102 protein-coding genes, 3 pseudogenes and 1 riboswitch (1 of these 106 only partly in view) are annotated in these 97,226 nt (G+C 35.0%); of the genes and pseudogenes, 21 read left to right on the plus strand and 84 right to left on the minus strand.

Features of this window, described 5'->3' with window-relative positions; translation table 11 throughout:
- The 19 genes from K332_RS0105705 to K332_RS0105795 form a co-directional block, all read right to left on the minus strand.
- Positions 1-225: the start of a site-2 protease family protein gene (locus K332_RS0105705; RefSeq protein WP_026906598.1), read on the minus strand. Its footprint begins 237 nt before the window's first position; only the first 225 of its 462 coding nucleotides appear in the window; the start codon lies at positions 223-225; its stop codon lies beyond the left edge, outside the window.
- 26 nt (positions 226-251) lie between these two features.
- Positions 252-689 carry a peptidylprolyl isomerase gene (locus K332_RS0105710; RefSeq protein ID WP_026906599.1) on the minus strand — a complete coding sequence of 146 codons (438 nt, stop codon included), beginning with the start codon at positions 687-689 and terminating at the stop codon, positions 252-254.
- 232 nt (positions 690-921) lie between these two features.
- A complete protein-coding gene (gene lysA, locus K332_RS0105715) occupies positions 922-2,229 on the minus strand; it encodes a diaminopimelate decarboxylase (protein ID WP_026906600.1) in 1,308 nt (435 codons plus the stop codon).
- Positions 2,230-2,402: 173 nt separating this feature from the next.
- Positions 2,403-3,875, minus strand: a complete 1,473-nt coding sequence (locus K332_RS0105720; protein ID WP_026906601.1) for a spore germination protein — start codon at positions 3,873-3,875, stop codon at positions 2,403-2,405.
- A gap of 19 nt (positions 3,876-3,894) precedes the next feature.
- A complete protein-coding gene (locus tag K332_RS0105725; RefSeq protein WP_026906602.1) occupies positions 3,895-4,323 on the minus strand; it encodes a stage V sporulation protein AB in 429 nt (142 codons plus the stop codon).
- Positions 4,301-4,921 (minus strand): stage V sporulation protein AA, encoded by a 621-nt coding sequence (locus K332_RS0105730; protein ID WP_026906603.1) that lies wholly within the window; start codon positions 4,919-4,921, stop codon positions 4,301-4,303. Before K332_RS0105730 ends, K332_RS0105725 begins: the two co-directional genes overlap by 23 nt.
- Positions 4,922-5,461: 540 nt before the next feature.
- Positions 5,462-6,217, minus strand: coding sequence for an RNA polymerase sporulation sigma factor SigF (gene sigF, locus K332_RS0105735; RefSeq protein WP_026906604.1), 756 nt, complete (start codon positions 6,215-6,217; stop codon positions 5,462-5,464).
- An 11-nt stretch (positions 6,218-6,228) separates the two neighbouring features.
- Complete coding sequence (gene spoIIAB / locus K332_RS0105740; protein WP_026906605.1) at positions 6,229-6,672, minus strand: anti-sigma F factor; 444 nt, start codon at positions 6,670-6,672, stop codon at positions 6,229-6,231.
- On the minus strand, positions 6,669-7,022 hold the full coding sequence (spoIIAA, locus tag K332_RS0105745; RefSeq protein WP_026906606.1) for an anti-sigma F factor antagonist: 354 nt from the start codon (positions 7,020-7,022) through the stop codon (positions 6,669-6,671). The genes spoIIAB and spoIIAA overlap by 4 nt, the downstream gene beginning before the upstream one ends.
- 105 nt (positions 7,023-7,127) lie before the next feature.
- Entirely contained in the window at positions 7,128-8,306 is a 1,179-nt protein-coding gene (locus tag K332_RS0105750) for a D-alanyl-D-alanine carboxypeptidase family protein (RefSeq protein ID WP_026906607.1), read from the minus strand.
- Between the two features lie 174 nt (positions 8,307-8,480).
- Complete coding sequence (locus K332_RS0105755; RefSeq protein WP_026906608.1) at positions 8,481-9,785, minus strand: pyrimidine-nucleoside phosphorylase; 1,305 nt, start codon at positions 9,783-9,785, stop codon at positions 8,481-8,483.
- 18 nt (positions 9,786-9,803) lie between these two features.
- Positions 9,804-10,628, minus strand: a complete 825-nt coding sequence (locus tag K332_RS0105760) for a purine-nucleoside phosphorylase (RefSeq protein WP_026906609.1) — start codon at positions 10,626-10,628, stop codon at positions 9,804-9,806.
- 15 nt (positions 10,629-10,643) lie between these two features.
- The gene (gene deoB, locus K332_RS0105765; RefSeq protein ID WP_026906610.1) at positions 10,644-11,819 is read right to left on the minus strand and encodes a phosphopentomutase; all 1,176 of its coding nucleotides are present in this window, start codon (positions 11,817-11,819) and stop codon (positions 10,644-10,646) included.
- A gap of 98 nt (positions 11,820-11,917) precedes the next feature.
- Complete coding sequence (gene xerD, locus K332_RS0105770; RefSeq protein WP_026906611.1) at positions 11,918-12,808, minus strand: site-specific tyrosine recombinase XerD; 891 nt, start codon at positions 12,806-12,808, stop codon at positions 11,918-11,920.
- A gap of 3 nt (positions 12,809-12,811) precedes the next feature.
- Entirely contained in the window at positions 12,812-13,018 is a 207-nt protein-coding gene (locus K332_RS0105775) for a YqzK family protein (RefSeq protein ID WP_026906612.1), read from the minus strand.
- Positions 13,019-13,202: 184 nt separating this feature from the next.
- Positions 13,203-13,661 carry a ferric iron uptake transcriptional regulator gene (gene fur / locus K332_RS0105780; RefSeq protein WP_026906613.1) on the minus strand — a complete coding sequence of 153 codons (459 nt, stop codon included), beginning with the start codon at positions 13,659-13,661 and terminating at the stop codon, positions 13,203-13,205.
- Between the two features lie 87 nt (positions 13,662-13,748).
- Positions 13,749-14,405 carry a stage II sporulation protein M gene (spoIIM, locus tag K332_RS0105785; protein WP_026906614.1) on the minus strand — a complete coding sequence of 219 codons (657 nt, stop codon included), beginning with the start codon at positions 14,403-14,405 and terminating at the stop codon, positions 13,749-13,751.
- Between the two features lie 180 nt (positions 14,406-14,585).
- Positions 14,586-15,755, minus strand: a complete 1,170-nt coding sequence (locus tag K332_RS0105790; protein ID WP_026906615.1) for an endonuclease Q family protein — start codon at positions 15,753-15,755, stop codon at positions 14,586-14,588.
- Position 15,756: 1 nt separating this feature from the next.
- A complete protein-coding gene (locus tag K332_RS0105795; RefSeq protein WP_026906616.1) occupies positions 15,757-16,302 on the minus strand; it encodes an NUDIX hydrolase in 546 nt (181 codons plus the stop codon).
- A 141-nt stretch (positions 16,303-16,443) separates the two neighbouring features.
- Here K332_RS0105795 and K332_RS0105800 point away from each other — a divergent pair, with 141 nt between their 5' ends.
- The gene (locus tag K332_RS0105800) at positions 16,444-17,355 is read left to right on the plus strand and encodes an aldo/keto reductase (protein WP_026906617.1); all 912 of its coding nucleotides are present in this window, start codon (positions 16,444-16,446) and stop codon (positions 17,353-17,355) included.
- Between the two features lie 50 nt (positions 17,356-17,405).
- Here the strand turns inward: K332_RS0105800 and K332_RS0105805 are convergent, their stop codons facing one another.
- Genes K332_RS0105805 through K332_RS0105815 form a run of 3 tightly spaced genes read right to left on the minus strand, consistent with a single transcriptional unit; the run spans position 17,406 to position 19,493 of the window.
- On the minus strand, positions 17,406-17,726 hold the full coding sequence (locus K332_RS0105805; RefSeq protein WP_026906618.1) for an iron-sulfur cluster biosynthesis family protein: 321 nt from the start codon (positions 17,724-17,726) through the stop codon (positions 17,406-17,408).
- Between the two features lie 23 nt (positions 17,727-17,749).
- Positions 17,750-18,544 carry an SDR family NAD(P)-dependent oxidoreductase gene (locus K332_RS0105810; protein WP_026906619.1) on the minus strand — a complete coding sequence of 265 codons (795 nt, stop codon included), beginning with the start codon at positions 18,542-18,544 and terminating at the stop codon, positions 17,750-17,752.
- On the minus strand, positions 18,534-19,493 hold the full coding sequence (locus K332_RS0105815; protein ID WP_026906620.1) for an MBL fold metallo-hydrolase: 960 nt from the start codon (positions 19,491-19,493) through the stop codon (positions 18,534-18,536). The genes K332_RS0105810 and K332_RS0105815 overlap by 11 nt, the downstream gene beginning before the upstream one ends.
- A gap of 249 nt (positions 19,494-19,742) precedes the next feature.
- Here K332_RS0105815 and K332_RS0105820 point away from each other — a divergent pair, with 249 nt between their 5' ends.
- From K332_RS0105820 to K332_RS0105835, 4 genes are read left to right on the plus strand one after another with little or no spacing between them, the layout of a single operon-like run.
- Positions 19,743-20,486 (plus strand): glycerophosphodiester phosphodiesterase, encoded by a 744-nt coding sequence (locus K332_RS0105820; protein WP_036688189.1) that lies wholly within the window; start codon positions 19,743-19,745, stop codon positions 20,484-20,486.
- A gap of 18 nt (positions 20,487-20,504) precedes the next feature.
- Complete coding sequence (gene namA / locus K332_RS0105825) at positions 20,505-21,521, plus strand: NADPH dehydrogenase NamA (protein WP_026906622.1); 1,017 nt, start codon at positions 20,505-20,507, stop codon at positions 21,519-21,521.
- A gap of 11 nt (positions 21,522-21,532) precedes the next feature.
- Positions 21,533-22,456: a ribonuclease Z gene (gene rnz, locus K332_RS0105830; protein ID WP_026906623.1), complete on the plus strand. Its 924-nt coding sequence runs from the start codon at positions 21,533-21,535 to the stop codon at positions 22,454-22,456.
- A gap of 22 nt (positions 22,457-22,478) precedes the next feature.
- Positions 22,479-23,840: an aldehyde dehydrogenase gene (locus K332_RS0105835; RefSeq protein WP_026906624.1), complete on the plus strand. Its 1,362-nt coding sequence runs from the start codon at positions 22,479-22,481 to the stop codon at positions 23,838-23,840.
- A 54-nt stretch (positions 23,841-23,894) separates the two neighbouring features.
- On the opposite strand, the gene K332_RS0105840 is transcribed toward K332_RS0105835, so the two are convergent.
- The 9 genes and pseudogenes from K332_RS0105840 to K332_RS0105880 form a co-directional block, all read right to left on the minus strand.
- A complete protein-coding gene (locus tag K332_RS0105840) occupies positions 23,895-25,130 on the minus strand; it encodes a DNA polymerase IV (RefSeq protein ID WP_026906625.1) in 1,236 nt (411 codons plus the stop codon).
- A 142-nt stretch (positions 25,131-25,272) separates the two neighbouring features.
- Entirely contained in the window at positions 25,273-27,276 is a 2,004-nt protein-coding gene (locus K332_RS0105845; RefSeq protein ID WP_026906626.1) for a TRAP transporter permease, read from the minus strand.
- The gene (locus K332_RS0105850) at positions 27,269-27,796 is read right to left on the minus strand and encodes a DUF1850 domain-containing protein (protein WP_026906627.1); all 528 of its coding nucleotides are present in this window, start codon (positions 27,794-27,796) and stop codon (positions 27,269-27,271) included. Before K332_RS0105850 ends, K332_RS0105845 begins: the two co-directional genes overlap by 8 nt.
- Before the next feature lie 158 nt (positions 27,797-27,954).
- The gene (locus tag K332_RS0105855; RefSeq protein ID WP_026906628.1) at positions 27,955-28,902 is read right to left on the minus strand and encodes a TAXI family TRAP transporter solute-binding subunit; all 948 of its coding nucleotides are present in this window, start codon (positions 28,900-28,902) and stop codon (positions 27,955-27,957) included.
- A 364-nt stretch (positions 28,903-29,266) separates the two neighbouring features.
- Positions 29,267-29,737: pseudogene (tnpA, locus tag K332_RS21970) on the minus strand (IS200/IS605 family transposase).
- Positions 29,738-29,924: 187 nt separating this feature from the next.
- Positions 29,925-31,052, minus strand: coding sequence for a M20/M25/M40 family metallo-hydrolase (locus K332_RS0105865; RefSeq protein WP_026906629.1), 1,128 nt, complete (start codon positions 31,050-31,052; stop codon positions 29,925-29,927).
- A gap of 18 nt (positions 31,053-31,070) precedes the next feature.
- Positions 31,071-32,627 carry an acyl-CoA carboxylase subunit beta gene (locus K332_RS0105870; RefSeq protein ID WP_026906630.1) on the minus strand — a complete coding sequence of 519 codons (1,557 nt, stop codon included), beginning with the start codon at positions 32,625-32,627 and terminating at the stop codon, positions 31,071-31,073.
- Positions 32,624-33,442, minus strand: a complete 819-nt coding sequence (gene mce, locus K332_RS0105875; protein ID WP_026906631.1) for a methylmalonyl-CoA epimerase — start codon at positions 33,440-33,442, stop codon at positions 32,624-32,626. The genes K332_RS0105870 and mce overlap by 4 nt, the downstream gene beginning before the upstream one ends.
- Positions 33,443-33,469: 27 nt before the next feature.
- The gene (locus K332_RS0105880) at positions 33,470-35,119 is read right to left on the minus strand and encodes an acyl-CoA mutase large subunit family protein (RefSeq protein ID WP_026906632.1); all 1,650 of its coding nucleotides are present in this window, start codon (positions 35,117-35,119) and stop codon (positions 33,470-33,472) included.
- 166 nt (positions 35,120-35,285) lie between these two features.
- Between K332_RS0105880 and prli42 the strand changes: the two genes are divergently transcribed.
- Positions 35,286-35,429: a stressosome-associated protein Prli42 gene (gene prli42, locus K332_RS23890; RefSeq protein WP_156914148.1), complete on the plus strand. Its 144-nt coding sequence runs from the start codon at positions 35,286-35,288 to the stop codon at positions 35,427-35,429.
- Between the two features lie 53 nt (positions 35,430-35,482).
- Here prli42 and K332_RS0105890 read toward each other — a convergent pair whose 3' ends face one another.
- The 7 genes from K332_RS0105890 to bcd all read right to left on the minus strand — a co-directional run bounded on the left by K332_RS0105890 (position 35,483) and on the right by bcd (position 42,899).
- Complete coding sequence (locus K332_RS0105890; RefSeq protein ID WP_026906633.1) at positions 35,483-36,469, minus strand: aromatic acid exporter family protein; 987 nt, start codon at positions 36,467-36,469, stop codon at positions 35,483-35,485.
- A 66-nt stretch (positions 36,470-36,535) separates the two neighbouring features.
- Positions 36,536-36,967: a BrxA/BrxB family bacilliredoxin gene (locus K332_RS0105895; protein WP_026906634.1), complete on the minus strand. Its 432-nt coding sequence runs from the start codon at positions 36,965-36,967 to the stop codon at positions 36,536-36,538.
- An 85-nt stretch (positions 36,968-37,052) separates the two neighbouring features.
- Positions 37,053-38,324 carry a dihydrolipoamide acetyltransferase family protein gene (locus K332_RS0105900; RefSeq protein WP_026906635.1) on the minus strand — a complete coding sequence of 424 codons (1,272 nt, stop codon included), beginning with the start codon at positions 38,322-38,324 and terminating at the stop codon, positions 37,053-37,055.
- A gap of 18 nt (positions 38,325-38,342) precedes the next feature.
- On the minus strand, positions 38,343-39,326 hold the full coding sequence (locus tag K332_RS0105905) for an alpha-ketoacid dehydrogenase subunit beta (RefSeq protein ID WP_026906636.1): 984 nt from the start codon (positions 39,324-39,326) through the stop codon (positions 38,343-38,345).
- A gap of 12 nt (positions 39,327-39,338) precedes the next feature.
- Positions 39,339-40,331, minus strand: a complete 993-nt coding sequence (locus K332_RS0105910; RefSeq protein ID WP_026906637.1) for a thiamine pyrophosphate-dependent dehydrogenase E1 component subunit alpha — start codon at positions 40,329-40,331, stop codon at positions 39,339-39,341.
- 35 nt (positions 40,332-40,366) lie between these two features.
- On the minus strand, positions 40,367-41,788 hold the full coding sequence (lpdA, locus tag K332_RS0105915; RefSeq protein ID WP_026906638.1) for a dihydrolipoyl dehydrogenase: 1,422 nt from the start codon (positions 41,786-41,788) through the stop codon (positions 40,367-40,369).
- Between the two features lie 13 nt (positions 41,789-41,801).
- The gene (gene bcd, locus K332_RS0105920; protein ID WP_026906639.1) at positions 41,802-42,899 is read right to left on the minus strand and encodes a branched-chain amino acid dehydrogenase; all 1,098 of its coding nucleotides are present in this window, start codon (positions 42,897-42,899) and stop codon (positions 41,802-41,804) included.
- A gap of 385 nt (positions 42,900-43,284) precedes the next feature.
- Here bcd and K332_RS0105925 point away from each other — a divergent pair, with 385 nt between their 5' ends.
- The gene (locus K332_RS0105925; protein WP_026906640.1) at positions 43,285-43,524 is read left to right on the plus strand and encodes a DUF2627 domain-containing protein; all 240 of its coding nucleotides are present in this window, start codon (positions 43,285-43,287) and stop codon (positions 43,522-43,524) included.
- Between the two features lie 176 nt (positions 43,525-43,700).
- On the opposite strand, the gene spo0A is transcribed toward K332_RS0105925, so the two are convergent.
- The 28 genes from spo0A to K332_RS0106075 all read right to left on the minus strand — a co-directional run bounded on the left by spo0A (position 43,701) and on the right by K332_RS0106075 (position 67,696).
- Positions 43,701-44,483, minus strand: a complete 783-nt coding sequence (spo0A, locus tag K332_RS0105930) for a sporulation transcription factor Spo0A (protein WP_026906641.1) — start codon at positions 44,481-44,483, stop codon at positions 43,701-43,703.
- A 287-nt stretch (positions 44,484-44,770) separates the two neighbouring features.
- Positions 44,771-46,075, minus strand: a complete 1,305-nt coding sequence (spoIVB, locus tag K332_RS0105935; RefSeq protein WP_026906642.1) for a SpoIVB peptidase — start codon at positions 46,073-46,075, stop codon at positions 44,771-44,773.
- A gap of 285 nt (positions 46,076-46,360) precedes the next feature.
- Complete coding sequence (gene recN / locus K332_RS0105940; RefSeq protein WP_026906643.1) at positions 46,361-48,076, minus strand: DNA repair protein RecN; 1,716 nt, start codon at positions 48,074-48,076, stop codon at positions 46,361-46,363.
- Between the two features lie 13 nt (positions 48,077-48,089).
- Positions 48,090-48,539 (minus strand): transcriptional regulator AhrC/ArgR, encoded by a 450-nt coding sequence (ahrC, locus tag K332_RS0105945; protein ID WP_026906644.1) that lies wholly within the window; start codon positions 48,537-48,539, stop codon positions 48,090-48,092.
- A 90-nt stretch (positions 48,540-48,629) separates the two neighbouring features.
- The gene (locus K332_RS0105950) at positions 48,630-49,457 is read right to left on the minus strand and encodes a TlyA family RNA methyltransferase (protein WP_026906645.1); all 828 of its coding nucleotides are present in this window, start codon (positions 49,455-49,457) and stop codon (positions 48,630-48,632) included.
- Between the two features lie 27 nt (positions 49,458-49,484).
- On the minus strand, positions 49,485-50,369 hold the full coding sequence (locus K332_RS0105955; RefSeq protein ID WP_026906646.1) for a farnesyl diphosphate synthase: 885 nt from the start codon (positions 50,367-50,369) through the stop codon (positions 49,485-49,487).
- Positions 50,369-50,605, minus strand: coding sequence for an exodeoxyribonuclease VII small subunit (locus K332_RS0105960; protein ID WP_026906647.1), 237 nt, complete (start codon positions 50,603-50,605; stop codon positions 50,369-50,371). The genes K332_RS0105955 and K332_RS0105960 overlap by 1 nt, the downstream gene beginning before the upstream one ends.
- Positions 50,598-51,947, minus strand: coding sequence for an exodeoxyribonuclease VII large subunit (gene xseA, locus K332_RS0105965; protein ID WP_026906648.1), 1,350 nt, complete (start codon positions 51,945-51,947; stop codon positions 50,598-50,600). The genes K332_RS0105960 and xseA overlap by 8 nt, the downstream gene beginning before the upstream one ends.
- The gene (folD, locus tag K332_RS0105970; RefSeq protein WP_026906649.1) at positions 51,944-52,795 is read right to left on the minus strand and encodes a bifunctional methylenetetrahydrofolate dehydrogenase/methenyltetrahydrofolate cyclohydrolase FolD; all 852 of its coding nucleotides are present in this window, start codon (positions 52,793-52,795) and stop codon (positions 51,944-51,946) included. The genes xseA and folD overlap by 4 nt, the downstream gene beginning before the upstream one ends.
- A gap of 200 nt (positions 52,796-52,995) precedes the next feature.
- On the minus strand, positions 52,996-53,376 hold the full coding sequence (gene nusB / locus K332_RS0105975; protein ID WP_026906650.1) for a transcription antitermination factor NusB: 381 nt from the start codon (positions 53,374-53,376) through the stop codon (positions 52,996-52,998).
- 512 nt (positions 53,377-53,888) lie between these two features.
- Positions 53,889-54,284, minus strand: coding sequence for an Asp23/Gls24 family envelope stress response protein (locus K332_RS0105980; RefSeq protein WP_026906651.1), 396 nt, complete (start codon positions 54,282-54,284; stop codon positions 53,889-53,891).
- Between the two features lie 35 nt (positions 54,285-54,319).
- Positions 54,320-55,681: an acetyl-CoA carboxylase biotin carboxylase subunit gene (gene accC / locus K332_RS0105985; RefSeq protein ID WP_026906652.1), complete on the minus strand. Its 1,362-nt coding sequence runs from the start codon at positions 55,679-55,681 to the stop codon at positions 54,320-54,322.
- A 14-nt stretch (positions 55,682-55,695) separates the two neighbouring features.
- Positions 55,696-56,181, minus strand: coding sequence for an acetyl-CoA carboxylase biotin carboxyl carrier protein (gene accB, locus K332_RS0105990; protein ID WP_026906653.1), 486 nt, complete (start codon positions 56,179-56,181; stop codon positions 55,696-55,698).
- Between the two features lie 219 nt (positions 56,182-56,400).
- A complete protein-coding gene (locus K332_RS0105995) occupies positions 56,401-56,940 on the minus strand; it encodes a SpoIIIAH-like family protein (protein WP_026906654.1) in 540 nt (179 codons plus the stop codon).
- Between the two features lie 15 nt (positions 56,941-56,955).
- Positions 56,956-57,579 carry a stage III sporulation protein AG gene (spoIIIAG, locus tag K332_RS0106000; protein ID WP_026906655.1) on the minus strand — a complete coding sequence of 208 codons (624 nt, stop codon included), beginning with the start codon at positions 57,577-57,579 and terminating at the stop codon, positions 56,956-56,958.
- Positions 57,576-58,199, minus strand: coding sequence for a stage III sporulation protein AF (gene spoIIIAF, locus K332_RS0106005; RefSeq protein ID WP_026906656.1), 624 nt, complete (start codon positions 58,197-58,199; stop codon positions 57,576-57,578). Before spoIIIAF ends, spoIIIAG begins: the two co-directional genes overlap by 4 nt.
- A gap of 10 nt (positions 58,200-58,209) precedes the next feature.
- A complete protein-coding gene (gene spoIIIAE / locus K332_RS0106010) occupies positions 58,210-59,382 on the minus strand; it encodes a stage III sporulation protein AE (protein ID WP_026906657.1) in 1,173 nt (390 codons plus the stop codon).
- A 40-nt stretch (positions 59,383-59,422) separates the two neighbouring features.
- The gene (gene spoIIIAD, locus K332_RS0106015) at positions 59,423-59,815 is read right to left on the minus strand and encodes a stage III sporulation protein AD (protein ID WP_026906658.1); all 393 of its coding nucleotides are present in this window, start codon (positions 59,813-59,815) and stop codon (positions 59,423-59,425) included.
- 6 nt (positions 59,816-59,821) lie between these two features.
- Positions 59,822-60,028 (minus strand): stage III sporulation protein AC, encoded by a 207-nt coding sequence (gene spoIIIAC / locus K332_RS0106020; protein ID WP_010093209.1) that lies wholly within the window; start codon positions 60,026-60,028, stop codon positions 59,822-59,824.
- A gap of 19 nt (positions 60,029-60,047) precedes the next feature.
- Positions 60,048-60,560, minus strand: coding sequence for a stage III sporulation protein SpoIIIAB (spoIIIAB, locus tag K332_RS0106025; protein ID WP_026906659.1), 513 nt, complete (start codon positions 60,558-60,560; stop codon positions 60,048-60,050).
- The gene (spoIIIAA, locus tag K332_RS0106030; RefSeq protein WP_026906660.1) at positions 60,493-61,482 is read right to left on the minus strand and encodes a stage III sporulation protein AA; all 990 of its coding nucleotides are present in this window, start codon (positions 61,480-61,482) and stop codon (positions 60,493-60,495) included. Before spoIIIAA ends, spoIIIAB begins: the two co-directional genes overlap by 68 nt.
- Positions 61,483-61,898: 416 nt before the next feature.
- Positions 61,899-62,438, minus strand: a complete 540-nt coding sequence (locus K332_RS0106035; protein WP_026906661.1) for a GNAT family N-acetyltransferase — start codon at positions 62,436-62,438, stop codon at positions 61,899-61,901.
- 157 nt (positions 62,439-62,595) lie between these two features.
- Positions 62,596-63,423, minus strand: a complete 828-nt coding sequence (locus K332_RS0106045) for a phosphotransferase enzyme family protein (RefSeq protein WP_026906662.1) — start codon at positions 63,421-63,423, stop codon at positions 62,596-62,598.
- 23 nt (positions 63,424-63,446) lie between these two features.
- Positions 63,447-63,878, minus strand: coding sequence for a VOC family protein (locus K332_RS0106050; protein WP_026906663.1), 432 nt, complete (start codon positions 63,876-63,878; stop codon positions 63,447-63,449).
- Positions 63,879-63,899: 21 nt separating this feature from the next.
- Positions 63,900-64,841: a prenyltransferase/squalene oxidase repeat-containing protein gene (locus K332_RS0106055; protein WP_036688198.1), complete on the minus strand. Its 942-nt coding sequence runs from the start codon at positions 64,839-64,841 to the stop codon at positions 63,900-63,902.
- A 551-nt stretch (positions 64,842-65,392) separates the two neighbouring features.
- Positions 65,393-65,950 (minus strand): elongation factor P, encoded by a 558-nt coding sequence (efp, locus tag K332_RS0106065; protein WP_026906665.1) that lies wholly within the window; start codon positions 65,948-65,950, stop codon positions 65,393-65,395.
- Positions 65,951-65,980: 30 nt separating this feature from the next.
- Positions 65,981-67,042 (minus strand): M24 family metallopeptidase, encoded by a 1,062-nt coding sequence (locus K332_RS0106070; RefSeq protein ID WP_026906666.1) that lies wholly within the window; start codon positions 67,040-67,042, stop codon positions 65,981-65,983.
- 129 nt (positions 67,043-67,171) lie between these two features.
- A complete protein-coding gene (locus tag K332_RS0106075; RefSeq protein ID WP_342665447.1) occupies positions 67,172-67,696 on the minus strand; it encodes a YqhR family membrane protein in 525 nt (174 codons plus the stop codon).
- A 406-nt stretch (positions 67,697-68,102) separates the two neighbouring features.
- Here K332_RS0106075 and K332_RS0106080 point away from each other — a divergent pair, with 406 nt between their 5' ends.
- Positions 68,103-68,477, plus strand: a complete 375-nt coding sequence (locus K332_RS0106080; protein WP_026906668.1) for an SA1362 family protein — start codon at positions 68,103-68,105, stop codon at positions 68,475-68,477.
- A 16-nt stretch (positions 68,478-68,493) separates the two neighbouring features.
- On the opposite strand, the gene K332_RS0106085 is transcribed toward K332_RS0106080, so the two are convergent.
- The 7 genes and pseudogenes from K332_RS0106085 to K332_RS0106120 all read right to left on the minus strand — a co-directional run.
- A complete protein-coding gene (locus tag K332_RS0106085; RefSeq protein WP_026906669.1) occupies positions 68,494-69,384 on the minus strand; it encodes a patatin-like phospholipase family protein in 891 nt (296 codons plus the stop codon).
- A gap of 73 nt (positions 69,385-69,457) precedes the next feature.
- Positions 69,458-69,877: a transcriptional regulator MntR gene (gene mntR / locus K332_RS0106090; RefSeq protein ID WP_026906670.1), complete on the minus strand. Its 420-nt coding sequence runs from the start codon at positions 69,875-69,877 to the stop codon at positions 69,458-69,460.
- A 536-nt stretch (positions 69,878-70,413) separates the two neighbouring features.
- Positions 70,414-70,752, minus strand: a complete 339-nt coding sequence (locus K332_RS0106100) for a DUF1048 domain-containing protein (RefSeq protein WP_026906672.1) — start codon at positions 70,750-70,752, stop codon at positions 70,414-70,416.
- Positions 70,749-71,087: a PadR family transcriptional regulator gene (locus K332_RS0106105; protein WP_026906673.1), complete on the minus strand. Its 339-nt coding sequence runs from the start codon at positions 71,085-71,087 to the stop codon at positions 70,749-70,751. The genes K332_RS0106100 and K332_RS0106105 overlap by 4 nt, the downstream gene beginning before the upstream one ends.
- A gap of 583 nt (positions 71,088-71,670) precedes the next feature.
- Positions 71,671-72,276 (minus strand): annotated as a pseudogene (locus K332_RS0106110) (vitamin B12-dependent ribonucleotide reductase); the annotation flags it as partial.
- Between the two features lie 68 nt (positions 72,277-72,344).
- Positions 72,345-73,172, minus strand: a complete 828-nt coding sequence (locus K332_RS24375) for an HNH endonuclease (RefSeq protein WP_051359360.1) — start codon at positions 73,170-73,172, stop codon at positions 72,345-72,347.
- 253 nt (positions 73,173-73,425) lie between these two features.
- Positions 73,426-75,378: pseudogene (locus K332_RS0106120) on the minus strand (vitamin B12-dependent ribonucleotide reductase); the annotation flags it as partial.
- Between the two features lie 393 nt (positions 75,379-75,771).
- Here K332_RS0106120 and K332_RS0106125 point away from each other — a divergent pair.
- The gene (locus tag K332_RS0106125) at positions 75,772-76,146 is read left to right on the plus strand and encodes a rhodanese-like domain-containing protein (RefSeq protein ID WP_036688202.1); all 375 of its coding nucleotides are present in this window, start codon (positions 75,772-75,774) and stop codon (positions 76,144-76,146) included.
- Between the two features lie 39 nt (positions 76,147-76,185).
- Here K332_RS0106125 and gcvPB read toward each other — a convergent pair whose 3' ends face one another.
- Genes gcvPB through gcvT form a run of 3 tightly spaced genes read right to left on the minus strand, consistent with a single transcriptional unit; the run spans position 76,186 to position 80,119 of the window.
- Positions 76,186-77,646 (minus strand): aminomethyl-transferring glycine dehydrogenase subunit GcvPB, encoded by a 1,461-nt coding sequence (gcvPB, locus tag K332_RS0106130; protein WP_026906677.1) that lies wholly within the window; start codon positions 77,644-77,646, stop codon positions 76,186-76,188.
- Positions 77,639-78,988: an aminomethyl-transferring glycine dehydrogenase subunit GcvPA gene (gcvPA, locus tag K332_RS0106135; protein ID WP_026906678.1), complete on the minus strand. Its 1,350-nt coding sequence runs from the start codon at positions 78,986-78,988 to the stop codon at positions 77,639-77,641. Before gcvPA ends, gcvPB begins: the two co-directional genes overlap by 8 nt.
- Before the next feature lie 18 nt (positions 78,989-79,006).
- On the minus strand, positions 79,007-80,119 hold the full coding sequence (gcvT, locus tag K332_RS0106140) for a glycine cleavage system aminomethyltransferase GcvT (RefSeq protein WP_026906679.1): 1,113 nt from the start codon (positions 80,117-80,119) through the stop codon (positions 79,007-79,009).
- A 180-nt stretch (positions 80,120-80,299) separates the two neighbouring features.
- Positions 80,300-80,399: riboswitch (glycine riboswitch) on the minus strand.
- Positions 80,400-80,655: 256 nt separating this feature from the next.
- On the opposite strand from gcvT, the gene K332_RS0106145 reads away from it, so the two are divergent.
- Both K332_RS0106145 and K332_RS0106150 read left to right on the plus strand, forming a co-directional pair.
- Positions 80,656-82,317 carry a DEAD/DEAH box helicase gene (locus tag K332_RS0106145; RefSeq protein ID WP_026906680.1) on the plus strand — a complete coding sequence of 554 codons (1,662 nt, stop codon included), beginning with the start codon at positions 80,656-80,658 and terminating at the stop codon, positions 82,315-82,317.
- Complete coding sequence (locus K332_RS0106150; RefSeq protein WP_026906681.1) at positions 82,307-83,083, plus strand: YqhG family protein; 777 nt, start codon at positions 82,307-82,309, stop codon at positions 83,081-83,083. Before K332_RS0106145 ends, K332_RS0106150 begins: the two co-directional genes overlap by 11 nt.
- A gap of 82 nt (positions 83,084-83,165) precedes the next feature.
- Here the strand turns inward: K332_RS0106150 and K332_RS23550 are convergent, their stop codons facing one another.
- Both K332_RS23550 and K332_RS0106160 read right to left on the minus strand, forming a co-directional pair.
- Positions 83,166-83,360 carry a YqzE family protein gene (locus K332_RS23550; protein WP_281170903.1) on the minus strand — a complete coding sequence of 65 codons (195 nt, stop codon included), beginning with the start codon at positions 83,358-83,360 and terminating at the stop codon, positions 83,166-83,168.
- 23 nt (positions 83,361-83,383) lie between these two features.
- The gene (locus tag K332_RS0106160; RefSeq protein WP_026906683.1) at positions 83,384-83,899 is read right to left on the minus strand and encodes a shikimate kinase; all 516 of its coding nucleotides are present in this window, start codon (positions 83,897-83,899) and stop codon (positions 83,384-83,386) included.
- A gap of 97 nt (positions 83,900-83,996) precedes the next feature.
- Between K332_RS0106160 and comGA the strand changes: the two genes are divergently transcribed.
- The 8 genes from comGA to K332_RS0106200 all read left to right on the plus strand — a co-directional run bounded on the left by comGA (position 83,997) and on the right by K332_RS0106200 (position 88,204).
- A complete protein-coding gene (comGA, locus tag K332_RS0106165) occupies positions 83,997-85,010 on the plus strand; it encodes a competence type IV pilus ATPase ComGA (RefSeq protein WP_026906684.1) in 1,014 nt (337 codons plus the stop codon).
- Positions 84,961-86,013 (plus strand): type II secretion system F family protein, encoded by a 1,053-nt coding sequence (locus tag K332_RS0106170; RefSeq protein WP_026906685.1) that lies wholly within the window; start codon positions 84,961-84,963, stop codon positions 86,011-86,013. The genes comGA and K332_RS0106170 overlap by 50 nt, the downstream gene beginning before the upstream one ends.
- A 13-nt stretch (positions 86,014-86,026) precedes the next feature.
- Positions 86,027-86,338, plus strand: coding sequence for a competence type IV pilus major pilin ComGC (gene comGC / locus K332_RS0106175; protein WP_026906686.1), 312 nt, complete (start codon positions 86,027-86,029; stop codon positions 86,336-86,338).
- Complete coding sequence (gene comGD, locus K332_RS0106180; protein WP_026906687.1) at positions 86,328-86,759, plus strand: competence type IV pilus minor pilin ComGD; 432 nt, start codon at positions 86,328-86,330, stop codon at positions 86,757-86,759. Before comGC ends, comGD begins: the two co-directional genes overlap by 11 nt.
- The gene (locus K332_RS0106185) at positions 86,746-87,081 is read left to right on the plus strand and encodes a prepilin-type N-terminal cleavage/methylation domain-containing protein (protein ID WP_026906688.1); all 336 of its coding nucleotides are present in this window, start codon (positions 86,746-86,748) and stop codon (positions 87,079-87,081) included. Before comGD ends, K332_RS0106185 begins: the two co-directional genes overlap by 14 nt.
- Complete coding sequence (locus K332_RS0106190) at positions 87,065-87,481, plus strand: ComGF family competence protein (protein WP_026906689.1); 417 nt, start codon at positions 87,065-87,067, stop codon at positions 87,479-87,481. The genes K332_RS0106185 and K332_RS0106190 overlap by 17 nt, the downstream gene beginning before the upstream one ends.
- Positions 87,453-87,824, plus strand: coding sequence for a hypothetical protein (locus K332_RS0106195; RefSeq protein WP_026906690.1), 372 nt, complete (start codon positions 87,453-87,455; stop codon positions 87,822-87,824). The genes K332_RS0106190 and K332_RS0106195 overlap by 29 nt, the downstream gene beginning before the upstream one ends.
- A gap of 137 nt (positions 87,825-87,961) precedes the next feature.
- Entirely contained in the window at positions 87,962-88,204 is a 243-nt protein-coding gene (locus K332_RS0106200) for a DUF2626 domain-containing protein (RefSeq protein WP_026906691.1), read from the plus strand.
- Positions 88,205-88,257: 53 nt separating this feature from the next.
- Here the strand turns inward: K332_RS0106200 and K332_RS0106205 are convergent, their stop codons facing one another.
- Positions 88,258-88,884: an MBL fold metallo-hydrolase gene (locus tag K332_RS0106205; RefSeq protein WP_026906692.1), complete on the minus strand. Its 627-nt coding sequence runs from the start codon at positions 88,882-88,884 to the stop codon at positions 88,258-88,260.
- A 173-nt stretch (positions 88,885-89,057) separates the two neighbouring features.
- On the opposite strand from K332_RS0106205, the gene K332_RS21980 reads away from it, so the two are divergent.
- Entirely contained in the window at positions 89,058-89,243 is a 186-nt protein-coding gene (locus K332_RS21980) for a DUF2759 family protein (RefSeq protein ID WP_036688208.1), read from the plus strand.
- Positions 89,244-89,871: 628 nt separating this feature from the next.
- Here K332_RS21980 and K332_RS0106215 read toward each other — a convergent pair.
- From K332_RS0106215 to K332_RS0106230, 4 genes are all read right to left on the minus strand, one after another.
- Positions 89,872-91,752: an LTA synthase family protein gene (locus tag K332_RS0106215; RefSeq protein WP_026906693.1), complete on the minus strand. Its 1,881-nt coding sequence runs from the start codon at positions 91,750-91,752 to the stop codon at positions 89,872-89,874.
- Positions 91,753-91,907: 155 nt separating this feature from the next.
- Complete coding sequence (locus K332_RS0106220) at positions 91,908-92,873, minus strand: ROK family glucokinase (RefSeq protein ID WP_026906694.1); 966 nt, start codon at positions 92,871-92,873, stop codon at positions 91,908-91,910.
- Complete coding sequence (locus K332_RS0106225; protein WP_026906695.1) at positions 92,873-93,082, minus strand: YqgQ family protein; 210 nt, start codon at positions 93,080-93,082, stop codon at positions 92,873-92,875. The genes K332_RS0106220 and K332_RS0106225 overlap by 1 nt, the downstream gene beginning before the upstream one ends.
- A 281-nt stretch (positions 93,083-93,363) precedes the next feature.
- Positions 93,364-94,821: a spore germination protein gene (locus K332_RS0106230; RefSeq protein ID WP_026906696.1), complete on the minus strand. Its 1,458-nt coding sequence runs from the start codon at positions 94,819-94,821 to the stop codon at positions 93,364-93,366.
- A gap of 148 nt (positions 94,822-94,969) precedes the next feature.
- Here K332_RS0106230 and K332_RS0106235 point away from each other — a divergent pair, with 148 nt between their 5' ends.
- Positions 94,970-95,326 (plus strand): hypothetical protein, encoded by a 357-nt coding sequence (locus K332_RS0106235; protein WP_026906697.1) that lies wholly within the window; start codon positions 94,970-94,972, stop codon positions 95,324-95,326.
- 487 nt (positions 95,327-95,813) lie between these two features.
- On the opposite strand, the gene K332_RS0106240 is transcribed toward K332_RS0106235, so the two are convergent.
- Positions 95,814-97,097: an IS110 family RNA-guided transposase gene (locus tag K332_RS0106240; protein WP_026906195.1), complete on the minus strand. Its 1,284-nt coding sequence runs from the start codon at positions 97,095-97,097 to the stop codon at positions 95,814-95,816.
- Between the last annotated feature and the right edge of the window lie 129 nt (positions 97,098-97,226).

The following is a 97,226-nucleotide window of genomic DNA, read 5'->3' on the forward strand; positions in this document are numbered from 1 at the left end:
ATTTTTTCTGTTACTTACCGTTAAGCCAGAGGTGAAAAAAGCTATTCCAACTTGAATGTCAGTTTGATGCGTTAACAACCTAAAGATTCTTCTTCCTCGCCCAACATATATGGTAATATCATCCGCTCTTGCTAGCTTTGCACCTAGCATATGACCTAACTCATGAATGAAGTTACTTATGGGTGCAACGATAAATACTAAGTAAATCAATAATACTGTATTCATCTAATTCTACCTATATTAATTTTCACTTATTCTGAAATAATCTTAACTTCTTTCATTACATCACCATTTCTCATTGCCTTTGCATGTTCAATACCAGAAGTAACTTGGCCAAATACTGTATGGACCCCATTCAAGTGTGGTTGTGGTTCATGTACAATAAAGAATTGGCAGCTACCAGTATCTCTTCCTGCATGGGCCATAGAAAGTGATCCCTCTACATGTTTATGTGGATTATTGTCAGTTTCACATTTGATTGTGTATCCTGCTCCACCAGTACCATTTCCTACAGGGCATCCACCTTGGCTTACAAAACCTGGGATGACACGGTGAAATGTTAATCCATCGTAGAATTTTTCGTTTATTAGCTTTTCAAAATTTTCTACTGTGCCTGGTGCTTCATTTGGATATAGTTCAAATTCAATTTTATTTCCATTTTCCATAAGGATATAGCCTTTTTTAGTCAAAATATTCATCTCCTATTATGTAGTGATTCTTATTAATATCTTGTTTATGATAACACTTTTGAACATTAATTTAAAGTTTGTGTGCTTTTAATTAGAAATAAAAATACCCAACTCACTTTTAACACTCAAGACCAAAATATACCTCACTTTCAAGTACAGGTGCGACATATCTAACTAACCTACCCAGAACAACTAATTTTTTTTGGTACGTTCCAATACCAATCCATGTAATCTACTCATATGAGAGGTCATGGCTTAGAACGTCCTGATAGGTTTCACGTTTGATTACTAGTTTGTCTTGCCCATTTTCCACGAAAACTACTGCAGCTTTTTGAATGCGATTATAGTTACTTGCCATGGAGTAACCGTATGCTCCTGTCGATAAAATAACTAATATGTCCCCACTTTTCACACGAGGAATTGGTAGGTCCCAAATTAGCATGTCACCTGATTCACAGCATTTCCCAGCAACAGAAACTACTGTATCACTCTTTTCCGCAGCTCTATTGGCAAGTAACCCATGATACTTCGCTTGATAAAGAGCAGGTCGAATATTATCTGTCATCCCGCCATCTACAGAAATATAATCCCTAACTCCTGGAATATGTTTTTGTGATCCAATCGTATACAATGTTAACCCAGCATCACCAACAATAGAACGACCTGGTTCTATCCAAATTTCTGGTATTGGAATATCAAGTTTTCTACTTTGTTCACGCACTGTTTCTACTAATCTCTCAACATAATTTTGTAGCGGAATTGGTCGGTCATCTTCTGTATAACGAATGCCAAATCCTCCACCTAAATTTAATACTTCTGGGACATAGCCATACCTTAATTTCCAATCTAATAATGTTCCAAACAATATATTAGTTGCGGTAACAAAACGATCTGTCTCAAATATTTGCGACCCAATATGACAGTGTAATCCTTTAAAGTTTATGTACTTATTATCACGTAATTTATTGAAAGCCTCTTCTGCTTGTCCATTATTCAAATCAAATCCGAACTTAGAATCTTCGTTACCTGTCATGATATATTGGTGGGTATCCGATTTAATACCTGGAGTAACTCGGATAATGACATCCATTTTTTTATTATGCTGTTTTAATAATGATGTTAATAACTCGATCTCATAAAAGTTGTCAACAACAATACAACCGATATTATTTTCAATCGCCATCACTAATTCTTGTGTATTTTTGTTGTTCCCATGCATATGTATCTTTGCTGGATCAATTCCCGCTTTAAGAGCAGTGTATAATTCCCCTTCTGATACAACATCAACAGATAAACCTTCTTGTTTCACTACCTGTAGAATCGCAATTGAAGAGAAGGCTTTACTGGCATAGGCAACCTGTGCACGAACACCTAATTTTTTAAAGGTATCTACAAAGGCTCTGCAGCGATTACGTATAACCGATACATCATAAACATAAAGTGGTGTACCATACTTTTTGGAAAGTTCTACGGTGTCCATTCCACCTATTTCCAAATGACCTTTATTATTTATTTGAAATGGATATTGTTCCAATGACATTTTCCCTCACCTATCCTTTCAAAATATCGCAAGTTTACTGGCAGTATAATCTAGTTAACGAATAACTTAGTATAGATTCTAGTGCTTCTCATTATGGATACTTATTAAGTAAGGTATCATAAACACCCCGAAAACAAAAGAATAAAATCCCTTACATTGAAGGGATTTTATGGTTAAGACTTTCGAATCTTAGACTGACTATACACATTTTTCGGGTGAACGATAGATGGTCTTGTATTGACAAAAGGTGTCGGTATACGAATGATTGTCCTTAACATGGCTTTTGCATTAAACGGAATAAAGGGCCAAAAATACGGTGTTCTAAATGACTTTAGATTAATTAGGAATATAATTAACATCAAGCTACTGATTATATATCCAATTATACCGAAAAGTGCAGTCGAAATTAGTAATACAACACTAGCAACTTTGTTTGCCACACTGAGTTCATAGCTTGGGGTTACATATGTTCCAATTGCACTAATTGCCGTGTATAGAATAACTTCAGGGCTGAGTAATCCAACATCAATTGCAATTTGACCGATTAATACTGCTGCAATTAATCCCATTGCAGTAGATAATGCTGTAGGTGTATGAATGGCAGCCATTCTTAAGAATTCCATCCCTACTACTCCTAGTAGTAATTGAAAGACGATCGGGATATTTCCTTCCTCATTTGGTCCAATGAATGAAAGCTCCTTCGGTAATAAAGTTGGATCCATAACAAATAACAACCAGGTTGGTAATAAAAATAGAGACAATAGAATAGCTAAAAATCGAATCCATCTAATTAGCGTACCGATTAGTGGTGCTTGACGATACTCCTCAGCATGCTGAGTATGGTGAAAATAAGTGGTAGGGACAATCATCACACTTGGTGACGTGTCAACGATTATCAGAACGTGCCCTTCTAACAGATGGTTCGCTGCAACATCTGGTCTTTCCGTAAATCGCACCAACGGAAACGGATTCCATTTTCTTTCCACAAGAAATTCTTCTATTGGTTTTTCTGCCATTGTATTACCATCAACACTTATGTCTCTAATTTTTTCTTTGAGTAATCCAACTAATCCATCATCTGCTATATCTTTAATATAACTTATACAAACGTCGGACTTTGATCTCTCTCCAACCTTAAGCATTTCGTTTCTTAGACGCGCATCACGTATTCTTCTTCTAGTCAAGCTAGTGTTTTCAATGATATTTTCTGTAAATCCATCTCTGGATCCACGAATTACTCTTTCCGTATCGGGTTCTTGTGGGGTTCTTCCAGGATAATTCCTGACATCAACCGTATACCCAAATCGTTCTCCATCAATAAAAATAACAATTAAACCTGATAGCATTTGATCAACAGCTTCATCCATTGTTTTAATGGTTGACACCTGCTGATGTAGAATCCTATTTTTAATTATTTCTGCAACTTTATTTGTTTGTCTCTCTTTTTCGTTTAGATTTACTAATTCTTGGATAATATCCTGGATAATTAAACTATCTATTAATCCGGTTACATAATAAAGTTGTATCTCTGTCTTTAAAAGTGTAATTTCACGAAAGCCTACATCAAAAGAGACATCTACACCTATTCTTTCTTTTAAGTAAGCAGCGTTTTCTTTTATTTTTGCTGATACAGGATGTTGAGTCAAACTTAATCCTCCATTCTGCTTATTTTACTAATATGAGCCACTGAAATAAGGAGCCAACTATTTTCCCAAAAACAACAGCCATTATCAATGTAATTATTTTTGCTTCCAAGCCAATTCGTTTCGATATTAATGGAAATACATTTAACACTTCTGTTAAAGCAGCAGCAAGCATACCATTAAAGATTCCATGAAAAATACCCCAAAGTGCTAGAAGTATCACAGGATGAGACCATGTAACATTTGAAAAAGAGAAAAATGTACCAACAATGGAGCCAAGTACAACACATGCTGTATATACTTTTAACAAATGGGAGGTCCTACTTAACTGAATTAGCCTAGGTATAATCCCCAATACAGTGAGAAAAGCAACAAATCCACTACCTACTGCAAGCCCTCCTGAAAAGCCAATAATGACCTCTAATAAATTAATGAGGATATTTAGGATCATTTAGCTTATTCTCATGATAGCTCACATAATCATCTAATGACTTTTGATAATTATAGAGTTCAACTTCTAAGGGGCTTGGCTCTTCATTAAAACGCTTATTAAACCAATGATTAAAAAACAATATCATCCCTATACCCAAACCAAATGAATATGGAATTTGAATCCATAAAGGGTACTCATTTTCTTCACCAGTTAAAAGATAATGTAGTTTTTGTTGTACCTCCTGCATGCTAACATCATAATGAAAGTTCACGATTGTCATGGCTGTACCAATAAATAAAAGAATCCATACAAAGGCTATGATCAATATGTTCGGTGGTTTTTTATTTTTTACTATATTAACTATAGTTTGTTCTGGTCCAACCAATTGTATTTCAATATTAGGATAGTTTTGTGTTAAATGTTTTATGATTAAAAAACTATCCAAAATAACCAATTCTTTATCCTTTTCGGTAATACGATATAACTTAATTTTTTCTAATTCGGCTACTACATCTTTAGAATGGGAAGAAAGAAACGCAATATCCTTTAATTTAATTTCCGTTAAATTCTTTACTTCCAGTTTCCTTTTCAGCCGTAAATAAACAATTCCTTCCAAAATACTTCACCTCAGAAAAAAGCAATTTCAGTACTTGTTATTATTAGTCTAAAAGGAAATATTATGAGGAAAAATCGTACTATAATAATTATGGTTTTCTAAAGTAGCAATATAAAAATATATTATTTTATGAATTGTTGTTATCCCCAAACATTATATCTAATGAACAATATGTATAAAGTGCGCAGTGACAAGGACTACGATTTCTTAAATCCGGCCCATGTTTTCCTGAATCGGTCGCATGTTCTATCTATGAGGGCCCATATTTCCCGAATCGGTCGCATGTTCTGGCTGCAAGGGCCCATGTTTTCCTGAATTGGTCTCATGCTCAGTATAAGAGGGATCATGTTTTCCTGATTTAGTTGCATGGTCTTGCACGCCTTTAGACCTCGACAGCGAAAATCTGTATTTTTATAGGGAAATTTCAGCTGAAAAATGATTAGTAGTTACTTCACACTTTCCATCAAATGCAACTAACTTTAAGAAAAGTCTCAATACAAAAAGAAGGTTGCCAAGGGGAAAGTCCCCTAAACAACCTTCTTAAGGATTCATTTTGTTTTTCATATCAAAAAGTATCTTTTTTTCTAACCTGGAGACTTGTACTTGTGAAATGCCTAGTCTCTCTGCTACTTCTGATTGTGTTTTATCTTTATAATATCGCAAAAACAGGATTAATCGTTCCCGTTTATTTAAACCTCTAATGGCTTCTTCTAGAGATAATTTATCAAACCAATTAGAATCTTGGTCAGCAATTTGATCTAATAGAGTAATTGGATCGCCATCATTCTCAAATACTGTTTCATGGATGGAATGTGGCGTTTTAGCTGCTTCTTGGGCATGGACAACATCCTCAGGAGAAATCTCCAATGCGTCAGCAATCTCATTTATTGATGGTGATCTTCCTAATTGCTTCGTAAGTTCATCTTTTTTCTTACGAATTTTATTTCCGATTTCTTTTAATGAACGACTTACCTTTACACTTCCATCATCACGAAGAAACCGTTGAATCTCACCAATAATCATTGGGACAGCATATGTCGAAAATCGAACATCATAAGATAGATCAAACTTATCAATCGATTTTATCAAACCGATACTCCCGATTTGAAATAAATCGTCCGGATCATATCCTCTATTCATGAATCGTTGAACAACAGACCAAACTAACCGAATATTTTTTTCCACCAAAAAGTCCCTAGCATCTTTATCACCTTGCTGACTTTTTAGGATATATTCCTTTACCTGGTCATCCGTTAATGCTTCATTTTTTTTAGTGTTTTTTACATTAACATCCATAGGCATACATCCTAATTATAAACCGTTTTACTTTTGGTTAACTGTTTTCTCATATAAACTGTTGTTCCTTCTCCCTGTTGGGAAATAACTTCCACAGCATCCATGAAATTTTCGATAATTGTAAAACCCATCCCAGAACGTTCTAATTCAGGCTTTGAGGTAAATAAAGGTTGCCTAGCTTCTTCGACATCATTGATACCTATTCCATAATCACGGATAGTTAACTCGATTTCACCTTCATCATCTAACTTACAAGTAATTGCCACTTTATGGTCTGGCTCGTTATTGTAGCCATGGATAATCGCGTTCGTAACTGCTTCAGAAACAACTGTTTTTATTTCCGTTAATTCTTCCATTGTTGGGTCTAGTTGTGCAACAAAAGCTGCTACTGTTACACGGGCAAATGATTCATTTTGACTGACACTAGCAAACTCAACATGCATTTCATTTTTCATGAAGCCACCCCCAAAGTCTCTAATGCAAACTCTTCATTCTCCTCAAGACGAATAATTTTAAACATACCAGACATTTCAAACAAACGTTTGATTGATGGTGGTATGGAACATACAACCATTTGACCTCCTAATTGGAGAACTTCTTTATATCTGCCTAGGATTACTCCTAAACCAGAACTATCCATAAAACTTACCTGTTCAAGATTTAATATGACATGTTTAACTGAGTTATGGTATAACATATCCTTCCATTCATCACGTAAACTTTCAGCTTCATGATGATCCAATTCACCAGATAAGCGAACAATTAGTACTTCTTCCTTTACTTCAAAAGCAAAATTAAGCCCCATTCAATAGTCCTCCTTACATACCTTTGTATGTATAAATTCAAGATGAAAGGTGCTAATTCCTGCCTTAAGACAAAAGTAGAAGTAATCCGATAAAATTAGAGTTATTTAGTTATTTTTTGACAACTTCTGTATTGATCGTTTGAATAATGTAAATAGTGATGCTTTATCTATATCAACTTCAACCACTAATGGCGTTTTAGAAACTAAAGTATCTCCATTTTTAACAACTAAAGTGCCTACTTGATCACCTTTTTTTAGTGGTAATTCAACATTGGCTAAATCAACAGAGGTTTTTAAGTTCTCTATCGATTCCCCCTTTTTATAAAGGGTGCTAATTGATTCAGAAGCAACAACATTTACATTATTTTCCTCTGATTTTAGTAGATCAAGTTTTGTAATGACTTGCCCTTTATCAAATAACTTTTTCGATTCGTACGTATTAAAAGCATAATCTAACATATTTGAAACTGCTGCATTACGTTCTTTCGGAGTATCTACTCCCAAAACTACTGCAATAACTCGCATATCATTCTTTTTGGCTGTTGCTGTTAAACAGTATTTTGCTTCATTTGTAAATCCTGTTTTTAATCCATCTACACCTGGATAGAACCGAACCAATTTATTCGTATTAACAAGCCAAAACTCATCCTCTGTACCTTGACGTAAATAATCTTCATAAACAGAAGTATATTCTGTGATGGACTCATGACTTAATAGTTCCTTTGCCATCATTGCCATGTCATGTGCAGTACTATAATGATTTTCAGCAGGTAATCCGGTAGTATTCTGAAAATGTGTGTCTTTTAATCCTAATTCTTTCACCTTGTCATTCATCCGATTGACAAACTCATCTTCACTTCCTGCAATTCTTTCGGCGAGTGCAACACTTGCATCATTAGCTGAAGCAATAGAAACTCCCTTCAAAAGATCATTAACTGTCATTTCTTCTCCAGCTTCTAAAAATATTTGTGATCCACCCATCGAAGCGGCATTTTCACTTATGCGAACAACTTCATCCTTTTTTAGAGAACCCTTTTCTAACTCTTCCATGATTAGAAGTAGGGTCATAATTTTAGTCATACTAGCAGGTGGTAATTTTTCATTAGCTTGTTTCTCATACATAATTTTACCTGTGTCACGCTCAATTAAAATGCCAGATTTTGCTTCAGGTGCTAAATCCAACGATTTTTTCTGTGTTGCATCTCCTTCTTCAGCCATTACTTGTATGGAAAATAAAGAAAGTGTTATTACAAGTGTCATAATCATTAGGATATATTTTTTCATCTTGGTTAACCTCCAGCAATCAATATATTTCTAGTTTTTCCAAAATGAAACAAACTTATAACACTCTTGTAAAATATAATCTAATACAAATAAATTGTGATTGTTCCTTATAGGATTTTAAATATAAAAAACTAGGCTCTCACTGAATTGCCTAGTTTTTTATAGGTGAAACTGTTATTCTGTTATCGTTCCGTAAATTAATACAGGTGATTCAACTTCACCATCAGAAATTAAAATACTCTTTTCAATTATTTCTATTACCGAACTAACTTCTTCCGTATTACTATGCAATGTTAAAAGAGATTCACCTTCTGAAACGGAGTCCCCAACTTTTTTATGAAGTACAAGTCCTGCTGCTAGGTCAATCACTGATTCTTTAGTAGCTCTTCCTGCTCCTAACATCATTGCAGCAGTTCCTATTTGATCGGCAATAATTGTTTTTATCGCTCCAGATTTCTTTGCTTTAACCTCTACTTGGTATTTAGCTTTTGGTAGGTGATCTGGATTATCAATCACTGATGCGTCTCCACCTTGTGAAGCTAGGAATGTTTTAAAATGAGCTAGCGCTTTTCCGTTTGAAAGATTCTCTTCAAGCATTTTTCTAGCTTCTTCAATACTAGATGCCTTCTCAGCTAAGACTACCATCTGACTACCAAGAACTAGACATAGTTCTGTTAAATCTTCTGGACCTTTGCCCTGTAAGGTATCAATAGCTTCCTTTATCTCTAATGCATTTCCAATTGCAAACCCTAATGGCTGACTCATATCAGAAATAACAGCCATCGTATTTCTACCAACTTGTTTTCCAATAGAAACCATTGCATGTGCTAGTTCTTTTGCATCGTCAATTTCTTTCATAAATGCTCCTGCACCAGTTTTCACATCTAACACTATTGCATCAGCACCAGACGCTATTTTTTTACTCATAATAGAGCTCGCTATTAATGGTATGGAGTTTACAGTTGCTGTTACATCTCGAAGACTATACAACTTTTTATCTGCAGGTGTTAAATTACCGGTTTGACCAATTACAGATACTTTATTTTTATTTACAAGATCAATAAATTCTTCATTTGTAATTTCTGTATGAAAACCAGGTACGGATTCCAACTTATCAATTGTTCCACCTGTATGTCCTAAACCTCGTCCACTCATTTTTGCAACCGGTGCCCCAACAGAAGCTACTAGCGGTGCTAATACTAAAGTTGTCGTATCTCCAACACCACCAGTAGAATGCTTATCAACTTTTATACCAGAGATGGCTGTAAGATCAATCTGATCACCGGATTCTACCATAGCTTTCGTAAGTGTTGCTCTTTCTATTTCTGTCATATCTTGAAAATAAATAGCCATCATTAATGCACTAACTTGATAATCAGGAATATCACCATTTGTATAACCATTTATAAAAAAATAGATTTCTTCTTCTGTTAATTCTTTTCCATCACGTTTTTTTTCAATGATGTCATACATGCGCATAGATTTAAATACCTCCCCTTAATTCAAAGATAGAGTATGAATTATTTTCTTAACAAATTTTAGAAAGTCGTGTTTTACTTTATCAGTAGTTTCAATAACCTCATCATGTGTTAATGGTTGATCTAAAATTCCTGCAGCCATGTTTGAAATACAAGAAATTCCAAGCACTCTCATGTTTGCATGATTTGCAATCATCACTTCCGGAACAGTAGACATCCCAACCGCATCACCGCCTAAAGTTCGTAACATACGAATTTCAGCAGGTGTTTCATAAGCCGGACCGGTGTTTCCGACATAAACACCGGATTGAATTTTTAAGCCTAGTTTTTCTGCAGCTTTACGAGCTATCTCTGCATACTCTTTGTCGTAAGCAGATGACATATCTGGAAAGCGTGCACCTAGCTGTTCATCGTTTGGTCCAATTAATGGGCTTGTTCCCATATTATTAATATGATCCGTTATGAGCATCAAATCTCCCGGTTGAAAGCTTTCATTGATACCACCGGCAGCATTTGTTACAATTATAGACCCAATTCCAAGTTCTTTCATAACCCTAATTGGAAAAGTAACTTGTTGCATCGTATAGCCTTCATAAAAATGGAAACGACCTTGCATAGCAAGTACCTGCTTCCCTTCTAACATACCAATTACTAATTGACCCTTATGACCAGAAACTGTTGATTCTGGAAAATACGGGATTTGATTATAAGGAATTACTACTGGGTTTTCGATTTCCTCAGCTAAAATCCCCAAACCAGACCCAAGAACTAAGCCAAGCTCTGGCTTAGTTGTTAATTTACTTTCAATAAATTGACTAGCTTCTTGAATAGTTGAAAAATCCATATAGTTCTCTCCCAATTAAATTTCATTTAAAAAGCTTTTTCCATGTTCAGGAAGTTGCACATTAAAGTTATCTGCCACAGTAGCACCAATATCAGCAAAGGTTCTTCTTAATGGCAATTCCTTTCCTACTTCAATTCCATTATGATAAACAAGCAACGGTACATATTCACGTGTATGATCTGTTCCATGATGTACAGGATCATTTCCATGATCGGCAGTAATAATTAATAAATCATCATTCTTCATCTTATTAATTACCTCAGAAAGTCTTTCATCATACGCCTCTAAAGCTTCACCATACCCGTGCGGATCACGTCTATGACCATATTTCGCATCAAAATCCACTAGATTTAAAAAACTTATTCCTGTAAAATCCATAGTTAACGTTTCCACTATTTTAGTCATTCCATCGTCATTATCTTTTGTACGAAGTGATTTGGTTACCCCTTCACCATCATATATATCCGATATTTTTCCAATTGCAATAACATCATAGTTATTATCTTTTAACGTATTCATAACTGTTTTGCCAAAAGGTTTCAAGGCATAATCGTGGCGGTTAGCGGTACGTTCAAAAGCACCTGGCTTCCCAACAAAAGGGCGAGCGATAACTCTACCTACCATATACTTTTCATCTAATGTAAGCTCTCTAGCAATTTCACAAATACGATATTGTTCTTCAATCGGAATTATTTCTTCATGTGCTGCTATTTGTAGTACAGAGTCCGCAGATGTATAAACGATTAATGACCCGCTCTCCATATGCTCCTTTCCAAGCTCGTCCAAAATAGCTGTACCGGAAGCAGGTTTATTCCCAATAATCTTCCTTCCAGTTCTACTCTCTATTTCATCTATCAATTCTTTAGGAAAGCCATCTGGAAAAGTTTGAAAAGGCTGTTCGATATGAAGACCCATTATTTCCCAATGGCCAGTCATCGTATCTTTTCCGTTGGAAGCTTCCTGCATTTTCGTATAATGCGCTTTTGGTTTCTCTGCTTTTTCGATTCCTTTAATTTCTCTAATATTACTTAAACCTAATTTACCCATATTAGGCATATGTAAACCATTCATATGTTCCGCGATATGCCCTAGTGTATCTGCTCCTTTATCATTGAATTGTTCAGCATCAGGAGCCTCACCAATACCAACGGAATCCATAACGATTAAAAATACACGGTTGAATTTTCTCATCTGATCTACCTCCTAAATCTTATGGTGTCTTATTTTTATAATTATATGTTTCAAATAACAGGTTGTAGGATGTCAGACAACCTACACAAAAAGAAAATCTATGCACGAGGATGAAAAGATTTATACATATCTTTTAATCTTGTTTTTGTAACATGTGTATAGATTTGAGTCGTAGAAATATCTGAATGACCTAGCATTTCTTGAACAGCACGTAAATCTGCACCATTTTCTAACAAATGAGTCGCAAAGGAATGTCTTAATGTATGCGGTGTAATATCTTTTGCTATATCCGCTTCAACTGTTAGCTTCTTGAGAATCTTCCAGAATCCTTGTCTAGTCATTGGTCTCCCGTGTTGATTCAAAAATAATACTTTCTCATCTCTGTTCTTTTTTAATAGATTTTGGCGGGAATTTTGCAAATAATTTTCAACTGCTTGTTCAGCTACGTCCCCAAGAGGAACGATTCTTTCTCTCGATCCTTTACCAAAACAACGTATAAATCCCATTGTTAGATGTAAATCATCTGTTTTCAAGGACACTAGCTCACTTACGCGAAGTCCAGTTGCATACATAAGTTCAAGCATCGCTTTGTTCCGAATATCCAATGGCGAGTTACTGTTAATATTCAAAAGCTTGTCCACTTCGTTAATAGATAAAATATTTGGAAGTTTTTTTTCTTTCTTTGGTGTTTCAATATGTAATGTTGCATCATGATGAACAATTTCCTCACGTAATAAAAAGTGATGAAACTGCCGAATAGAAGAGATTGTACGTGCGATTGTTGCTGCGGATTTCCCTTCATCTCTTAATTGATATAAGAAACTTACAATATCTGCCCTATTAATCTCGTTCCAAGATACATGCTGGTCAGCTTTCATTTTTTCTGTATATCTATTTAAATCTCTTTTATAGGACATTAGTGTGTTATCAGATAATCCCCGCTCAACTTGCAGATAATGAAAAAAATCATTGTAAGCATGATTTAACATTCTCTACTCCCCTAATCGAAAAAAGATATTTAGACGCTCAATAAAGCTTTGTTCACTATTGAATACCTTTACAGCTGGACCGTTCGGTGAATCATAGCGATGGAACTGTTCGTACTCGGAATGCATTACTTGAAGACCAAAGTAAAATAAGCATGTACAAGTAACAAATATAACAAAAACTTTTACAGTATCCCATACCATCCTTTTCATATGGCATTTCTCCTTTAATAAAGTACTAATATTAAAAGATATGCCAAAAAAGATTCACTTTATACATATTAACTAGAAAACTAGTCCTATTTATTTATCATAGTGAACGTACCCTTATTCTACACTAAAAGTTTAACAATGAAAAATATAATAATGCCTTCTCATTATTGAAAAGGCATTTTAGTTACGTAGTAGATTCAACTGTAGCTTTTTGACAAGTTTTACATAATCCATGGAAAGTTAATCGATGGTCCTGTACTTTAAAACCCCATTCACTTTCCACTATTTTTTCAACATCACCTAACAAATCATCCATAATCTCTTCAACGGACCCACACTCAATACAAACTAGATGATGGTGAAAATGTTCGGCACCTTCTTTTCGTAGATCGTATCTGGAGACGCCATCGCCAAAATTAATTTTATCGATTATTTTTAGTTCGGATAATAATTCTAATGTACGATACACGGTTGCAAGACCAATCTCAGGTGCTTTATCTTTTACTAATAAAAATATGTCTTCCGCACTTAAATGGTCAGCTTCACGTTCAAGTAAAACACGTACAGTTGCTTCTCGTTGTGGAGTTAGCTTATAGCTTTGTGCATGAAGTTGTTTCTTTATACGATCAATACGATGTTCCACGGCGATCTCCTCCCTCATATCCCATCTTTATTATATGCACATGATTAAGGAGTGTCAAAGTATAAAGTGCAACTCCAACTGAAACAATTAAATAGACTTCCCGTCACTATACAGTGATTTAATAAAAGAAACCATTGCCTCATTTGCAATATATGCCTCAATCAGTGCTGGTACAATGGAAAGTAAAAGCATAATAACAAAAATCGACACGTATTTTACAAATGGTTGTAAGACTGGCTGAGAAAAGGATGCTTTTCTTATAAATAATTTATTTAACAAACCAAGGGTAAATATCATCGAAAGACTACCCGCTAATATATATATTGGGATAACAATTATATTTTGAGGTGCAATCGAAAATGTTGCAAGTAGAAACCCTTGAATCCCTAATTGACTTACAATAAAACCAACCGAAAATCCGACCACTAACCCTTTTAAGAAAATTAATACCCAAACAACTGGTAGACCAATTACTGATAAACCTAATATAAATAATAGTAGTAAATATTTAGCATGGTATAAAAAGCTTTCTTTCAGTATTTCATTTTTATCAATTGTATTATCTGTCGTAATATAACCGAAAAATCGTTCTAAATTAAAGAAAAGATCTTGTTTTTGTATCGTTCCCATACTATTTACAACAATTGCGCCGAATGCTACCCCTGTGAGAAATAGTATAAGCATAAAGACATAAATTGTTGCGTGCGTTTTGATATGTTCCATTGCAAGAGTACGTTTATTCATTGGAATCCTCCATTCACTTGTCCATTTAATAAAAGTTATGAAGAATTCCTATTAAAAATACCTATCAAATCTATTTTTCATATTAGAAAAACTCTCATTCACTTGTGCTAGCGTGAATATATTAGTTCTTCTATCCATGCAAACTGTTTTTATATTTTCTTAAAGACTAGAAAAGTTCTATTACGTATCAGAAACACTACCATATTTTCCGCCACCACCTGCATGAATAGACAATTTACCTTCTCTCATTAAAATAATAGATTTTGCAATATGCTCTGGTACAACTTCAGCTAATTTTTCATACGAGACATGATGGATGATATTCATTTCTGTATCAAAATGATCTAGTAATTTTTTAAACGTTTTAGGACCTAATTTCGGTAAATATTCTAATGGAACCTGGTATAAATATGGAGGACGTTCATTATAGTCACCTTCAAAGTTAGCAAGTTCTTTAATTCTATCTGCTACACCTTTTACAATCTTTTTAGAACCGCAATTATCACATACCAACATATTTGGGTTCATTGCATTTAGACATTTATCACAAACCGTATTATGGTACTTTCCAAGCTTTGGGTTCATCCCGAAATTACGAATGATTTTTCTCCCATCGACTCTATGTAATGCATAGTTAAATTCTTTAAAAGAAGGTTCTTCCATAAGCACTTCTTGGTACTCTCTTCCAATTTTAGCAAGTGAATGTGCATCGGAATTTGTAACGAATGTATACGAATGTAGCTCCGTTATTTGATCAGCCATAGAAGTATCGGAACTTAATCCCAATTCAATACCATCAATTAAGTCTGAGTCAAATACCTCTTTTAAAGAGGAAAAAACACCTCTACCGTATAGACTCTTATATGGTGTGAATACATGTGCTGGAATAAAAATTCCAGAAAGCTCTTTTACTTTATATTGAAGATCCTTAGCAGAACCGTAATACCGTTGGGAGCTTAGTGTAATGTTTTTCATCTTGGTTATTAGCCATTCAGAAAACATTTCCATTTCCTTAAGACCTGGAAGATAACAAAGCACATGAATAGGACCATGGCAATTTTCATCATATACTTCAATTTCTGAACCAAGAATTAATGTTACCTCTTCAAATCGTATTCCACCTTCCTGAAGTTCATAAGCTAATCCCTTATCCAATAATTGCTTCAGTTCAAGCTGAACATTTGGAGACTGACAATCAATCACACCTATTAATTTAATCCCTTTATTACGGCTAGCTTCTTTTAATATATTAGTTATTGTTAAATTTTTAGATGCTGTAATTTTTACAGGTTTGTCAAAGATATCTTTTCCAATATGAATATGCATGTCTGCAAAGTAGGTGTTCAACATGCTATAACAGCTCCTGCATCTCTAAGTATAAAATTGCATAATTAGTTTTTGCATCGTGGATACGTTGTTCTTTTACGTATTGTTTCGCTTCTTCCAATGTTAATTCAAGAATTTCAACGAATTCATCTTCATCTAACGCTGGTGGCATATCTAATTTTTCTAATTCATTCGTCAGGTAAATATGCATCAACTCATCAGCAAATCCCGGAGATGTATAAAAAGAAGTAACCTTCGTTAAACTTTTAGTCGTGTATCCAGTCTCTTCCTCAAGCTCACGCAATGCTGTTTTTTCAGGCTCTTCACCCGGTTCAAGTTTACCAGCGGGGATCTCAATTATAGACTTTTCCAGTGGCTTACGATATTGTTCGACGAAAACAATCTTTTTATCCTTTGTAATGGGAATTATAGCAACAGCCCCAGGATGTTTAATTATTTCTCTTTTAGCTTCTTGGCCATTTGGGAGCAACACATTATCCACTTGTAGCCTAACTACTTTTCCTTCATATATAGGTTTTGTATGTATCGTTCTCTCTTGAAACTTTTCCATTTTTGTCACCCTTTAACTATAAGATTCTACCTGATATTACAGTACATTTTAGCACAAGCACTTCTGTAAGTTAATTTTTCCCGCCTTTTAATTTGGCATAAGTATTTTATTCAAATATGATTAGGATAGGAGGTTGTTTTTATGAAGAAAAATAGAATCGGTAAGTCAGATATAGAAATATCCGCTTTAACACTTGGATGTATGTCTCTCGGAACAGATAAAGAAAAAGGGAAAAAAATCATTGATTTCGCATTAGATATAGGCATTAATCATTTAGATACAGCTGACCTTTATGACTTTGGATTAAATGAGGAAATTATCGGAGAAGTAATTAAAGGTAAACGTGACAAAGTTATTCTTACTACAAAAGTGGGAAATCATTTTAATAAGGAAAAAAAGAACTGGTTTTGGGACCCGTCAAAAGCCTATATTAAATCTGAAGTAATAGAAAGCTTACGTCGATTGCAAACAGACTATATTGACTTTTATATGTTACATGGTGGAACTTTAGAGGACCCAATTGAAGAAACAATTGAAGCATTTGAGGAATTAAAAAAAGAAGGGATTATTCGAGCGTTCGGTATCTCCTCTATCAGACCAAATGTTATTAGAGAATTCGCAATGAAATCTTCCATAGATGGTGTGATGACCCAGTATAGCATGTTTGACCGTAGACCAGAGGAAAACACATTAGATTTACTTTACAAAAATAATATCAGTGTACTTGCAAGAGGACCTCTTGCTAAAGGAATGTTAAGTAATCGAGCCGAACAACAAATAGATAATAAAGGAAAAGATGGCTATTTAGACTACACTTATAAGGAGCTTAAAAATATACATAAAAAGCTGTCAGCATCTACTGATAATCTAAATGAAATATCTCTAAAATATGTATTAAAACACCCAGCAGTAGCAAGTGCAGTTTTTGGTGCAAGTTCAATCGAACAAGTAAAAGAAAATACTTTATTTGATATGAAAACAAATCTCTCCGATGAATTTTATAGTCATTTAAAATCTTTAACAAAAGCTATTAAATATGATCAGCATCGTTAAAAGAATGAATTAAAAATAGAAGCTTGAAATCCAAGCTTCTATTTTCGGCTCTAATCCAAAATATTTGTAGTCGGAATAAACGGGTTTAATATCCCCTCTGGACTTGATAAGCGAAATGTTGCACCTACAAAATCTAGCTTCATATTTTCAGCAAAGAAAACAGATTGCATTTTATCTACAATTGTGGGAATAGCTAAATTCTCCACTTCTATATGACTTTCTTCCGCTTGCTCCACTAAACTAATTGTTGGAACACCATTAACTCCACAACCACATTCAACCGTGTCATAGCGCAATAGAAGATATTTGTAATTGTTATGATTTAATTCTTTTATTTTATCAATAGCACTTTCTGTTATAGTTAACTCCATGTTTGTTCCCCCTCAGGATGCTGTTATTTTTTATTAAATTGTTTCTTTAATACTCTTTCCATCATACCAGGGAAAAGTTGATAAAATCTACTACCAAGATCCATCCAAATGGGCAGGTTTATTTCTCGCTTGTTTGTAAATAAACACTTCCCTATTTTAATTGCGACCTTTTCTGGATTTAACATATATTTTGCAACATTTTTTTGATAGCTACCTTCTGGATCTGCATGGGTAAAAAAGTTCGTTTTAACTGGTCCTAAATTAACCGCAGTAACATGGATATTATTTTCAACGAGTTCTTGACGTAATGCATTGGTAAATCCAAGAATAGCATGCTTTGTTGAAGCATATACAGCTGATTTTGGTGTGGATATTTTTCCAGCTTGCGAGGCAATGTTTACTATATGTCCTGAATTATTTGCTTTAAAATGTGGTAAGAAAAGTTTCGTCATTCGAATGACCGCTAGCACATTTAAACGAAACATTAACTCAACATCTTCCCATTTCGTATTCTCCACATATTGGAAAATACCAGTACCTGCATTATTAACAAGAGCATGAATCACATCATGTTCACGGATAATTTTTGTAACTACTTCGTCTATTTCATATTCATCAGTTAGATCTACTTTGTAGTAAAACGCTCTAATTTGAAACTCCTCTTGTAATTGTTGCTGTAATTGCCTGAGTTTGTCTAGGGAACGGGCAAGCATAATTGGAATTCCTCCATTTGCTGCAATTTGTCTAACTAGCATTTCTCCAATTCCACTCGAAGCACCGGTTACAACAACTTTTTTCCCTTGATAATTAGTTTGCATGGTAGTATAAAACTCCGTCCTCGATTGTTTTTGTTACCAATCCAATATCCTCTAAATAATCTAACTGACCAATCGTTTCTGACATCGTTAAATCGATTTGTGTTTCATAATGTCTAGGAAATATCTGCTCACACAATTGAAAAGGAGTTTGGGCATATTCTTTTAATAAACTAAGTACTTTATTGGCACGGCTCTCTTGTTTAGCAATTCGCTGTGGAATTACTTCTTTAACATTAGAAAATATCGCCCCATGGCCCGGTAAAACTTTTTTGATATCTAATAATAAACATTTCTCTAAATTGGCTCGGTATTGTAATAATGGTTTTGGTCTCTCTGTCTCCCCCATAATTGGAGGTTCCATAATAGGATTTGGACTTATATGCTGCAATAAATGATCTCCACCGATAAACGTACCATCTTCCCCTAGGAATGACAAATGACTTTGCGCATGTCCCTTTGTTTCAATAACCTTAAACTCAGGGTGCCCAGGTAATACATCATCTTCATCAATTTCTATTGTCAGGCTCCCCTTACCTGCCCATTCCAACTGGGCTCTTAATTTATCTAATAACGAACGGAAACGACGTGGTACACCATTTAAATCAAAATAGTCATAATAAAATGCCTCAAAATGATTAAAATATTCTTCATCCCTTATAATCCACGGATTCACATTTTTATGACCAACAATATTCTTCACATTATCAAACCTATCTATTAAACCTGTATGGTCGGGGTGATGATGCGTTAAAATAATTTGTTCCAAATCACCTGGCTTATATCCAATTTGTTTCAATTGCTCAACAATTGCTTTCCAAGCTGCTTCTGTCCGAACACCTGCATCAACTAAAGTAAGAGAATCTCCCTTCAAAAGATATACATGTGTATCCCCGACAGCAAAAGGCGTTGGAACAGTCATCTGATGTATAGATTTCTTAATTACTACCAACTTACTTCCCCTCGATTCTATGAAATTTGTATAATTTATTAATTCATTTTTATTTTTTTTATTAAAGTATGTATTTTATACAATCGGCATTGAATACCCATAGAATGAATAACCATTCATTCACTTATTATCATTTTAACGCTAAAATAAAAAGAAGTCACTTATCAAAACTTCTAAAGTAAATCTCCACCTGTGTATTTGTTGACTTTCCCACTCTTTTCCAACAAAATCAAACTAGAGGTGAACAATTTGATAACAAAAATTATAGCTCACCGGGGAGCAAGTAAACTAGCACCCGAAAATACGATGTATGCCTTTGTACTGGCGTATAAGCTTGGAGCAGAAGGCATTGAAACAGACGTTCAATTAACAAAGGATGATGTTCCAGTCTTAATCCATGATGAAACAGTAAAACGAACAACGAATAGTAGTGGATATGTAAAGGACTTTACATATGAAGAACTTAAGAGATTAGACGCTGGTTCATGGTTTTCCCCAGAATTTTGCGATGCTAGAATTATTACCCTAGAAGAATTTTTAAAATGGATAAAACCGAAAGATTTATGTATCAATATAGAATTAAAAAATAATAAAATTGAGTACAATAATTTAGAAACAATTGTATATGACATGCTGAAGCATCATCGCTTACTCGAACGGACAACATTATCAACATTCAATCCGAATAGTGTAAAGAGACTAGTAAAATATCAGAATAACATTGAAATAGCTTTTCTTACTTCCAAAAGAAACCCAAATCTAGTGGAATATGCCAAGAATTTAGGAGCAAATGCACTTCATGTAAAGTATCGATTGGTAAATCAACAACTTATGGAACAAGCACAAAAGCAGAATATGCCTGTTCGTGTATATACTGTAAATAAATTTAAGCGTATGGCACATTGTTATCACTTAAATTGTGATGGAATTTTTACTGATGTTCCCTATAAGGCTCTTACCTTTCGAAAAGTATTTCAGTTTAACAAACAATGATAATCGGAGGTAATATATATGGCGAAATTATTTTCACCAATTAGATTTAAAGATGTAACACTAAAAAATCGAATTGTAATGTCTCCAATGTGTATGTATTCATGTGACAATCAAGATGGAATCATTACACCTTTTCATATGACACATTATATTTCTCGAGCTGTTGGTGGGGTTGGTTTAATTATTCTGGAAGCTACCGCCGTAGAACCTGCAGGGAGAATTTCAGCTGAAGATTTAGGTATATGGGATGATAATCATGTTAGTGGATTAACAGATCTAGTAGAACAAATCCATACCAACAATACAAAAGTGGGAATACAACTCGCTCATGCTGGAAGGAAGGCAGAAGATGAGAAATTTACTTTTTCTCCGTCCCCCCTCGCCTTTAATGAAAAATATCAAGTTCCTACTGAATTAGATATTCCAGGTATCAAGAGAATTGTGAAGGCTTTTGCAGATGGTGCCAGTCGGGCAAAGAAAGCTGGATTTGATGTAATAGAAATTCATGCTGCACATGGATACTTAATTAACCAGTTTTTATCTCCTTTATCCAACCAGCGCTCCGATGAATATGGAGGAAGTAAAGAAAATCGTTTTCGCTTCCTTGCTGAAATAGTTGAAGTAGTAAAAAATACGTTCGATGGACCAATCTTTGTCCGCATATCTACCGACGAATATCATAAAGATGGAAATACAATAGATGATATTCTATATTTTGTAGATAAACTTAAAGATATGGGAATTGATTTAATAGATTGTAGCTCAGGCGGTGTCATTCCAGCAAAAATAAAAGTTTATCCTGGTTATCAAGTAAAAAGATGTGAAACGATTAAACAGGAAAAAGAAATCCCAACTGGTGCTGTCGGCTTAATTACTACTGGTATTCAAGCAGAAGAAATCCTTCAAAATGAGCGAGCAGATCTTATATTTCTTGGTAGATCTTTATTAAAAAACCCATACTGGGTGGTTTCCGCCGCAGATGAATTAACATATCCACTAGAGGCTCCAAAACAGTATAAACGTGGGTGGAGATAGGAGGTTTGGGCATGGAGTTATATTTCCTTGGTACAGGCTCTGGTGTACCTTCAAAAGAAAGAAATGTTTCAAGCCTAGCATTAATGTTACTTCAAGAAATAAATAGTATTTGGTTATTTGATTGTGGTGAAGCAACACAGCATCAGATACTACATACTTCAATAAAGCCACGAAAAATCAATAAAATTTTCATTACACATCTGCATGGTGATCATATCTTTGGATTACCTGGATTATTAAGTTCACGTTCTTTTCAAGGTGGCGAGGATGAATTAGTTATTTATGGTCCAAAGGGTATTGAGGAATATGTTAATACAAGTTTGAAGTTAAGTGGAACACATATAACCTATCCCCTATCCTTTGTTATAATTGAGGAAAGTAAGATATTAGAAGATGAGCATTTCATTGTTTACTGCAAGAAGTTAGACCACGGTTTACCTAGTTATGGATTCCGGATTGAAGAAAAGAACAGGCCTGGAGAATTACAGGTTGATAAATTAAAAGCTCAAGGGATTAATCCAGGACCTATTTATCATCAAATAAAGGAAAATGATACTACAATTTTAGCAGATGGTCAAAAAATCCATCGAAACGAATACATCGGTCCAGATAAAGTTGGAAGGCATGTAGTTATTCTTGGAGACACTAGGTCTACAGAGAAAAACATAGACTTTGTTCAAAATGCTGATTTACTGGTTCATGAAGCTACTTTTGACAAGGATAAAGTAGACTTAGCTAGAGAATATTTCCACTCCACCACCGAGCAAGCAGCATGCCTTGCAAAGTCTGGAAACGTGAAGAAGTTAGTATTAAATCATATTTCATCAAGATATCAGCAACAAGAAATAGAAGAGCTATTACAAGAAGCAAAAGCAATTTTTCCGAATACCGAAATTGCAAGTGACTTCTATCAAGTTAATATCCCTGCAAATTAAAAGGAGTGGTTGGTAGGTGAATATAAAGGAAATAGTATTAACTCAACGTAAGTTTTACTTAACAGAAGCTACATTCGACTATCGATTCCGCATCGATATGCTTCGTTCATTAAGGACTATGCTAGAAAAGTATGAAAAAAGCATTTATAAGGCATTAAAACAAGATTTAAATAAATCTACATTTGAAACCTTTACAACCGAACTTGGTTTTCTATATAACGAAATCAAACATACTGAAAAAAATCTAAAAGACTGGATGCAGGATGACCCTGTTGATGTTCCTCTTACACATAAAGGTACGAAAAACTTTATTCGTAAAGAACCATATGGGGTTACACTAGTCATTTCGCCATGGAATTATCCATTACAATTGGCGATAGCCCCTGTCATTGGAGCCCTCGCTGCAGGTAATACAGTAGTGATTAAACCATCTGAATTCAGTCCTTCCACTTCCTCTCTAATTGCAAAAATGATTGGGGAAACATTTGACCCCAAATATGTTGTCGTTATAGAAGGTGCCAAACAAGTTAGTGAGGAACTCTTAAATCAGAGGTTCGATTATATCTTTTTCACGGGAAGTACTGCAGTAGGAAAAGTTATTATGCGGGAGGCAAGTAAATTTCTTACTCCTGTTACATTAGAACTTGGTGGAAAGAGTCCTGCGATCATTGATAAGGATGCCAATATTCCTTTGGCAGCAAAGCGTTTAGTATGGGGAAAGTTTACCAATGCTGGCCAAACTTGTGTTGCTCCGGATTATTTATATATACATGAAAAAGTAAAAGATAAACTGCTCAAAGAAATGAAAAAACAGATTAAAAGTATGTACAGTAAGAACGCACGACAAAATGAAAATTTTGTTCGCATTATTAATGAAAACCACTTTAATCGATTGTTAAGATATTTATCAGATGGAAATATTGTTCATGGTGGTGAAGTAGATCAGGATCAATTAAAGATTGAGCCGACAATACTCGATTCTATCACTTGGGATGATGCCGTTATGCAGGATGAAATCTTTGGCCCAATATTACCAGTACTTACTTTCGAATCAGTTGATGAGGTCATTACAGAGCTAAAGTACCGTGAGAAACCACTAGCTCTCTATTACTTTGGTGAGAAGGAAAAAAGCCAAGATAAAGTAATGACTAGTCTTTCATTTGGTGGTGGTTGTGTTAATGATACGTTATATCATTTAGCAAATCCAAACCTGTCTTTTGGTGGTGTTGGTCAAAGTGGCATGGGAGGCTATCATGGTAAACATAGTTTTGATACCTTCTCCCATCACAAAAGTATCTTAAAACAAACTACGAAATTCGATATTCCACTTCGCTATCCGGGCGGTAAACTAGCTTTTTCTATTTTAAAAAAGGTTATGAAGTAAGAAAACAAAAAAACAATAGGACCATCGCTGTCCTATTGTTTTTTTGTTATTAAATCATTTCTTAAAATCATCTAAAAAGTCTTTTTGAAAACTAGTACGTGGCTGCTGATTAACGTCTTCTTTTATGTCTATAAATGGATTCTTACCTAATTTTTGTGTTAAATGCTCAATAGCAGAATATAGTTTTTCCTTTTCAGCATCTTTCTCATATGTAAATAAATCTAGCTGTTGTACGATATTCTGCTTTTCTTCTATATCCTGGATAGTTATTCCTAGTAATCGAATTGGTTCCTTATCCCAATTCAATTCAAATAGCTCCAGAGCTACTTGAAGTATATCTTCTTTTTTCTCAACAAAGTTAGGTAGTTTCTTACTACGGGTAATAGTTCTTCTATCATGGTATCGTACCGTGATTTGTACGGTTCTCCCTGCTGCTTGCTTCCGCTTCATTCGTCTTTCTACATTTTCTGCTAATGCTGAAAATAGTCCATTAATTTCTACTTCATCTGTCGTATCTGCAGGCAACGTTTCCGAACTACCAATACTTTTAAACTCGTTTACAGCATCAGGATCCACAGATCTAAGATCAAGTCCATTTGCACGATTCTTTAATCGTTCACCATTGATACCTAGTATTTGCTTTAATCGATATACATCTGATTCAGCCAGGTCTCCTATCGTATTAATATCAATTGCAACCAACTTTTCTGCGGTTTTCTTACCTACACCATACATTTCACCAACAGGTAACGGCCAAAGTTTCTCGGGAATATCACGTTTACGAAGTACCGTAATTCCCATAGGCTTTTTCATATCGGATGCCATCTTTGCTAGGAACTTATTAGGAGCAATTCCAATACTACATGGTAAGTCAAGTTCCTTTTTAATTTTCTGTTGTAGGTTTTCTGCTAACTGAATTGTTTTATATGCTTCAACTACATCCGTAACGTCCATATAACCTTCATCAATTGAAACTGGTTCAACAAAAGGTGTAATAGCATACATTATTTTAAATATTTCACGAGATGCATATCGATAGCGTTCAAAATTTGGACGGACAACTAATAATTCAGGACATAGTTTTTTGGCTTGCCAAATGGGCATCGTTGTTTTTACCCCTTTGGCTCTCGCTTCATAATTACTAGTAATAATAATCCCTCTTCGTTCTTCAGGATTACCAGCAACTGCTAGTGGTTTCCCTTTAAATTCGGGATTGTAAGCCATCTCTACCGATGCATAAAAACTATTCATATCCAAGTGAAAAATAATCCGCGCCTTATTTACCTTCATCCAAATAGACACCTTTCCGAACAGTTGTTTCTATATAATATTATAACATAAAATGGCTAACCATTTTATCAAAATAAAAAGCAATCCGTACAGTTAATTAAACTTAAGGATTGCTTTTTTACATTCTCTCTTGTTCTGCATGTTAAGCACTTATATTCTGTGATGGAGTTCCAGTACCTTTATCCTTCCCAATCGTAAATTGGTAAACTACCATCAATATGAAAATTGCAAGTCCAATTAGGTCAGAATAACCTTCTGGATAGACAAGTAATAAACCAGCAACTACCGATATCATTCTCTCAACCCAGTTCAATTTTCGATACCAAAAGCCAACTAAACCAGCTCCTATCGCCACCATACCTGTAATCGCAGTAATAATTATCCACAATATACCCCAGAATGTAACATCAATCATTAATATTTGCGGTTCAAAGACAAACATATATGGAATAATAAAGGCTGCAATAGCAAGTTTAGTAGCATTAATAGCAGTTCGCATTGGCTCCCCACCTGAAATTCCCGTTGCTGCAAAGGCAGCTAAAGCGACCGGTGGAGTGATATCTGCAACAATACCAAAATAGAAAACAAACATATGAGCTGCAAGTATTTCCACAGGTGCATCCAAGTGAACATTAAGTGCTAGTATAGCCGGTAATGCAATTGTGGAAGTAATAATATAGTTTGCTGTTGTTGGTGATCCCATTCCAATGATTATGGAAGTAATCATAGTAAAGATTAACGTTAATAATAATAATATATCTGGATTTGAAGTAATTGTTTGTGCAAATCCTACAATTCCATGTCCTAGCTTCAAACCAAGTCCTGTTCTTGTTACGACTCCAACGATTATCCCAGCAGCCGCTGTTGCAGCTGCAACTCCTAATGCTGCCTTTGCTCCATCCGTCAATGCTATTAACAATTTCGGAAAGGTAATTCTAGTATCCTTCCTAAACAAACTTACTATAACTGTAAATATAATCCCAAATAATGCCGCCCTTGAAATACTAAATCCCATATCCATGAAGAAGATAATAGCAATAATTGGTGTAAGTAAATATATTTTTTTGAATACTTCTTTTTTGGGCGGGATTTGGTCTGCCGGTAAACCTTTTAACCCAACTCTTTTCGCTTCAAAATGCGTCATAATCCATATTCCAGAAAAATATAAAATTGCAGGAATTACCGCAGCTTTAATAATCTCCATATAGGGAACACCTGCAAATTCAATCATTAAAAATGCTGCAGCCCCCATAACAGGTGGCATGATTTGTCCTCCAGTTGATGCTGCAGCTTCAACCGCTCCTGCAAAGTTCTTATTATATCCTAGCCGCTTCATCATTGGAATTGTATAAGAACCTGACTGCACAACGTTAGCAACTGAACTTCCTGAAATGGTTCCTTCTAGTGCACTAGTGAAAATGGCAACCTTAGCTGGACCACCAGTTCTTTTACCAGCTATAGCGATTGCTAAATCATTAAAGTAATCCCCCACACCTGTTTGCATAAGAAAAGCTCCAAACATAATAAATAGGAAAATATAAGTGGAAGATACCATTAAAGGAGTACCTAAAATGCCATCTGTAGTAAAAAACATTGTTTCTACAAGTTGATGTAAACTTAAGCCTTTATGTGCCAATACCCCTGGCATATACGGACCTAACAAAGCATAAAGCAAAAATGCAAATGATACGATAACAAGTGGTAAGCCTACTACCCTTCTTGCTCCTTCAAAAACAAGTAGTATGGCTAGACTCCCAATAATTAGTTGGGAAGTATCAATCCCACCAATCTTCTGAACTAATGTTTCATAAAACAATGGCCAATAGGAGCAAACAATAATTGCTAAAACTGCAAGAACATAATCATACCACGGAATAGACTTACGTGGACTTTTCTTTAATGCAGGAAATAACAAGAATATTAATACTAGCGCAAAGCCTAGATGGATTGTCCTTTGAATGACGGCTGTTAGCTGACCAAAGGCAGCGGTGGATATTTGAAATGCAGAAAAGCCAAGCAAAATAATGATGATAGCTATACCAATATACCCTGTTAATTTCCGCGATCTCGACTCCGAATCATATTTCTCCATTAAAGCTTCTTGTTCTTCCTTAGACAACTGCAATTGTTCATTCACTTCAGTCATGGATTATCACTCCTTTGAAAGATTGCCAGAGAGATAGCTTTTCTACTTTCACTGTATACCAAGATGCTTGTGGAAAATAATCATTAAACCAAACAAGATGTTCCTCATCTTCTCCCCAAACGAGGCGTTGTTTGGAAACTGTTTTTCCATTTCGAATATTAATAGAAGTAAAAGTTCTATTTAAATTGGTAATTCGGTATTTTCCATCCTCTTGGACAAAAGTCTCCCCTTCCTCTGCGTTCGATGGCATTCCTATACCAAATTCCTCATAAGTAATTTCTTCGGCATCAATATCCCCATTAGAAGTAATCCTAAATTTTTCAACAACATCCGTTAAATGAATGGAATGCGTATAAATTATTTGAAAAAAATCCCCCGACTCTATGGGCAAGTAAGCTACTAATTGGTTTGAATTCCCATTATAGAATACAATTGCTTGCCTGACGGGTATGAAACATATTAATAATAGACCTAAAATTACTATGGAAAGAAATATTTTTCTCCGATGAATGAATTTCATTTGAATCATCCTAAAAATTGGTTTAAAATACCTCATTTTTTTTGACTCTGTTGAGTTAGTGTATGAACAAGTGAAATGATTTCATTCCTTTCCCATCCACAAAAACTAACCGACTGTAGATGCTATGAGCGCATTCACAGCCGGTAAATATCTACAACTTATTCAAGGATTCCAGCTTCTTTGAAATATTTCTCTGCTCCGGGATGAAAATCTATACCAATACCGTTTAAAGCATTTTCAAGTTTAATAAATTCTGCTTTAGCATGGGTTATTTTATCAACATTTTCATAGAGTGCTTTAGTTATATCGAATACTGTGTCATCTGATAGACTATCAGAAACTGCTATCATAGCTAAGACAGCAACAGTATTCACTTCAGAACCTAATCCATATGTACCTTCAGTAATTGTGTCATGAGCGTAATATGGATATTTTTCGATTAGTGCATCAGCTTTATCTTTTTCAATTGGAACAATGGTAACTTGATTCGTTGCTGTTAAACCTTCTACTGCTCCAGTTGGAGTTCCTGCTGTAACAAATGCTGCATCAATATTACCATCTTGTATACCATCAGTAGATTCACCAAAATCTAGGTTTTGGGCCTCAATGTCTTCCATTGTCATACCATGAACTTCTAGTATTTGTTCTGCATTAATATAGGTTCCTGAACCCGGTGCACCAACGGAAACTCGTTTACCTTTTAAATCCTCAACAGTATTAATACCGGAGTCTTCAAGTGTAACAATTTGAACTGTTTCAGGATATAGTGATCCAAGAGCTAACACATTTGTAACGGCACCTTCTTCTGCAAATGCATTAATTCCCTCAACTGCATCGGCCATTACATCTGTTTGGACAAATGCTAATTCTGCTTCCCCATCACGTAAAGCAATGACATTTGCAGCTGAAGCATTAGATGATAACGCATCAACCTTAGTACCAGTTTCATCCGTGATAATTTTAGCAATTTCTCCACCTAACGGATAATATGTTCCTGTTGTTCCACCAGTTAATAATTGATAAAATTTCTGTTCACTACAGGCTGTTAAAATAATAGTAAGTAGTAGTAAGAAGGAAACTATAAGTAGCAGCTTTTTAATCCTCATCATTTTGTCCCCCTTTTTTATAGCATGATAATAATACTTATATTAGATTATTACTTAGGAATAGGAGAAAAAAGAACTAATCCAAGGGTAAAAATATGGGTTATTATCTGTTCATTATTTGCAATTCTTCAAATAGATATTTTTTTGAAATACGCTCATAAATAAATATAGTACAGTATCTTTTCCTTTAGTATTCATATTAATAAGGAGCATTGTTAAAATGAAAAACACCAATCAAAACCACCAGTGTGAACTGGTGGTTTGCTCTGCGGCTAAAAGCCTCTGTTACCGGCCTCGGCCTTAAAGGCCCACTGAATGGTTTCCCCTTACGCACCACATCCACGCACTGATTCTAAAGAATCACTTATCTCTTTTTATTTTTTTCTCCGGTAAATGGATCAAACTCCTCGAATAACGTTAATTGATCTGCCATATAATCTTCCCGGAGCTGATTTCTAATATATTCTTCTATTTGTTTCTTATTTCTTCCCACTGTATCGACATAGAATCCTCGACACCAGAATTTTCGATTGCCATATTTATATTTTAAATTTGCATGTCGGTCGAATATCATCAAACTGCTTTTACCTTTTAAATATCCCATAAACTGAGATACACTCAACTTTGGTGGGATACTTACTAACATATGAATATGGTCTCGACATGCATTTGCCTCATGAATGGTTACACCTTTTCTCTCACACTATTCTCTTATTATTTTCCCTATACTTTGTTTGTATTTTCCATATATAATTTGTCTTCTGTATTTCGGGGCAAACACTATGTGATACTTACAATTCCATGTTGTATGTGCTAAACTATTCTTGTCCTTCATTGGGACATGCCTCCTTCGTTTATTTGATGTAGTGGTCGGGAAACCAACTATATCTTATCACGAAGAGAGGCTTTTTTTAATACCACGCTATAAGCTCCCTGGAACCCCCGGCATAGCCAGGGGTTTTCAAAAGACACAAAAAGGCTACTGAATTCTCAAATTCAGTAGCCTTATCATCTAACCTAATTTATTTACTATTCTTGGCAACTTCTTGAATAATAGCAGCCACAAGCTCCGTCACTTTAACTAGCTCATCAACCGGAATACGTTCATTAGTAGTATGAATTTCTTCATAACCCACTGCCAAGTTAACTGTAGGGATTCCGAAACCTGCGATGACATTCGCATCACTTCCTCCACCACTCTGAAGAAGTTTACTTTCTCTTCCTATAGAAGCTGCTGCACGTCTTGCAACTTCTACCACTTCATCCCCTGCTTCTTGCTTAAATCCAGGATACATTACTTTAATATCAACTATTGCCTCTCCACCCATTTCTTTAGCAGTTGATTCAAAAGCTTCCTTCATTTTAGCAACTTGCGCTTCCATTTTCTCTGGAACAAGAGAACGAGCCTCCGCTAAGATTTCAACATGGTCCACTACAATATTTGTTTGTTTTCCACCCTCAAAGCGTCCAATATTTGCAGTCGTTTCTTCATCAATTCTTCCTAAAGGCATTTTAGAAATTGCTCTTGCAGCAAGTGTGATAGCTGAAACACCCTTTTCAGGGGCAACACCCGCATGAGCCGTTTTACCTTTAATGATAGTATTTACTTTAGCTTGTGTTGGGGCAGCAACAATAATATCACCAACTTCTCCGTTACTATCTAGTGCATAACCAAATTTAGCATGGATAGTAGAAGGATCAAGTGCTTTTGCACCAACTAATCCTGATTCTTCTCCAACAGTAATGACAAACTGAACATCACCATGTTCAATATTATTTTCTTTTACTGTACGAATGGCTTCAAACATTGCAGCAAGCCCTGCTTTATCATCAGAGCCTAGAATGGTTGTTCCATCAGATACAATGTATCCATCTTTTATGGATGGTTTAATTCCTCTTCCTGGCACCACTGTATCCATATGAGATGTAAAATAGATTGTGTCTACACCATCTTTTGTGCCCTTCAACGTGCAAATTAAATTATTTGCACCATGACCTGTTATTTCTTTTGCATTGTCTTCTGCAATATCTAAGCCCAAATCTGTAAATTTCTTTTTCAATACTTCTGCAATTTCTGCCTCAAAACCTGTCTCAGAGTCTACCTGAACAAGTTCCATAAATTCCTTAACTAGTCTATCTTGATTTACCATACAATCTAACCTCCTGTGTTAAAGAGGAATATTCCCATGCTTCTTTTTAGGACGTTCCTCCTGTTTAGTTGCGAGCATTTCCAATGCTTGAATCAACTTAATTCTTGTTTCCCTTGGATCGATAACATCATCAACCATCCCCAATTTAGCTGCAATATAAGGATTAGCAAACTTATCTCGATATGTATTAATTTTTTCTTGACGAGTACGCTCAGGTTCTTCACTCGAAGCAATTTCCTTTGCAAAAATAATATTAGCAGCACCTTCTGGACCCATCACAGCAATTTCGGCATTTGGCCATGCAAATACTAAATCGGCACCAATAGATTTACTATTTAAAGCCACATAAGCCCCACCATATGCCTTGCGAACAATAACCGTTAGTTTAGGTACCGTTGCCTCTGAATAGGCATATAAAATTTTTGCTCCATGACGTATGATACCACCATGTTCTTGTTTTATGCCAGGAAAGAAACCTGTCACATCCTCAAATGTAATGATTGGAATATTAAAACAATCACAAAAGCGAATAAAACGGGCTGCCTTATCACTTGAATCAATATCTAATCCACCTGCTAAATGCTTTGGTTGATTACAAACTAGCCCAACTGTTTGTCCTTTTATTCTTGCCAGACCAACAACAATATTTTTGGCAAAATCAGCATGAATTTCGTAAAAACTATCTTCATCTACAATTTGGTGAATAACCTTCTTCATATCATAAGGTCGAGTAGAATCAAAAGGAACAATATCGACCAACTCAGGGCGATAATTTCTAAGTTCATCTTCAATATATTCACCTAACACTGGTTTCTCATTATTATTATTTGGCAAATAGGATAATAATCTTTTCACATGGTCTAATGCCTCTTCTTCATTTTTTGCTTTAAAATGGGCATTTCCACTTTTACCATTGTGAATATGAGCACCACCAAGATCCTCCGAAGATATCTTTTCTCCAGTCACCGTTTCGATTACCTTTGGACCAGTTATAAACATTTGTGATGTTTTTTCTACCATAATAACGAAATCTGTTATTGCTGGAGAATAAACCGCACCACCTGCACTCGGTCCCATGATGACAGAAATTTGTGGTATATAACCAGAGTAGATGGCATTTCGATAAAATACCTGACCATATCCATCGAGTGATGAGACTCCTTCTTGTATTCTAGCTCCACCTGAGTCATTTAAACCAATAAATGGAACACCGTTTTTCGCAGCTAAGTCCATAACTGCCGCTATCTTCTTACCATGCATTTCACCTAGAGCACCACCATACAGAGTAAAATCCTGGGCAAATAAATACACTGATCTTCCATTAATTTTACCGTAGCCAGTAACCACACCGTCTCCTGCACCGATAGAACTATTCATTTCAAAATCTGTACCGCGATTTTCGATAAATGTATTTAGTTCAACAAAACTCCCATCATCTAGTAGATAATCGATTCTCTCTCTTGCAGTCCATTTACCTTTCGCATGTTGCTTTTCAATTCTATCATCGCCACCACCAAGTTCAGCCATTCTTCTTTTATCATAGAGCTCGCTTATTTTATCAAACATATCCATCATGTCTGATCTCCCCCTGCTTCTTCACAAAGTTCAAATAGCACACCATGTGCAGATTTTGGATGTATAAATGCTATTGTCGATTGATGGGCACCCGTTTTAGGTTCAGCATTTATAAATTGAATCCCGTTCTTGGAAAGATTTCTCATTCTTAATTCAATATCATCTACATCCAATGCGATATGATGGATCCCTTCTCCTTTTTTCTCAATAAACTTATAAATCGGGGATGTATCATCTGTTGGTTCTAATAATTCAAAACGACTTTCCCCAATTTTAAGGAATGCTACTTTTACATTTTCCGATTCAACCTCTTCCATTCCCTCTAATTTAAGCCCCAATTTCTTGATGTAGAAAGGCAAAGACTGTTCAATTGATTTCACAGCTATTCCTATATGGGATATTTTTTTTGTTATTTCTTTTTCGGTTGGGCTAACTAAATCTATAATATAGTTTGCTAAATCTTCAATTGACGAACCACTTGTAAATATTTTCTTTACACCTTGTTCTACTAAAAATGGAATATCTTCAGCAGGTATAACACCGCCTCCAATTACCGGAATATCACTAGCATTTGCTGCCTTTAATTCTTCAACTACTTTTGGAAAAAGTGTTCGATGTGCTCCGGACAAGGAAGATAATCCTACTACATCTACATCCTCCTGAATCGCAGCTTTTGCAATTTGTGCAGGTGATTGTCTTAAGCCAGTATAAACAACTTCCATTCCATGATCCCTCAGTCCCTGCGAGATTACTAGTGCCCCTCTATCGTGCCCATCAAGACCTGGTTTAGCAATTAAAACCCTAATTTTTGCCATTATATATTCTCCTCCCAAATCAGACTATTACATGCTTCCATATTCCCCGAATTCTTTACGAAGAACATTACAGATTTCCCCTACAGAAGCATAAGCTTTTACGGCATTTAGAATATATGGCATCAAGTTCTCTTCTAAATTCTTGGCGGCCCATTCTAGCTGTTTTAAGGTACTTTCAACCATTTCATTATCACGTTGTTTCCTAATGTCTTGTAAGAAAGACTTTTGCTGGCGTTCTAATTCCTCATCAACCTTTAATAATTCTGTATTAACTTCTTCATCCAATTTATATTTATTTAACCCCACGATAATTTCTTCTTCTTTTTCAATTCTTTTTTGTGTTTCGTAGGCAGTACGATGAATTTCACGTTGCATAAAACCTTCCTCAATCGCAGATACTGCCCCACCTAGCTCCTTAATTTGCTTTAGGTAAACACCGATTTCATCCTCTATTTTATCTGTTAAAGCTTCTATATAATACGAACCACCTAATGGATCTACCGTATCTGCAACACCACTTTCATTGGCAATTATTTGTTGCGTACGTAATGCGATACGAGCCGAGTCCTCTGTTGGCAATGCCAATGCTTCATCCCGAGAGTTTGTGTGTAGGCTTTGAGTACCTCCAAGTACTGCAGCTAGAGCTTGCATGGTAACCCTTACAATATTATTGTCTGGTTGCTGGGCAGTTAAAGTAGATCCACCTGTTTGCGTATGAAAGCGTAATTTCCAACTCTTAGGGTTTTTTGCCTGATAATGTTCCTTCATTATTTTTGCCCACACTCTTCTAGCAGCTCTAAACTTAGCAATCTCTTCAAAAAAGTTATTATGAGCATTAAAGAAGAATGCTAGTCTCGGAGCAAAAGCATCAACATTTAATCCGGATTCAATAGCTGCATCAACATAAGCCATACCATTAGCAATGGTAAAGGCTGCTTCTTGTACTGCTGTAGAACCTGCTTCACGAATATGGTAGCCAGAAATACTTATTGTATTAAACTTTGGAACATGCTCCAAACAATATTCAAAGATATTAGTAATCAATCTCATGGATGGCTTCGGAGGAAAAATATAAGTACCCCTTGCAATATATTCCTTTAAAATATCATTTTGGATGGTACCCGTTAATTTTTCTTTTGGAACACCTTGCTTCTCCCCTATAGCAATATACATAGCAAGTAATACAGATGCAGGTGCATTGATTGTCATTGACGTACTAACTTTATCTAATGGTATTTGATCTAATAAAGCTTCCATATCATGTAATGTATCAATTGCTACCCCAACTCTTCCTACTTCACCTTCTGACATCATATCATCAGAGTCATAACCAATTTGAGTTGGTAAGTCAAATGCAACGGATAATCCCGTTTGTCCTTGTTCTAATAAATATCTAAATCGTTTATTTGTTTCCTTTGCAGAACCAAACCCAGCATATTGGCGCATTGTCCAATATTTGCTTCGGTACATAGTTGGCTGAATCCCTCTTGTATATGGGTACTCACCCGGAAAACCTAGTTTTTCATGATAGTCACTATCATTTTCAGGGTAATAGAGTCTCTCCACATCTATTTCAGAGCTAGTTTGAAAGGTGTTATTTCGTTCTGGAAAGCGCTTTAAAATTTCATCAAGCGAATTCCGCCATTTCTTTTCTATATCCTTTTGGTTGATATTCATTCTTATTCCCCCATTCAATAAAAAACAAATTATGTTATCGCTTGCAATAAGGTAAATATTAGGAAAATTAATGCTAAAAAAATTATAACTTAAATATTATACTTGTCCAATTCTTATTTTAACGTTAAAATAAATAGAGCACATGGGATTTAAGGAGGACTTACGAATGTCTGCAAAACAAACTACTAAACCTGCTCCAAGAAGAAAATCAAAGCGTGAAAAACGTATGAAATTAGCAATATATATTATGATTATTGCCATGGTAGTATCTACTGTTACTTACGGTTTAGCACTATTTGTAAATATGTAAAGATGTATGATAAGACTGGATTACATAATTTTGTAATCGCAGTCTTTTTTATTTTATCTATTCTTTTTTACACGAAAATGACGTAGTAAACTTACATCACTCTCCTTATAGCGTTTTTTTATTATTAAATAGCTTTCGATTTCATGTAGTAGTCGGAATAGGTTTGCCCTTGTTTCAAATTCTTCATAGGTTGATGGTAAATCCTCCTTGTTAAACTCATCCCGTAATTCCTTTAGTTGTTCTAAGAAAACAATTGCCGTATTTTCAGGCCGTACTGATTCTGCCAATCCCTCAAAAAAGCTTGCAATATGTAAGGAGATGTCATCATGGTTAGGTAACTTGGTTACGAGCGGAAGCATATTTCGTAGTAGCTCAAGTTGTTTATTTCTCATCACAAAATAATCATAATACGTATGTTTGGAACGTAATAGGTGGTTTTCCCGATCAATTTCACCTAGTTCTATTGCTTTATCCAATAAAATTTCTGATTCCCGTATTTCTCTTCCATCCCAAACCGTATTCTTTTCACGCAAATACAATGCAATTTCCTTTAAGATTACTTGAAAGTTATCCTCAATATTCTGTTGAATTTGCTTAAGTTTATGATCATTACCTGGCATATACAGATTAAGTAACAATCCTATTCCAATCCCAATAATTATGATGAAAAATTGCTCAAATAAAAAATGAATCGATATATCACCCGCACTGTAAAAGCCTAATGTAATGACAGAGCTTGTTGCAATACCAGGTGTTACTTTTAATAAAACTGTTACTGGTATAAATACAATAAACATGATTGCTAAAACAATTGGGTAATAACCTAATAGTTCAAAAAATACAAATGAGAAAATACTTGCAATTATACAAGCTAGCAAACGATGCCATGCACTTAAAACGGACTGTTTTCTAGATGGTTTAATCGTAAGTATCGTAAGAATCCCTGCCGAAGTAAAATTTGAGAGTCCTAACGCTTGGGCAATTACGATAGCGATTGGTGTGCCGATAGCTGTCTTAATAGTCCGATACCCAATTTTCACTACAATTTCTCCTCTATAAGAAATAAGGCTGCCTTTTAAATAGGACAGCCTTATTTGATTCATTACTTATACTTCTTCACAATGTTGATTGAAGATATCTTGAAGTTTTGTCATTACTTCCATTGCACTATGACCTTCAATATCATGACGTTCAAGCATCGTAACAATTTTACCATCCTTTAAGAACGCAAAAGATGGTGATGATGGTGCAAAGCCCTCAAAGTATGTACGAGCTTTTTCCGTTGCTTCACGATCTTGTCCGGCAAATACTGTCACTAAGTGATCTGGACGTTTATCGGAGTGAATGGCATTAGCTGCTGCTGGTCGTGCAACTCCACCAGCACAACCACATGTTGAGTTAATCAATACAAGTGTTGTACCTTCTCGTGTTAGTGCAGTGTCAACATCTTCCTCAGATCGAAGCTCCTCATAACCCGCTTCCTTTATATCCTTACGTGCAGCATCAACAATATCATTCATAAATAGGTTGAAATCCAATATAAGCACCCCTTGTGTTAGTTTAATCCTACCTAACTTCTAGGTTATCAATTTTAGTGGTAAAATTCAATTCTAAAAGCTCGCTCTAATACACTTGAACTGTATTTTCATTCATATTTTCTAACGTTTCCTTCACATCTGCTAGGAACTTGCCACAAACTAGCCCATCCAGGATGCGATGATCAAGTGAAAGACATAGATTTACAATATCTCTTGCAGCAAACATGTTATTAATAATGACCGGTTTTTTAACAATTGATTCTACTTGTAAAATTGCTGCCTGTGGATGGTTAATTACCCCCATAGACTGAACAGACCCAAATGAACCGGTATTATTCACAGTAAAGGTACCACCTTGCATATCGTCTGCGGTCAATTTATTTGTTCGAGCTTTTAGAGCAAGCTCGTTTATTTCTCTAGCAATTCCTTTAATACTTTTCTCATCTGCATGTTTAATTACAGGAACAAATAGTTCCTGGTCCTTCGCTACTGCAATGGAGAGGTTAATATCTTTACGTTGGATGATTTTATCTCCTGCCCATGTACTATTTAATTGTGGGAATTTCTTAAGCGCTTGTGCAACGGCTTTTACAAAAAATGCAAAGTATGTAAGGTTATAGCCTTCATTTTTTTTAAACTCATTCTTAAGTTTATTACGATAATTGACTAAATCTGTGACATCCACTTCAACCATCATCCAAGCATGGGGAATTTCCGTCTTCGAACGCACCATATTTTGGGCGATAATTTTTCGAACACCCGTTACAGGAATTTCAATATCGCCGACTTGAGTTGTAGGTTGCGGTGCGTGCGGTACAGTCTTAGAAGCTTTAGGTTGTATATCTTCCGTAACAACTGGTGTAGCAACTTGGACATTCGATGTAGGGATATCCCCTGATGCCATAACTTTTTCGATATCTTTACGGGTAATTCTCCCACCACGGCCAGTACCAGTTACTTGTTCCAAGTCAATATTATTTTCCTGTGCTAATCTAAGTACTGCAGGAGAATAACGCTTTTTCATTGATTGATCAGAAGATTTCACTTGAACTTGTGAGGCTCCCTGACTTTCTAATTTCTCAGTCGCGGATGTCGAGGTTTCATTTGCACCACCAGCTTCTGTTTCGACATAACAAATAAGCTCACCAACAGCTACAGTCTCTCCCTCTGGCACAACGATTTCCTTTATTAATCCAGTGAAAGAAGAAGGAACCTCCGCATTTACTTTATCTGTCATCACTTCAGCAATTGGATCATATTTATTAACGTGGTCACCAGCTTTTACAAGCCAAGAGCTAATTGTACCTTCTGTTACACTTTCTCCAAGTTGAGGCATAGTAATTTTTTCAGTTGCCATCTGTATCCCTCCTGTCATTTAAAATTCTGCTAATTCGCGCATTGCCTTTTCAATTTTATCTGGGTTCATCATAAAGAATTTTTCCATTGTTGGTGCATATGGCATAGAAGGAATATCAGGTCCAGCAAGTCTCATGACTGGTGCATCTAAATCAAATAAACAGTTTTCTGCAATAATTGCAGCTACCTCGCCAATAATGCTACCTTCTTTATTATCTTCCGTAACTAAAAGTACTTTTCCTGTCTTTTTAGCTGCTTCAATAATTGCTTCTTTATCTAATGGGTAAACTGTACGCAAATCAAGAATATGCGCTTCAATTCCCACTTCTGCAAGTTTTTCAGCAGCCTGTAGAGCAAAGTGAACACAAAGTCCATAGGTAATAATAGTAATATCAGAACCCTCTCTTTTCACATCTGCTTTTCCAATTGGAAGTACATAATCCTCTTCTGGCACTTCACCTTTTAACAAGCGGTAAGCACGTTTATGTTCAAAAAATAGCACTGGATCATTATCTCTAATAGCCGCCTTTAAAAGTCCTTTCACATCATAAGGAGTCGACGGCATTACAATTTTAAGTCCTGGTTGGTTGGCAAACAACGCCTCAACAGACTGTGAATGATATAACGCTCCATGAACTCCACCACCATAAGGTGCACGAATTACAATTGGGCAATTCCAATCATTATTAGAACGGTAACGAATTCTTGCAGCTTCCGAGATGATCTGGTTAACAGCCGGCATAATAAAATCAGCAAATTGCATTTCAGCAACAGGACGCATACCGTACATAGCCGCACCAATTCCTACACCTGCAATTGCCGATTCTGCAAGTGGTGTATCTAGAACACGGTACTCCCCAAATTGATCATACAATCCTTCGGTAGCTTTAAATACGCCACCCTTTTTACCTACATCTTCCCCAAGTATAAATACTTTCTCGTCACGCTGCATTTCTTCACGTAAAGCAGTAGTAACAGCTTGTATATATGACATTACTGGCATTTGGTTCCCTCCCTACTCTTCATATACATACTTAAGTGCATCTTCTGGTAAAGCGTACGGAGCATTTTCTGCATAATCCGTAGCTTCATTTACAATAGCCACAATTTCATTTGTAATCTCTATCTCTATTTCTTCTGTTAAAATACCTAATTCCTTTAGATAAAATGCAAAAGTAAAGATGGAGTCTAACTTCTTCGCTTCATCTACTTCTTCTTTATCCCGATATGCACGATCATCATCGTCACTTGAGTGAGCGGTCAATCGATAAGAGACAGCTTCAACCAATGTTGCCCCTTCACCTTTGAGCGCACGTTCCCTAGCTTCCTTAACTACTTTATATACCTCCAATGGGTCATTACCATCCACTGTATATCCCGGCATACCATAACCAAGTGCTCTATCAGAAACCTTTTCATTTCCCAACTGTTTTTCACTCGGTACTGAAATAGCATATTTATTGTTTTCAACCATAGTAATCACAGGGAGTTTATGAACCCCAGCGAAGTTTAATCCTTCATGGAAATCACCTTGGTTGGATGAGCCTTCACCTAACGTAACAAATGAAACTATTTTCTTATTTTCCATTTTAGCTGCAAGTGCAACTCCAACAGCATGTGGAACCTGTGTTGTTACTGGTGATGAACCAGTTAAAATACGGTTCTTCTTTTGGCCAAAGTGACTTGGCATTTGACGTCCACCAGAGTTTGGATCTTCCGCTTTAGCGAAAGCTGAAAGCATTAATTCTTTTGCGGTCATACCAAACGCAAGTACAACACCCATATCACGATAATATGGTGCAACATAATCTTCCATTCTATTTAGAGCAAACGCTGCACCAACCTGCGCGGCCTCTTGTCCTTGACAGGATATAACGAAAGGAATTTTTCCTGCACGGTTTAATAACCACATTCTTTCATCTAGTTTTCTAGCTAATAGCATTGTTTTATACATTTCTAATACTTGTTCATTAGATAGTCCCAGTTCCTCATGACGATTTGTAGCCATAGATGGTCCCTCCTTTATCATCTAAAAATTATTCATTATCCGTGTATTTGTAAGCCCTCTACAGCAAGTGCTGCTTCACCCATAATCTCAGATAGAGTTGGATGTGGATGTACACTATGTGCAATTTCCCAAGGTGTCGCATCCAGCATTTTTGCAAGTCCTGCCTCTGATATCATGTCTGTTACATGCGGACCAACCATATGCACACCAAGAATATCTTCATTTGCTTTATTCATAATAATTTTAACAAACCCATCAGATTCTCCATATACTAAAGCTTTTCCAATCGCTTTGAACGGGAATTTTCCTACTTTAATTTCATAACCTTGTTCTTTTGCTTGTCGCTCAGTAAGTCCTACACTAGCTGCCTCTGGATTCGAATAAATACAAGCTGGAATATTATCATAATTTAACGACTCCGGATTTAGCCCACTCATGTGCTCAACGGCAATAATACCTTCATGGGAAGCAACATGTGCTAATTGCATACCTCCAATAACATCGCCAATAGCATAAATATGGGTTTCTTTTGTTTGAAAATATTTAGAAGTTTTTATTACTCCATTTTCAACTACAATATCTGTATTCTCTAACCCAATATTAGTCGTATTTGCTTGACGCCCGACAGAAACCAATATTTTTTCAGCAGAAAATACCTGTTTTGAATCACCGACAGCAGCTTCAATAGTAACACCGTTTTCCTTACGAAGTGTTTCCGCTAATACTTTAGCTCCTTTAACAAAAGATATGCCTTTTCGTTTTAACTGCTTTTCCACTTCTCGGGCAATATCTTGATCTTCTGTTGGCAGTATTTGATCTAAGTATTCAATAACAGTAACTTTCACACCAAAATCAGCTAGCATAGAAGCCCATTCGATTCCTATTACACCCCCGCCAATTATAATTATTGACTCAGGTAGTCTTTCCATCTGCAACGCCTCGTCTGAACTCATTACGTAAGTTCCATCAATATCAAGGCCAGGTAGTGTTCTAGGCTTAGAACCCGTTGCGATTAGAACATTTTTTGGAACAAGCATCGTGTTCTCCTCTCCATTTTCGTACTCAATAGAGATAGTTCCTGGAAGTGGCGAAAAGATACTCGGTCCCAAAATCCTTCCAAATCCTTGAAAAACATCAATTTTACCTTTTTTCATAAGGGCTTTTACACCTTGATGAAGTGTATTTATAATGTTAGTTTTTCTATCTTGAACTCGTGAAAAGTCTAATTCTATATTACCTGTCGTAACTCCAAAATCCCCGGCACTCTTTGTTTGTCTATATACTTCAGCACTTCGTAGTAAGGATTTAGAAGGTATACAGCCTCTGTGAAGACAAGTGCCTCCAAGTTCTCCCTTTTCTACAACTGCCACTTTCATTCCTAATTGAGAAGCACGAATTGCAGCAACATAACCACCGGTTCCGCCTCCTAGTACGACTAAATCATACTCTTCTGCCATTAAAACCTCCCCCTTACCTTCTGCTTAATGTATGATGGCCATTTAGTAAAAATTGACCTCTTGATTTTCTTACAGACTCAATTCGTTCTTCTGCCATTCTGTCTGCAGCAAGATAGGTAGGTATATTATCCCGCTTCGAAATTTCAAATACTTTGCGAAGACTATCATATATTGTTTCTACTTTTTTCATTGCTCTTGCTTGATTGTATCCATTCAACTCGTCTGCAACATTAATTACACCACCTGCATTGATAACATAGTCAGGTGCGTATACGATCCCTTTTTCATATAAAATATCACCATGTTCTGTTGTCTTCAGTTGGTTATTTGCAGATCCAGCCACTACTTTAGCTTTCAAACGAGGTATTGTATCATCGTTAATTGTTGCACCAAGAGCACATGGTGCATATATATCACAATCAACATCATAAATATCATTAGGATCAACCGCTTTTGCATCAAATGCTTCTACCGCACGATTTGCAGCAGCTTTATTAATATCTGTAACAACTAATTTTGCACCTTCTTTATGAAGGTATTCACATAAAGCATACGCAACATTTCCAACACCTTGTACTGCAACTGTTTTTCCTTCCAATGAATCATCACCGAACGCTTCTAGTGCTGCAGCTTTTATACCTCTATATACTCCATATGCTGTCACTGGTGATGGGTTCCCTGATGATCCAGAAGTTTCAGCAGAGACACCTGTAACAAAATCAGTTTCCATATGTATTAAATCCATATCTTCTTCCGTAGTTCCTACATCTTCAGCTGTTATATACCTTCCATTTAATCCTTGTACGTATCTACCAAATGCGCGAAACATTTCTGGATTTTTGTCTATTCGAGGATCACCGATAATGACCGTTTTCCCTCCACCTAAATTTAATCCTGCAGCAGCATTTTTATATGTCATTCCTCTAGCTAAGCGCAAAGCATCTATTATAGCCTCTTCCTCTGTTTCATATGTCCACATTCTAGTTCCACCAAGAGCAGGTCCCAATGTGGTGTCGTGAATTGCAATAATTGCTTTTAAGCCAGAATTCTTATCTTGGCAAAACACTAGTTGTTCATAATCATATACTTCCATACTTTTGAAAATTTCCATTTACTTTCCTCCTATTCAAAGAATTATTCTATATAATAAACTCTTACCGAAAAACAGCAGGAGCTATCAATAACATTTTGTGTGACGTTATTTAACTAATCAAAAAAACTAGTTTTCTTTTCATTTTATCCTATTATAATACAAAATAACTATCTAGAGTAAATGAAAGCGCTTTAATTATTAAATATTTCAAATATATTTTTTAAATATTTAAAATTATAGTGTTTTTCTTTAAATTAATTGTTACAAATACTCTACTTTTCTATCATACGTTATGATTGGAAATATGGCAAATCAAAATTTTTCATCTATCTTTTCCCTTTTGGTATACTAATGAACTATACTAGAAGCATTATTACAATATTTTTTAATTGAAGGAGATAAAATGATTAGACTAATCGCTGTTATCCTAATTTTTATTCCCGGTGTCATTGCCGCAATCGGCATAAAATTAATGCGAGACACATTGTTCGATGAATTTCATCCGATATTCCTCCATACTAGTGTTCAATTTGCTGCAGGCTTGATACTTTTCATTGGTGGACTTGCATTTTTAGGTGGATTTATCATACATCGTGATCGTAAAAAACAATTAGAAAAAAAAGAAAAAAAGGAATTACAATAGGTCTACTTTTAGGGAGAGTTTCTTTCATAAAGGGGACAATTTCGGGAGTTCCTAAATGCCCCAAACATTGGTGCAATTAAATTCATTCAATAGATAAAGGTAAGGAACATAACTTTCAGATTTCCTTTAAAGTAATAAAAAAATTACTGTATGACGACATACAGTAATTTTTTTCATTAACTCGCTTTATGTTCTAACCTTAACCGATCAGCAACCATTGCTATAAATTCAGAATTTGTTGGTTTTGCTTTTGAAATACTTACAGTATATCCAAACAGTGCGGATATAGAGTCAATATTGCCACGACTCCAAGCAACTTCAATTGCATGGCGGATTGCTCGTTCAACTCGTGAAGAAGTTGTGTTAAATTTCTTGGCAATATCTGGATATAAGACTTTTGTTATAGAGCCTAGTAATTCGATATCATTATAAACCATCGTAATTGCTTCTCTCAAATACATATATCCTTTAATATGTGCAGGTACACCAATTTCATGAATAATATTCGTAATGCTTGCTTCTAAATCCTTTTTCTTTCTTTCTTTTTTCACACCAATAGTTGAGCGATTTGAAAGAACTGAACGTCCGTTAACCTGACGAATCTGCTCTGCAAGATTTTCTAAATCAAACGGTTTTAAAATAAAATATGATGCCCCAAGATCTACAGCTTTTTTCATTACTTCTTCCTGACCGAAAGCAGTCAACATTATAACATGTGGCTCATTACTTGGTTTACCTTTTTCTCTCAGCATATTTAAAACAGCAAGTCCATCAACATGTGGCATAATGATGTCTAATATTAGTACATCCGGCTTTTTTTCTTCAACTAAGGTTAGACAATCTTTTCCATTGTAAGCTGTTCCAACAACTTCTATATCAGGCTGTTCCTCAAAAAATTCCTCCATTAAATTAATTAAGTCTCTGTTATCATCTACTAAACAAATTGATATCTTATCCACAAATGCTCCTCCTTTAATTCGGTTCATGTCCACTTTATGTATTCGACAAAACTTTAGAGATTCCTTCTTTTTTTAGAAAAACTTTGAATTTATTTATTTTTTCTTCGAATTGCTTCATATATCTTTTATTTTCGTTGCTTTTCGATTATTTATGACAAACGAAAAGAATTTTTGTCGAAAAATATTTAGATTGTAATCTTGGATGGACTTCTCAAATTTTTTCTAAGAGTAACAAATGATTTCTGGTTACTTATAAAGAAAAGCTTGTGCCTCAAGGCACAAGCTCTCTAACTTGCTTGTTTTTCTTCTTCTTTATAGATGTCTACTCCAGCGTCTTGTAGCATCCATTCAATGTGGACTCCATAGCCACTTGTTGGATCATTTACAAACACATGGGTTACTGCACCGATTACTTTTCCATTTTGGATGATTGGACTTCCGCTCATTCCTTGTACAATTCCACCTGTTGCTTCTAATAATTTTGGATCCGTAATTTGAATTACCATTCCTTTTGTAGCAGGTGATTTTTGTGGTACGCTACTCACTATTTCCACATCAAATTCTTCTACTTTTTCATCGTCAATAACGGTTAATATTTTTGCAGGACCTTCTTTAACCTCATGTGATAATGCTATTGGCATTGGTTTATCATACTTTCCATTCTCTATGGATTGATCAAGCTTACCAAAAATTCCAAACGGACTATTCTTTGTGATTGAACCAATTTTATTTTCTTTAATGGAAAACTTCGCTTGTTTTTCCCCTGGTGTTCCGTTATTTCCTTTCTGTATAGATGTTACGGAAGACCTAACAATTGTTCCATCATGAATTTCAATTGGTTTTTTTGTATCCATATCAGAGATAACATGTCCTAACGCACCATATTTTTTAGATTTCGGCTCAAAGAATGTCATGGTACCAATACCTGCTGCCGAATCACGGATATATAAACCTATTCGGTATTCGTTCTCCTTTTTATCCTTAACAGGACTTAATTCCGTGGTAAAGGAATCTTTTCCCCTTTTCACTTTCACCTCTAATGCCTTTGACTCTTTTCCGGCCTGTTCCACAATTGGTTTAACATCTTTCATCTCTTCAATTTTTTGTCCATTGATTTCCATAATAACATCACCGACTTTAATATCAGCGTCTTCTCCAGGTGACATTTGTCCATTCTCACCATTTATAAGATGATGACCTACAACCAAGACACCAAGCGTTTGAAGTTGCACACCAATGGATTGCCCACCCGGGATTACTTTTACATCCTTCAAAACAGTAACATCCACTTTCTTAATTGGCACACCAGCTACTGAATAAACAATCTGACTGTCTCCGGGTTCATTAAAGTCAAAACTTGATGCATTGATAACTTCTTCGTTGTTGATAGCTTCCTTATTAGAATTTACTGTAGCATGAACTTGAACTGCTTCACCAAAGCTAGGAGCCTTAAGGGGTAACTGATTTTGAAACGTGATAATTTTATTGGGAATGGTGAAATAATGTTGTATAGGGGGTGTAAAAGGAACAATTAGCAATCCGAGTAGGAGTAGAACTCCAATAATGACACGAATTTTATCTTTCTGTTTCACAAATGTCCACTCTCCTTGTTCCTAAACCCATACCATATTTTTATATCTGTACTTCTAATTTGACCTTTAATGGCCTTTTTTAAACTGGGAAAAGTTAAGAAAAGATGTGTAACATTTCCTTTACAATATATGTTAATAAACAAAGCCTGTCTTATTAGGCTTTAAACTTTTTAGACTGTCTATTCAATTAAAAACACTTATTATTTGTAATACAATAATAAAATATAATAATGAAATAAAAAGGAATTAGCAATAAAAATCACTAATCCCATTTGTGCAAAAACTTTAATTGCTAACCACTATACCTTTTTTAAAACTTTTAGCTAATTCATGCAATTCTTTAGCATGTTCAACTGCGGTGTCGGTTAACTTTGTACCTGTAATCATTCTGCTAAGTTCATTTATTTGTTGCAATTCATTTAAATCTAATACATGTGTAGTGGTTCGATTTTTCATTTCTTTTTTCTCTATGAAGAGATGTGTGTCTGCCATTGCTGCAACTTGAGGTAAGTGTGTAATACAAAGGACTTGTGAATCTTTTGAAATTTGGAAAATCTTTTCAGAAATAGCTTGGGCTACTCTTCCACTTACACCAGTATCTACCTCATCAAAAATAACACTTGTTACGCCTTGATGTTTAGCAAATAATTTCTTTAAGACGAGCATTATTCTGGAAAGTTCTCCTCCAGAAGCAACTTTATTTATTTCTTTTAGGGGTTCTCCTAAATTAGTCGAGATCAGGAACCGAATTTGATCAAATCCATTTCGATGTAAAGTTACCTCATTATTAGGATTCTCGGGTAAAAACTGTACTGAAAAGGAAGCTTTTTCTAGATACAAATCCTTAAGCTCATCTTGTACTTCGCGAATTAAACTTTTTGCTGCGTTCTTTCTAATATCATGCAACTGCTTAGCTTCAAGATAGGCATCTTCATGAAGTTCTTCCATTTCTTTTGCTAATTTCTGTAAATGGGAATCTTTATTCCTAATTTGTTCAATCTCTTCCTCAATTAATCCCATGTAATCAATCATTTCAGCTACGGAACTACCGTACTTTTTTTTCAAACGGCTAATTTCAGAAAGCCTTCCTTCAATTTCATTTAATCGATCAGGATTGTATTCTAAACGCTCAATGAAATTACTAAGTTCAAATGTTAAATCTTCCAACATAAAATAATGATTCGATAGTGCTTCCGACTTCGTTGCAATATATTCATCATAACTATTAATTTCTTCAAGTGATTGCTTAGCAACATTTAACCATTCTATTCCTTTATGTTCCCCATATAAAGCATTGTAAGCATCCATAACTCCTTTATAAATTCGTTCATAATTCAACAACTGAGTTCTTTCTTTTTCTAATTCAACGTCTTCTTCTGGGACTAGATTTGCTTTTGCTAATTCACTTAATTGGAATTCAAGTAAATCTAATCTTTGTGCCATTTCCTGTTCATTTTCGCTTAAACTTTTATAACGAATTTTTAATGAATGAAGTCTCTCAAAAAGAATCGAATATTCTGCTTTAACTTTTTCCACTTTAGCATGACTATATAGATCCAATAATTCAATATGATTTTCTGGATTCATTAATGATTGTGTTTCATGTTGACTATGTATATCAATTAATGTTTTGCCAAATTCCTTTAGAATTGCAAGTGTTACTAACTTACCATTTACACGACAAATGCTCTTCCCTGAAGCTGTTATTACCCGTTGTAAGACAACCTCATTATCGTGGATTTCCACACCATACTCCTTTCCAATTGAGTATATGGTATGTGTCTTGGTATCGATAGAAAATAACCCTTCTATTTCAGCTTTATCCTTACCGTGCCTGACATAGTCTACAGAGGACCTGCCACCTGCTAACAATTGGATTGCATCTATTATTATTGATTTTCCAGCACCTGTTTCACCTGATAACACGGTAAGCCCATCTTTTAATGTAATCGTCATTTGATCTATGATAGCAAAATTATGAATTGATAATTCGGTTAACATATAGTCACCTCGTCTATAGCATATTAATAAAACGTTCTTTTATTATAATCGTATCTTCTTCCGTCCGACAGATAATCAAACAAGTATCGTCACCACAAATCGTTCCCATAATTTCATTCCAATCGAGATTATCAATTAATGCACCAACCGCGTGTGCATTACCTGGAAGTGTTTTTAATACAATCAAGTGACTTGTATGATCAATTTTAACAAATGCATCCATAATTAGTCGCTTTAATTTGTCATGAGGATTAAATCGTTGGTCTGCAGGTAAACTATATTTATATTGACCACCATTAGATGGAACTTTTACAAGATGTAATTCCTTAATATCTCTGGAAACAGTTGCTTGTGTTACATTATAGCCTAGGTTTTTCAACCGATCCACAAGTTCATCCTGTGTATCAATATCATTTTCTGTAATTAATTCTCTTATCTTGATATGTCGTTGAATCTTACTCATATTGACCCCCTAGTATTAGAGTGTAAGCTCCCTATTTTTCTTTAATTCATTATATAATTAGAAAAGGACTACAAAATGTAGTCCTTACACTCATGTATTCTGTGATGATTTTAGATCTGAATGAGCTTCATTGACTACTTCTTCGGGATGGAGTTCTTCAATGGACTTTGCTGGTTCTTCTTTTTTCCAACCTAAATGAGCTAAAAATTCAACATTTCCATCCCCACCAGTGATTGGTGAATAGGTTAACCCATGTAATTCAAATCCTTCTTCTTTAGCAAACGTGAGAATCCTTTTCAACACTTCCACATGAACCTTTTTATCACGAACTATACCCTTTTTTCCAACTTGCTCACGCCCTGCTTCAAATTGTGGTTTGATAAGGGCTACTACATCACTTTTAGGAAGTAGAAGCTTCTTTAAAACAGGTAGGATTAGTTTTAATGATATGAATGAAACATCAATAGTTGCAACGCTCGGTAATCCATTTTCTAACATGTCTTCCGTAACATAACGGAAATTCGTACGCTCCATAACTACAACACGGGAATCATTTCTAAGTTTCCAATCCAGTTGATTGTATCCAACGTCGATTGCATAACAAAGCTTCGCACCTGACTGAAGTGCACAATCCGTAAATCCTCCTGTTGAGGATCCGATGTCCATCATAATTTTATCATGAACATCTAAAGAAAACACTTTCAAAGCTTTCTCTAGCTTCAATCCACCTCTGCCAACATAAGGTATTAATTTTCCCTTGATTGTTAAGGGGATATCTTCATCGACCTTCATACCTGGTTTATCGAGTCTTTCTTGCTCCGTATAAACCAACCCAGCCATAACTGCTCGCTTTGCTTTTTCCCTAGTTTCAATTAAATTTCGTTCTACAAGTAGAACATCAAGTCGTATTTTTGCCATATGTGCATAAATCCTTTATCTTTCAGTTTAATGGTCTCTCTCGCTAACATAATTAGTTAGTTCCAATAATCTTGATGAGTTAGCATTTGCCTTCTCTAATAGATTGATTGCCATTTCAGTATAACGATTTTTCATTTCCATTGCACCATCTAATCCAAGTAATTTTGGATAAGTACTTTTATCGTTAGATTCATCGCTACCTACTGCCTTACCTAGCTTTTCTTGGTCCCCTATCACGTCTAAAATATCATCTTGAACCTGAAAAATTAGTCCTAAATAATAGGCATAATCCTGTAGATGAGATATTTGTTCATCAGTAGCTTTACCTAAGTATGCACCAACAGTCACCGCGAATTTCAGTAGTTCTCCTGTTTTTAATGCATGAATTTTCTCCATTTTTTCAATAGTTACCGTTTGTTTCTCCGCTTCCATATCAAGAATTTGCCCTCCAACCATACCAGATGGACCACTTGCCTGAGAAAGTTGTTTCAAACAATATACTTTTTCTTTATCTGTTAGTAGTGGATCATTCGCAATAAGTTCGAAGCTATAAGTTAAAAGTGCATCCCCTGCAAGTATGGCTGTTGCTTCACCGAATACTTTATGATTAGTAGGTAAGCCTCTGCGAAAGTCATCATCGTCCATAGCAGGGAGGTCATCATGAATTAATGAATAAGTATGAATCATTTCTATTGCTAATGCAGAACTAAATGCTTTTTCAACATTGGATGAATAAGCTTCAAAACTTGCTAGTAATAAAATTGGACGTAGCCTCTTCCCTCCAGCTTCTAGAGAATAAAGCATCGATTTCTTAAGTTGTTCAGGAATATCAATAGTAGCTATACACTTCGTCATCAATTCTTGAAACATCTTTTGACTTGAATCAATATATTGTTTTAATGTATCAACCACTATTTCTCATCCTCCTGTAAATCAAAAGGAACAAGTTCCCCTTGCTCATTCATAATTTGCACCATTTTTTCTTGGATATGATTTAATTTATCACTACAGATTTTGGTGAGAATCATTCCATCTTGATAATAGGAAATTGCTTTTTCTAACGGTACATCTCCTTCTTCAAGTTTCCCAACTATACCTTCTAGTTTCTCCATTGCTTCTTCAAAACTTAGATCTTTGTAGTTATCCATTGTTTACCTCCTTTATATCCAAAACTTCACAATCCACTAATCCATCTTGCAGATTAATTCTAATATGATCCTTCTGTTTTATCTGGGATTTAGATTTTATAATATCTCCAGTTGAAGTGAAGGGAATCGCGAATCCTCGTTTCATAATTTCCAAGGGATTTAGTAAAGTAAGTTTATCCATCACTCTGTTTAATTGTATTGACTGCTTTTCGATGTACTGGTTCATGACCTGATTATTTTGCTTTACTAACTGACAAAAAGCTTTTGTTGCTTGGTCTAATTGTCTTTGTGGATGCTGTGTAAGCAGTCTTGTTTGAAGATTTGAAAGACGCTCTGAATTCTTTTGTAGGACGAGTTGAACACTTCGATCCATCCGTTCACGGTTTTTATCCAGCTCTTGTTCTTTTTGTCTTAAGAGTTGTTCAGGATATCGAAATGCATAAGATTGCACCATTCTTTCCAACTGGTTTTGATTTTGCTTAACTGTAATCCCGATTAAACTGTTTAGTGATTGTTTCATTCTTGAAATTTTATCTAGTAATTCAAACTGTGATGGAACGGCAAGCTCAGCTGCACCGGTTGGAGTTGGTGCCCTTAAATCCGCGACGTAATCACTAATCGTTACATCTGTCTCATGTCCCACAGCGGAAATTATCGGTATTTTAGACTGAAAAACCGCTTCAGCCACAATCTCTTCATTGAAGGCCCACAGCTCCTCAATAGAGCCTCCGCCCCGGCCAATAATAATCACATCAAAAAGGTTATTTTCATTAGCTTGATTAATAGCTCTTGTGATAGAGCTTGCTGCATTTACTCCTTGAACCAATACTGGTAATACTGTTACTTGTACAACTGGAAAACGTCTTTTAATTGTCGTAATAATATCTCTAACCGCAGCACCTGTTGGGGACGTGATTACTCCAATCCGGTCTGGAAACTTTGGTATTTTCTTTTTATATTGCTGTTCGAAATACCCTTGTTTACGTAGCTTTTCTTTCAATTGTTCAAAGGCTAAATATAAAGACCCTACACCATCTGGTTCCATTTGTTGAATATATAATTGATACTGACCACTTGCTTCAAAAACACTAATTTCTCCTCGAATAAGCACTTTCATGCCATCTTCAGGTTTAAATTTTAAGTAACGATTGCTTCCAGCAAACATAACTGCGTTAATTCTTGCCTGATCATCCTTAATGGTAAGGTACATATGACCTCTTGAATGTAATTTAAAATTAGAAATTTCACCTTTTAACCAAATACTACGAAGATGTGGATCTGTATCAATTTTGCGTTTTATATATCTTGTAAGAGCTGTAACTGTTAAGTATTTATCAGTCATTTTTCTATTTCCTTAGCAGCCTTAATTGTATTGTGTAATAGCATTGTGATTGTCATCGGTCCAACTCCGCGTGGAACTGGTGTGATGTATGATGCTACTTCCTTTGCACTATCAAAATCAACATCGCCAGTTAATATTCCATTTTCCAATCGATTAATTCCTACATCAATTACAACGGCGCCATTTTTTATATATTCTTTATTAATTACATTCGGTCTCCCAATTGCAACGACAAGGATATCTGCTTGTTTCGTTATTTCCTGTAAGTTTTTAGTTTTTGAATGACAATATGTAACTGTAGCATTTTCATTAAGCAATAATTGCCCGACCGGTTTACCAACAATATTACTTCTACCCAATATTACCACGTGCTTACCTTCAATTGTTATATTCTTAGATTGAAGCATCTTTATAATTCCGTATGGGGTGCATGGTAAAAATGTATCTTGCCCTGTCATCATTCTTCCGATATTTATTGGATGGAAGCCATCTACGTCTTTTTTGGGGTCAATTGATTCAATGATATGCTGTACATTAATTTGTTTGGGAAGTGGAAGTTGTACCAAAATTCCGTGGACAGCTTTATTTTGATTTAATTGGTGAATAATTTTCAGTAGTTCATTTTCCGAAATAGAATCAGGTAATTCGATGATCTCTGATTGGATTCCAACCTCCTCAGATGCTCGCTTTTTACCATTAACATAGGACATTGAAGCAGGATTATTCCCAACCAAAACAACAGTTAAATGAGGGATTATCTGTTGTGTTAGTAGATTTTCTACTTCATACCTCATTTGCTTTTTCATTTCTGCGGACAATTCTTTTCCATTAATAACCTCAGCTACCAAAATTATCTTCCCCCTTAATTAATTTTTAGCCTTGCAATAAGCTATTATTTTATCAATATGTATAAGGAATAGACAACTAAAATCGCACTTGCTAGGGAAATTATTGTTGGCAAGTTTTCTAAGGTAAAACCATATTAACGTTACCAACTAACTGAACACCTCAGAATGAATTACCTTAACAAGTGCTTTCAATTATGATCTTACTTAATTAATTTTGATAATACACCATTTACAAACTTTCCAGATTTTTCATCACCATAACGTTTTGCTAGTTCTATTGCTTCATTTATTGATACATTTTCAGGTATGTCTGTAACATACAATATTTCAAATGCAGCTATTCGTAATATAGTTTTCTCTACTGCTGGTAAACGTTGTAATGACCAGTTTTCAAGGTTTGCCGAAATGGTTTGGTCTATTGTTTCTTTCTCTTTTACTACACCATTTACAATTTGATGTAAAAATTCATCCTGTTTTACTTCAGTTAATCTATCTTGAATAGTTTGCCCCATATCTTCTTCTAGCAAATCTAATTGGAATAATATTTGGAATGCTTTTTCTCTTGCTTCGTGACGTTTCATGTTCATGACTCCTTCTGCTAATCTCTTTTCAAATCATATCATTTTTATGAATTAGACGCCACAAACTATCAATATTTTTTATTAAATATTGTTATTTCAAAGCATTGAATTTAACGACTATTTGATAGAAACTGTGCGGTAACTAATTATTTTTGGTTCAGCAACGCACCCGCGGGGGAAATACGAAACATATAATGAAGAAATATATATTTTGAAAACTAAAACCAGCGTAGGCAGAATACGGAGACACCTTCGGGAACAGCACGTGTCCGAAGACCCCGCAGCGGTGGTCTTCCGCGAGGAGGCTGAGGCCGTGCCCGAGGAAAGCGGAGTATTCTGCCGGAGCGGTCTTTTAGCAGTTACATCATTTATATAAGAGTAACTTTGATAGAATGTTACCGCACAGTTTATACAAAATACAAATGAACTAATATTATATTTTCTATAATTCTTATTACATTAATCAAAGAAGGGTCAAAAGATATGCTGAGATACCTTTTGACCCTTCTTGCTTATACAGAATCTTCTTCTGTAGTTTCTTTTTCCATTTGTAGTCCTACAACATGGATATTAACTTCTGAAATTTCTAGTGAAGTCATATTTTTTAGGGTTTGTCTGATGTTGCCTTGAATTTTTTGTGCTACTTCTGGAATAGACACGCCATACTCTAATACAACATACAAATCAATTAAAATCCCCTCATCTGTTAATTCTACTTTAACACCTTTACTATGGGACTTCTTACCAAACCGTTCTACTACTCCTGTTGCAAAATTCCCACGCATATTTGCTAGACCTTCTATTTCTGATGCAGCAATTCCAGCAATTACTTCTAATACTTCGGGAGAAATCTCCACTTTTCCATGCCCGGTATTTTCGCTCATATTCACTAAAGATTGATCAGCCATTTTATCACTCCTTATGAGACTTTAGTTTTAAGCTCTTAATTTTCATTTGGTTCTGTAATCGGATTTTCTTCTAAAAAGTTCGTATTAAAGTCACCTTCAACAAACACATCATGTTCCATAATTAACCGATGAAAAGGAATAGTTGTATGTATTCCTTCTACAACAAATTCATCCAGTGCTCTCTTCATACGAGATATTGCTTCCTTACGTGTTGAACCATAGGTGATTAGCTTTGCTATCATGGAATCGTAATATGGTGGTATAGAATAACCAGGGTATGCAGCTGAATCAACTCGAACTCCTAAGCCACCCGGTGGTAAATACATATTTATTTTCCCAGGAGAAGGCATAAAGTTCTTAAAAGGTTGTTCAGCATTAATACGACACTCAATAGCCCAACCATCAAATGTTACATCTTCTTGATTGAAAGAAAGCTTCTCTCCATTCGCAATGTTAATCTGCTCCTTGATTAAATCAATTCCTGTAACCATTTCCGTCACCGGATGTTCAACCTGGATTCTTGTATTCATTTCCATAAAATAAAAGTCCTTAGTTTTACGGTCAAAGATGAACTCAATTGTTCCAGCACCTACATAATTAACAGCTTCAGCAGCTTTTACTGCCGCTCCCCCCATTTTAGCACGAATTTCATCATTTAGTGCAGGAGAAGGTGTTTCTTCGATTAATTTTTGTAAACGACGTTGAATACTACAATCTCTTTCCCCTAGATGAACCACGTTTCCATGAGTATCAGCTAGTACTTGTATTTCTACATGTCGAAAGTCTTCTATAAATTTTTCAATATAAACTCCTGGGTTACCAAATGCAGTCTCGGCTTCTTTTTGTGTAATACGGATTCCTTTAATTAGGTCTTCTTCCGTTCTTGCAACACGGATTCCTTTACCACCACCACCTGCTGTGGCTTTGATAATAACAGGATATCCAATTGATTCTGCAATTTGAATTGCTTCTTCCTCACTATCAATTATACCATCTGAACCAGGTACTATGGGAACATTTGCTTTACTCATTGTATCACGTGCTACATCTTTAATACCCATTTTTTGAATGGCTTCTGGAGTGGGTCCTACAAATGTAATATTACACGCTTTACAAATCTCTGCAAAATCAGCATTTTCAGCTAAGAATCCATAACCAGGGTGTATTGCATCAACATTGGTTAAAGTGGCAACACTAATTATGTTGGTTACATTTAGGTAACTGTCCTTACTTGCTTTAGGACCTATACAATAGGCCTCATCCGCTAATTGAACATGTAATGATTCTTTATCGGCTTCTGAGTATACAGCAACGGTCTCAATTTCCATTTCCTTGCAGGCACGAATAATTCGGACAGCTATTTCTCCTCGGTTTGCAACAAGCAGTTTCTTTATCATTTTAGCACGTCCCCTTACTTCGTTTTTACTCTAAATAGTGGTTGTCCATACTCCACAAGTTCTCCATTTTCAACTAGAACTTCCACAATTTCTCCGGATACTTCCGATTCAATCTCGTTAAATAGCTTCATTGCCTCAACAATACAAACAACCGAATCTTTGGAAACAGTACTTCCGACAGATACAAATGGATCACTTTCTGGATTTGGTGAACTATAAAATGTTCCAACCATTGGAGATGTTATTTCAAAATCATAATTAACAGTATGTTCTTTCACATCTACTTCATCAGTTTGCATGGTTTCTTGTTTTGGAGTTGGTGGCTGTGATACTGCAGTTACCTCTTTTTCAACTTGTACAACTGGTTGAGGTTGCACAACAACATTGTCAGATATTTTTTTCATAGACACTTTAGTGCCATTTGTTTCATAGGTAAATTCATTAATAGAAGATTGATCTACTAGTTTTATAATTTCACGAATTTCTTGTACTTTTAACATATTTTAGCACTCCCTTACCTTTTTTATAATTAGGTACTAATAACTCCTCTTAGTATTTTACGATAAAAACAAGGGTAACTTCAACAAATAAATATTATTATAGTAGTTAAGCGTTTTCATCTTATTCAATTATAACAATTACTAAATAGATTGGCGAATAAATTTCAAAAACAAAAACATCAAGTCTTTAAGACTTGATGCTAATCGTTTTCGTTCAGTTTAACTTTCTGTCATTGGTTCTGGTACTACAGTTACCGTGACATCACCTAATTCATCGTGTACAAGCTGCATAATGTTTAAAACTTCCGAATTTGAAAGCTCGTCTCCTTGGACATGAACAAATACTTTACCATCATCTGCACGAACAAATACATCTTGGTATTCAGCAGATGCGAGAATTACTTCTTCTAATATTCCTTCTTTAGACTGTAGTTGATCTAGTTGATCCATTTCGTCTGTTGCTTGCTTTTTCTCTTCAACACTTGCTGTACTACTTGCTAGAACATCATCTAAGCGGTCCAATTTCTTATCTCTTTTTTCCTGTACTTCTAAACGTAAAGCTGCAAACAATTCATTTCCTCCTGGCACTACATCCACATTGGCCTCTTCACCTGTTGTTACTGTTTTTTCTGTCGCATCGTTTTCTTCACCTTTATTTACGAAAGCTAAATCACCTGGTTCCTGTGTCATATAGTACACACTCAACACAATCATTAAACTTAGCATTGTTAACAACCAAACCGTTTGTTTTTTCAACATTATTTATTCCTCCCCTTAATTTTTAGGATTTACAGAAACTCGATGTGTAGGAACATCAAGTACTCTGGAGACAGCTTCTACTACCCATTGTTTGACTGTAGCTTTATCAACACCCTTTGCTGTAACCATGACACCCCTAACCTCAGGTTTTTTCGTAGAGACTAGGATTGGTGATTCTTGATCTCCTTGCCTAACAATGACAACTTGTGATTCCTCTGTACTTTCCTCAATTTGCCTTGTACCACCATTTTGGTCATTTTCTTCAGTCTGCTGCTGTCCTTTAATCAAATTTCTTTCATAGACTTTTACATTAGTAGAATCAAGATTTACCATTATTTCCACTTCAGAGACGCCATCAATATTTTCTAACATATTTTGTAATTGCTTCTCATAGTTCTCCTCCAATTCACTAACATCAGATGTCGCACTAGATTTTTGGGAACTTACTTCTTTAGATTGGGACTGTTCCTCTAATTCCATTTTAGGTAATTCTTGTCCCAAATCTTGTTGGGATGAGGTATTAAACATGTTAGAAACAAGTATTACTAATAAGCTTACTAGTCCGATTATGACGACATAACCTGTTTTTTTAGAACCACTTATTTTCTCTTTAAGAAATTCTTGTATTTTTTTTATCAAGATGCCCCTCCCTCCCATCTAACAGTTAATTTCTTATCAGTTAATTCCCAAGTTTCTCGTAACAAGGATTCAATCCCTTGAAGATCTATATTTTCTTCAGTTTTAGTGTTTTGTTTCCCTGTATTGATGACAACATCCTCTACTGCATTTACTGCTCCCTCCCCTGCTTCTGATTGTTCTAGATAAACAATGACCTCTTCTAGCCCCTCATAGGAATATGCTGCACCATCTATGAACTGAAACTCTAAATCTCTTATTTCAGCTTGGTAGTTGTCCAAAAGAGGAGCTCTCGCTATATCTTTCAATTGGACAGCCATTTGTTCTAAAATATATGCGCCAGATGATGATTCTATTTCACTTTTTTGCATTTCAATCAAATTTTCTACTTCTGATGCCTCTGAACTCTCATCTAGCATGCTAGAAAAGGAGCTTCGGACCGCTGCCTGGATATCAACCTTAAATAAATAAAAAATTGGCTGGAGAAAAATTAAAATTAGTATCAAACCAATTACAAATTTTATATATTTTTTCATTCCTCCATTAGGAACTAGTAAATCTATAATGGTTGCAAGTAAAATAAAAATGATTATTTGTGAAACCCAATTTATTAGTAGATCCAATTTCATCATCCTATCGCAGTAATAGTGTAATATTACTTGCCGTTACAATAATTACAATGCTTAAGAAAAACATGAGAGAAACTGCTAAAAGACAGGCTAGTATATAAACAATATATTTACTAATCGTATTTAGACTTGTGATAATAGGTCCATCTGCAATTGGTTGTAGTACTGCGGCTGCTATTTTATAGATTAGTGCAATAGCAAATATCTTGATTGCTGGAAATATAGCAATAAAAATAATAATGGCTACCCCAACGATACCAACAGCATTCTTCAACAGTAGTGAAGCACTCAATACCGTATCAGCAGCATCCGTTAATGTTCTACCAACTACAGGGATAAAATTCCCTGTGACAAACTTAGCAGTTTTCATAGTTACTCCATCTTGAATAGCACTTGCAGCACCCTGGACCGATAATACGCCAATAAATATAGTTAAAAAAATCCCCAATGTTCCCATAGCAATAGAACGGAATAAATCAGCCAAATGAGTTACCTTATGATTTTCATTTAAACTACTAACAATAATTAATAATGCAGATAGAAAAAGTAATGGCATAATAAAATTGGAAACCAAAATGCCGATTGCATTAATTAGAAAGATAGTAATAGGATTAAAAAAGGATACAGATATAGCACTACCAAAAGTAGCCATTAACCCTAGCACTAAAGGAATAAGAGCAATCATAAAGCTACTCATCATACTAATGGCCTCTTTAGCATAGGAAACTGCTAAATAAAAACTATTTAAAGCGATAAAAATAAGGACAATGTAAACAACAAAGTATGCAATTTTACTTACTGAAGTTTTTTCGAATGCCGTATGCATCGTTTGCAATAAAACAGAAAATAATGTTAATAACAATAGTGAGCCCAGTAGCTTTCCATTTAAAATCACTTCATGTAGCAAATATTCCAGTCCACCAGTTATCAAGTTTTTTATAGAAAATTCATCATTACCTTTAATAAAGTCATAAAGACTATTTTTCTCCAGTTCAGGAATATATCCTCCATATTCATCGACAACAACATTCCAATAGTTCTGCATTCCATCAAATGAGACATCTTCCATTAATAAATCTTCTACAGGAGCTTCGACTTGATCATCTGCATAGACAACGGCTTGTCCAAAAAATAGTAGAAAAAAAAGTAAACATAAAGTGCTACTAATCCGTTTCATGCATTACCACCTGTTCCTTCCCTTATAAAAACTTCTCCTCCTATGCTTGTGGCAAGAAATTTAAAATTGCTTCTACAACTGCCGTAATAATTGGGATTGCAAGTAACAAAATGAATATTTTCCCTGCTAATTCTATTTTGGAAGCAACAGCACCGAGTCCTGCATCTTTCGTAATACTGGCACCTAACTCCGTAATATAAGCAATACCGATTATTTTTAAGATGGTCTCAATATACATACCGCTTATTGAAGCTCTTTGGCCTAAAACCTCGATTAAACGAATAATTGAACCGATTTGGCTAATAACTGCTAAGAATATGGCGATTCCAGTAATAAGTATTAAGATAAAAGCAAAGGGGCCACGCATGTCCTTTAAAATAATGAATAAAATGCTTGCTATGATTCCGAGTGTAACAATTTGTATGATATCCATATAAAATTACCCTTGAAATAAAAATACTGACCGGATTTGTTGGAATAGATCTGATAAACCGTTAATAACAACCACGAGTACAATAATAAATCCAACCAACGTAACAAATTGTGCGATTTCTTCCTTCCCCATTTGCTTTAAGATGGTATGAATTAAAGCTACAATAATTCCAATACCTGCAATTTGAAATAATATAGATGCATCTGATAGCATAACAAGAGCCCCTTTCTCTCTATATAAGCAATAACACGATAAACAGACCAGTAAGGAAACCGAGACTTTTGGCCATTTTCCCATACTTATCCTGATCGTCTCTTGCATCCTGTAATTCTCTTTCCAAGTGCTTAATCGTTAGTTGAATATGTTTTTGTTGTTGGCCAAAATCATGTTGGCCAAGAGTCCTACCAAACTGTAAAAGAATTTCTTTTTCATTAGAACTTAGACTCGATTCATCAATAAAACCTAAAACACACTCTTCCCAGACAGTTTCGAAATAGCTATATTTGTCTACCATTTTGTCTGCTACTGATTGAAAAAAAGAAGCACAAGGTTTCGGTATCTGCCTCGCAATAGAAGTGAAAGCATCATGTAATGGGAGCTGACTATAAAGTATTTCTGCTTCTAAAACTTGCAGTGCATTTATTAACTGACGTATGTGCTTTGGTCTTTTAGAAAGTTTATTGCTCCACTCGAAACCGAACCATGTCGTTACTCCTATGAAGAGAAGTGCCCCGATCCATTTCATTAGGCACGCACCCCGTTTTCTGATAGATATTTTTTTCATTTTCATTATAAATAGACTTTATGGCACCTGGAGATGATTGCCCTTTGAGAAGAACTATTCGCCCGAATACCTTTTTTTCAAGTAATGGCAAGATAGATGGTCTTTTCATTAGTTCTTCCAGGGTTTGGCCATGTACCGTACAAATCACTGTTACCCCTGCATTAATGGCATTCAATAGGGCTTGTACATCCTTTTCACTACCAATCTCGTCAACTACTAATATTTCCGGTGACATTGAACGTATCATCATCATCATACCCTCTGCCTTTGGACAGGCATCCAATACATCCGTACGATTTCCTAAATTATGCTGTGGTATCCCCTTTAAACACGCTGCGATTTCCGAACGTTCATCTACCACACCAACTTTCTTAGGAGGAACTTGATTCCAGCCGGAAGAAATTATCCGAATAACATCACGAATTAATGTTGTTTTACCCGATTGTGGTGAACCAACAAATAACGTATTTAGAAATCTATTCTCATAGAGATAAGGAATCACCTTTGTTGCTACACCAATCTTCTCTTTAGCAATCCGGATATTTAAAAAGGTTATATACTGGATAGCTTTTACAGAGCCATTAACCGTATTTACTTTCCCCGCTAAACCAACACGATGGCCGCCTTCAATGGTTATATAACCCTCTCTAAGTTCGTCTTCCATCCGATATAAAGAGAACTCGCTTAACTGATTAACAATGAATGTATTGTCCTTTTTATTGGGTCTGGCTTGTGTAATCCACTCCATTCCAGAATCAAAAATTAATTCAATAGGTTGATTTAAACGAACCCTAATTTCCTGTAACTTGTCCCATCTCTTACCAACCTTTAGTTTAATTGCAGTTTTAATTTCGTCGGGAAATAATCGTAATATCTCGTACATAACAAGTCCCCACTTCTTACTTGGCTTTTAGATTTTCATTTTCTATAAGTAAATGTATGTAGGAACGGAGAATTTATGACTGATAGAAGAGAATTAATAGAGTTAATAATTTTGTTGATAGAATTGAATGGAGTTTGTTAGAAGAGAAAAAACAGTCCGTTCAATTTGAACAGACTGTTTTAAGGAACTATTTGTTTTTTTATAGTTTTTTTGAGATTTTCATGTACCGCTCTAATTTCATAGTTAATTTTAAAGGTAGAAGTGCCCAATTTTTCTAAGCTACCTCTTCACTTAGTTTTACATCATTTGCCATGTATGTTTCCTCTAGTTAAACAGTTTCTTTATTATACTGTTCCCTTAAGATTCTATAACATATAATGTGAGAGAACATTGGGTAAATATCATTCACCCTAATTTTAATTATTACGTAAAATATATTCTCTTTTAAGGATTCCCATGTTAATAATGTCATGCCAATTCCCTTTGCGATATAGAGCTTGACGGCTAATTCCTTCCTCTTTAAAGCCAATTACTTTGTAAAGATTTATCGCTTTTTGGTTAAATGCGAAAACTCTCAATGATACACGATGTAGATTCATTTCAAGAAATGCATAATCTATTAATAATACTAATGCTTCTTTTCCATAGCCCTTACCCCAAAATTCCTTTTCTCCTATATCAATAATATATTCTGCATTTCTGTTTTTATAATCGATATTAACCAATGAAGTAATTCCTATTGATTTTCCACTATTTTTGTCAAAAATGATATAGGTTTTTGAAGAGTGTGAGCCAACTAATTTGTCGTGTACAAATTGTTTAGTTTCCTCCAGTGTGAACAAATCTAGAGATGGACTTGTAGTAACCATGACCTCCATGTCATTTCTCCAAGAATGATAGGTTTCCAGATCTTCTAGACAAACTTTGCGCAACTTTAATCTATCCGATTCAAACATTTTGTCCCCATCCTTTTAAAATTCTATCCTGCTGTAATTCAACGTATGGAATTTCTTCCTCTATCCTTGTCTTCATTGTATCAAGGACGCCTCTTATTCTTTTATTATCTTTTTGATGATGGCTAAGAAACTCAGAAAAATACATATAGGAGTATAGTTACCTATAATTTATAAAAAAAGGTAGCTTTTCTATCCAATCAATCGTAAGTTGGTTTTCGGGACAATATCCGCATAGGAAAGACTGCGTAAATTCATGGGCAAAGTCACTCCTATCCTGAATGTCATTTTTATCAATGGTTTCGATGGCATGATACAAAACGATAGCTATGTCATAAACATACCAATTATATTCACAATCACCAAAGTCAAATAACATAATTTCATTATTGTTTACATAGAAATTCTTATGATGAAAATCATTATGTATCATACCATAGTCGTTTTTGTCTTTTGGTAATCGCTCAAGTGTATAAATATACTTTTCCCATATGTAGAACATTTTGTTACTTACTTTCAAATTCTTTGAGAAAACTTTCCCTTGATTCCAATTATAAGGTATGATATTTGGTTTGTATTTCATTGATAGAGAATGCATCTTCCCTAAAGTTCTGCCCCAGATAACGAAGAAATTCTTGTTCCATTCTTTCCTATTAGAAATGTTAATTACGGAACCCTTCGCTTTTTCGAAAGCAGACACATAACACGCTTCACCATCACCTAACTCGATAACCTCTAAATACTTTCCATTTATCGATAGAATTGGAGCAGAAACTTTTAAATCTGATTTATTTAAAAATAATACCCAATCTAACTCCGAAAGAATAGCTTTTTTATCATACTTTGAACTTAAATAATATTTAATGACTATAGTTCTCCCATTAGCTGTACTCTCATAAACGTTATCCGAGAACCCTCCCAGTAAATATAAATTACTAGGATACGAAGCATATCTCCTTGCACCCTCTGCTAAAATTGTATTGTCCAAAAAATCACCTTTTCATGTTAAAATTACATGGTTAGCATTGCCCCTCTTTCATCGAATGTGGAGTTAGGGTTAAAAGCAACTTCCCATATATTATTTTCAGGATCGGCAAATGACGCAGAACAAAAACCATCGGTACTAACTTTCGGTTCACTTAGAATTCTCCCACCAATTTTTCTAACCTCATCAATGGTTTCATCAACTTGAATTGGTCTTTCAACATTGATTGCAAATGCTATACCTTTGAAATATTTATTCGGATCTGCAATTTCTAAGCCAGAATCCTGGGCTAATTTCTTTATTGACCACAAAGATAATAAGACACCTGCCGTTTGAAACACTGCATAATCCGAATACCCATCATCTGTCTCTACCCAACCTAAGCTTTGGTAAAACTGACGTAGTAGTGGAAAGTCGTGACATCCAATTGTAATTAAACTTACTCTTTGAAGAACCACTATTACCTACCTCCTTGTTTCTTATTCTAAATAGCCAAATGCTTTAAATTTTTTATATCTTTCTACCGCAAGAATTCCTTTCCAGTATATTCTTGCTTTTTCAAATTCTTCTGGATAGCTACCCCATCCCCAGGTTATATCCCAAACACCTTTATCAGACATTTGGTAGATATAGAACTCAAAGTTTCGTTGAACTAATGAACCTAGTCTTGTACATAATGAACTATCTGGATTGTTAATAAAATCTAAAGGTAAAGGTACATAACCCGAATCCCAGCTCGTTACATCCTTGTTAATACACTCATAGGCAAGATCAACAATTTTTTTGGATACCTCTTCATATGAAAATCCTGTCTTATCCTCAAAGCTGGAAGAATGTGCTTCTATAATTTTACTAAACGCCTGAAAGTTATTAATTTCATGATTATCCATTTCAGTTTGATTTAACAAATGCACCGTAGCTTTTTCAATAGACCTCCACCCCTTTTTAGCGGCTTGAGATTCGGAATCAGACCAATGAATAAGAAATGCTGCAAGTTCAATACTTGGATTAAAGGACCAATTTTCTTGTACACCTTCTTCCCAATGCCACCATGGTGCATGCGGATAATTGTTGAATTCTGGCAATACAGAAGCCCATTTACCAGATTCTTCATCATATGTATCTACCAAATATGAAATCATCTTTTTGACCATTAAAACATCTTTATCCACATCTAACTCCATTAAGATTTGACCAGCAGCCCATGTTGCCATTGGCGATGAAGTAGGTAACCAAAAGTCAGGTTCAAGTCCGTGTCCAAAGCCACCATCAGCATTTTGAAATTTCTTTAACTTCTCCATTACATTTTCTTTGCTTCCATTTCCAAAGAAAAATTCAAATTGGGCAATTTCTAGTTCACGACAGTAGTTATCTAAGAATTCCTTCGTTTTGTACAATTGGTCTCTCGTAATCTTTTCCATTCTAATTCCTCACTTTCAGTTTTGTATTAAACATTTGAACAAGATTTATTGATAGACTGATTTTTAGAAGATTGTTGTTCATTTTTTAATTTAGTATAAACCCCGCAATAACTTAATTAGTAATTGAGCTTGATACCTGCTCCCGAAATACACTCCGCTAGTATGGCAACTTATATTATGGAAACCATAAGTTACATCCAACATTAATATAATATTTAAACTAGCGGAGGCAGAATACGGAGACTCCTCGAAAATACAAATCAATTTTCTCCGTGCGATGTTACACTGTCGATGCCTTCCTTTTCGTATGGGAACAGCACGTGTCCGAAGAGCCCGCAGCGGTGTTCTTTCCGTGAGAAGGCGGAGGCTGTGCTCATGGCAAGGTAGGCATTGCGAGGTTTCTAGTAGATGTCGCCCCCTGTGTGGGAAGTAAAAGCGGAGTATTCTGCCGGAACGGAAGCAAAAGCAACAAATATTACGAAAACAGCCTTTCCTTTATAAAAAAGATGATCATCAAAAAATATGATGATCATCTTAGTTGAGTTATCTTTCTATGCTCTTGAAACGTATTTTCCGTCAGATGTGTTAATGACTAGTTTATCGCCAACATTAACAAAGAATGGTACTTGAACAACAAGTCCTGTTTCTACTGTAGCTGGTTTAGAACCACCACTTGCAGTATCACCTTTAATACCTGGTTCTGTTTCAACTACCTCTAATTCAACGTTATTTGGTAAATCAATACCTAATATTTCACCTTGATACTGGATCATGGATACTTCCATGTTTTCTTTAATGAACTTTAGCTCATATTCAACTTGTGCAGATGTAAGTTCAATTTGCTCATAAGATGCTGTATCCATAAATGCATGGGAGTCACCAGAAGCATATAAATATTGCATTTTTTTATGTTCAACATGTGCTTTCCCTACTTTTTCACCAGCACGGAATGTTTTTTCCTGAATATTTCCATTACGTAGGTTACGAAGCTTGGATCTTACAAAAGCTGCACCTTTCCCCGGCTTAACATGTTGGAAATCAACCACTTGCCAAACATCATTATCCATCTCTATCGTTAAACCTGTCTTAAAGTCGTTTACTGAAATCATAATTGTCCTCCTTATTTAAAACACAAAAGCTTATAACTGAATAAGTTCCTTAGTTGATGTTGTTAATCGTTCGTTACCTGTATCGGTAATAATAATATCATCTTCAATACGGCATCCACCGACATTAGGGATATAAATTCCTGGCTCAACTGTAACAACCATTCCTGGTTCTAATTTTTGCTCACTACGGAAAGATAACCCTGGGCCCTCATGTACTTCTAAACCAATCCCATGACCTGTTGAATGACCAAAATAATCACCATATCCGTGATCTGTTATATAATCCCTTGTTAGAGCATCTGCCTCAATTCCAGTCATACCTGGCATAATTCCATTAACTCCGCGAAGCTGCGCTTGAAGTACAGTATCATAAATTTTTCTTAATTCATCACTAATTTCTCCTACAGCAACGGTTCTGGTAATGTCGGAAACATATCCTTGATAAAGTGCACCATAATCAAGGGTTACCAACTCACCAGATTGAATTTCTTTTGTTGAAGCAACACCGTGAGGCATTGCTGAACGGAAACCAGAAGCAACTATAGTGTCAAAACTAGACTGAGTTGCACCTAGTTTACGCATAAAGAATTCAAGTTCATTTGATACCTCAATTTCTTTTACGCCTGGCTTAATATACTTTTGAATATGTTCAAATGCAGCATCAGCAATTTCTGCCGCTTTCTTTAGAATTCTTAATTCATCTGGTGTTTTGATCAAACGAATTTTCTCAACAATTTCGCTTGTTGGTACTAATTCAGCATCTAACAACTTATTATAGCGGTCAAATTCAGCATATGTAACATGATTTTTTTCAAAACCAAGACGTTTTACTTGTAGACGGGTTAATTGTGATTTTACTTCCTCTTCCATTAACTTCTTATGTTCTACAATGGTAAAATCTTTCGCCTGTTCCCCCGCTTGTTCAGTATAACGGAAATCTGTAATAAAAATTGCTTCTTCTTGACTCACAATAACTGTACCAGCAGATCCTGTAAAACCGGTAACGTATCTGCGGTTAATTGGGCTATTGATCATGATTGCATCTAATTTTAATGCTTGAAGTGCCAGCCTAATTTTATTTAGCTTTTCCATCTTTTCATCCCTTTCCCATTACCACTTGCATAAAAATATTCTTACAAAGTCGATTATTTTATATGACCTTAACAGTTTACCATAAATAGACAACTTTGAATATTGATTTAGCAGGAAAAAGGAGGATTCTCAATCAGATGCCTTCTTCGATTCATTTTTAGGAATAGCTACAGTTTCTTGATAATCAAAAGAAATCGAATATCCAATAAAAATACCATATAATATATAAAGACATAGCGCGGAAACAATTGTCTTGATTTCCATCTCTACTAAATTTGGAATTTTAGAGAATATGGGTTGTAAAACGACAAATACAATTGCCCATAAAATTAATCCATATATCATTCCTGTCCATATGGAATTAATCTTTTTGAGAACACCATAGTAAACTAGTGCAACTCCAATGGATAGTATACCAACAATCATAATTGTAACCAATTCACCTAACCAAGTGTCTGTCCAACCTGCTGTCGTCCAAGAACGAAGTAAATAGGACTTTGCGGAAACCTCCATAAAATTAAAATAATACATTAGAAATCCTAAAATACTTGCGAGAATACCACCTATAAAGCCTGTTAATAACGATCTTCCCAGAAATGTTGATGTATCCTCAGGTTTATTTTGTTCTAGTTTTTTATCTTCCAAAATACGCACCTCCAACCTTAGTATTACCCACTCTTTCAAATCAAATTACAGAAAAAATTAGGATTCCTTTATAAGTGCATTTTCAAAAAAGAAGATAAAAAGGAGCGAGCAGTTCGAGCGATGTAGCTTTGAGTACCGGAACGTATGCAGTTAATACGTGAGGAACGGAAAAGCAAGACAACGAAGAAATGTGAAGTGTCATTTTTACCGGACTTATTGATTATCCTCTATAAAATGAAATAAAAGAAGATGAATATTTTAAGTTGAGTAGGAAAGAATTATACTAGAATAAGAAGGTAACTATCTATTAATATAATTACCTAAAGTAAAAATCCATTAAAAAGTTGTTTGTTACTAGTTAAATTGTGATAAATTAAAATGATGTATGCAGTATATACTCGAAAGGAAGATTCATATGAGAAAAAATTCAATATTAAAATATATTATATATGGGATAATAGGTCTAGCAGCAATTGGAGTCATATTTCAATTGTTTACGAATGCCACAGGATTTTTAACAAGTATTCTAGTCGCCGTTATCGTTGGTCTAGCAATCTTTGGATTATTATATTACTTTGTTCTTGGAGGTCGTAATACATCATCAGATGCCAAGAGATATAAACAAGCAGTTAGACAATCAAAATCAAAGTACTCACAAACCAGTAGCACCCAAACCGTAAAAAATAAGCATCAGGTAGATCCAATCAAAAAGAAGTTAAAAAAACGTCCGAATCATTTACGTGTTATCGATGGAAATAAGTCCAAACGCAAAAAGCGAGCTTCCAATTAATGAAGCTCGCTTTTCTTTATGTTGACCAACTCTTCAAAAACTCTTCTGCGTGTTCCCGACCATTTTGAATTAGTTTCTTTTTAACTTCTTCAGTAATCATAAAATTTGTTGTTTGCACATCTTTAACTGGAATAAAGATAATATTGGCTTTTTCAGATTTGGTAATATATCTAGAATCATGGGCTTGCTTCATCGTGGAAAATAGTGCATGGAGCATATCAAGAGCATTCTTTATAGTGTTAGGATGAGACTGCTCTGGGGAATCACTTAGCTTTAAGCCTAATATTGGCCTTTTTCGTATATTGGTTTCACTTTCCAAAACCCAAATCGGAAAATTACTTAACAGCCCACCATCAACGATTATACTTTTAACTTTATTTTTTCCAAATACCTTTTTGGGCATAAAAAAGTAAGGAAATCCTGCACTCATTCGTATTGCCCTTGCAACTGGAAATTCATTAGCCTTAATTCCATATACTCTTTCAAGGTCATCTGGAATAACGACTAGCTTTCCCAACGACAAATCACTAACCACTACTTTTAAATAGCCATTTTTTATATCACCAAAAGTATAAATGTTTCTTTTCGCTAATTGATTGTAAACCCATCTTTCAAACTTATCTCCTTTGTTTAATCCAAGTTGAAAATAAAGAAAGAACCATTTACTTCCAGGAATTAAATTCGTTAAACTTGGTGGATCCAGGAAATCCTTCAAATCTAATTTTTCCAAGAGTTGTTTTATTTCTTCAATACTATAACCTGCAGCTATAAACGCTGCCAAGATTGACCCTGCTGATGTCCCAGCAACTCGTTCAAACTTAAGATTTTTTTCCTCAATCACCTCAAGAGCCCCAATAAAAGCAAACGCTTTTACACCACCACCAGAGAAGACACCGTCTATTTTCATACAATATCTCCTTATCGCTTTTATATTATGTGTAAGCATAAAGAGATAAAAATAGAACATCGTCCTTCTTAAGTTATTTAGTATTCCTCAATTGGACTTCCTTCAGGTCATCTAACCGCTGTTGATCCTCTTTGAAATATTTAACTAAATCTCCTAACCTGTCTATAGAATTCCAGCTCAAGTGATGTTCAATTCCTTCAACATCATTGTAAATATTTTCTTTATCTACACCAATTATTTCTAAAAAGTCCTCCAGTAATTCATGACGAAATACTAATCGCTCTCCAACTTTTTTTCCTTTTTCAGTTAAAATAAATCCTCTATATTTTTCATAAAGTAAATATTCATCTTTATCTAATTTTTGCACCATTTTTGTTACAGAAGACGGGTGAACCTCTAATGTTTCAGCAATATCAGAAACTCTAGCATACCCCTTTTTATCAATTAAGTTATAAATAATTTCAATATAGTCCTCCATACTAGGTGTAGGCATCCTGTTCTCCTCTTTCCATAGAATCATTTTTTATCTAATGCAAAACTGTTTCTATATTGAGGATACCGGAAATAGTTTTTTGAGACAAGTTATTATGTAAAATCAAAGAATCTCCATAAACCGCGAATTGCCCAAAAAAGTATTCGGAAAGGTATTAAAACTATTTCAGGTAACCAAAATATAATGTCCATTAGAAAATCACCAAATGTATAACGGTCATTTAATTTCCTATGTTTTCTTGTCCTTGCCTTTTTTATTTTCCACCAATCTTTCACACGCCATCTCTCCGTTCAAAATTATTTGTCTTTTCATTTCATACGGTGAGTATGAATTTTAGGTTTCACTTATATATTTCAATCACAATTCGTTTTCAGAAATACAAAAAGGCTATCAAATCTTGCATTTGATAGCCTTTTTGTAGGTTTAAAATAAAATTTAATCAAAAACAACTCACAAACCCTCAATTTACGTTAAATGTATAGACTCCCTATTTGCAAAAAGGTTTTTACGAAACAAAATCCAATAGAGTTTCACCGTTAATCACGACCGATTGTATCATTCAACTTCGTACGATGTTTATCAATCCACGTTTTAGAGTCCTTCACTATTTCATCACAAAAAGCGGCTACATCCTCCCCCATTAAATCAGTCACTTTCTTGCCTTCCACTGCACCTTCCTCTAGGAGGTCGAGAATACCGCCAAAGATACGTCGCATATCCTCCCAGTCTGAGATACCACCGATACTATAAATATATTTTTTGATAGCGTTGTAAGCGTTGTTGTATTCTTTTGGGAGTGCCTTCCCACGCGCCTCCATTGCCTTCCATTCTCGCTTATCATCCAGACTTCCGATAACTTTTTCAAATATACTCATTGTATCTCTCCTTTATTTTTTGTATTGAGTTCATTAATTTTGCTTGAAATGAATCCCCATTTTTCCCAAAAAATTTCAAGTTGCTCTTGACCTGCTGCATTGAGTGTGTAAAATTTTCTTGGCGGACCCATAGTGGATGGCTTTTTCTCGATATCCACTAGATTATTTTTTTCGAGCCGCATAGTAATAGTATAAACTGTGCCTTCAACTACATCAGTGAACCCAAGATTACGGAGGTGTTGCGTGATTTCATACCCGTAAGTTTCGCCACGGCTGATGATTTCAAGCACACACCCCTCAAGCACTCCTTTCAGCATTTCTGTAATATTTTTCAAATTTGTCCGTCCTTCCATTGGTATTCACCATATTTTCATTCAGTATTCTGTATTGCATATATTCTGTATTACTTACTACTAGTATATAGTAACGCATAGTAGTATCGTTGTCAAGAATATATACCTTAAAAAAACACTCGTTATTACGTGCTTCAATGGTGTTTTCAACAAATTAAATAGCTCTAATTTAGTTTACTTTTTGATGACGTTACATTACAAATCTCGCGACTTTACCCCCTCTATATAGAGTAAAACGTCCTGGTGATGGTACATATTGGTCTTAACCCAGAATTTCTAATCGCTTCTAAATTCTTATCCAAGCCCATCCTTCAACTTTCTCTCTATTGATAATAATCGATTTCGTTTTGCCCTGAAACCCCTCCTAGTTAAATGATTCATTTGAAGTAAATGAGACAATCGATTAAATATCGGACCATATATAGGTAACATTCACAACTGTTTTTTGGAGAAGCAAAAAAACAACCTCTTACGGCTAGGATGCCAAAAAGGTTGTTCTTTATGAAACATTAATTCAGATTATCAGACTTTAACTCATAACTACATCATTTTTATATTTATGATATTATAGTCCACACTTTAATTGCGCACCACAACTTGTACAAGTATTGCATCCACCGATGTCTTCTACGCTTCCCCCACGACACACAGGGCAAGTGTCTCCTACTTCTGAACCAATTGTTACATCTGTTGATTTTAACTCTTGGATTGTATCCATTAATACAACTTTTTTCGGTTCAACTGTTTCTTCAAATAATTCCGTTTGTTCAAACGTATTTTCTTCGGCTTTTAGTGTTAATACTTGAGTGTCACGACTTCCGTCAACATATACCGTACCGCCTTTTGCTCCACCACGATATAATCTACGGTATACACTTTCAACCTGATCTACTGTATATCCTTTTGGAGCATTTACAGTTTTAGAAATTGAACTATCAACCCAGCGTTGAATAACACATTGTGTATCTGCATGTGCTTCAGGAGCTAATTCCATTGCAGTAACAAACCACTCTGGTAGGTTATTAGGATCCACATCTGGGTTCGCATCTAAATATTCTTGAACGATATCTGCTTTTACTTCGATAAATTTGCCTAATCTTCCACTTCTGAAGTATGAGAAGGAGAAGTATGGTTCTAATCCTGTTGACACTCCAACCATTGTACCTGTGCTCACAATTGTTACTCTCTATTCCTAGAGGGCGGGACTATTATTACCCGCTCCATATGTCGCCATATGGGTCAGACTATATCATCAACCATTCTTGAATGTCTTTTTCTATGACAAGGATACTCACATAAAGCAATCAAATTAGATAGTTGATTAGCTTTTTCCCAATCTCCATTAAATTCTCTGAATGGAATAATATGATGGACAGAAAGCTCCTGGCCATATTCCTTTTCAGTAACACCACAGTCCTGACAAATATAGTTATCTCTTTTTCTAACTATCCTTCGCTGATTCAACCAATTAGGTCCATAATAATTTATATCTCCACCAGCCCATGTTCCACTATTCGCTCCTGCAAACATTTTACTTTCTGTATAATATATCCCCATACATTCTATTGAGCAAAAATTTAACACTCTAACAGCAGAAGGTTTCTTTTCAAATTTTTTACTGCAATTAGTACAATATAAAATTGTTCTCATTTTGTATTGTACTTTTGCCCTCTCGCCATTTGCTTTTCCTAAACAATTTTTCGAGCAGTATTTTGCAGTTTTTTGTCTGTTTTTAGGGACAATAAATTCTTTACTACAGGTTTTGCATATTATAGTGACATCTTTTCTTAAATGCTGGTTTATAAGGTGACCGTATTTTAATTGGTATAATCGTTTGCATTCATGATTACAAAAGTTTCGCTCTCCAATTTCAGAAGGTTTTCTCTCAATTTCATTATTACAATAAATACAGTTAATAGTTTGTTTCTTTTTCAATTCCTTCCAAAATTGAGGGGGATTTTTCCTCTGATAATCTGTTTTACACGCTCTAGAACAATACTTTTTTCTGTCATAATGACTGGGCTTCACTTTAATTTCTTTATCACAATTAAGACAATTCTTTTTCATACGAACCATCCTTAACTCGTTTTATAAATCATAAAACAAGAACTCCTGTTCGTCAACGGTTGCTCGGCATGTAGTCGTTGAGGGGTCAGCCACGACTTCCCTGCGGATTGTCTGGTAGGTTATTTAACCAACACTTTTGCATTTTTACCTTTTGACTAGCTGGCAAAGCTAGGTAGCAAAAAGATACTCCAGGGTTTCCCGCATATAGCCAAGTTTACGCTACATTTTTACAAATGTAGGGGGCAACGTGTTTACCCGTAGGTGCAACAGTTAATAGGTGCGAATTCCTGATACCATGTTCAAGAATACCTTTACGGATATCTTCAGGCATTCCTTTCATGTAACCAGTATTAACAAATGCTTCGCGTAATTCTTTTGTTTCTTCATCTGTTTCTCCAACTAAGAATGGGAAACTTCCCTTTTCTTTCGCAAGTTGGACAGATTCACGATATGCCGTTGTAGCAATAGTTTCAAAAATCTTATCTACTAAATGATTACCTTCCTCAGATCCATATTCAGTTTCACAATAGATAAGAAGATCATGTAGCCCCATCACTCCGAGTCCAACACGTCGTTCCCCTAGTGCTTGTTTCTTGTTTTCTTTGAGGAAGTATGGAGTAGCATCAATAACATTATCTTGCATGCGTACACCAGTTTTTACGGTTTGTTCTAATTTTACAAAGTCAACAGTTTTACTTACCTTGTTTGCCATTTCACCAAGGTTTACTGCTGCTAGGTTACAGACAGAAAATGGTGCAAGAGGTTGCTCGCCACACGGGTTTGTAGCTACAACTTGTTGACCATATGCTTTTGCATTGGTCATGTCGTTCGCATTATCAATAAAGAAAATACCAGGTTCAGCAGAATACGTAGCACAAATGTTAATTAAATTCCAAAGCTCTTTTGCTTTTACACGGCGATACACACGGACACCATAGCCCATTTCTTCCCACTTACGTACGTCACCAACATTGTGCCAGTCTTCGTTATAAGCTTTCATTTCTTCTTCATTGTAATTTTCTACATCTGGGAATTTCAGCTCGTACCAAGTATCATTTTCAACTGCTTCCATAAAATCTTTCGTAATACATACTGAAATATTCGCTCCAGTTAAGAATTCTGAGTTGTGTACGGAGTATCTTCCACCAGTTCTTAATTTTTCTTCCGCTTCCCTAATAACTTGATTCGTAAATCCTCCTTGACCAGGAATGCTCTTATAATTTAATACTCCTTGGTAAAGATCGGATTCAGTCTCAGAAAGTGGAGTAAACTTCAATTTTTCTTGCGCCAATTTCTTTATTTGTTTATCTTCTGTATTCTCAATAAGATAACGAAGAATTCTCGGATTTTGCATTTTTGAGATAATGAATTCGATGATATCAGGGTGATTATCTACTAACATAATCATTTGAGCACCCCTGCGAGATCCACCTTGCTCAACAAGATGAGTAAGCTTCGCAATATCATCCAACCATGAAACCGAACCAGATGATTTACCATTTACACCTCTTGCAAGTGCATTACGTGGACGAAGTGTTGAACCATTCGTTCCTACTCCTCCACCTCTACTCATAATTTCCATTACTTGTTTACGATGTTCGGAAATACCTTCGCGAGAGTCTTTTACGTATGGCATTACATAACAGTTAAAGTACGTTACTTCTGTATCGGATCCTGCACCATATAATACTCTTCCTGCAGGTATGAAATTAAGATTAGACAATTCTTGATAGAATTTTTCATATGACTCTCTACGTAATTCTTCGGTTGACTCAACACTTGCTAGACCAGTAGCATTACGTTTAGCAATTTGCTCGTAAAAAATTTCAAGAGGTTTATCTATACTATCCAATCCTCTTTTAACTACGCCTGTTTCAGCTTCTTCTCCATCTAATACCGAAACATAATCTGGCTCCACTTGAACTAATGCCTCATTATTGATACGGTCAATAGACTTGATAAACCCTAAGCCTCTTGCTGGGAATTTCGGATCTGCTTTTACAGTTAATACAACGAAGTCCCCTTCTTTTATTGTCTTTTTTTCTGTATCCTTAAAGGAATAACGGTCCAGCATAACCAGCCTAGACACACCCTTATGTAGTAGTTTCATATCTGGGGTAATTGGGTGTACTTGTGGAAATTGTTTTATATCTTCATTTAGTATTTCCACATTAATGTTTGTTCTTGTTTCGACAACCGTAGACATTATACCTCTCCTTTTAGACAAAATTCTCCATTCTAGTAATCTAGAATTTCATTAGTAATACCATACCATATCTAGATTATTATTTACAACATATTGTATGTGTTTTTTTACCAAAACACTACATATAGTAAATAACGCATATAATATATTTTTTGTCAAAATCAATAATAAACAAAAAACAAAGAAAACCGATGATTTTTAAAGCAAATCACGTATAAATCTAGTAAATTAAACAAATTCTATAATTGCATCTCAATATAGAATTATGCTATTCAACATTATTCTGCAAAATTCGACAAAAGTAAGATTTTTATTCCTATAGAAAAACTTTGAAAAAAAAACTGTTTCAGCCTATAATAAAATAGTATTAAGTGAAAGACGGGGGATTAATAGATGTTGAAATATCTTTTATTAGCACTAATTGTTTTTATTGTAATTTCAGTATTTCGTTACTTTAGACAACGTAATTACCTTAAAACAATAACCGAGGATCAATTCCGTGAAGGGTATCGAAAAGCACAATTGATAGACGTAAGAGAACCACAAGAATTCAAAAATGGACACATTCTAGGTGCTAGAAATATTCCTGTTACACAAATGAAGCAGCGATTAATTGAAATTCGTCCGGATAAACCGGTTTACCTGTATTGCCAAAGTGGAGCACGTTCACAAAGAGCTGCACAACTTTTACACAAAAAGGGTTATAAAGATATCAGCCAATTAAAAGGCGGATTTAAAAAATGGACGGGAAAAGTTAAAAGAGGATAAAATAAAAATGCCTTAGGGATTAGCCTAAGGCATTTTTATTTAATCTTTGTAATATCTTAAAATTGGTTTTCTGGCAGCTGTAGTCTCATCCATGCGCTTAACAACCGTATGATGAGGAGCTTCCTGAACAATCTCCGGATTATTTTCCGCTTCCTCAGCAATTTGTAACATCGTATCGATAAATCCATCCAATGTCTCTTTTGATTCGGTCTCAGTAGGCTCTACCATTAAAGCCTCTTCCACATTTAATGGGAAGTATATGGTTGGCGGATGATAGCTAAAGTCTAGAAGACGTTTTGCAATATCTAATGTACGAACCCCTAGTTTCTTCTGTCTCCGTCCGGAAAGTACAAATTCATGCTTACAATGCTGTGAGTAAGGTAAATCATATGCCTTCTCTAACTTACGCATCATATAGTTAGCATTTAATACCGCATACTCACTAACCTTTTTAAGTCCTTCAGCGCCCATTGTACGAATATACGTGTATGCACGAAGGTTTATACCAAAGTTTCCGTAGTAGGGCTTTACACGACCAATGGATTGTGGACGATCATATTCAAATGTATAGAAGTCATCTTGTTTTACAATTAATGGTTTTGGTAAATATGGCTCTAATTCTGCAGAAACCCCAACAGGACCTGATCCAGGACCTCCACCACCGTGTGGGCCTGTGAATGTTTTATGCAAGTTTAGATGAACCACGTCAAATCCCATGTCACCCGGGCGAGCATAACCCATGATGGCATTTAAGTTTGCACCGTCGTAGTATAATTTACCACCTGCCCCATGAACAATCTCTGCCATTTCTAATATTTCTGTTTCGAAAAGCCCAAGTGTATTTGGGTTTGTTAACATAAGTGCTGCTACATCATCCCCAACAACACGTTTTAAGTCTTCCAGATCAACTAAACCATTTTCATTCGATTTTACTGTAACTGCTTCAAATCCCGCAACTGTTGCGGAAGCTGGATTAGTTCCATGAGCAGAGTCTGGAACAATAACCTTTGTACGATGGTAATCGCCGTTTGCTTCATGGAATGCACGAATCATCATTAGACCAGTCCACTCACCATGTGCTCCAGCTGCTGATTGTAAAGATACCCCAGCCATTCCAGTAATCTCTTTTAATGATTCTTGAAGATCAAACATCATTTCAAGAGCACCTTGTACCGTTTTTGGATCTTGGTATGGATGAACATGGCTAAATCCATTTAAACGAGCTACATCCTCGTTAATTTTTGGATTGTATTTCATCGTACAAGAGCCTAATGGATAAAAACCAGAATCCACACCATAATTTCGGTTTGATAGGCCAGTGTAATGACGGATAATATCAAGCTCACTTACTTCTGGCAACTCTGGAGCTTCTTGTCTAACATAGGTCTCAGTTAATTCTGCTTCCAAGTCAACAACTGGCACATCTATATCAGGTAAGTTAAAGCTTACTCTTCCCTCTTTACTACGTTCAAAAATTAATGGAAAATCTTGATTATTCATGGATATCCCCCAATTCTTTTACAAAAGCATCAATTTCCTCTTTTGTACGAATTTCTGTTACGGCTACTAACATATGCCCTTCAAGCTCTGGATAGTAAGTGGCGAGATCATATCCCCCAATAAAACCTTTTTCCAATAACATATCATTTGCCTCTTTTACAGTAACAGGAAGTTTCACGACAAACTCATTAAAGAAAGAGCCAGTTGATATTACTTCAAAGCCTGCATCTTCAAACTTTTTCTTCGCATAACGAGCCTTTTGCATATTAAGTTCAGACATTTTCTTCAATCCATGTTTTCCAATAGAGCTCATCGCAACGGAACTTGCTAATGCATTTAAAGCTTGGTTGGAACAAATATTTGATGTTGCTTTATCACGGCGAATATGTTGTTCTCTTGCCTGTAATGTCAATACAAAACCACGAAGACCATATTCATCAGTGGTTTGACCAACTAAACGTCCTGGAATTTTTCGCATCAGTTTTTCCGTTGTTGCAAAATAGCCACAGTGTGGACCTCCAAATTGTGCTGGAATTCCAAAAACTTGTGTATCCCCAACAACGATATCTGCCCCAAACTTACCAGGTGGTGTTAGGTAACCAAGTGATAATGGATTACTTGATACAATAAACATCGCTTTAGATTGTTGGTCCAATATATTTCTTACTTCTGCTAATGGTTCAATTTGTCCGAAGAAGTTCGGATATTGCATGACAACACTAGCTGTCTTTTCATCTAATTCATGGGCTAATTGATTTAAATCAGTACGCCCATTAATATGGTCAATATATACAATTTCGAGATTAGGTCCTTTTCCATAGGTCTCGATAACTGCTTGTGATTCTGGATGTACTGCTTTAGAAACTAGTATTTTTTTCTTTCTAGTTTGTGCAGCACTTAAGTTTACTGCTTCTGCAAGTGATGTTCCTCCGTCATACATGGAAGAGTTGGCTACAGGCATACCGGTTAATTCAGAAATCATCGTTTGGAATTCAAATATTGCTTGTAATTCACCTTGTGAAATCTCTGGCTGGTATGGTGTATATGCAGTATAGAATTCGGAACGAGAGATAACATGATCAACAACTGAAGGAATAAAATGATCATAAACCCCCGCACCAAGAAATGAAGTATATTCCATTAAGTTATAATTTTTATTTGCCATTTGAACAAGTTCTTTTTTCAAATCCGCTTCACTTTTTGGAGCTTTTAAATTTAGAACTTCTTTCAAGCGCACTTTTTCTGGTATATCCGAAAATAATTCATCTGTTGAACTGACACCAATCGTATCAAGCATTTCTTGTTTATCTGTTTCGGTCATTGGTAAATAACGAAAATCCATACTAATTCCCTCCCCCTTTTAATCCTGCTTCAAGAATGTTCTTGGAATAATTTTAGCACGAAGTCTACGTTTTCTAACTTGTATCTCAAGCTCCGTATCTTCGACTGCATGCTCCGTATTAATTAAAGCTAAACCTATATTTTTTTGTAAGGTAGGTGATTGTGTACCAGAGGTTACAATACCAATTTCTTCCTCACCATGGAATACTTCATAACCATGACGCGGAATACCTTTATCAATCATTTCAATACCAACCAATTTACGTTTTGTCCCATTTTCCACTTGATCTTTTAACACTTCTTTTCCAATAAAATCAGCTTCTTTGTTTACTTTTACAGCAAACTTGAGGCCCGCTTCAATCGGAGAAATAGTAGCAGATAACTCCTGACCATAAAGTGGTAGATTTGCTTCAAAACGAAGGGTATCCCTCGCTCCAAGACCTACTGGCATAAGTCCTTTTTCCTTTCCAGCTTCCAGAATCAAATTCCATAGACTTGGTCCAACTTCTACCGGTATATATATTTCAAAACCATCCTCACCTGTATAACCAGTTCTTGATACAAGTCCTGGTTTATTAATACCAGTAAAAAAGACTTCTTTTTCAAATCGGAAAAATTTAATGGAACCTAAATCTGTTTTTGTTATCGTTTGTAAAATTTCTTCTGCTTTTGGACCTTGTAGTGCTAATTGAGCAAAGTCGGAAGAAACATTTTGGATGGTAACCTCTTCATGGGAATAAAAATTGTTCTTAACCATCCATTCATAATCTTTATCCGTATTTGCTGCATTGACAACTACTAAGTATTCTTTCTCATCAAGCATATAAATTAAAAAATCATCCACCGTTCCACCATCTTCATAACACATAAAAGCATATTGTGCTTTGTTAGGAACCAATTTTGATACATCATTAGTTGTTACATATTGTAGATATTCTAAGCTTTTTGGACCTGTTACTAAGATTTCACCCATATGGGAAACATCAAATAAACCTGCTTTCGTTCTAGTCGTTTCATGTTCTACCTTGATGCTTGAAAATTGTACTGGTAAATCCCATCCACCAAAGTCAATTGTTTTTGCCCCATATTTCTCGTATTCTGGATAGATAGGGGTTCTTTTCAGTTCACTCACAATTTTCCACTCCCTTTTAAATTTTCTAATTTTTAACCATAAAAATAGAGACAGTATATAAGGAATTAAATAACCCTAATCTATACTGCCCCTGTCCTGTAACCAGAAAGTTTAGCATATTCTATGGAAGAAATGCGTGCTTCGTAGGTGGTCTACATCTGTAGACGCTCTCCAGAGGTGCGTCCTACAAGAGTTCTTTTGCCTGAGAGATTCACATTGCAGCTTGCTCCTTCGGCGTTACTTATCATTATAGATAAGTAATCTCTCCCCTTGTAATCATTCGCTTTTATGAAATTCTATCTTTATGGTTATACTATGTATCAAAACTCTTTTATTACAAAGATTTCGCTTACATTATACCACACAACTATTAAAATGTGTCTCTTATATTTAAATTAGCTATTTTCCTAATAAGGTTGTTTAGCGATGATTTTGTTCATCCTACCAAAAGTAATAGGTAATGAATAACAGCCTTTAATGATTAGAACACTTATCTAATATACCAATGGTGAAATTCATGATAAAGGAAGTATGGAATGAAAAATATAGAAATTAAAAAAGACGTAAATTTCATTGAAACATTAGAGGAAAAAATAGACCATGATGGTCCTTTTTCATCTTGGGAGCTTTTTAAAATGGCTTACGATGCAGAGCTTATTACCATAACAAAAGATTTTCATGGTTTAAGAGCTTTAGAGTTTTTACCACATATGAGCTTTCTACCACATCAAATCGAAACGGCAAAACAAGCTATCGAAGAAATGAATGGTCGGGCTATTTTAGCAGATGAAGTAGGATTAGGAAAAACGATTGAAGCCGGATTGATTTTGAAGGAGTATATGATTCGCGGGTTAGCAAAAAAAATACTAATTCTCGTTCCTGCCTCTCTGGTAAATCAATGGGTAAAAGAATTAAATGAAAAATTCTTTATTCCCGCTGCAACGTTTCGTAAAAACTATCCTTGGGATAGCTACGACATAATTGTATCTTCTATTGATACCGCAAAACGCTCACCAAATCGCGAAATAATATTAGAACAACACTATGATTTTATTCTAATTGATGAAGCACATAAAATTAAAAATCATAAGACAAAAAACTATGAATTCGTTCGTGCATTGAAAAAGAAGTACTGTCTTTTACTAACAGCAACACCAGTACAAAATCAATTGATTGAAATATTTAACTTAGTTTCTATTTTAAAACCTGGTCATTTAGGAAACTATGAATCATTTCTCGAAAAGTATGGGAGAGACCGTAAGAAAATTAATCAGGATGCTTATCTAAAACAGCTAGTACAAAAGGTGATGGTACGTAATACAAGAAAAGATACCTCCTTGGATAATGCAAAACGTCATATCGAAACAATTTGGGTTGATTTTACTCCAGAGGAATATGAAGTTTATAACGAGCTAGATAGAACGTTCCAACATGCATCAGCATTTTCCAAAATTACTTTTTTACGTGAGTTATGCTCCTCAAGAGAAGCATGTTACCTTTCCTTACAGAAATATGTTAATGACGAAAAAAACTATGGGCAAGATATATTACAACCGATTATAGATAGAATTGGACAGCTTCCCCATCATGCAAAGGCACAAAAAGTTATTGAGCTTATTAAACAAATTGGGGATGAAAAAGTAATTATTTTCACAGAGTATCGTGCATCACAGTTATATTTACAATGGTATCTACAACAACACGGTATTACCTCAGTCCCTTTTAGAGGTGGATTTAAAAGAGGAAAAAAAGATTGGATGAAACAGCTATTTAAAGATAAAGCACAAGTGCTAATTGCTACAGAAGCTGGTGGGGAGGGAATAAACCTTCAATTTTGTAATTATATGATTAATTACGATTTACCATGGAATCCGATGCGTCTTGAGCAGCGGATTGGACGAATTCATCGTTATGGGCAAGAAAATGATGTTCATATTTATAATTTTGCAATCCGCAATACGCTCGAGGAACACATTATGAAATTACTTTATGAAAAGATTGCCCTTTTCGAAAAAGTAATTGGACATTTAGATGATATATTGGCTGAACTTAACATTAGTAGTTTCGAGGGTGAAGTAAAGGCAATCATGAGCGAGTCACAATCAACTGGGGAAGTTAAAATTAAGCTTGATAATTTAGCTACTATTATTCAAAGCACACAACATGCATGGCAAGAGGAGTCTCAATATGGCAATTAATCTTAATGCATTTTTAGAGAACTATTTCGATGCTCATCACTGTGATATCCTATCAAATCAAAACGGGGTTCTAACAGTACAATTGAATGAAAAAATGGATCGCGCCCTTATGAATCGGCCATTCTACTGGCATTATATTAAGAAAATGGGTAGAGATGGGGATCCAATGAAGTTAACCCTTATAACTAACCAAGATAGTTTAGAGGAAAAAGGAGAGCGAATACACTTTGGAAGCCCTCGCCTACAACAAATTCTTAACCATTTAAAGGAAAATGAACGTTTTACTCGATTATTTCAAGTTATTCACGTGAATCATAATACTGCTCTTCAACCTTGGTTAGTTGTAAATATTAAACTTAGCTATATTGGAAAACATAAGAAGGATGAAGTATTTTCAATCGGGCTAAATTTAATCAATGGAATTATGAAAACAGAAATGATGGAGTCCCTGTACAACAAAGAGTTTGGCATGCAAATATCAGACTTTTGTTATACCATAACACCCATTATTAAGCCTTTGAGTGGCTACAAAAGAATACTTTCTGTTATGGATCAATATATACAAGATTTAGATCATGAATGGGCAAAAGAATCACATGAAGAGTTAGAAATTGAAATAGATATGCTAAAACACTTTTATCAAGGGGCACCTGATGAAGAGTTAGAACAGATGGAGAAAGAATTACAGGATTTAAATGAACGGTATCTACCTAAAATTCATTTAAAAGTTGTCAATGGAGGCATATTTTATTTAAATGGAAATTAGAATTTAAGAGGAGATGTCTCATGGGGGTCTGTTTCCCTAGATACTACATACGGGATTCAGACCCTAGTCCTTTGAGACAATCTCATTCAGCTCGTTTGAAAAATGATTTTATTGCAAAAGGTAATGCACCAAACCATTTGTTCCCTATCGGTGGGTGATGTCGTTGTGCCTTTTGATCTAATTTCCTCTGTATACGCTCATCCTTCGGTAAATCCATATACGACACTACCTGCACCGTCATAAATTTCACATAATCATTTCCTTTTATGAGTATCACCTCTTTTACAAATAAGATTATGTTTATTTTTCACATTCCAATTTCCCTTTATACCTATATATGCTAACAATATTATCAATAATCTCTTCTAGAGAAGAAGCATCACAATCAATTATGTAATCTGCACAACTCTCATACATAACAATCCTTCTAGCATATAATTTTTGATTTTCTTCATCAGCCCGCCATAATGGTCTTGAACTATCGTTTTGTAATCTATTATTTATGAGTCCAAATGATGTATGTAAATAAATGATAATACCTGTCTTCTGCATCCAATTAATATTTTCATCTTTCTCCACTATTCCCCCACCTGTAGAAATAATTGGTGTAATTCCTACATTTTTTAGTGAAATGGTCTCATGTTTACGAAATACTTCTTCTCCCTCATCCTTAAATACACTTGATATTTTTTTATTTAGTTTTTTCTCGACTGTATCATCGATATCTAAATACGCCAAATTCATTTTTTCACTAAGACGCTTAGCTACCGTGGTTTTTCCACTTCCCATAAAGCCAATTAAATAGATATGTTTCACAATTTATCACCTTTTAAAAAAAAAATTAAAAATAAGAAGGAATTAATCACTTTGTGTCGAATGTATAATAAAGACAAATAATAGGAGGTGTTGTCTATTGATTTCAGCAGAAAATCTTTCAGACAAAATCATCGCAGCTGCCATCAACAACATGGCTACCGATATCCACTTTTATCCCTTCCATACAACCACTAACATTTATTTCAGAATTCAAGGTAGACGAAAATTATACAAACAAATTGCTAAGTCCAAATATGAATTACTTCTTACTTATTATAAGTTTACCTCAGGTATGGATATTGGTGAAATAAGAAAACCTCAAAATGGCACATTGCCCTTTCATGTTCATTCCCAAAGTTATTCTTTAAGGTTATCCACCCTTCCAGTTAACCAATTAGAAAGTCTCGCAATCCGTATTCTTCCCGAGCAACAACACCATTCGTTAGAACAACTTTTCCTTTTTAAAAACCAGTTAACTAAATTGAAAAAATGGGTTAATCTTCGTTCCGGGCTTATACTTCTTTCAGGACCTACCGGTAGTGGGAAGACAACAACACTGTATGCACTATTAGAAGAAGTATTAAAAGAAGAATCCTTTCAAACCATCACCCTCGAAGACCCTATTGAAAAAAACATCCAGGATATCTTGCAGGTACAAGTAAATGAAAAAGCTGGAATAACTTATCAAACTGGTCTAAAAGCTGCACTACGACATGATCCCGACATCATTATGGTTGGTGAAATACGTGACCAAGAAACTGCTCAATTTGCATTTGAAGCTTCTTTAACAGGACATCTAGTCTTGAGTACGATACATGCAAAAAATACACAAGGAACCATTCACAGGCTTCAGGATATGGGGATAACAAAAGTAGAACTGGAACAATCACTGATTGGGATTTCTTCTATTCAACTCCTACCACTACTCTCTGGCACACGGAGAGCAGCAATTTTGGAAATATTGGATGGACAATTTTTAAGGCATATCATTAACGGCCAAGAGGTAAATCTAAAACAATCTAAACATTCATTTGATTACATGAGAAAGAAGGCATTACGTTATGGTTTCATTTCAAAAGATACATATGATAGTTTTCAAACAGACGGTTAAAGCTTCTGTTCAATTAAACTTTTTAAAGCGTTTATCAAGATCTCTTTCAAATGGATATACATTATTATCTGCGTTAGATACACTAAAATGGGATAAAAATTTAAGGGATATATCAAACAAAATTATCTTATTATTAAAAGATGGAAAATCATTAGATCAAGCACTTGATGAATTATCCTTTCATCCAATTATTACTACTTACCTATACTTCGCTAAGGAATATGGAGATTTAGAGGCCAGTATTATTAAATGCGTGGAATTATATGAGAAAAGACTAGAATATACAAAGAAGTTCACCCAGGTTGTACGCTACCCCATCATTCTTATAACTGTCTTTTCCTTCGTCTTCTTCTTCATTCAACATTCTGTATTACCAAATCTTCTCATCCTTTTTCAGCAAAATGATCAAAACTCACAAGGATTTTCTGTAGCTATAAATCTAATTTCATTCATCTACTATAGCTTTATCACTCTATTAATTGCTTGCATATTTTTCAAAGTACTTTGGAATTATGTCGAAACAATAGTCCCGTTCCAGATTCAATTAAAAATTTTCGAGTTAATACCATTCTATAGAAGTTATCTCAAGTTAAATACTTCCTTTTTACTTTCTACTCATATTGCAACTTTATTAAAAACAGGATTATCCATTAAAGACGTACTTGCTATTCTATCTAATCAACAGAAGTTACCTATACTCTCACATTATTCAACAATTCTAATGAGAGGACTAAACCAAGGACAATATATTTACGTAATTCTGGATCAATTCACATTTATTAATCCACAATTAGCATCTATATTTCAAAAAAATAGTAATGTTGATTCATTGGAAAAAGATTTAACCACATACGCCACTTTTATTACCGATGAACTAAATCAAAAAATTATGAAAGCTATTACTTATATTCAACCGATATTTTTCATCTTACTCGGTTTTATCATTATCTTAATTTATCTCTCACTCATGTTACCAATGTACCAAATAATCCAAACATTATAAAGGAGCGAATGATATGTTCAAAAATCAGAAGGGGTTCACATTAATTGAAATGCTAGTCGTGTTGATGATTGTTTCCGTGTTAATGATTCTCATCATTCCTAACTTGGGTAGTAAAAGCGAGGATGTTCAAAGCAAAGGCTGTGAGGCATTAGTTTCAGTTGTGCAAGCTCAAGTAGATGCATATTATCTTGAGAACAACAAATTCCCAAAGGATTTACAAGAATTAGTAACTGGAAATTATATAAGAAAAAATCAAACCTATTGTACAACCGAAGAGAACTCATTAGTTTATGACTCAAGTTCTGGCATAGTCAATGTTCCATAAACAACAAGGCTTCACACTTATAGAAGTAATAGTTGCATTTTCCATATTTGCAATATTAATCCTATTAACTGTACCAAGTACCTATTCATTGTTAGAGAAAAAGACAGAGGAAAAAATACTTAAACTATTTCAATATGATATTTTATATCTTCAAAATAAATCCATGGCAAATGGAGCTCAGGATTATTTACGGCTGGAGTTAAATCAAGATAGCTATACCATCACTGACACCAAGAATGAATTGGTTGTAAGAGAGCTTCCCCATGGGTGGGAAATAGATCCACGTAATTTAAAAACAATCTCATTTAATCATAATGGAACGATTCGATTTGCTGGGACAATAGAAATTCTGTCGCCAAAGAATAGATATACAGTAACTTTCCCTATAGGTAAAGGTCGTGGTTATATTGAAAAACGATAAGGGATTTACCTTTACAGAGGCATTAGTTTCCTTAGCAGTGTTAATGATAATAAGTACATCAATCATCCCACTTTCATCCTTTGTACTCCAAGAAAAAAAAGCACTTAGTCAAAAAAGAATTATCACCTACAAACTCCATGATGAATTACAGTCTTTTTTGCATGATGATTTTTCCCCTAATTCCTTTAAAGAAACTATTGAATCAGCTAATGTCATATTCACATTTAAAGAAACAGATGATCAATTCATTCAAGGCTGTGCAGTTTATAAAAATATAATGAATAGAAAAGAAGAGGTTTGTTTATATGGTATATCGGAATAGTGAACAAGGTTTTACTTTTAGCTCATTGTTATTTACCCTCACAGTTCTAATGATTTGTATTCCTCTCCACGGAGCCATCTTCAAGACACTTAAGGAAAATTCCTATTACGATGAAATTTCGATTCAACAAGTCTTTCATTTCATCCAACAAGAGGTTGTCAAATCAAAAGGGTATAGGATAGACCACGATAAGATTATTCTAATAATGAACAGTGATGAAATTGTAACTATTGGAAAATATGGTAGTCTAATTAGAAGGCAAGTAGATGGTCAAGGTCATGAAATATATTTGAGGGACATCCAGGACTTTCAGGTTCAATTATTAGAATACGGATTCAAGATCTATATCCGCTCACCGAAGGGAGAGGAATATGAAAAAACAATTACATTCTACGACTAAGGAAAAAGGATTCATCCTCCCTTCCGTTCTTTTCCTAACTACTATTGTATTACTTTATTTTTCTTCAAGTTTAATTACCTATAAACATGATATTCAGATAACACATAATATGGTGGAGCAAGTAAAAAGTCAGTCATTATTTCAAATGGCTTATGCGCGGTATAAAAAAGACTATCTAATACAAAATATAATCGAGGAAAATGTTACTTACTCTTTCCCAATTGGAAATGTAATAGTGAATACTACTTCAACCGATAAAATAATCCAATTAGAGTTTATAATTCAAACAGATAATGATTTTCCTTACACTGTCACAAAATTGTCAAATAGCTTATCGAACTAAAATAGCTTTAAACTAATGGAAAATAATGCACTTTCCTATTTTTGACTAAATTTCAAACTAAAATTATGTTTCATTTACATTATTCTATTAGTTGTATATAATAACAATGATGACGTCACCGAAAAGGAGGGGAAATGATGGACAGAATGTTTCGCGTCCTTGCCTTTTGGACGGGTATCTTTACAGTAATGTTTTTTGTTGGCGATATGCAAAACACTGCAATACTGTTCCTAGTTCAAACGGTATTTTTCCTAACAGTAAGTTATTTAAAATTATCTGAGCGTATGTACATGTACTTGTTCGGAGCTTATTGTACTGTTTTCATGATAGGTTTTACATGGTATTCAGAATTTATTTTAGTGCCAGGTTTCGGGCATTAAAAAAGACAAAAACCCTGCTTACATACTTTTTAACCGCAGGGTTTTTGTTTTGTCTAATTTTCTGGTACAAAAGGATTCAACTGCTTTTCTTCTCCAATTGTTGTTTCAGGTCCGTGACCCGGAAAAACTTTTATGTCATGTTCTAGTTGGTATAGTTTATTTCGAATGGAATCCTGAATGACAACGTAGTCTCCTCCAGGTAAGTCTGTTCTTCCAATTCCACGCTTAAATAAGACATCCCCACTAATAATCAACTTTTCTTGATGCATGAGAAAACTAACACTTCCCGGGGAATGTCCAGGAGTATGAAATACTTCAAACTTAAAAGATTCAAGCATTAATGGACCCGATTCTAATAAAACATCTGGAGCGGATGTCACTATTTCCTCACCAATAAATAATAAAGAACCATTTAAACTAGGATTTTCTAACCATAATTTCTCATCTTTATGCATGTACACTTTAATATCATAAGAATTACGTAATAAATCAACAGCACCTATATGATCAAAATGGGCATGCGTTAACAGAATAGCGAGTGGCTGAAGCTTGTTAGTAGATAACCATTTCATTACCTTTTCCCCTTCAGCTCCAGGATCTATAATAACTGCTTTGTTTCCTTTATATAAAATATAACAATTTGTACCTAAAGGACCCAAAGAAAAACTCTTGATATTCAATATTTCACCTCATTTCAGATTGATTTTGAAGAAATTAGTAATATTACATGATTTCCTCGACAAAACCTACATTTTATACTAGAATAAATGTGTTAGTAAGATACATATTAATATAAAGGCTTTTATAAGACAACAATGATTAATTGTAAGAAGCGTAAGGAGGTCAATACAAAATGCCAACATCTCATATTGTAATAGGTATTCTATTTTTAATTGTTACAATTGTAGCGATTGTATCAGTTGTTCGCCAACTAAAGATTAGAAATTATTTTGCACTTCTATTTTCTGTTATAACAGTTCTTGTATTTGGATTTTTCTCTATAAGAACAATAATTTCTATTCTTACAGAATCCTTATAATAAAAAGCTGCTCAATGTTTTGAGCAGCTTTTTATTTTTTCGTTAGAAATCATTAATTACTTAGGCTGCTTTCATAATGTTTGTTATCCTTTTAGTTTAAGTGGTTGAAGGAAACTGCGCGGTAACTACTTATTTGATGTTGAGCAACGCACCCGCGGGGGAAATACACTTCGCTTTCCGTGGGCGGCTGGAGAGCCTCCTCATTCCTTCGTCGTTGCGGGGTCTCACCTAGACCTGTCCTCCCACAGGAGTCTCCGTATATTTCCCCCGCTGATGAAGTTTTGAATTAGAATGACAGCACTTATTACTGAAAATATGTGATAAAACAATCAATATTTAGAAAAACCAAACTAGCGCAGGCAGAATACGTAGACTCCTGCGGGAACAGCACGTGTCCGAAGACCCCGCAGCGGCGAACTTTCCGCGAGGAGGCTGAGGCCGTGCCCGCGAAAAGCGAAGTATTCTGCCGGAGCGATGTCATCGCACAAACTTTCACTAAGTAAGAATCAAGAAAGATTGTTACCGCGCAGTCTATTCAAATTGTGTTAAAATATATTGTTGAAAACAGCTATTCTTATATGCAGTATTAGAAAAAAACGATCTGCGCTAGCAAATCGTTTTTTACTATTTAATATTTTTCTTTAAATTCAACAAACCGGAATAAATCACCATAAATAATATCATCTGAATAACCAAGTTCTTTTTTTACAGTTTCACTTAACACTGTACAAGATTCTGAAGTTGCTTCGTCTAAAACTTCTCCACTATTAAAGTCATAACAACTTTCATTTGTATAGATAAAGTCCTCTGTAATGAAATCACCATTTCTTAATGCAATGTAGTCTTTTCGATTTTCATTAAATAAATCATTACCAAAATAGATATCACTTTCCACTTCAATTCCTAGCAAATTAAGAATTGTAGGTTTCATATCTATTTGACCTGATATAGTAGATTTTGTTTCTCCCTTGCCATGTCCGGGTATATGAATAAATAAAGGTACACGCTGTAATTGAACATGATCGTAAGGTGTAATTTCCTCTTTATCAAGGTATAAACTCATTGCTTTATTATGGTTTGAACTTATTCCATAATGGTCACCCATAATAACAATAATCGAATCTTCATAAATACCAGCATCTTTTAACTGATTAAAGAAAAACTCAAGGGATTCGTCCATATACCTAACTGTTGGAAAATAGTTATTTAATGTATTGGAATTTGAATCAAAACGATCAATTGATTTATCTTTTTCATCAAGTTCAAAAGGAAAATGATTTGTTAAGGTAATAAACTTCGCATAATAAGGCTCTTTTAAGGTTTTTAAATATTTCATTGATTGCTCAAAAAAAGGTTTATCCTTTAATCCCCAACCTATTTTGTTACTCTCATTTACTTCATAAGCCTCCACATCATAGAAATAATCAAAACCTATATTTGGATACATTTGATCACGATTGTAGAAACTATCATTATTTGCATGAAACATTGTCGTATAATAACCTTCATTACCCAGAATTTCTGGAAGTGCATGATAGTCATTTTGTGCATGGGTATAAAAAACTGCTCCTCTTGGTAATGGATATAAAGAGTTTTCTACTAAAAACTCCGAATCAGAAGTTTTACCCTGTTCTGTTTGGTGATAGAAGTTTTCGAAATAGTAAGTGTCCTCATCTTCTACTAAACTATTTAAAAATGGAGTAACTTCTTGACCATTCACTGTATTATTAATGACGAAACTTTGTAATGATTCAGCAGAAATAAATATGACATTCTTTCCTTCTGCAACACCAAATAAATCCGACTTACCATTTTGATCAATTTCTGTATCAATATATTCTTTAATTGCTGGTAATTCACTGCCATCAGCAAAAACATGTTGTGTTTTAACTTTTGAATGAAGAACTGCATCATAAACATGATAATTAAATAACCCAATATATTTGACTAGGTATTCTCGATCGAATGCTCGAGTAAATAATTGCGGTCTTTCCATTTCAGCTAAGAAAAAGTTGCCTACCATTAGTGCTAGAGAAAGAGCTAATGCAAATACCTTACCGCTTCTTGGATAATTTGTTACCACTGTTTTCTGACGTTTTTTACTTAGATACCAAATTGCAACTACATCAGCAAATAGTAATATATCGTATACTTTTATCAGTGATAAAATACTCGATCCTAAATCACCTGCATTACCACCCTGCATTAGTTGTGGAATAGTAATGAAGTCAGAAAATGAACGATAGAATACTAGATTTGCGTAAATAATCAGTGTTCCGATTAATACAGTATATCGTAAATATTTCATTTGTCTTTCAGGTTTCCTAATCCATACACTTAAAGCAAATATTAAGAAAGCCGACACAAATGGGTTAATAAAGAGAATAAACTCTTGCATTGTGTTTTCCAGTTCAAGACTAAATAAAAATCGATATACAAAATAAGTTTTAATTCCAAACAATATCGTCGTTGTGACATATAAAGGAAGCTTGAGTCCTCTTATATTCATAACATTTCCTCCTAAGAAACTACTGCTTTAATATATGTTTATTTATGCACATAGTAACGGCATATATGACAAACAGAAAAAACATACTATATAATAAGACGATTTAAAATACAAAAAGGTTTCAAACATTTAACATTTAGTAGGAGAAAAATTATTTATTCTATTATATTCTTCTTCACTAAGTAGGCTGCACCAATAATTCCAGCATCATTTCCTAACTCAGCAATTCTTAATTCACATGCCTCTCTCACTCTAGGCAAAGCATATTTTGTAAAGTATTTATTAATTGGTTGTAATAATTGATTGCCTGCCTTAGACACGCCTCCACCAATTAAAATTTTAGAAGGATTCAATGTTGTAGTTAAATTAGCTAATGCGAAACCAATAACATTGGCTGTATGGGAAACAATTTGCTCACTATCCTCATCGCCAAGGGCAGCGAGTTCAAATACATCTTTTGATGTAATGGTATTATTTTTCTGATAGATAGTCGCCAACTTACTTGTAGGTTTATCTTCAATAAGCTTTATTGCTTGTCGTGCAATCCCAGTTGCCGATGCAATTGTTTCCAAACAACCTTTCCGCCCACAATTACAAAGATATCCATTTAAATCTACTGTAATATGTCCTATTTCTCCTGCTGTTCCGTTTGTACCATTTAAAATCTTTCCACCTGCGATGATACCACCGCCAACTCCAGTACCAAGTGTAACAGCAATTACATCATTTGCTTGCTTACCGGCACCCAACCAGTTCTCCCCAATTACCGCGATATTGGCATCATTCTCAATAAAAACTGGTAAACCAGATTTATTAGACATATATTCTGAGAGATTAAAATTTCTCCACCCTAGATTTACTGCCTCATATACATACCCATTTTCGCCATCAATAAAACCGGGAGCACCAATTCCTATTCCAAGTACTTGATCTTGTTCCATGGATAGATCATTTAAAGTAGCTTTTACAGAATCCCATATATCATCGATAACTTTACCACCATCTTCTGATTTTCTAGTTTCAATTTCCCATTTTTTGATAATCTCGCCATCATCTTTTAGGAGGCCAATTTTAACCGTAGTACCCCCTATATCTACTCCAACTATAATATTTTTATTCATCATTTCTCACCTTTTTCAGTATTAAGTCTGTTCATTTCTCTTCGCAGGATCAATAGAGCTAAACGATAGTCATCAACATCAATGAATCCAAATTTATATAACTCTGTGATTTCACTTTGCATCAATTCCATATCGCTAAGCCTATTTCCGGTATAAATAAAAGTTCCAAATCTTTTTAATATCTGTTGCACATCATAAACTGTATTCATAAAATCACCAAATTATATTATACCAAACTTTGTTAAAAACCTGAAAGCAATTATTTCGATACAAAAGGACTTTTCTTGCACTGAATGAAATCAATCAACACTAGGGACTCCTTTAAAATTAAAAAACAGCCTTTTAAAGATAAGGCTGTTTTCAAAAAGATCGTTGTTCATTACATAATTTGTATAAAGCACTCTTATTACTGGACAGTTTCCATCAACCCCGAATAGTATCAAAACAATAATCTTTTAAAAAAACATCCCACAAAAAAAGACCCTAATCATTATCGATCAGGGTCTTGTGGGTGTAATACCTTTGGTCTTTGTCTTTTGAGTGGGATAGGCGTACGAATGAATACATCCCTGAATGCACGGAATGAAAATGGTAGAACCGGCCAAAAGTAAGGAATCTCAAATGACTTCATGCGGACGGTATATAAAATCCAAAGCATTGTACCTACCATATAGCCTATAACACCAAAGGCAGCTGTGGTTAACAGCAAGAATAGTCGTACAATACGATTGGCTAGACTCATTTCATAGCTTGGTGTAGCATAAGTACCAATTGCTGCAACAGCTAAATATAAAATTACCTCATAAGAGAATAAGCCCACTTCAATTGCCACCTGGCCTATTAAGATAGCAGCCACAAGACCAATAGCAGTAGCTAAGGATGTTGGTGTATGTATGGCAGCCATCCTTAACATATCAATTCCAATTTCAGCAATGAGAAATTGAAGCAAAATCGGTATGGCCCCTAATTCATTCGGTCCAATAAACTCCAAACCCTCTGGTAAAAGCTCAGGATTTACAGAAAATAAATAGTACAGTGGCAATATAAAGATAGATGCCCAAACAGCAATAAATCTTACCAATCTTAAATAAGCTCCAATAATTGGCTTTTGTCGATATTCTTCTGCATGTTGTAAATGATGCCAATAGGTTGTAGGTGTAATCATTACACTTGGTGAACCATCAATGATAATCAATACATGCCCTTCATAAAGATGTGAAGCTGCAGTGTCAGGTCTTTCTGTATATCTTACAGTTGGAAATGGGTTCCAGTGCCTACCGCTTATATATTCTTCTACAGTCTTTTCTGCCATTGGTAGCCCGTCCGTATCAATTTCTTTTAATTTGTTTTTTAAGTCTTCAACCCTGCTTTGATCTGCAATATCTTCTATATAACAGATACAGATATCTGTTAACGATCTCCTACCAATCTGCATATACTCCATCCTTAGTGAACGGTCTCTAACCCTTCTTCTAGTTAAAGCAGTATTAAATACAATAGTTTCCACATAACCGTCCCTTGATCCTCTTACAACCCTTTCTAAATCAGGCTCTCCTGGCGATCGTACAGGATAAGTTCTAGCATCAATTATAATTACCTTATTGACACCTTCAACAAGTAGTGCGGTCGGTCCACCTAATATTGTATCTGCAGCCTGATTCAAATCATCTACTTGATCTAATTCGATATAAGGCAAATATCGTTTTAATAGTTTAGTTAAAGCATCCGGCTCCAAATGGGATGGTTCAAGTTTAGCCAAAAACTTCATTAGTAAATGAAGAATATCATCCTTAGCAAACCCATCAATAAAGAACATAGACATTTTTCTACCTGCATATTCTAAGTCCAGATTCACTAAGTCAAAGCTTTTATCTACTTGTAACCTTTCTTTCATATAAGAGTTATTTTCTTCATAGGTTGAAAATAGTGGCTGTTTTTCTTTTTCCATAATTCCTCCAAATAATACTATCACTCAATATTCTAGTTTCTGCATAACCTTCAATTCTATGCAAAAGCCACTATACATAAACTAGCAGTTTATAGCATATAAATGAACAAACTATTATTTCTACTAAACGTCAGTAAGGGTGAATTTGATGAAGAAAATAGTTATTTTTCTATTGTTTGTACTACTTACTACCATAGGTGTTTTCTTCGTAAAAGATAAGAGTAGTTCACCAACAATTACTTATTTCCCCATTGATTATGGGGAAAACGTTGAATATGCTAGGACCCTTCTTTCACTCTCTAATAGGAATGAAAAAGATCATTACGATATAACCTGGCAAGTTGAATCAAAGACGGAAATACCGATGTATATAAGACAAGATGTGTCTCTTCTCTTTAGTAATGGAGAACTACAAGGGATGCGAAGTAGATGGAGAGAAAATACGGATTCGATTTCTTTCACTGAAGAAATAATAAGTAATATTAGAAAAACTCGCATTCGCTAGTCCTTTTGCGAATGTGTTAGTTTTTCTTATGTCGGCGGAAAGTTTTTTATACTCCCTCTATATACTAACGTTTTCTCTTGTTTTCTTCGTTTTTCTTAGAATTTCATTTTAATTAAAAGAGATTATTAACTTTTTTATTTAAACTTACCAAAGAATATATAGCGATTATGCGAAAAAAGGTGTACGTAATAAGCCATTCTTTTCTTTTTCAAAAAAATGGAAATCTATTGTGTTATGATCGCACAATTAATCCCACAATACTCATAGCGACAAACCCTCCCACATCTCACTGCGTCAAATTGCGCATACATTCCTTCGTTCGGTCTATCCATGAAGTGGGGTCGGCAATGCTTTCCTCCAGGGTCATTGCCCGCTAGTATAAATATTTGCCGACTGCTCCGTGCTTCAGATGTTGTTATTTACCCTATATAAATTTAAATGAAATTTGAAAAACTTTTAAAATCAGGAGTAACGCGTTAATTTTTAGTTAAGCTGCATTCTGCAAGCTAAAATGCGGTATATCATTCATCATTTTTTCCGGACTAAATGCCACTTGCTTTTTTCCTACGGTAAACAAAATTCGAATCAACTTGCAACACAATGCAATTAATGATTGTTTCTTCTTCAAAGGATTTTCTTTTCTTGTTGTAAAATATTCATGTAATGCCTTAAATGCGGGGTTGTGATTCACTAATGGCAGAATGACCTTATACAACAGAGCACGTAGTTTTGGTCGCCCTCTTTTGGTGATTATCGTTCTGCCTTTCCATTTTCCAGAAGTGGCCAGCTTTAAATTCAATCCTGCTAATTTAACAATTTGTTCCGGATGACTATAGTTATTTAGATCGCCTACTTCTGCCAAAAATGCAGCGACTGTAATGTCCCCTACACCTTTTATGTCTACCATTTCCTTTACACCAGGAATCGTTCTAGTAAGTCCCTCAATCATTTCCCACATTTCACGAATCTTTTCATGAAGAAGGACATATTGAGCCATTAGGGTTTTGATTTTGAACCTTGCCATCGTTTTACCTTCTAGAATTCCGATAGAATGACGAGCTATTTCTTTTAATTGTCGTACCTTTTTCAATCCAACTCCTCTTTTAACCTCTTTACGGATTTCTTGAAGAATGGTTATTTCATCTGTTTCTACTATTTCATCAGGAAACAAACCCATCTTTAAAACTTGCAAGGATGATTGGCCTTCCCAGTTCGCAAAGACAGTTGTATATTCTGGAAAATACCTGTCTATCCATTGGTGGACGCGTCCTTGTACTGCTTGAAGATCTTTCATTAATTGATCATACATATTCATGCCTTCTCGAAGTTCTGCGTAAATTCCTTCTGGTAAATTCGGTTCAGAATAACGGCCATCTTGGACTAAACGTGAAATAACCCTGGCATCTTTTACGTCATTTTTGGTAGGAGAATTATCATCCAGCTCTTTTGATTTTTTCACATGAGCTGGATTTACGACAACAACCCTTTGGTGTTTCTCTTTTAACCAGTAAGCAAGTGGTAACCAATAATGGCCAGTAGGCTCCATACCAATAGTTCTATTACTCTTATAGTGTTCTGTGGATAATTCATCCATCCACAACATAAAACGTTGAAAACCTTCAAAATTATTTTCAAAGTATATAGCTTTCCCAAATTGAATCCCTCGATTATCTTGGGCACGGGCAACATGCCTCTCTTTAGCAATGTCAACCCCAACAATCAAAGTTTCTTCCGTTAGTTGATTAATCTTTTCATTTTGTTTATAATTCATGATAGTCCTCCTTGGTTTATTTAAGGGTCCATTTTTGCTGAACAGCTGTGGACACCTCGTATCATACCAAGGGGGCTTTTTTTGTACAACCTTCATTTTGCTTTATTACAGGAATGCTTTCCTAACTAC

The organism is Paucisalibacillus globulus DSM 18846, assembly GCF_000482485.1.
Lineage (GTDB): Bacteria > Bacillota > Bacilli > Bacillales > Amphibacillaceae > Ornithinibacillus > Ornithinibacillus globulus.

Coding starts and splice junctions, on each gene's coding strand:
- K332_RS0105865 (WP_026906629.1), bottom strand. CDS start 31,052: ATGGTAAATCAAGATAGACTAGTTAAGGAATTTATGGAACTTGTTCAG.
- K332_RS0105910 (WP_026906637.1), bottom strand. CDS start 40,331: ATGGCTACAAATCGTCATGAGGAACTGGGACTATCTAATGAACAAGTA.
- K332_RS0106235 (WP_026906697.1), top strand. CDS start 94,970: ATGAAGAAAATAGTTATTTTTCTATTGTTTGTACTACTTACTACCATA.
- K332_RS0106240 (WP_026906195.1), bottom strand. CDS start 97,097: ATGAATTATAAACAAAATGAAAAGATTAATCAACTAACGGAAGAAACT.
- spoIIM (WP_026906614.1), bottom strand. CDS start 14,405: ATGAATAAACGTACTCTTGCAATGGAACATATCAAAACGCACGCAACA.
- K332_RS0105880 (WP_026906632.1), bottom strand. CDS start 35,119: ATGAATATCAACCAAAAGGATATAGAAAAGAAATGGCGGAATTCGCTT.
- K332_RS24375 (WP_051359360.1), bottom strand. CDS start 73,172: ATGAAAAAGAATTGTCTTAATTGTGATAAAGAAATTAAAGTGAAGCCC.
- K332_RS0106200 (WP_026906691.1), top strand. CDS start 87,962: ATGGACAGAATGTTTCGCGTCCTTGCCTTTTGGACGGGTATCTTTACA.
- K332_RS0105855 (WP_026906628.1), bottom strand. CDS start 28,902: ATGAGGATTAAAAAGCTGCTACTTATAGTTTCCTTCTTACTACTACTT.
- namA (WP_026906622.1), top strand. CDS start 20,505: ATGGCGAAATTATTTTCACCAATTAGATTTAAAGATGTAACACTAAAA.
- K332_RS0105840 (WP_026906625.1), bottom strand. CDS start 25,130: ATGAAGGTAAATAAGGCGCGGATTATTTTTCACTTGGATATGAATAGT.
- K332_RS0106230 (WP_026906696.1), bottom strand. CDS start 94,821: ATGGAAAAAGAAAAACAGCCACTATTTTCAACCTATGAAGAAAATAAC.
- spoIIIAA (WP_026906660.1), bottom strand. CDS start 61,482: ATGTACGAGATATTACGATTATTTCCCGACGAAATTAAAACTGCAATT.
- rnz (WP_026906623.1), top strand. CDS start 21,533: ATGGAGTTATATTTCCTTGGTACAGGCTCTGGTGTACCTTCAAAAGAA.
- K332_RS0105900 (WP_026906635.1), bottom strand. CDS start 38,324: ATGGCAACTGAAAAAATTACTATGCCTCAACTTGGAGAAAGTGTAACA.
- K332_RS0105800 (WP_026906617.1), top strand. CDS start 16,444: ATGAAGAAAAATAGAATCGGTAAGTCAGATATAGAAATATCCGCTTTA.
- K332_RS0105960 (WP_026906647.1), bottom strand. CDS start 50,605: ATGGATAACTACAAAGATCTAAGTTTTGAAGAAGCAATGGAGAAACTA.
- K332_RS0105760 (WP_026906609.1), bottom strand. CDS start 10,628: ATGGATTTTTCAACTATTCAAGAAGCTAGTCAATTTATTGAAAGTAAA.
- bcd (WP_026906639.1), bottom strand. CDS start 42,899: ATGGAAATTTTCAAAAGTATGGAAGTATATGATTATGAACAACTAGTG.
- spoIIAB (WP_026906605.1), bottom strand. CDS start 6,672: ATGAAAAATGAAATGCATGTTGAGTTTGCTAGTGTCAGTCAAAATGAA.
- spoIIIAB (WP_026906659.1), bottom strand. CDS start 60,560: ATGAAATGGATCGGGGCACTTCTCTTCATAGGAGTAACGACATGGTTC.
- spoIIAA (WP_026906606.1), bottom strand. CDS start 7,022: ATGGGGCTTAATTTTGCTTTTGAAGTAAAGGAAGAAGTACTAATTGTT.
- K332_RS0106220 (WP_026906694.1), bottom strand. CDS start 92,873: ATGAATAAAAATATTATAGTTGGAGTAGATATAGGGGGTACTACGGTT.
- K332_RS0106150 (WP_026906681.1), top strand. CDS start 82,307: ATGGCAATTAATCTTAATGCATTTTTAGAGAACTATTTCGATGCTCAT.
- mntR (WP_026906670.1), bottom strand. CDS start 69,877: ATGCCTACACCTAGTATGGAGGACTATATTGAAATTATTTATAACTTA.
- gcvPB (WP_026906677.1), bottom strand. CDS start 77,646: ATGAATAATCAAGATTTTCCATTAATTTTTGAACGTAGTAAAGAGGGA.
- K332_RS21980 (WP_036688208.1), top strand. CDS start 89,058: ATGCCAACATCTCATATTGTAATAGGTATTCTATTTTTAATTGTTACA.
- K332_RS0105805 (WP_026906618.1), bottom strand. CDS start 17,726: ATGGAGTTAACTATAACAGAAAGTGCTATTGATAAAATAAAAGAATTA.
- comGD (WP_026906687.1), top strand. CDS start 86,328: ATGTTCCATAAACAACAAGGCTTCACACTTATAGAAGTAATAGTTGCA.
- K332_RS0105810 (WP_026906619.1), bottom strand. CDS start 18,544: ATGCAAACTAATTATCAAGGGAAAAAAGTTGTTGTAACCGGTGCTTCG.
- K332_RS0105755 (WP_026906608.1), bottom strand. CDS start 9,785: ATGCGCATGTATGACATCATTGAAAAAAAACGTGATGGAAAAGAATTA.
- K332_RS0106215 (WP_026906693.1), bottom strand. CDS start 91,752: ATGAATATAAGAGGACTCAAGCTTCCTTTATATGTCACAACGACGATA.
- spoIIIAC (WP_010093209.1), bottom strand. CDS start 60,028: ATGCTATCAGATGCATCTATATTATTTCAAATTGCAGGTATTGGAATT.
- prli42 (WP_156914148.1), top strand. CDS start 35,286: ATGTCTGCAAAACAAACTACTAAACCTGCTCCAAGAAGAAAATCAAAG.
- K332_RS0106225 (WP_026906695.1), bottom strand. CDS start 93,082: ATGAATACAGTTTATGATGTGCAACAGATATTAAAAAGATTTGGAACT.
- K332_RS0106070 (WP_026906666.1), bottom strand. CDS start 67,042: ATGGAAAAGCTAAATAAAATTAGGCTGGCACTTCAAGCATTAAAATTA.
- comGC (WP_026906686.1), top strand. CDS start 86,027: ATGTTCAAAAATCAGAAGGGGTTCACATTAATTGAAATGCTAGTCGTG.
- K332_RS0106100 (WP_026906672.1), bottom strand. CDS start 70,752: ATGAGTATATTTGAAAAAGTTATCGGAAGTCTGGATGATAAGCGAGAA.
- K332_RS0106195 (WP_026906690.1), top strand. CDS start 87,453: ATGAAAAAACAATTACATTCTACGACTAAGGAAAAAGGATTCATCCTC.
- mce (WP_026906631.1), bottom strand. CDS start 33,442: ATGGCAAAAATTAGGGTTTTAATTGCTAAACCAGGTCTTGATGGGCAC.
- accB (WP_026906653.1), bottom strand. CDS start 56,181: ATGTTAAAAGTACAAGAAATTCGTGAAATTATAAAACTAGTAGATCAA.
- efp (WP_026906665.1), bottom strand. CDS start 65,950: ATGATTTCAGTAAACGACTTTAAGACAGGTTTAACGATAGAGATGGAT.
- K332_RS0106055 (WP_036688198.1), bottom strand. CDS start 64,841: ATGGAAAAGATTACGAGAGACCAATTGTACAAAACGAAGGAATTCTTA.
- K332_RS0106080 (WP_026906668.1), top strand. CDS start 68,103: ATGAGAAAAAATTCAATATTAAAATATATTATATATGGGATAATAGGT.
- K332_RS0106170 (WP_026906685.1), top strand. CDS start 84,961: ATGGTTTCATTTCAAAAGATACATATGATAGTTTTCAAACAGACGGTT.
- lpdA (WP_026906638.1), bottom strand. CDS start 41,788: ATGGCAGAAGAGTATGATTTAGTCGTACTAGGAGGCGGAACCGGTGGT.
- ahrC (WP_026906644.1), bottom strand. CDS start 48,539: ATGAGTAAGATTCAACGACATATCAAGATAAGAGAATTAATTACAGAA.
- spoIIIAE (WP_026906657.1), bottom strand. CDS start 59,382: ATGAAACGGATTAGTAGCACTTTATGTTTACTTTTTTTTCTACTATTT.
- spoIIIAD (WP_026906658.1), bottom strand. CDS start 59,815: ATGGATATCATACAAATTGTTACACTCGGAATCATAGCAAGCATTTTA.
- nusB (WP_026906650.1), bottom strand. CDS start 53,376: ATGAAACGTCACGAAGCAAGAGAAAAAGCATTCCAAATATTATTCCAA.
- K332_RS0105750 (WP_026906607.1), bottom strand. CDS start 8,306: ATGAAAAAATATATCCTAATGATTATGACACTTGTAATAACACTTTCT.
- K332_RS0106035 (WP_026906661.1), bottom strand. CDS start 62,438: ATGTTTGAATCGGATAGATTAAAGTTGCGCAAAGTTTGTCTAGAAGAT.
- K332_RS0106125 (WP_036688202.1), top strand. CDS start 75,772: ATGTTGAAATATCTTTTATTAGCACTAATTGTTTTTATTGTAATTTCA.
- K332_RS0105980 (WP_026906651.1), bottom strand. CDS start 54,284: ATGGCTGATCAATCTTTAGTGAATATGAGCGAAAATACCGGGCATGGA.
- K332_RS0105950 (WP_026906645.1), bottom strand. CDS start 49,457: ATGGCAAAAATACGACTTGATGTTCTACTTGTAGAACGAAATTTAATT.
- K332_RS0105850 (WP_026906627.1), bottom strand. CDS start 27,796: ATGAAATTCATTCATCGGAGAAAAATATTTCTTTCCATAGTAATTTTA.
- K332_RS0105795 (WP_026906616.1), bottom strand. CDS start 16,302: ATGGAAAAGTTTCAAGAGAGAACGATACATACAAAACCTATATATGAA.
- K332_RS0105870 (WP_026906630.1), bottom strand. CDS start 32,627: ATGATGGATATGTTTGATAAAATAAGCGAGCTCTATGATAAAAGAAGA.
- recN (WP_026906643.1), bottom strand. CDS start 48,076: ATGTTAACCGAATTATCAATTCATAATTTTGCTATCATAGATCAAATG.
- gcvPA (WP_026906678.1), bottom strand. CDS start 78,988: ATGGATTTTCGTTATTTACCAATGACCGAAACAGATAAACAAGAAATG.
- accC (WP_026906652.1), bottom strand. CDS start 55,681: ATGATAAAGAAACTGCTTGTTGCAAACCGAGGAGAAATAGCTGTCCGA.
- xerD (WP_026906611.1), bottom strand. CDS start 12,808: ATGTTAAATCATGCTTACAATGATTTTTTTCATTATCTGCAAGTTGAG.
- lysA (WP_026906600.1), bottom strand. CDS start 2,229: ATGTCATTGGAACAATATCCATTTCAAATAAATAATAAAGGTCATTTG.
- K332_RS0105790 (WP_026906615.1), bottom strand. CDS start 15,755: ATGTTGAACACCTACTTTGCAGACATGCATATTCATATTGGAAAAGAT.
- K332_RS0105925 (WP_026906640.1), top strand. CDS start 43,285: ATGATTAGACTAATCGCTGTTATCCTAATTTTTATTCCCGGTGTCATT.
- K332_RS0106145 (WP_026906680.1), top strand. CDS start 80,656: ATGAAAAATATAGAAATTAAAAAAGACGTAAATTTCATTGAAACATTA.
- K332_RS0106190 (WP_026906689.1), top strand. CDS start 87,065: ATGGTATATCGGAATAGTGAACAAGGTTTTACTTTTAGCTCATTGTTA.
- K332_RS0106085 (WP_026906669.1), bottom strand. CDS start 69,384: ATGAAAATAGACGGTGTCTTCTCTGGTGGTGGTGTAAAAGCGTTTGCT.
- deoB (WP_026906610.1), bottom strand. CDS start 11,819: ATGAGAAAATTCAACCGTGTATTTTTAATCGTTATGGATTCCGTTGGT.
- K332_RS0105905 (WP_026906636.1), bottom strand. CDS start 39,326: ATGCCAGTAATGTCATATATACAAGCTGTTACTACTGCTTTACGTGAA.
- K332_RS0105725 (WP_026906602.1), bottom strand. CDS start 4,323: ATGATCCTAAATATCCTCATTAATTTATTAGAGGTCATTATTGGCTTT.
- K332_RS0105995 (WP_026906654.1), bottom strand. CDS start 56,940: ATGTTGAAAAAACAAACGGTTTGGTTGTTAACAATGCTAAGTTTAATG.
- sigF (WP_026906604.1), bottom strand. CDS start 6,217: ATGGATGTTAATGTAAAAAACACTAAAAAAAATGAAGCATTAACGGAT.
- xseA (WP_026906648.1), bottom strand. CDS start 51,947: ATGACTGATAAATACTTAACAGTTACAGCTCTTACAAGATATATAAAA.
- K332_RS0105845 (WP_026906626.1), bottom strand. CDS start 27,276: ATGACTGAAGTGAATGAACAATTGCAGTTGTCTAAGGAAGAACAAGAA.
- K332_RS0105775 (WP_026906612.1), bottom strand. CDS start 13,018: ATGAAAAGGATGGTATGGGATACTGTAAAAGTTTTTGTTATATTTGTT.